This is a genomic window from Microbacterium sp. NPDC007973, assembly GCF_042958465.1.
Lineage (GTDB): Bacteria > Actinomycetota > Actinomycetes > Actinomycetales > Microbacteriaceae > Microbacterium > Microbacterium galbum.
In genome coordinates, this window is the sequence record NZ_JBIBJJ010000001.1 from 177,382 (window position 1) to 291,424 (window position 114,043).

Here is a 114,043-nt window from a genome sequence, read left to right on the forward strand (position 1 = left end):
CGACTCCAAGGACTCCACCGAAGCCAAGGACTCCAAGGACTCCACCGAAGCCAAGGACTCCAAGGACTCCACCGAAGCCAAGGACTCCAAGGACTCCACCGAAGCCAAGGACTCCAAGGACTCCAAGGACTCCACCGAGGCAAAGGACTCCACCGACTCCACCGATTCGCATGACGCCACCGACTCGACGGACTCCTCGAACCGTTCCGGAACCCCGGCCGGGCACGCCGCACCCCCGACGAGCGCCCAGCTCGCCGTGACGGGTTCCGACACGGCATCCAGCACCGCGTCGTTCTCGCTCCTCGCAGGTGGTCTGCTCCTGGCCGGCCTGGTGCTGATGGCGGCCCGCCGCCGTGGTCAGCTGCCGCGCACCTCGACGGCCGTTTCGCAGGGAACGCTCTTCACCGCTCCGCCGGCAGCGTCGGCGATGCGATCGACCGCGACGGTCTCGTCCGCAGCGGCCCCGGCCCGTCACGACGCCACCGCCACGACCCCCGCATCGCGCACCGCGCCGCGATCGACCCCAACGGAGGTGCCGCCCGATTCCCGGGGCGGCAGGACGACACGCTCGTCGTCGCATCCGGGCCAGCAGCGCGGACGTACCGCCGATCCGGCCGACGGATCCGATTCGGGATCGTTGAGCGGCTGACATGACCGCCACCAAGAAGGGGGCCGGCCGCACCACGCGGCCGGCCCCCGCCCCCCGGCCCGCTCCAGCGGCCCGGGGTCGTCTCGCGCCCACCCTCGCGACGGTCGCCGCCGTGGCGTTGATCGGGGGGTACGTCTTCGTCAGCGCGACGTTCACGGCACCCCCGTCCCCCGCGCGCGCCGCTGTCAGCGACGGCTTCGCTCCGTACTTCTCCCAGCGGTGGGACGTCTTCGCCCCGAACATCCTGCGCGTCAACAGCGCGCTGCAGGTGCAGGCTCAGTGGCGGGATGACAACGGCGACCTGCAGACCAGCGAGTGGGTGGACGTCACCCACATGGAGTTGGCGTCGACACGCGGCATCCCGGCCCCCTCACGCATCTCGAAGAACAGCGGCAACGCGCTCGGGACATACCTCGAGCGTTACAACGAGCTCTCCGAGGCGCAGCAGGAACGCGTGCAGGACACGTTCATCGAGCGCGCCGGGGATGGATTCGCCGCGATCCCGGATGCCGACCTGCTCGCCGAGCTCGACGGCCTCGGCGACGACGACGGCGCCGCCGTCCCGTTCATCCGATACGACTACATGCTGAACCGCTTCACGACGGTGTTCACCGAGGCGTACCTCGGCCACGAGGTCGAACGCGTGCGCTGGCAGGCGCAGTTCGACCGTCCGAACGACTTCCTGCACCGCTTCGACGACGAACGCCAGTTCGACCTGTCGCGGCTCACCTTCGGCTGGCGACAAGCCGAGCAGCCCGACGACGCATCGGTCCGCGACATCTTCGCCGACGTGCAGACCCGTTACACCGGTGAGGAGCGACCATGACCCTTCCCTTCGCGCGGCGGGGCGGATGGCGCGAACGCCTCCGCCCGGACCGTCTCTGGAACGGCTTCCAGGGGTGGCTCACCTCGAAGCCCCACGCGACCATCGGGTTCTCGTTGCTGCGGATCATTTTCGCCGTCGCGATGCTGCTGGTCCTGCTGCCCAGCTTCGCCGACCGGCACTACCTCTGGGGAGCGGGATCCTGGTGGGTGGAACCCGAAGCGCGGCGCCGTGGGTGGTGGGAGCCGTTCCGGTTGATCTTCTCCAAGAGCGATCCGGTGCTGTTCGACGTCGCGTACGTCACGCTCATCGTCCTCGTGCTGCTGTTCCTCGTCGGGGTGAAGACCCGGTGGGTCACGCCGGTACTCCTGTTGTTCTGGGTCGGCCTGTCGACAAACACGATGCTGCTCACCAATGGCGGCGACACGCTCATGCGCATCGTGCTGGTCTTCGCGCTCTTCGCCGACCTGAGCCGGCACTTCTCGGTGGACGCCTGGCTCCGCCGACGGCGAGGAGACCGCGTCGGCCGGTTCGCCGGCATCCATCGGCGGATGCCGGAGTGGCTGTCGCCTCTGCTGCACAACACGGCGCTCATCCTGTGCTGCTACCAGATCCTGCTGGTCTACCTGGTGTCGTCGATCCTCAAGCTGCAGGGCGAGGAATGGCTCTCCGGGACCGCGTTGTACTACGCCCTGTCGCTGACCGAGTTCCAGGTCCTCCCCGCTCTGAGCGAGGCGGCGTGGCAGGTGACCCCCTTCATCATGCTGGGAACGTGGTTCGCGCTCGCCGTGCAGCTGACCTTCCCCGTCGCGCTGTTGTGGAAGCCGTCTCGCTACGTCGCCGTCACCGGCCTCGCCCTGACGCACGTCGGAATCGGACTGCTCCTCGGACTCTGGCCGTTCTCATTGGCGATGATCGCCCTCGACCTCCTGCTCATCCGCGACGCCTCGTGGCTTCGAATCGCCGCCGTGGCGCGTGCGCTGCGGCGCCGTACCCGGGCCGCGATCCACGCGGCCCGCGCCAGCGTCACCGAGGAGCAGCCGAACGCACCGGAGCGCCGCGCGGCGTGAGCCGGGCGGCGCTCCAGGAGCGGCGTCGTCAGTCGCGGATCGCCGCGCCGAATCGTTCGGCGGCCACCGCGACGCCCGCGAGCTTGGCATCGGTCGCCTCCGCCGCCGTCAGCGTGCGGTCGGCGGCGCGGAAGCGCAGCGCGAACGTGAGGCTCTTCGTGCCCTGGGCGAGCCCCGGGCCGCGGTAGTCGTCGACGAGGCGGGCGCCCTCGAGGAGCGGGGCTCCTCCCTCGAGGAGCGCGGCGCGCACCTCCCCCGCGGCGACGTCCAACGGCACGGTCAGCGACACGTCCTGGGTCGCGGCCGGGAATCCCGACAGGGATGCCGCGACCACGCGCGACTGCGCGAGCTCCAGCATCGCGTCGAGGTCGAGCTCGGCCACCAGCACGCGTCCGGGCAGATCGGCCTCGGCCGACACGGTCGGCAGCAGCTCGCCGACGTAGCCGATGTCCTGGCCCGCGGCGAGCACGCGGGCGGTGCGTCCGGGGTGCAGAGCCGCGCGCTGGGCCTGCACGAGCTCGATGTCGAGCCCCGCGGCCGCGGCGAGCACGCGCACCGCGTCGACGGCGTCCGCGAGATCGGCGGCCAGAGCGGGCTGCCCGGGCTGCTTCGCGACGGAGTGCCCGGCCAGCAGGATCGCGACGTGTCGGCGCTGCGGCGGGATCGACGCGTCGAGCGCGGCGAGGGTGGCGGCGTCGGGCCGCACGGCCAGCGGCGGAACCGAGGGCGTGCCGTACTGCACCCCGGGCTTCGGAAGGAACACCGTCCCCGTCTCGAAGAGCGCGAGGTCGACGATGCCGCGCGAGACGTTGCGGTGCGCCACCTGCAACAGCGCCGGGATCAGCGAGCGGCGCAGGAACGGCGCGAGACCGTCGAGCGGGTTCGCGAGCTTGACGCTGGGCAGCGGGTCGCCGGAGGGCGAGCCGTGAAGGGCGTTCTGCTCCTCGGTGGTGAAGGGGAACGACGGCGTCTCGACGAAACCGGCCGCGGCCAGGGCGTTCGCCACGCGACGACGCCCCTGCTGGGCGGAGGTCAGACCCCGGCCCGACGGCGGCGTGGGGAGCACCGAGGGGATGCGGTCGTAGCCCTCGATGCGGGCGACCTCCTCGGCGAGCGTCCACTTGTCGGTCAGATCGGGGCGCCACGACGGAGGCGTCACCGCCCATCCGCCGTCGCGCTCGTCGACGCTGCATCCGATCAGTCGCAGAGCCGAGACGGTCTCGTCGTCGGTGTAGTCCACGCCGATCAGACCCGAGACGAAGCCGGCGGGCAGCGTGAGGGGCTCGCGGCGGTGCGACGACGACAGCGAGCCACCGAGGTCGGCGTCGAGCGTGCCGCCGGCGAGCTCCACCATCAGCGAGGCCACGCGCTCGGCCGCCACGTACGGCACCAGCGGGTCGACGCCGCGCTCGAAGCGGCGCGAGGCCTCCGACGGAAGCTTGTGGCGCCGCGCGGTCCGCGCGATCGTGACCTGGTCGAAGGTCGCGGCCTCGATGAGGACGTTGCGCGTCGCATCGCTCATCTCGGTCGGCCCGCCGCCCATGACGCCCGCGAGACCGATCGGCCCCGACTCGTCGGTGATGAGCAGGTCTTCCGCGCTGAGGGTGCGCACCTGCCCGTCGAGGGTCTCGAGCTTCTCGCCCTCCTCGGCGCGGCGGACCGTGATTCCGCCCTGCAGGCGGTCGAGGTCGTAGCCGTGGATCGGCTGTCCGAGCTCGAGCATGACGTAGTTGGTGATGTCGATCAGCACACCGAGCGAGCGGATGCCGGCCAGAGACAGCCTCGTGATCATCCACGGCGGCGTCGGGCGTGAGGGGTCGACGTCGCGCACGATGCGCGCGACGAATTCGCTCGCCCCGGCGCGTCCGCGGATGGGCGCGCGGTCGTCGACGGCGATCGGGAAACCCGACGGCGTGCGCGAGACGGCCTCGTCGTGGCCCGTCCCGGGGTCGCGGAACGCCGCGCCCGTCGCGTGCGAGTACTCGCGCGCCACGCCGCGCAGCGACAGGGCGTAGCCGCGGTCGGGGGTGACGTTGATCTCGACGGCGACGTCGTCGAGACCCAGCAGTGCGATGGCATCCGTCCCCACCGGCGCATCGATCCCGAGGTCGACCAGACGCAGGATGCCGCTGTGCTCGCTGCCGAGCCCGAGCTCCTTGGCCGAGGCGATCATGCCGTCGGACACGTGCCCGTACGTCTTCCGCGCCGCGATCGGGAACGGCCCCGGCAGCACGGAGCCGGGAAGGGTCACCACGACCTTGTCACCGGGGAAGAAGTTGCCCGCCCCGCACACGATGCCGCGGACTCCCCCGTGGGCCTCGCCCACGTCGACCTGGCACCAGCGGATGGTCTTGCCGTTGGACTGCGGCTCGGGGGTGAACTCCTGCACCTGTCCGACGACGATGGGACCGCTGAGCTCGAAGCGGTGCACGTCTTCTTCTTCGAAGCCGACCGATACGAGCGCCGCCAGGACGTCGTCGGGCGTGGCCTCGGCGGGCACGTCGACGTACTCGCGCAACCAGGATAGAGGGACGCGCATCAGACCACCATTCCGAACTGCTCACTGAAGCGCACATCGCCCTCGGCCATGTCGCGCATGTCCTGCACATCGCTGCGGAACATGAGCGTGCGCTCGATGCCCATGCCGAAGGCGAAGCCCGAGTACTCCTCGGGGTCGATGCCGGCCGCCCGCAGGACGTTGGGGTTCACCATTCCGCAACCGCCCCACTCGATCCATCGCGCCCCGCCCTTGAAGGTGGGATGCCACAGATCGAGCTCTGCGCTCGGCTCGGTGAACGGGAAGAAGTTGGCGCGGAAGCGCGTCTTCGCCTCGGGCCCGAACAGCACGCGCGCCGCGTGGTCGAGGGTGCCCTTGAGGTGGGCCATGGTGATGCCCTTGTCGACGACGAGCCCCTCGAACTGCGTGAACACCGGCAGGTGCGTCGCGTCGAACTCGTCGGTGCGGTACACCCGGCCCGGGCACAGCACGTAGATGGGCAGGTCGCGCTCCAGCATCGAACGCACCTGGACGGGGCTGGTGTGCGTGCGCAGCACCAGGTGACGGGCGACCGGATCCACGAAGAACGTGTCCTGCATCTGGCGCGCGGGGTGGTCGACGTCGAAGTTCAACGCATCGAAGTTGAACCACTCGTGCTCGAGCTCCGGCCCCTCTGCGATCTCCCAGCCCATGCCGACGAAGATGTCGGACACCTGCTCCTGCAGGAGGGAGATGGGATGCCGCGCACCGACACGGGCGCGCTGCGGCAGCGCCGTGACGTCGATGCGCTCGGCCTCGAGCTGCGCAGCCGTCTCGGCGGCGGCCAGTTCCGCCTCGCGAGCGGCGAGCGCCTGATTGACCTGGCCGCGCGCCTGGCCGACGAGCTTGCCGACCGCGGCCTTCTGCTCGGGGGCCACGTGGCGCATCTGGGCGTTCAGGCGCGCGAGGGAGGACTGCTCCCCGGTGTGCGCGGAGCGGGCGGCTTTCAACTCGGCCGTGGTCGCGGCCGCGGCGATGGCCGCGAGAGCGGCTTCGACGGCGGAGGCGACGGCCTCGGGGGTGATCTCGGGTGCGTCGGACACGAGATGAGAGTCTACCGACGGGCGGGGACACTCCCCCGCCCGTCGGTGCGATGACTCAGATCGTTGACCCGCCGCGCTGGGCGACGATCAGCGAGGTGTCGGTCGCTCCCTGCTGCAGGGGCTGCACGGGCGCGGCGACGTCGCCGCGCGACGAGCGACGGAGCCGCTTCTCGACGAGGGTCGCCACGAACGACAGCAGAAGGCACAGCGCGATGTAGATCGCGCCGACCACGATCGTCGCCGGGACGATCGGCGAACCGACGACGGGCTGCGCACCGATGTACTTCGCGTAGAACAGCAGCTCGGGGTAGGTGATGACGAAACCGAGGGCGGTGTCCTTCAGGGTCACCACGAGCTGCGCGATGATGACGGGCATCATGGCGCGGATCGCCTGGGGCAGCAGCACGAGGCGCATCACGCCGGCCTTGCGCAGACCGATCGCGTATCCCGCCTCCGACTGCCCCTTCGGCAGCGACTCGACGCCGGCGCGGATGACCTCGGCAAGGACCGATCCGTTGTAGCAGACGAGGGCGATGACCACCGCCCAGTACGGCTCCATGCGGATCCCGATGACCGGGAACCCGTAGTAGAGGAGGAACATGAAGACGAGCACCGGGATCGCGCGGAAGACCTCGATCACGGCGGTGAAGGGCCAGCGCACCCACGCGTGATCGGAGAGACGCCCGATCGCGAGGACGAAACCGAGCACGAGAGCACCGACGGCGGCGGCGGCGAAGGCGGCGAGCGTGGCCAGCGTGGCATCCAAGATGCTCGCCCACACGTTCGTGTAGGTGAACGCCGACCATTTCTTGGCCGTGAATTGGCCGGTGTCGGCGAGTCGCCACACGAAGAAGCCCACGATGGCGAGCACGACCAGGATCGTGAGCACGCCCAGGATGCGATTGCGCAGGACGGCCTTGGGGCCGGGGACGTCGTACAGGACGCTGCTCATCGGGCGACCCTCCATCGGTTCTCGAGCGTTCGCTGCACCCATGACAGCAGGAGCACGAGCGCGACGAACACGACCATGATCCACAGGATCACGATGAACGCGTTCTCTCCCCGCTCACTGAGGTAGTTGCGGACCGATCCGAGGTTCACGATGGAGAAGCCCGCGGCGACGGTGGTGTTCTTCAGCAGGGCGATGAAGACGCTCACCATCGGGGGGATGACCGAGCGGAACGCCTGGGGCAGCACGACCAGCGACATGACCTGCCCGAAGGTCAGGCCCAGGGCGCGCGCGGCCTCTGCTTGACCGACCGGGACCGTGTTCACCCCCGATCGGATCGCTTCGGCGACGTAGGTGGCGGTGTAGATGCCCAGGGCGCAGATGCCCAGCACCAGCGACACCTCACCGGTCAGGCGGAGTCCGAGAAGAGGGGGCAGAGCGAACACGAAGGCGAAGAACACCAACGTGAGGGGGGTGTTGCGGATGGCGCTGACGTAGAACGTCCCGACCCCGCGCGCGATCGGCACGGGCGAGACGCGCATCGCGCCGACGATGATGCCGAGGACGAGCGCGAGCGCGCCGCCGGCGAAGAACAGCACGAGCGTGCCGACGAGCGCTTGGCTCCAGATGTCGAGGTTGTCGGTGATGACACCCATGCATGGTCCTTATCTCGAAGGAGGGAATCGGGGGCGGGCGCGGACAGCCGCACCGCCCCCGATCGGATCACTCGTCGGCGGTGGGCTGCTCGCCCTTGATGCCGGCCGGCGCGAGGTTCTTCTCGAACAGCGCGGTCCAGACGTCGCCGCCGTCGTTGAACAGGGTGTTGATGTGGTCCTTCAGCACCGTGTCGCCCTTGGGGAGGCCGACGCCGTAGCGCTCCTCGCTGAAGGTGTCGCCGGCGATCTTGAAGGTCTCGGGCTCCTGGGCCACGTAGCCGGCGAGGATCGCCTGGTCGGTGGTGACCGCGTCGACCGAGCCCGCGCGCAGCTGCTCGAGGCACTGCGTGTAGGTGTCGTACTCGACCGTGTCGCCCGGGTTGTACTCGTCGCGGATGCGCTGCAGCGGCGTCGAACCGGTCACCGAGCAGACGATCTTGCCGGCCAGGTCGTCCGGTCCGGTGATGTCCTCGTTGTCGGCGGCGACGAGCAGGCCCTGACCCGTGATGAGGTAGGGACCCGCGAAGTCGATCTGCGCCTTGCGCTTGTCGGTGATCGAGTAGGTGCCGACGTAGTAGTCGATGTTGCCATTGACCAGCTCCTGCTCGCGGTTCGCGGAGGGGATGGTCTTGTACTCGATCTTGTCGGCGTCGAAGCCGAGCGAAGCCGCGATCCACTGGGCGATCTCGACGTCGAAACCGCCCCGGTCGCCGCTGATCGGGTCCTTGAACCCGAGACCGGGCTGGTCCTCCTTGACGCCGACGACGACCTTGTCGGCCGAGACCATGCGGTCGTAGGTGGGGCTGCCGTCGAGCGAGACGTCGGACGCGACCTCCCACAGCTGGGTCGTGTCGGCGCCGTCGCCCTCGGCGGGGGCGGCGCCCGGGGTGCCGCTGTTGCAGGCGGTCAGTGCCAGCAGGCCGGCGGCGACGATGCTCGCGCCGGCCAGAAAACGTGTCTTACGCATGTGATGTCTCCTTGGTAACGAATGTGTGCTGTGCGAATAAGGGTCAACGGGGACGGCGCGCGTCATCGGAACGAGGTGGAGCGACGCTCGAATCTCGGCCAGAACCTCCTCGTCCTCTGCCGTCCGGGGTCATGCGTCAGTGCGTGATGAGCTTCGAGAGGAAGTCCTTCGCCCGGTCGGACTCCGGCTGCGTGAAGAACTGCTCGGGGGCCGCCTGCTCGACGATCTGCCCGTCGGCCATGAAGACCACGCGGTTCGCGGCCTTGCGGGCGAAGCCCATCTCGTGGGTGACGACGATCATCGTCATCCCGTCCTTGGCGAGGCCGACCATGACGTCGAGCACCTCGTTGATCATCTCGGGGTCGAGCGCCGAGGTGGGCTCGTCGAACAGCATGACCTTGGGCTTCATCGCCAGGGCACGGGCGATCGCGACGCGCTGCTGCTGACCTCCCGAAAGCTGGGCGGGGAGCTTGTCGGCCTGGTGGCCGACGCCCACGCGCTCCAGGAGCGCCCGCGCCTCCTTCTCGGCATCCGCCTTCTTCATCTTGCGGACCTTGAGGGGACCGAGCATGACGTTCTCGAGGATCGTCAGGTGGGCGAACAGGTTGAACGACTGGAAGACCATGCCGACATCGGCACGCAGCTCGGCCAGGCCCTTCCCCTCTTTGGGAAGTTCCTTGCCGTCGATGGTGATCGAACCGCTCGTGATGGTCTCGAGACGGTTGATGGTGCGGCACAGCGTCGACTTGCCCGACCCGGACGGGCCGATCACGACGACCACCTCGCCGCGGTCGACGGTGAGGTCGATGTCCTTCAGCGCCTGGAACTGGCCGTAGTGCTTCTGCACATCGGAGACGACGACGAGGGGCGCAGAGCCCGCCGGGGGAACGGATGCCATGCCTTCACCCTATGAGGATGTTGTGCGTCCGACCACATTCCGGCGCGCGCCTTAACCGTTCTGTAACAGCCGGGAACGGCGCGAGCTCTGCCGCCCTCAGACGGCCCGCTGGGCGAAAGCGGTCTCGTAGAGGCAGACGCTCGCGGCGGTCGCGAGGTTCAGCGACTCCGCACGACCGTAGATGGGCAGGCGGAGGGCGAGGTCGGCGTGCGCCAGGGCATCGTCGTCGAGTCCGCGTGCCTCGTTGCCGAACAACCAGGCCGTGGGCTCGGCCAGGCGATCGCGGGATGCCAGGAAGTCGTCGCCGTCGACGTCGGCCGCGACGACGCGCAGCCCCGCCTCGTGCATCCGGGCGACGACGTCGGGGAGCTCGAGGTCGACGGCCACGGCGACGTGGAACAAGGATCCGGTGGTCGAGCGGACGACCTTCGGGTTGTACGGATCGACGGTGCGACCGGTCAGGATCACGGCGTCGGCCCCGGCGGCATCCGCGGCGCGGATGATCGTGCCGAGGTTGCCGGGATCGCGCACCTCTTCGCAGATCGCGACGAGACGGGGGCCGGCTGCGAGCACGTCCTTCAACGCCGTCGGTGACTGCCGGGCGACCGCGATGATCCCCTGCGGCGTCACGGTGTCGGCCATGGCGTCCAGCACCGCTTCGGTCGTGTACTGCACCTCGACATCGGCGCGCTCCGCGGCCTCGCGCACGTCGGTGTGCTTCTCCATCGCCGTCGGCGTCGCGTAGAGCTCCAGAACGGTCTCGGCCGCGTAGGCGAGCGCCTCTCTGGCGGCCTGCGGACCCTCGAGAAGGAAGAGGCCGGTCTCCTGGCGGGCAGCGCGTTTGCTGAGCTTGGCCACGGCGCGCACCCGCGGCGAACGGGGGTTCTCCAGCACGTGACCAGTGTATGGCGCTGATGGCATGGGGCCCGGGATGCCGCGCGCGGACGACGAAACGGGCGCCCTCCGAGGAGGACGCCCGTTTCGGGAGAAGATGCGACTTACGCGGTCTTCGGAGCGTTGACGTCGCTGGGCAGCGCAGCCTTGGCGGTCTGCACGAGCGAGGCGAACACGGCGGGCTCGTTCACCGCGAGCTCGGCGAGCATGCGGCGGTCGACCTGCACACCCGCGAGGCCGAGGCCCTGGATGAAGCGGTTGTAGGTGAGGCCGTTCTGACGGGATGCGGCGTTGATGCGCTGGATCCACAGACGGCGGAAGTCGCCCTTGCGCTTGCGGCGGTCGCGGTACGCGTAGACCAGGGAGTGGGTGACCTGCTCCTTGGCCTTGCGGTACAGGCGCGAACGCTGTCCGCGGTAACCGGAGGCGCGCTCGAGGATGACGCGACGCTTCTTGTGGGCGTTTACTGCCCGCTTGACTCTAGCCATTTCTGTTTCTTCCTAACGTGCGTCGGCGCTCAGAGACCGAGGAGCTTCTTGGCGACCTTCGAGTCACCCTTGGCCAGGACCTGCTCCTGGTTGAGGCGGCGGGTGCGCTTCGAGGCCTTGCCTTCGAGGTTGTGGCGCATACCGGCCTGCTGCTTCATGAGCTTGCCGCTACCGGTGAGCTTGAAGCGCTTCTTGGCACCCGAGTGGGTCTTCTGCTTCGGCATCTGTCTTCCTTCGTTGGTGATCCCGGCGGAGCGGGAGTCTGGGGAGCTTTACTCGGCGGGGGCCGAGGTCGGCGTTTCTTCCGGGGCCGAATCGCCGCGGGCCGCGCTGCGCGCTGCCTCGCGGTTCGCCGCGCGCTGCGCGTTCTGCTCGGTCTTGACCTCGGACTTGTTCTTGTGAGGAGCGACCACCATCACCATGTTGCGGCCGTCGATCGTGGGGTTCGACTCGACCGTGCCGAACTCGGCGACGTCTTCGGCGAACTTGCGGAGCAGGCGCACACCCTGCTCGGGACGCGACTGCTCACGACCACGGAACAGGATCATCGCCTTCACCTTGTCGCCCGCCTGCAGGAACCCCTCGGCGCGCTTGAGCTTGGTGATGTAGTCGTGGGCTTCGATCTTCAGACGGAAACGAACCTCTTTGAGGACCGTGTTCGCCTGGTTACGACGCGTCTCCTTGGCCTTCTGAGCGGCCTCGTACTTGAACTTGCCGTAATCCATGATCTTGACCACGGGCGGCTTCGAGCTCGGCGCAACCTCGACCAGGTCGAGGTCCGCTTCCTGGGCCAGGCGCAGCGCAGCTTCGATTCGGACGATGCCGACCTGCTCGCCGTTGGGTCCGACGAGACGGACCTCCGGGACTCGGATGCGCTCGTTGGTGCGGGGATCGCTGATGCGGAACTCCTCTTGTGTGCGGGTGGTGGCCGCCGCGATCCGATGGAATCGCGGGCGAAGAGGAGTACACACGCCACCCGGCACGGTGCTGTCAGCACCGGCTTCTGCACCCTGGCGACCCCGTGCGAAACGGAGCGGAGTGCGGGAACCCGGTAGCCTGGAGCGGCAAGCGCGGGTGGGATGTGATCCTCTTTCGTACGGAGTGAGACACTCCGAAGCCCGCCATAGTCTAGCAGAGAGATTCACGTGGACACGATCCCCTCCGACCACCCCTCCGACGACCACGCCGCGCACCGCCACGGCGGAGAAGACGAGCGGCTCGCGCGCTGGGAGGAGCAGGAGCGCGCCTCGGCCTCCGCCACGCGCGACATCGCCGACGTGCCCGCGGTCGAGGTCATCACCACCGCGGCGGTCCATCTCATGAGCGCCGCCGCCGTCAAGACCGGCCTGGCCGACAACCCCGCCGAGCAGCTCGACCTCGACGAGGCCCGCAAGCTCATCAACTCCCTCGCCGGTCTCATCACCGCGGGCGCGCCCGAGATCAGCGACATGCACGCGCGCTCACTGCGCGACGGGCTGCGTTCGCTGCAGCTGGCGTTCCGCGAGGCCTCCGTCATCCCCGACCCGATCGGCAAGGGGCCGGGCGAGAAGTGGACGGGTCCCGTCACGTAAGTCGTTCGTTCTGGGGTACCGGGCTCCGTGATGCCCCCTCCCCCAGGCAAGAGCAGGGCCCCTACCCCGATTGCCTGGGGAAGGGGGCATCACTGCGCCCTGTGCCGCAGGCCGGCTCCGCCGTGACACCCGCGGGCGTAGGGGACCCCTGCCCCGATTGCCCAGCGAAGCGGCATCCCTCCGCCCTCTCCCGCCGCAGGCCGGCTCCGCCGTGACACCCGCGGGGGCCACGGCCTGTCGTGAGAACAGGGGATGCCACGAGAACAGGTCGACCGCGTCGAAAACGGCCTGGTGCCGTGGCATCCCCTGTTCTGGTGACGTCCGGCGGGAACGTGTTCCTCAGACGTCCTTGCTGCGGTGCAGCTTCACCGTCAGAGAATCCACCAGCACCGCGATGCGGTCGTCGGCCGACCATCGGCGTGCGATGCGGGCGAGCACGGCATCCAGTTCCTCCTGCTCGAGGCCCGACATGAGCTGGAGGTGCACCACCAGCTCGGGACCACGCAGGCGGCCGGTGGGGTCGCCCGACTCGACGGCGAGGTCGAGCACCGCGAGTTCTCCCGAGATGCTTTCCTGCAGGCCGGTGAAGATCGCGGGAGACGTGTGGGCCGGTTCCCACGACTCCCCCTGCGCGATCGCCCAGACGGCGGGGCGCCGGATGACGAACTCCGTCTCCGACGCCGGGTCGATGACGATGAGCTCGGTGTCCTCGGACGCTGCAGCCAGGGCCGTGCGACGCCCGTCGGCCGGCACGGGGCGGGCCGCGGCATCCCAGGTCTGCAGGGCGGTCACCGAGGTGAACACGGGGAGCACCTTGCGACCGTCGGGGGCGGCAACCGTCACGATCGACAACTCCTGCGTCTTGTCGACCTCGAGGCCGTGAGCACCGATACCGTGGTCGCCCTTCTCGGCGACCAGCGGGATCAGCAGTCGCGCGTCGCGATAAGCGTCGACGACGGCGCGCGCGTCGCCGTCGCCCGCGCGGAACGCGACGAGAGCAGCGAGCAGCGTCGGGTCGGCCGAGCCGTCGTCACCGGAGTGCGGGTTCGACTCGAAACGGCGCCCCTCCCAGGGAACGCCCGCGGAATCGGCGCGGTGCCCGTGGTCGTGGGGACCGCCGGCGCGAGGACCGTCAGTGTCCGGCGACATCCAGCGCCTCAGCGAGGGTGAACTGTCCCGCGTAGAGCGCCTTGCCCACGATGGCGCCCTCGACGCCCAGCGGCACGAGCTCGCGGAGCGCCGCGATGTCGTCGAGGCTCGACACGCCGCCGGAGGCGACGATGGGCTTCGGGGTGCGCTGGGTCATCTCGCGCAGAAGCTCGATGTTGGGACCGCGCAGCGTGCCGTCCTTCGTCACGTCGGTCACGACGTAGCGGCTGCAGCCCGCGTCTTCCAGGCGCTGCAGGACGGTCCACAGGTCACCGCCGTCGCGGGTCCAACCGCGCGCCGCGAGGGTCGTGCCGCGCACGTCGAGCCCGACGGCGATCGCCTCGCCGTAGCGGTTGATGACGTCGGCGGCCCACTCGGGGTTCTCGAGCGCGGCCGTGCCGAGGTTGATGCGGCTCGCACCGCTTTCGAGGGCGGCTTCGAGGGAGCGGTCGTCGCGGATGCCGCCCGACAGCTCGACCTGCACGCCCTTGACCTGCTTGATGACCTTGCGCATGACATTCGCGTTGCTGCCGCGCCCGAAGGCGGCATCGAGGTCCACGAGGTGGATCCACTGCGCGCCCTGACGCGCGAAGTCGGCCGCGGCGTCGACGGGGTCGCCGTAGCTGGTCTCGGTGCCCGCCTCCCCCTGGGTCAGACGGACGGCCTTCCCATCGGCCACGTCGACCGCGGGAAGAAGGACAAGCTCGGGCGTGGACGCGAAATCGTTCATGGCTCCTCGTGCCGGTAGGCGCCTCTCGCCAGCCCCGGGCACGAGGTCACACAGTAGTCGTGCGCAGCCCGTCGATCCAATTGGCGAGAAGACGGATGCCGGCATCTCCGGACTTCTCGGGGTGGAACTGCGTCGCGGCCAGTGGACCGTTCTCGACCGCGGCGATGAAGGGGGCACCGTACGTGCACCACGTCACCGCGGGCTGCGGGAACGGCGGCGTGACCTCGAGCGACCACTCCTGCGCCGCGTACGAGTGGACGAAGTAGAAGCGCTCTCGTTCGATGCCCTCGAAAAGACGCGATCCCTCCCCCGCGGCGACCGTGTTCCACCCCATGTGCGGCAGCACGGGGGCGGCGAGTTCGTCGACGGTGCCCGGCCACTCACCGAGTCCGGGCGTGTCGGTGCCGCGCTCGATGCCGCGCTCGAACATCACCTGCATGCCGACGCAGATGCCGAGCACCGGACGACCGCCCGCGAGCCGGCGATCGATGATCTCGCCCCCACGACTGGCGTTCAGGGCGCCCATGACGGCGCTGAACGCGCCGACGCCGGGGACGAGGAGGCCGTCGGCGTCCATCAGCAACGAGCGGTCGGATGTCAGCCGCGCGTCGGCTCCGGCTTCGACGAGCGCCTTGACCGCGGAGTGGACGTTGCCCGAGCCGTAGTCGAGGACGGCGACGACCGGCTTGGCCGTCACAGCGCGCCCTTCGTGCTCGGGATGCCGTCGACGAACGGGTCGAGGGCCTTGGCCTGTCGGAAGGCACGCGCGAACGCCTTGTACTCCGCCTCGGCGATGTGGTGCGGATCGCGTCCCCCGACGACGCGCACGTGCACGGTGAGGCCGCCGTGGATCGAGATGGCCTCGAACGAGTGGCGCACGAGCGAGCCGGTGAAGTGCCCGCCGATCAGGTGGTGCTCGAAGCCCGCGGGCTCCCCCGTGTGCACGAGGTAGGGGCGTCCGCTGATGTCGACGACCGCCTGCGCCAGAGCTTCGTCGAGCGGAACGAGCGCGTCGCCGTACCGCGCGATGCCGGACTTGTCTCCGAGCGCCTGGCGAATGGCCTGACCCAGGACGATGGAGGTGTCTTCGACGGTGTGGTGCGCGTCGATGTGGGTGTCGCCCGTCGCGCGCACGCGCAGGTCGGTCAGGGAGTGCTTCGCGAACGCCGTCAGCATGTGATCGAAGAACGGGACGCTCGTGGAGATGTCGCTGACGCCGCGACCGTCGAGGTCGAGCTCGAGCTCGACGCGGGACTCGCTCGTCTCGCGAGTGATCGAGGCGGTGCGGGGGGTGGCGGGGGCGGTCATGCTCGGGATCCTATCGAGGCGAGGGCGTCCAGGAACGCGGTGGTCTCGTCGGCCGTTCCGGCCGAGACCCGGAGGTGGTGGGGGATGCCGACGTCGCGGATCAGCACGCCCCGGTCGTAGAGCGCCTTCCACGTCGCGGCGGGATCGTCGACGCCCCCGAAAAGGACGAAGTTCGTCCAGGACTCGTGCGCGGTGTATCCCAGCGCCGACACGGTCGCCGAGATGCGGTCGCGCTGCGCGACGATCTCGTCGACCATCGAGAGCATGGTGTCGGCGTGCCCGAGAGCGGCCGTCGCGGCGGCCTGCGTCAGCGCGCTGAGGTGGTACGGCAGCCGCACCAAGCGGAGCGCGTCGACGAACGCGGGGTCGGCGGCGAGGTAGCCGACGCGGGCTCCCGCGAAGGCGAACGCCTTGCTCATCGTGCGCGAGACGACCAGCCGCGGGCGCCCGGGCAGCAGCGAGATGGCCGACGGCTCATCGCGTGGGGCGAACTCCTCGTAGGCCTCGTCGACGATGACGACCCCCTCGAAGGCGTCGTACACCGCCTCGATGACGTCGAGGCGCAGCGGGGTGCCCGTGGGGTTGTTGGGGGCGCAGAGGAAGACGATGTCGGGACGCTGCTCGCGCACCTGCGTCGCCGCGAACTCAGCGGAGAGGGTGAAGTCGTGCGCGCGCTCCCCGGCGATCCACCGGGCGCCGGTGGCGCGGGTGAGGATCGGGTACATCGAGTAGGTGGGGGCGAATCCCATGGCCGAGCGGCCAGGACCGCCGAACGCCTGCAGGATGTGCTGGAGGACCTCGTTCGAGCCGTTGGCCGCCCAGATCTGATCGGGGTTCAGTCCGTGCCCGAGGTACTGCGCGAAGGCCTCACGGAGAGTGGTGAATTCGCGGTCGGGATACCGGTTGACATCGCGGAGGGCACGAGCCACGGCATCCAAGATGTCGTCGGCGACTTCGGACGGAACGGGGTGCGTGTTCTCGTTCACGTTCAGCGCCACGGGCAGCGCGGCCTGCGGTGCCCCATAGGGCGTCATGCCCCGGAGATCGTCGCGAAGCGGGAGGTCGTCGAGGCGTACGTTCACCTCACCCATCGTAGGCGGCGGTGACACCGACGGATCACGCTCGCGGGTTGGGCGGATCGCCCCTGCCGTCGGCGTCGATCCCGTGCGGACGGTCAGTTCGCGGGAGCGTATTCGGCGGGGATGGCGATGCGCTGACCCGCCGTGACGGAACCGCCGGACAGGGCGTTGAGACGCGTGATCTCGGCGACCACGTCGCGCGGGTCGGCCGCGGGCGCGAGCTCTTCGGCGATCGACCACAGCGTCTCGCCGCTCATGACGGTGATCTCGGTGAACGACCCGGCGGGCGCCCCGGCCTCGTTCGAAGCGAGCGCGGCTCCCCCGCCGACGACGGCGAAACCCAGGGCGATGGCGAGGGGAAGGGCGACCAGGAACGCGACGACACGGCGGCCGCGCGCGGTGATACGCAGGCGGGTGGTCGGGGCGGTGATGGCGATGCTGCTCATGATGTGCTCCTCGGTGGGGAGAGATTCGCACCCCGCCCTCGGCCGGGAGGGCGGGAGTGCGAATCTGTATTCCGAATCTATCTTCGATACTTTCGATGTGTCAAGACCGCGGATATCGGAGACGGATCGAACGCGACACGCGCGCCGTTCCCTGCCTTCCGGCTCATTCACCGGATACGGTTTCGACACGGAGACCTCATCACCAACCTCCGACATTCGAATTTCCGCCGCATCGACAGCGGCGCGAGGGGAGCACAGATGACCGACGCGACGACCGCCGCCGGCCGCGAACGTCCGCAGACTCGGCGACGCAAGAACCTGAGCGACAAGCAGCTCGCCATCCTCGAGGTCATCCAGCGATCGATCGCCCGGCACGGCTATCCGCCGAGCATGCGCGAGATCGGCGACGCGGTCGGCCTGAAGTCGCTGTCGAGCGTGACCCACCAGCTCAACCAGCTGGAACTGAGCGGCTACCTGCGGCGCGACCCGGGCAAGACGCGCGCCATGGAAGTCCTCATCGACCTCCCCGGTGCCGCCGCCGAGAACCCGGCCGACACGGTTCCCGCGCTGGGCGACGCCGCCCTCGTGCCCCTCGTCGGCCGCATCGCCGCCGGCGTGCCCATCACCGCCGACCAGCAGGTGGAGGAGATCTTCCCCCTCCCCCGCCAACTCGTGGGCAAGGGCGAGCTCTTCATGCTCAAGGTGTCGGGCGACTCGATGATCGACGCCGCCATCTGCGACGGCGACTGGGTCGTCGTACGATCGCAGGCGACGGCCGAGAACGGCGAGATCGTCGCCGCGATGCTCGACGGCGAGGCGACCGTGAAGACGTTCCGCCGCCGCGACGGCCACACCTGGCTGCTCCCCCGCAACAGCGCATTCGAGCCGATCCTGGGCGACGAGGCCGTCGTGCTCGGCCGCCTCGTCGCCGTCCTGCGCGCCGTCTGACCTTCCCCGCCCCGGGGCCGGATGCGCGCTCGGGCATGGCATCCGCCCCTCTCGGCTCGCTCGTCGCGAGGACCGCGGGTCTCCGTCGATGTCGGACGCCCTGCCTAGGCTGGAGTCATGGCTGACACCCTCCCCTACGGTTCCTGGCCCTCCCCGATCACGCCCGCGTCCGTCGCCCAGGCCTCGCCGCGCGTCGACGGCGCACGACTGGTGGGAGACGAGGTGTGGTGGGGCGAGTCCGTCCCCCACGAGGCCGGTCGCGTCGCCGTGAAGCGTCGCCGCGGCGACGGCTCCGTCGAGACGGTGCTTCCCGCACCCGCCGACGCGCGCTCCGCGGTGCACGAGTACGGGGGCGGCGCCTGGACGGCGTCCGACGACGGGGAGCTGTACTACGTCGAGAAGACCGACCAGCGCGTCTATGCCCTCCGCCCGGGCGAGACCTCGCGCCCGCTGACCCCCGCCGACGACGCCGTGCGACACGGCGGACTGCGCTGGGAGCACGGGGTGCTCCTCGCCGTGCGCGAGACCCACGAGTCGTCGCGGGTCCCGGCCCGGGCCATCGTCCGCATCCCCCTCGACGGGCCGGCGGAGATCCTCGCCGAGGGCAGTGACTTCCTGGCCCAGCCGGCCCTCTCGCCCGACGGTCGCCGCCTGGCCTGGGTGGCCTGGGACCACCCCGACATGCCGTGGGATGCCACCGTCCTCCGCGTCGCCGACCTCGAGACGGGCGAGGTCCACGACGTCGCGGGCGGTGCGCGCCGCGCGCCCGTGCAACCCGTGTGGATCGCGGATGACGAGCTGCTGTACGCGGACGACCCCGCAGGCCGCTGGAACCTCTTCCGCCGCCCCCTCGACGGCGATGCGCAGCCGCTCGCCCCGGCGGACGCCGACACCGGCGGCGGCCTGTGGGTACTCGGAACCCGGTGGTTCGGAGCGGCCGACGACGGGCGCGTCGTCGCCGTCCGGACGAACGGGGCCGATGAGGTCGTCGAGATCGCACCGAGCGGCGTCCGTCCCCTCGACGTCCCCGTCGTCGCCGGCGCCGCGATCGACGACGCCCGCGGTTCGCAGGTGCTCGTCTCGGGTTCGGACGCCGGCGGCCGATCGGGCCTCTGGCTCGTCGACCTCGATTCCGGCGTTGTCGACCTCGTGACGGGAGGCGCCGGCCCGTGGGGAGACGAATGGATGCCGACGGCCCGCGCGCTGTCGACGGACGGACCGCACGGTCCGGTGCACGCTTTCGCCTACGCCCCCACCAACCCCGACGTCGCCCCCGTGGCGGGTGAGCGCCCGCCGTACGTCGTGCTCGTCCACGGCGGACCCACCTCGCACGTCGGCCCCGCTCCGTCGGCGAAGACGGCGTTCTTCACGAGCCGGGGTATCGGTGTCCTCGACGTCAACTACGGCGGTTCCACGGGCTACGGGCGCGCCTATCGGGACCGCCTGAAGGGACGGTGGGGCGTGGTCGACGTCGACGATGTCGCCGCCGCGGCATCCGCCCTCGCGGAAGCGGGACTCGCCGACCCCGAGCGCCTCGCCATCGCGGGCGGCTCGGCCGGGGGCTGGACGGTGCTCGCCGCCGTCACGCGCACCGACGTGTTCGCAGCCGGCATCTCCCGCTACGGGGTGGGCGACGCCCGCGCCCTCGCGGAAGACACCCACGACTTCGAGGCGCGCTACCTCGACGGGCTCATCGGGCCTCTGCCCGATGCCGAGGCCGTGTACGTCGAGCGCTCACCCCTGAGCCGCCCGGAGCTCTTCCGTGTGCCGCTGCTGATCCTGCAGGGATCGGAAGACCGAGTGGTCCCCCCATCGCAGGCGGAGGCCATCCGCGACGCCCTGACGGCGCACGGCGTCCCGCACGCGTACGTCCTGTACGAGGGTGAGGGGCACGGGTTCCGCCGGTCGGAGACGGTGATCGACTCCCTCGAGCGCGAACTCGGCTTCCTCGGCGCGGTATTCGGCTTCGAGACCCCGGGTATCCCCGCGCTCGAGCTCGACTGAGCCGCCGCGGTCCGGGCGACTCACCCGCGGCGCCGAGGCGCCGAAGAGCGCCCTTACGGCGATGGGCCCCCGCGCGCACGCGCAGGGGGCCATCGTGCCGCGCGGGCCTCAGCCCTCGAACGCCGCCAGCTCGGCGGCGAGCCGGGCGCCGACGTGAGCGTGCAGGTAGGTGCCGTTCTCGCGGTGCTCCTGCGCCACGATGAGGCCGCTCTCGTGCACCGCCGACACGAGGTCGCCGCGGTCGTACGGAACGACCGCCTGCACCTCGACCGCCGGCAGGGGCAGCGCCTCCTCGATCGCGGCACGCAGTTCGGCGATGCCCTCACCGGTGCGCGACGACACGAATTTCGCGTTCGGAGCGAGACCCCGCAGCACGAGCCGGTCGTCTTCGCTCACGAGATCGGCCTTGTTGAAGACGACGATCTCCTGCCCGAAGTTCGCGTCGACATCGCCCATCACGTCGCGCACCGTCATGAGCTGGGCGGCCGGGTCGGGGTGCGAGGCATCGACGACGTGCAGGATGACGTCGGCGTCGCCGACCTCCTCGAGCGTCGAGCGGAAAGCTTCGACCAGCTGATGCGGGAGGTTGCGCACGAAGCCCACGGTGTCGGTCAACGTGTACACGCGCCCGTCGGTGGTCTCGGAGCGGCGGACCGTGGCATCCAGGGTCGCGAAGAGGGCGTTCTCCACGAGCACTCCGGCGCTCGTGAGGCGGTTGAGCAGGCTCGACTTACCGGCGTTGGTGTACCCGGCGATCGCCACCGACGGGATCGTGTGGCGCTTGCGCTCGGCGCGCTTGGCCTCGCGGGCGGGGGCGAAGTCGCGCAGCTGCTTGCGCAGCTGGGCCATACGCGTACGGATGCGGCGACGGTCGAGCTCGATCTTCGTCTCACCGGGTCCGCGGGAACCCATGCCCGCTCCGCCCGCACCGACCTGTCCGCCGGCCTGACGCGACATCGAGTCGCCCCATCCGCGCAGTCGCGGGAGGAGGTATTCGAGCTGCGCGAGTTCGACCTGGGCCTTGCCCTCACGGCTCTTCGCGTGCTGGCTGAAGATGTCGAGGATGACCGTCGTGCGGTCGATCACCTTCACCTTCACGACGTCTTCGAGCGCACGCCGCTGGCTGGGCGCGAGCTCCGTGTCGGCGATGACGGTGTCGGCGCCGACGGCGGCGACGATGTCGCGAAGCTCCGCGGCCTTGCCCCGGCCGACGTAGGTCGCCGGATCGGGGTGAGGCCGACGCTGCAGGACGCCGTCGAGCACGACCGCTCCGGCCGTTTCGGCGAGCGCCGACAACTCGCGCAGCGAGTTCTCCGCATCCGTCTGCTCCCCCTGGGGGTGCACGCCGACGAGCACGACGTTCTCGAGGCGCAACTGGCGGTACTCGACCTCGGTGACGTCTTCGAGCTCGGTCGACAGGCCGACGACACGGCGCAGCGCCGCGCGTTCCTCGCGGTCCCACTGGTCGCCGTCGCTATCGCCGCCGTATGCGGTGGTGCTGTCTTGAAGGGCCTGAGCGGCACCGAAGACCCGGACCCCGCGGTGCGCTTCGGCGCGCGCGAGCACACGGTCGACCGGATCCACGGCTGACGCGTCGATGCTCGGGGGTGTGGTCTGTTCGGTCATGTGTTCCTTTCGTCGCGGGCGGGGCCCGCGGTGGTACTGATGTTCTGGCACTTTATCCGCCCCGGCACCCGAGGCTCCGGTCGGATATCCTGTGCGGATGGGGAGCGAGCACTACTTCAGCGCGTCGCCGTCGAGTCCCGAGCAGCTCCGCCGCATCCGCGTGACGCTGGCCGGTCGCGAACTCGAGGTGGTCACGGCGGGCGGCGTCTTCAGCCCCGAGCACGTGGATGCCGGCACCTCGGTGCTGCTGGCCAACACGCCTCCCCCGCCCGCCGGTGGGAACTTCCTCGACCTGGGGTGCGGGTGGGGTCCGATCTCGTTGTCGCTGGCGCTCGCGTCACCGCACGCGACCGTGTGGGCGGTCGACGTCAACGAACGTGCTCTCGATCTCGTGAGGCGCAATGCCGAGTCGCTCGGCCTCACCAACATCAACGCCGTGCGCCCGGAAGATGTTCCCGACGACGTGACGTTCCGCACCATCCGCTCGAACCCGCCGATCCGGGTCGGCAAGAACGAGCTGCACGGCATGCTCCAACACTGGATTCCGCGCCTGCAGGAGCGCAGCGACGGCTGGTTCGTCGTCCAGCGCAACCTCGGCTCCGATTCCCTGCAGCGCTGGCTCGCGGCGACCTTCCCCGAGGGCTACGGCGTCCAGCGCGCCGCCACGGGCCGCGGGTACCGCGTCCTGCGGGTGCGCCGCCACGGCTCGCCCCCGAGCGAACTCATCGATGTCGTCCGCTGAGCCGACGGCGTCCGCCGCGCCGTCGTCAGAGGGGGCGCGCACGGGAGCGGAGCCCCGTCGGTGGAATCATCCGCTCGCGCCCGCGAGCCGGCATCCGGCTGCCACGGCTCGAGCGCGCACGCGCCGTCTCCCCGCGACGTTTGACGTCGCGCGATTCCGCTCCGACGCCCCGTTCCGGTATCAGGCGAGAGCGACCTCGCCCGTGAACACCAGCGATGCGGGACCCGACAGGAAGACCCGCCCCTCGGCGACGCGCACGCCGAGCGTGCCGCCCGGGGTGTCGACGACCCAGTGATCGGGAGCGGCGGCGCCCGCCCAGTGCCGCACGGCGAGCGCGGCGGCGGCGACGCCCGTTCCGCAGCTGAGGGTCTCGCCGACCCCGCGCTCGAACACGCGCAAGCGGATCGCCCCGACGCCGTCGCGCACGAGCGGGTCGGCCGGGACGACGAATTCGACGTTGGCGCCGTGTCGCGGCGCGGGGTCGAGTACGGGTTGGAAGGTCAGATCGAGCCCCTCGAGCTCGGCATCCGACGACAGGGCGACGACCACGTGCGGGTTGCCGACGTCGATGCCCACCCCCGGGCGCGCGACGCTCAGGCCCCTCGCGCGCACGAGCGTCTCGTCGGCCTCGACCGCGTACGCGCCCAGGTCGACCTCGAACCCGCGGTCGCTGCGCGTGAGTGTCTTCACCCCCGCTCGCGTGCCGATCCGCAGTCCCTCGTCGATGGAGGCGAGACCCGTGTCGGTGAGGTACCGGGCGAAGACGCGCGTGCCGTTGCCGCACATCTCGGCCGCGGATCCGTCGGCGTTGCGGTAATCCATGAACCACTCGGCCCCGGATGCCGCCGCCTCGGCGCCGTCGCGGATCGCGGCGGAGCGCACGACCCGCAGCAACCCGTCGGCGCCGATGCCGAAGTGACGGTCGCACAGCGCGGCGACCTGCGCGTCGGAGAGGTCGAGCTCGCCGTCGGGGTCGGCGACCACCACGAAATCGTTGCCGGTGCCGTGGCCCTTGGTGAACGCGAGAGAGGACATGCGTCCAGTCTACGGACGACCCGCAGCCGGCCATCCGCCGTGCCAGGGCCGGGCGGCCTCAGTCGGGTCGTCCGGGACCGTCGACGATCAGTCGCCGGCCGGTGGCCCAGGTCTCGAACGGCTCGTAGCCGAGCGCGTCGTAGAAGCCCCGCGCTCCGGTGTTGTCGGGGCGCACCATGAGCTGCACCTTGGGGCAGCCCATCGCCTCCAGCAGCCGCTCCGCCTCGGCCACGAGCGCCCGCCCCACTCCCCGCCCGCGGTGCGAGGCCGCGGCGGCCAGGTAGTAGAGCCACCCGCGGTGCCCGTCGTAGCCCGCCATCACGCTGCCGACGAGCGCGTCCCCGTCGACGGCGACGAGGAAGAGCTCGGGCTGCACGGTCAGCTTCCGGCGGATGTCGGCGCGCGGGTCGTTCCAGGGCCTGGTCAGCCCCGCCTCCTCCCACAGGGCGACGACGGCGTCCTCGTCGGACGGCACAAATGCGCGGATCGCGATGGTCATCGATCGTCTCCCTCTGTCGCGCGCACGAGGTGCGCGGCATCCGTCGTCCGGGCGTCGATGACGCGGGCGTCGGCGTAACGGCGGAACCACGACACCTGTCGGCGCGCGTAGCGCCGGGTGAGGGCCTGCGTCTGCGCGATGGCGTCCGCGCGCGTCAGGTCGCCGCGCAGCTGGGCGAGCGCCTGCGCGTACCCGATCGCGCGTGACGCCGTGACGCCTCGCTCGAGTCCCTCGCCGCGCAACTTCTCGACTTCGTCGACGAGGCCCGCGGCCCACATTCCCTCGACGCGCGCGTCCAGCATCGACACGAGCTGCGCGCGTTCCACGTGCGTCGTGACGATGCGCGTCGACGGATGCCATGTTTCCGGCGCATCCGGAAGGGCACCGCCGTGCGTCTCGCCGCCCTGGGCCAGCACCTCGAGCGCGCGCACCACGCGTCGCCCGTTGCGCGGGTCGATGTTCGCCGCCGCACGGGGATCGGCCTCGCGGAGCCGCGCGAAGAGCGCACCCGGGCCCTCGCCCTCGAGCTCCGCCTCGAGGCGGGCGCGCAATGCCTCATCCCGCGGGGGAAAGCGGAAATCCCACAGCACGCTCGAGACGTAGAGCCCCGAGCCGCCGACGAGGATCGCCTCGGCACCCCGGGAGTGGATCTCGGAGATCGCCGCGCGGGCGGCATCCTGATACCAGGCCACCGCGGCCTCGTCGGTCACCGCGAGATCGTCGAAGAGGTGATGCGGGATGCCGCGCCGCTCCGCGACCGGGATCTTCGCTGTGCCGATGTCCATGCCGCGGTACAGCTGCATCGCGTCGGCGTTCACGATCTCGGCCGACCGCCCCTCGGCCGCGAGAGCCTCGGCGAGGGAGAGGGAGAGACCGGTCTTGCCGGTACCGGTGGCTCCGACGACGGCCCAGAGGGACGGGCTCGTCACACGCCGACGCGCAGCGTGGGGAGTCCGAGCGACACCGCGCGCGGCGCGCCGGCCTCGCCGGCGGGCGCCGGCACTGCGCACGACTCGGCCTGCGACCGGTCCCACGCGTCGCCGGCGCGGGTGCGACGGATGCGCAGCGGCGCGCCGTCGACGGCGTCGGCGAGCAGGTGGAAGGGCGCCGCGTGGGTCACCGTGACCGACACGACGTCGCCCGGACGCGGCACGGCCGATCCGGCCGGCAGCTCGAAGTGCACGAGGCGGTTGTCTTCGGCGCGGCCGGTCAGGCGGTGGGTCTCGGCATCCTTCTTGCCCTCTCCCGCCGAGACGAGGACCTCGAGGGTGCGGCCGAGCTGCTTCTGGTTCTCCTCCGCCGAGATCCGGTCCTGCAGGGCGATCAGCCGCTCGAAGCGCTCCTGCACGACGGCCTTCGGCACCTGATCGGCCATGGTCGCGGCCGGTGTGCCCTCGCGGATCGAGTACTGGAACGTGAAGGCGCTCGAGAACCGCGAGGCCTCGACCACGCGCATGGTCTCTTCGAAGTCGTCGTCGGTCTCGCCGGGGAAGCCCACGATGATGTCGGTCGTGATCGCGGCGTGCGGGATGCGCTCGCGCACGCGGTCCAGGATGCCGAGGAACTTCTCGCTGCGGTACGACCGACGCATCGCCTTGAGGATGCGGTCGGAACCGGACTGCAGGGGCATGTGCAGCTGCGGCATGACCGCCGGGGTCTCGGCCATCGCCGCGATGACGTCATCGGTGAAGGCCGCCGGATGGGGGCTGGTGAACCGGATGCGCTCGAGGCCCTCGATCTCGCCCGCCGCGCGCAGCAGCTTGCCGAACGCGAGACGGTCGCCGAACTCGACGCCGTACGAGTTGACGTTCTGGCCGAGCAGGGTGACCTCGATCGCGCCGTCGTCGACGAGCAGGCGGATCTCGTTCAGGATGTCGCCCGGGCGGCGGTCCTTCTCCTTGCCGCGCAGGCTCGGCACGATGCAGAACGTGCAGGTGTTGTTGCAACCGACCGAGATCGACACCCAGCCGCTGTGCACCGAGTCGCGCTTGGTGGGCAGCGTCGACGGGAAGATCTCGAGCGACTCGAGGATCTCCAGCTCCGCTTCACCGTTGTGCCGGGCACGCTCGAGCATGCCCGGGAGCGAGCCCATATTGTGCGTGCCGAAGACGACGTCGACCCACGGCGCTTTCTGCTGGACGGCTTCCTTGTCCATCTGCGCGAGGCAGCCGCCGACGGCGATCTGCATGCCCGCGCGCGCGTCCTTGCGCGACTTCAGGTGACCCAGCGTGCCGTAGAGCTTCCCCGCGGCGTTGTCACGCACAGCGCACGTGTTGATGACCACGACGTCGGCCTCGGTGCCCGCCTCGGCGCGCACGTAGCCGGCGCTCTCGAGCGACCCGCTGAGACGCTCGGAGTCGTGCACGTTCATCTGGCATCCGAACGTGCGGACTTCGTAGGTGCGCGCACCGGCATCGCCCTGGGCGGCGGCGGAGGGCGCGATGAGCGTCGGGGTCGAGACGGGGGTGGTCATGATGCGAGCAATTCTAAAGCCCGTCCCCCCTCCCCTCGATGCGCGCCGCCGATCGACGCTCATCGCGAAACGCGCACATCCCTTCGCTCATCGACCTAGCGGCGCGCATAGCTGATCGATAGTGTGTGCCCACGCTGACCCGTCCGCCTGCGGGTATCCGGGGGGAGAAGTATGCGGACAGAACAGGCGACCTCGTGGTCGCGCGGAGTGATCGGTTCCGACCGGGACGTGATCGACCTGACATCCCGTGTGCAGGCCGGCGTCTCCATCGTGGTGGCGGGGCCGCGCGGAAGCGGGCGCAGCTATGTCATCCGGGCCGTCACGGCGGAGGTCGAGAAGCGCGGACGCGAGGTCATCATCGTCCGGCCGGCCTCAGCGCTGAGGGCCGTCCCGTTCGGCGCCCTGGCCGCTACCGGCCACCCCGCTCTGCGCAGTCTGAGCGAAGGGTCGCCGACGCGGATCGACGGGGTGATCGTCATCGACGACGTCGACGCCCTCGATCCCGCCTCAGCCCGTGTGCTGGCCCAGGCGGTGGCCACGCGCAGAGCGACCGCCGTCGTCGGGCTGCGCACCGCTCGCGCTCGGTCGCGGTACCGCCCCGATGACGCCGACGAGGTACGGCGCACGTTCCTCGACCTCTGGATGGACGGCTTCGCTCGACGCATCGATCTGTCGGAGCTCACCGACGACGACGCGCGGCGCATGATCGCGCTCTTCCCTGATGCGGATCTGCTCGACGTGCCGACGCGCGAAGGTCTCATCTGGCGCGCGGACGGCTCGCGGACACTGCTGCGTCAACTCGTGCTGGAGGCGCTCCGGGCCGCCCGCGACGGCCGCGATCCGCTCCGGGCGGTCCGCTCCGTCGCCCCCGACAGCCGACTCGCCGTCGCGGTGGAACGCCACGTCGCCGGCTTTCTGCGGCAGGACCTCGAGTGCCTCGCCGGTGTGCGCCGCCTGGCCCACCTCGAGTTCGCGGTCGCCACACGCCTGTTCGACCCCGAGGCCGTCGACGCGCTTCTCGGTAGCGGTCTCCTCCACGCCGATTCCTCGGCGGAACAGCGCCTCACGGCCAACGACCTGTTCGCGCTCGAGGCGCACCGGCAGCTCGGCGATGATGTCGTCGATGCGATGATCGACGGCGCCGGCAGACGCATGCTCGGCGAGGCCGACCACTGGTGGAGCTCCACCGTCGCGGTCACCGTCTCCGAACGATGGCACCGTCTCGGTGCTGACGCCTCGGGGGAAGCGACCTATGACCCGGCGCTCCGCGCGCGGGTGGCACTCGACGCGGCGCGAGAGGCGAATGACCGGGGTGACACGGCGCACGCGGCCGCTCACGCCGCTCGAGGTCTCGCCGCCGTCGACGACCCGGCGCTGCACATCGAAGCTGCTCTCGCGCGGCACGGTGCGGTCGACTCGGACGGCGTCGCCACCGACGGTTCTGCTCGCCGTCGGATCGCTCGCCTGCAGGCACACCGGGCGGCGGCGGGGATGCCGCTCTCCGCCGATGCGGCACGGATCTCGCCCGAGCAGGCCGAGGCGGACGCGCAGGTGGAGCGCCTGCTCGAAGAGGCGACGCGGGCGGGTGACCGGCTCGACTCCGCGAAGGCGAGCGAACTCGCCGGATTGGCGGTCTCGATCCCCGGCGCCTCGCCCCTCGGACGACTGCGGGCTCTTGTGACGGCGGGCACCATGGAGACTCTTCGGGGCCGCTGGGCCGTCGCTCGGGCCCACTACCGCGACGCACAGCGTCTGCTCGACACGGACCCGCGCCCGCCAGGGATCACCACCCGAGATCGCCTGTCTACGTTGCTCGCGCTCCTCGTCGGCCACCAGATCGCCGGGGCCGATGGCACCGCGGCAGAGCACCGCCTCGCACGCGAGCTCGGTCCGGCCGCGCGTGAGGGTGGCTCGTCCGAACTCACCGTCGCGGGCATCGCCGCGGCCGTCGCCTTCGCTGCGTCCGGGCGACCCGAGCAGGCGCATCGCGAGGTGGTCTCGGCCATGCGCCGGGACCCGGCCGCGGTGGGCGACTCCACGGCCGCGATGCTCAGACTGGATGTCGCGGAGGAATTGGCTCTCGCGCAGCGGCTGGAGGACGCGCGCGCCATCCTCGCGCATGTCGATGAGGACGGGCCGCTCATCGTGCGACGCAGCCGCCTCTACGTCGAGACGACCGTCCTGGTCGCGGAGGCACGGGTCGTCGAGGCGCGCGCCGCCGCGCGCGCCGCCGCCGATCTCAGCCGCGGTTGCTCGGCAGCGGCCCTCCGCATCCGCGACCTGTATCGGCTCGTGAGTCTCGACATCGCCGCGGAGGCAGAGATCGACGAGCTCGTGCAGCTGGCCGCCACGACGGACCTCCCCCTCGCGACGAACGCGGTGCGCCGGGCGTCGGCCCGGTCAGTCGGAGCCGATGACGCGCGGCCCGTCGATGACCTTCGTCTTCACGCTCTGTGGTCGGCGCCCGCCGCCGAAGCGGTGATCCCCGCTCCCGCACCCGCTCCTCCCCCCATTGCCTCCCCGCCGCCCGAGGAGCTCACGGCCCGAGAACGCGAGATCGCCCTCCTCGCGAACGAAGGACTCACCAACCGGGCGATCGCCGCTCGCCTGTTCCTCTCGGTCCGGACCGTGGAGTCCCACGTGTACCAGGCGCGCGTGAAAGTCGGAGCGCCGTCGCGGCGAGAGCTCGCGCGCATGGTGGCGCAGGGTGTCGTCGCGCGTCTTCCTGACCCGCAGGATGCCGACGGCAACAGTCGTCAGGGCTGAACGCTCGACTCACGCCTGTCAGGGACGAACACCGGTCAGGGGTGAACGCACGCCGGTCAGCGGCGAACCCACACCCCATACGGGTCGAGGGCGAACGCACGCCTCACGCCGGTCAGTCGTCAGGAGTGAACCGCACGCCCGACGCCGGCCGTCCGAAGGACCGCGACCGTCCGATCCCCGCCTCGCTCAGCGCCGTCTTCGCGGCCGACAGAGCCACCGACGACGGATATCCCCGCCGCGCCAACTGACCCGCCAGCCGCCGGAGCGACGCATCGAAGTCTTTGCCGTCTACGCCGCGGACTTTGGTGCGGGCGAATTCCAGCGCGCGTTCCGCATCGTCGTCGGGAAGCTCTGCAAGTGCGGCTTCCGCGACGTCTCGAGGGATGCCGCGCTTGCGCAGCGTCTCGGCCACAGCCCGACGCCCTTCGCCGCGCTTCTCGATCGCCGACATCGCGAGTTGTTCCGCGAACGCCGCGTCGTCGAGATAGCCGAGATCCACGAACTTGGCGATCAGCTCTTCGATGACGGCCTCGTCCGCGCCGTCGACGCCGCGGAGGGCCGTTCGCGCTTCCGCCAGTGACAACGAGCGCGAACGGAGTTTGCGAAGCAGAAGCGCTTCGGCACGTTCGAACGCGTCGTCGGCGTCGGCGTCTGCTCCGGCTCCGGCTCCGGCTCCGGCTCCGGCTCCGGCTCCGGCTCCGGCTCCGGCTCCGGCTCCGGCTCCGGCTCCGCGAGAGTCTGTCGCACGGAGCGAACGCGGGTCACCGCCGGGGAGGTTCCACGCCGCGGCGGGGGAATCGTGAGCGGACTCGCCGGACGATGCGTCGCTTCTCAGCGCCCTCAGTCGCGGACGGGTCGATCGAGGGACCGCGACATCACCCGCCGTCGTGGCATCCGCGGCAGCGGCACGACCGCGCGACGGGTGGGCGCCCTCGGAGGCGCGGCCGGAGCGCGTCGCCGCCGACACCCCGAACAGGGGAATGACCGGTGCGAGATCGGTGTCGACAGCACGCAGGGAAGCCGTCCGGCCCGCGCGCGCGTCGGCGCCGTGACGCGAGTCGGTCGAATCTGAGGGCGCGTCGGCGTCTTCACCCGAGGCGGTCGAGCCTGTGGGCGCGCCAGTGTCGTCGTGACGCGAAGCGGGTGGATCCGCTGGCGCGCTGCCGTCATCGCTCGCGGTTGCGACCCCTGTGTCGGCGACATGGGCCCACGGCGAGTCCGGCGAATCCGACGCCGAGGAACCCCGCCCGTCTTCGCCACCTGACGAACGCGGACGGACGGGGCCCTTGGTGTCGTCGCTCATCACGCCGGGCGGCGCTGGGCGAGCTCGTCGTCGGCGGGTGCCGCCACAGCAGGCGCTCCACCGATGCCGAGCTTGGTCTTGATCTTCGACTCGATCTCGGCCGCGACATCCGGGTTCTTGATGAGGAAGTTGCGGGCGTTCTCCTTGCCCTGCCCGAGCTGTTCTCCCTCGTACGTGTACCACGCGCCGGACTTCTTCACGATGGCGTGCTCGACGCCGAAGTCGATCAGGCTGCCCTCGCGTGAGATCCCCACGCCGTAGAGGATGTCGAACTCGGCCTGCTTGAAGGGCGGCGCCATCTTGTTCTTGACGACCTTGACGCGGGTGCGGTTTCCGACCGCTTCGGTGCCGTCTTTCAAAGTCTCGATACGACGGATGTCGAGGCGCACGGAGGCGTAGAACTTCAGCGCCTTTCCACCCGCCGTCGTCTCGGGAGAACCGAAGAAGACACCGATCTTCTCGCGCAGCTGGTTGATGAAGATCGCCGTGGTCTTGGTCGTGTTCAGACCACCCGTCAGCTTGCGGAGCGCCTGCGACATGAGGCGCGCCTGCAGACCGACGTGGGAGTCGCCCATTTCGCCCTTGATCTCGGCCTCGGGCACGAGAGCGGCGACGGAGTCGATGACGACGAGGTCGATCGCGCCGGAGCGGATCAGCATGTCGGCGATCTCGAGGGCCTGCTCACCGGTGTCGGGCTGAGACACGAGCAGAGCGTCGATGTCGACGCCGAGCTTCTTGGCGTACTCGGGGTCGAGCGCGTGCTCGGCGTCGATGAACGCGGCGATGCCGCCGGCACGCTGCGCGTTGGCGATGGCGTGGAGCGTCAGCGTCGTCTTACCCGACGACTCCGGTCCGTAGATCTCGATGATGCGACCGCGCGGCAGGCCGCCAATGCCGAGGGCCACGTCGAGGGCGACGGAGCCGGTGGGGATGGTCTCGATCGGGGCGCGGTCGTCGCTGCCCAGTCGCATGACCGAGCCCTTTCCGAACTGCCGGTCGATCTGCGCCAGGGCGGATTCGAGGGCCTTTTCGCGCTCTGCGGGTGAGGGCATGACGTCTTCTTTCTGCTCGCGTTCCGGTCGCCTATAGGCTGTCGCGTCCCCCATCGACGATGGGGGCACCCGACAAGGCGTTCAGAGTGTCGTTCGACGTTCCTCACGTTAGAGAGGGCCTCCGACATTGGTGTCGGGAGACGGCCTTCCTGTGGATGAACGGGGAACGAACCTCGTTGTGAAGGAGCCTACGCCCGAATCGAACGTAGATTCGATGACACGCCGGGATCTCGTCTGCGAGTCCCGAAAGCTCGGCGGCGCGCGGCCCTACGGGGCGCGTGCATCAGGCTGCACCCGTTCGACCCCGATCCGCGCTGCCGAAAGGAGCCGGCCTCACGGGTGGCCGACCGGGGCGATACCGAGATCGACGTCTCAGGACCGACGCGGTTCGAGCCGCCCGACGCCGTACCGACGGTTCTCCGGTACGTCGGTCTCGGCGCAGAGCGCGAGCCACACGTCGCGAGGATCGACGCCGGCCGCGAGAGCATCGGCACTCGTGCGTCCCCCCACCGCCGACAACACGAGATCGGTCAGCAGGGAGCCACCACGGGCGCCGAACTAATCGGCGACGGCGCGATCGAATTCGCTACGACGCATGCGGAGGCGACGTCAGCGCAGCGACAGCTCGGGCTCGACCGCGGCGACGAGTTCGTCGGGGACGACGTCGGGGAAGGTCTGGAGGCCCTCGAGCACGGAGAGCCGGTCGCCCACCTGGCGCATGATGGTCGAGATGGGGACGTCGAGCGCTTCGGCCACCGAAGCGAGGATCTCGCTCGAGGCTTCTTTCTGACCGCGCTCGACCTCGCTGAGATAGCCGAGGGCGACGCTCGCGCGACTGGCGACCTGGCGGAGGGTACGGCCCTTCTGCTGGCGGAGGTCACGCAGGACTTCGCCGATCTCTTGACGAACCAGGATCATTTGGGGCCCTCCTCACTGCTGATTCCGTCGCTGCCCGGATGAGCAACTGTAAAACACCATCTGTGGTCACCCTAATGCCGCGTGCTGTGCACCGGATGGGAATCGCTGGACGAAACCGGAGTGTGCGATCATTTGTTCCCGCACTCGGCGTCGATGCTCCACGGACGAGGATTCACAGGGCCGCGAGGACCCGCCGGATGGCCAGATGGGCGGTCTCCCGGCGGATACGGTCGCGGTCCCCCGCGATCACCAGCGAGTCGACGCGGGTGCCCAACGGCGTCGAGACCGCGATGTGCACCGTGCCGACGGGCTGTCCGTCCTGCTCGTCGGGACCCGCCACTCCCGTCGTCGCGACGCCGACGTCGGCGGAGACGCCGTCCGCACCGAGGACATCTCTGACCCCGCGCGCCATCTGGCGTGCCACGCGGGGATGAACGGCGCCGTGCGCGTCGAGCAGGGCCTGGTCGACGCCGAGCACGCTGTGTTTGAGGTCGGTCGCGTACGCGACCACTCCCCCGCGCACCACCCGCGAAGCGCCCGGCACATCGACGAGAGATGCGACGACGAGACCGCCGGTGAGCGATTCCGCGACGGCGATCGTCCACCCCAGCTCGGCGAGACGGTCCAGCAGCACCGCCGCGCTCTCGCGCGGATCGCGGACGAGCGTCTCGTCGAGGTCGTCGGGAACGCCGTCGATCACCGGCGCCCTCGGCTCCGCCGTGCAGCACGGACCTCGGTCACGACGTAGTCGATGCCCGAGGCGATGGTCAGGATGACGGCGATCGTCATGGTGACGACCGAGACCCACCACACGGTGCCCTGCCATGCTCCCGCGTCGGAGAGGCCGGCGAACGGGATGAGGGCGATCGAGAGCGCGACGGCCTGGAAGACGGTCTTGAGCTTGCCCGTCCACGCCGCGGCGAGCACGTGGTTGCTGACGACGATGAAGCGGTAGATCGTGATGCCGATCTCACGGACGAGCACGATGATGGTCACCCACCACGGCAGCTCCCCGAGGATGGACAGCCCGACGAAGGCCACTCCGGTGAGGGCCTTGTCGGCGATCGGGTCGAGCAGCTTACCGAGATCGCTCACGATCTCGTATCGCCGGGCGATGTACCCGTCGACCCCGTCCGTCGCGATGGCGACGATGAACAGGATGGCGGCGGCCCAGCGGAGGGCACCGCCCTCCCCCGCGTCGACCAGAAGAAGCCAGAGGAAGACCGGTGCGCACAGGATGCGCACGATCGTGATCGCGTTGGGGAGCTGCGGGTGCACGGCCATCAGTCGCGTCCCGTCAGCTGCCAGGCGTCTTCGGAGCCCTCGTCGTCTTCCACGACAGGCAGCCCTTCGTATTGCGCCTCGATCGGGTCCTCGCCGTACCGGTCGTCGTCTGCGACGGCCGCGGGGGCCTCGGGCGCCTCATCGCCGCGCAGACGCGCGAGGACGGCAGGAAGCTGCTCGTTGGTGACGAGCACGTCGCGGGCCTTCGATCCCTCGGAGGGACCGACGATCTCGCGCGACTCGAGCAGGTCCATCAGGCGCCCCGCTTTCGCAAAACCGACGCGCAGCTTGCGCTGGAGCATCGAAGTCGACCCGAACTGCGTCGAGACCACCAGCTCCGCGGCCGCGAGCAGGAGCTCGAGATCGTCACCGATGTCGGCGTCGATCTCCTTCTTCTCGGCGGCCGCCTGCACGTCGGCGCGGTACTCGGGCCGAGCCTGCTGCGTGACGTGAGCGACGACCTTCTCGATCTCCTGCTCGCTCACCCACGCTCCCTGCACGCGGACGGCCTTGGACGCCCCCATGGGCAGGAAGAGACCGTCGCCCTGACCGATCAACCGGTCGGCACCGGGCTGATCCAGGATGACGCGGGAGTCGGTGACGCTCGTCACGGCGAAGGCGAGGCGCGAGGGCACGTTCGCCTTGATCAGGCCGGTCACGACGTCGACCGACGGACGCTGCGTCGCCAGGACGAGGTGGATGCCGCTCGCACGGGCGAGCTGGGTGATGCGGACGATCGAGTCCTCGACGTCGCGGGGGGCGACCATCATGAGGTCGGCCAGCTCGTCGACGACGACCAGGAGATACGGATAGGGCTTGAGCACCCGCTCGCTCCCGGCCGGCAGCTGGATCTCCCCCGCGACGACCGCCTTGTTGAAGTCGTCGATGTGACGGAAGCCGAACGACGCGAGGTCGTCGTACCGCATGTCCATCTCCTTCACGACCCACTGCAGCGCTTCGGCGGCCTTCTTGGGGTTCGTGATGATCGGCGTGATGAGGTGGGGCACCCCCGCGTAGGACGTCAGCTCGACACGCTTGGGGTCGATGAGCACCATGCGCACGTCGGACGGCTTGGCGCGCATCAGGAGGCTGGTGATCATCGAGTTGACGAAACTCGACTTGCCCGAACCCGTAGATCCGGCGACCAGAAGGTGGGGCATCTTGGCCAGGTTGGCCACGACGAAGCCGCCGCCGACGTCCTTGCCCACGCCGATGGTCATGGGATGCGTCGACGAGGTCGCGGCATCCGATCGGAGGATGTCGCCGAGCGTCACGATCTCGCGGTCGGCGTTCGGGATCTCGACACCGATCGCGCTCTTGCCGGGGATCGGGGCGAGGATGCGGACCTCGTTGGAGGCGACGGCGTAGGCGATGTTGTTGGTCAGCGCGGTGATGCGCTCGACCTTCACCCCGGGCCCGACCTCGATCTCGTACTGCGTGACGGTCGGACCGCGCGAGAACCCGGTCACCCGCGCGTCGACCTTGAACTGCTCCATCACGCTCTCGATGGCGGCGACCACCGCGTCGTTCGCCGTGGAGCGGGCCTTGGGGGGCGTCCCCGTCGCGAGCGCCGTCACGGCGGGCAGACGGTAGTTCGCGGCGGGCGGCGCACCGGCACTGTCGCCGCCGAGCCCTGAGATGCCCGGCAGATCGTCGTCGTCGCCCAGATCGATCGACGAATCGTCGTGCAGACCGCGTCCGGATACGGCACCGGCGAGAGCGCTCGCGTCGAAGACCTCGGTGAGGGCATCGGGCGCGGGCGGGAGCGGCGGCGGGGTCGGCGCCTTCGCGCGGGGCGCGACGGGCTCCGGCTCGACCATCGCCGACTCGAAACCACCCTGCGTCGTGCCGGGCGAGAGCAGGGTCGTGAGGTCGTCGGAGCCGAGGGATCCGTCGGCGTCCTCTTCGCGGCCCGACCTGTTGCGTCGCCACCAGGGCAGCGACTTCTCGGCGGGCTCGTCGTCGGCGTCGTCGACGGCGAGGACCTTCGTGGTGGCATCGCTCTGCTCGGAGCGCTCGACCCCGAACATCCAGGCGTAGAGATCGCCGAGCCGGCGTCCGATGCGGTTGGGGGGCGTCTTGGTGAGGATCAGCACGCTGAGCACTGCCACCAGGGAGAGCGCGATGTAGGCGCCCACGTCGGTGAGCGCGAAGGCCAGGGGCTCCCCCACGATCCAGCCCGCGATGCCGCCCGCCGGACTGAGGGCGGGCAGTCCGCCCTCGCTCGGCACGGGACGACCACCGGCGACGTGACAGAAGCCGGCGAGGGTGACGATGAACAGCCCGAATCCGATGCCGACGCGGCCGTTGTCGTGGACGGATGCGGGATGCCGGAAGAGCCAGCCCGCCAGCAGCAGGAGCAGGACGGGGAGCACGAACGCGACGCGGCCGAAGAGCGCGCCGAAGCTGTAGGCGCTGATGAGGGCAGCGGCCTCTGTGCCGATGAAGAACCACTCGACGACCGCACCGAGGACGGCGAGCACGACCAGGAAGAACGGGAAGCCGTCGCGTCGCTGATCGCGCTCGAGGTTCTCGGGGCCGAACGCCCGGAACATCCCGCCGACGCCGTGGGCGACCGCCATCCAGGCGCGGGCGGCGACGGGAGGCTTCTCGGGCTCGTCGACGTAGCGCTTCGGCGCGGGCGCCGAGGCTTTCGATCGCGACGACCCCTTCGCGGGGGCGCGACCGCCGGACGGGGACGAGGTACGAGCCATGCCTCCACGGTAGGCGCGACCCCTGACATTCGCAGGTACCGACGCGGGGTTCAGCGCAGGCGCTTGACCATGACGTCGCGGCCGATCCCCCGCCGCACGACGGCGAACGCCTCCGAGCGGTACAGCGACACGGCGAAGTTGTCGCGCTCCACGCTGAGGCTGAGGCGCGCATACCCCTCGCCGCGAGCGTGGTCCACGAGGTGCTGCAGCAGGGCTCGTCCCGTTCCGTGCGACCGCCAGACGGGCCGCACGCCGATGATCAGCTCGGGCACGCCCGTTCCGATCCAGGCGAACCCGGGCTCGTCGCGCGGGAACATCCGATACCAGGCGGCGCCGATCGGCTCCCCCGTCGACGACTCGGCGACGAAGCCCGCGTCGCCCGGCCGCAGCCACCCGGCGATGTACCGGCGATGGTCCGGACTGCTCAGCACCTCGTGACGGGGGCGGGCGCCGCCGGCGCGCCAGTTGGCGGCCTCGACGGTCATGTCGGCGAGGAAGGCGCCGTCGGAACGGACAGCCGCACGGATCGGGAGACCGGGCATGCCCGCATGATAGCGAGCGTGGGCATACCCACGTGGCCACGACGACCGCCCGGGCGCCCCTACCAGGCCCGCCTCGCCTCACGGGGTGATCGCAGACGGAACCCGGGAACGACGGAGCGCCGCGGGTCGATCCCCGCGGCGCTCCGCTCTGCTCGGCTGCTCAGGCCTCGATGACCATCGGTACGATCATGGGCCGACGACGAAGCGACTGGTTGACCCAGCGTCCGATCGTGCGACGCACGACCTGGGACAACGCGTGGTTGTCGCGGACCCCCGACTTCGCGGCCTCGGCCAGTGCCGCCGCGATCTTCGGCTTCACGCTGTCGAAGACCTTGTCGTCCTCCGCGACGCCGCGGGCATGGATCTCGGGTCCCGACACGATCTTGCCGGTCGCGGAGTCGACGACGACGATGACCGAGATGAACCCCTCCTCGCCGAGGATGCGTCGGTCCTTCAAGTCGGCATCCGTGATCTCGCCCACCGATGACCCGTCGACGTATACGAAGCCGATGTCGACCTGGCCCACGACCTCGGCCACGCCGTCGCGCAGATCGACGACCGTGCCGTTCTCGCCGAGGATGGTGTTCTTCTCGGGGATGCCGGTCTCGCGGGCGAGCTTGGCGTTCGCCATCAGGTGGCGGTACTCGCCGTGCACGGGGAGGACGTTCTTGGGCTTGAGGATGTTGTAGCAGTACAGCAGCTCGCCCGCCGCGGCGTGACCCGAGACGTGCACCTTGGCATTGCCCTTGTGCACCACGGTCGCACCGAGCTTCGTCAGCCCGTCGATGACGCGGTAGATCGCGTTCTCGTTCCCGGGGATCTGGCTGGATGCCAGGATGATCGTGTCGCCCTCGCCGGGTTCGATCGCGTGATCCAGGTTGGCCATGCGGCTGAGGACGGCCATCGGCTCGCCCTGCGACCCGGTCGACATGTAGACGATCTCGTCGTCGGGCAGGTCGCGCGCCTTCTTGTAGTCGATGAGCACGCCGTCCGGCACGTTCAGGTAGCCGAGGTCGGCCGCGATCCCCATGTTGCGCACCATGCTGCGCCCGAGCAGCGCCACACGGCGACCGTTCGCGTGGGCGGCGTCGAGCACCTGCTGCACGCGGTGCACATGGCTGGAGAAGCTCGCGACAACGACACGGCGAGGCGCCTTGGCGATCACCTGGTCGAGCACGGGGCCGATGCCGCGCTCCGTGGGCGTGAACCCGGGCACGTCGGCGTTGGTGGAGTCGACGAGGAACAGGTCGACGCCCTCCTCGCCGAGACGCGCGAATGCACGGAGATCGGTGATGCGACCGTCGAGCGGCAGCTGGTCCATCTTGAAGTCGCCCGTGGCGAGAACGAGACCCGCAGGGGTGCGGATCGCGACGGCGAGGGCGTCGGGGATCGAGTGGTTGACCGCGACGAACTCGAGATCGAACGGACCGACCTGCTCGCGCTGCCCCTCCGCCACCGTGAGGGTGTAGGGGCGGATGCGGTGCTCTTTCAACTTCGCCTCGATGAGAGCGAGGGTGAGCCCCGAGCCGATGAGAGGGATGTCGCCCTTGAGCTTGAGCAGGTAAGGGACGGCGCCGATGTGGTCCTCGTGGCCGTGGGTCAGCACGACGCCGACGATGTCGTCGAGACGGTGCCGGATGGGCTCGAAATCGGGCAGGATCAGGTCGACGCCCGGCTGGTGCTCCTCGGGGAAGAGCACGCCGCAGTCGACGACGAGCAGCTTGCCGTCGTACTCGAAGACGGTCATGTTGCGACCGACTTCGCCGAGGCCGCCGAGCGGGATGACGCGGAGGGTGCCCGCGGCGAGCGCGGGCGGATCGAACGGGGTAGTGGGCATATGTGCCTCCTCGGATGCCGCCGTGCGGCATCCCTCTGTGTGGCGTCCCTGGCCGCGGTTCGGCGGACGCCGATGCTTATCTCGTGGTGCCGTGCACCTTCGGCAGCGCGCCGCCGGCGGCCGCGTTGCGGTCGGGGCGGAAGTTGGAGAAGTCGGCGCCGGCCACGTTCTTCACGAGGGCCAACTCGTCTTCGATGACGGCGGCTTCCCACTCCTCCGGCCCGACGAGGGGCAGGCGGACCCGGGGGCTGCCGATGCGGCCGAGGCCGTGCAGGATGTACTTCGCCGCGACCGTGCCCGGCACGTGCGTCATGACGGCGCGGACGAGCGGTTCGAGGCCTTTGTGCGCGGCGGTGGCGGATGCCAGATCGCCCGCGTTGACGGCATCCACGATCGTCCGGTAGGGCGCCGCGGCGATGTTCGCCGTGACGCCGATGAGGCCGGACGCGCCGATCGAGAGGTGCGGGAGGACGTTGGCGTCGTCGCCCGAGAAGTACATCAGGTCGGTCTGGTTCAGGACCCGGCTGACCTCGCTGAAGTCGCCCTTGGCATCTTTGATCGCGAGGATGTTGGGGTGCTTCGCGAGGCGCAGGATCGTCTCGTACGTGATGGGCACACCCGTGCGGCCGGGGATGTCGTAGAGGATGACCGGCAGGTCTGTCGCGTCGGCGACGAGACGGAAGTGCGTCAGGATGCCGGCCTGCGTGGGCTTGTTGTAGTACGGCGTGACGATCATGATGCCGTCGGCACCGGCCTTCTCGCTGGCCTTGTAGAGCTCGATCGCGTGCGCGGTCTCGTTCGAGCCGCCGCCCGTGATGATCTTGGCGCGACCGGCCGACACGCTCTTGCCGACCTCGACCAGACGCAGCTTCTCGGGGTCGGTGAGCGTCGAGGTCTCGCCCGTGGTGCCGGTGACGACGATGCCGTCAGCCCCGGCGGTGATGACGTCGTCGATGTGCTTCTCGGTGGCGGGCCAATCGACTTCGCCGTCGGCGGTCATCGGAGTGATGAGCGCGACGAGCACCTGACCGAAGGGATTGCCGGAGTGCGTCATGATCCCAGGTTATCGGTTCGGCGGCGTCCTCCCCCGGCCTCCCCCGCAGTCGGTGTGAACAATGCGTGACGGCGAGGGCGTCCTAGGGTGAGCGCATGGCATGGACGACCCGCGCGACGCGCACCGTGTACGAGAACCCCTGGATCAACGTCCGCGAGGATGACGTGACCGGCCCGCACGGCGACGGCATCTACGGGGTCGTGCGCATGCAGAACCCCGCGGTGTTCGTCGTAGCGCTCGATGACGACGAGCGCCTCTGCTTCGTCGAGCTCGAGAGGTACACGACGGGTCGTTCGCTCGAGATCCCCGCGGGCGGGTCCGACGGGGAGGATCCGCTCATCGCGGCGCGACGCGAGCTGCTCGAGGAGGCCGGGGTGACGGCATCCGAGTGGCACGATCTGGGAGCGATGAACGCCCTGAACGGCATCGCCGAGGCCCCCGAGCACGTCTTCCTCGCGCGCGGCCTGTCGATGACGGATGCCACGGCCTCGCAGAGCGAGGAGGGCATCGATGCCGTGCGGTGGATCCCGTTCGCCGAGGCGCTCGCGCTGATCGCGGGCGGCGGCATCACCGACGGGGAGACGATCGCCGCCCTCGCCTTCGCCGGGATCCGGTTGGGTCGGTTCCGCTGAGACGCGAAGGGGATCAGCGCCCGCGTGACGCCGCGCGCACGACCACCGCGTCGGGCAGCAGGCGCGACCCGGCGACCAGGAGCTTGTACCGCCACGACGGCACCGACACCGAACGCCCCCGTGCGGCGTCGCGCAATCCCTCGCGCACCACGGTGGCCGCGTCGAGCCACAGGCGATCGGGCACGCCCTCCTGCCCCGGAGGGAGGCCGAGGCGCTCGTGGAAGTTCGTGTGCACGAAGCCCGGACAGACCGCCGTCACTGTCACGCCCCGTGGACGGTAGACGACGTTCGCCCAGCGGCTGAACGAGATGAGCCACCCTTTCGCGGCGCCATAGGTTCCGCGCGGCACGAACCCGGCGACGGAGGCGACGTTGACGATGCGGCCGCTCCCCCGCGAGAGCATGGGAGTCAACACGGCATGCGTGAGCCGCATGGCGGCCTCCACATGCAGTCGCAGGTGGCGCACCTCGGCATCGACGTCGTTCTCTTCGAAGGCCAGGTCGAGCCCGAATCCCGCGTTGTTCACGAGCACGGCGACGTCGCCGAGCATGAGGCGCTCCTCGACGCGCGGGAGAGCGTCGGGGTCGAGGAGGTCGGCGCTGAGCACCTCGACCGCGACGCCGTGACGTTCGCGCACCTCGGCGGCGACGACCTCCAGGGAGGCTGCGTCGCGGGCGACGAGAACCAGGTCGGCGCCGCGCGCGGCGAGCTGCCGGGCGAACTCGGCGCCGAGGCCCGAACTCGCCCCCGTGATCACCGCGGTGCGCGTCATCTCAGTCTCCCCGGTGGTACGTCTCGAAGCGGTACCGGATGCCGCTGCGCGAGGTGTGCCATCCCTCGGCGGGGTCGGCGGCGACCCGCGACCAGCCCCGCGTCGACGGAGCGCGGGTGTCGCCGTGGACCGCGAGGTCGAGACGCGTCACCTCGAGGACGTCGGCGCGGTCGACGGCTTCGGCGTACAGCATGCCTCCGCCGATCACCCAGACCTCGGCTCCGCGGGCCGACGCGAGGGCCTCGTCGAGCGATCCTGCACGCTCGGCCCCCTCAGCGGTCCACGCGTCGGAGCGGGTCACCACGATGTTGCGCCGCCCGGGGAGGGGGCGGAATCGCGGCGGAAGGGACTCCCACGTGCGACGCCCCATGATCACGTCGTGCGAGCCCGTGACCTCGCGGAAGTGCGCCATGTCTTCGGGGACGTGCCACGGCATCCCGCCCTCGGCGCCGATGATGCCGTCATGGGCTTCGGCCCAGACGAGACCGACCGAGGTCATACGGCGACGGCCGCGCGGATGGCGGGGTGGTGCTGATACCCCTCGACGACGATGTCGTCGTAGGTGTAGTCGAAGATCGAGTCGGGGGTGCGCGCGAAGCGCAGCGTCGGGGCGGGGTACGCCTCGCGCGTGAGCTGCTCGGCGACCTGCTCGCGGTGGTTGTCGTAGACGTGGCAGTCACCGCCGGTCCATACGAACTCACCCGGCTCGAGGCCCGTCTGCTGCGCGATCATCAGCGTCAGCAGGGCGTAGGACGCGATGTTGAAGGGGACACCGAGGAACATGTCGGCGCTGCGCTGGTACAGCTGGCACGACAGCTTGCCGTCGGCCACGTAGAACTGGAAGAGCGCGTGGCACGGCGCGAGCGCCATGTCGGGGATGTCGGCGGGGTTCCACGCCGAGACGATCAGGCGACGCGAGTCGGGATCGCGACGGATCTGCTCGACGACCTGGGCGATCTGGTCGATGGTGCCGCCGTCGGCGGTCGGCCAGGAGCGCCACTGCACGCCGTAGACGGGCCCCAGCTCGCCGTCGGCGTCGGCCCACTCGTCCCAGATCGTGACGCCGTTCTCCCGCAGCCACGACACGTTCGACTCGCCGCGGAGGAACCACAGCAGCTCGTAGACGATCGACTTGAGATGCACGCGCTTGGTCGTCACCAGAGGGAACCCCTCGGCGAGGTCGAACCGGATCTGCCGGCCGAACACGCTCGTGGTGCCCGTACCGGTGCGATCGGACTTGTGCACGCCCTGCTCGAGGACGTCGCGGAGCAGGTCTTCGTAGGGCGTCGGGGTGTCGGCGGTCACGCGCTTCACGATACCCGCGTGCGCCCCCGTCACGCCGATCGTCCACACCCGCCCCGCGGCGGCCGTGCCCGGGGAGGAGGGGGATGCCGCAGAGGCCCGGCCGTGAGAACGCTGAGCGGGTGCGTCATGCGAGGACTCATCGGCCCGCGGTCCGTCACGGCGCACTACCGTTGTCCGTCGTGGACCTGACCATCGCGCTGATCTCGATCGCGGCTCTCGTCGTCGTGGCGACGGCCGCGGGACTCCTCTGGCGCCGCCGCGACGGCCGCGCACGCGCCATCGACTCGGCGGAGGTCGTCGACCCGCGCCGTCTCGGCGCCGACGGCCTGGGCGAGGAGGCGACCCTCCTGCAGTTCAGCACCGAGATGTGCGCGCGCTGCCCCGGGGTCCACCGGATGCTCAGCGAGGTCGCCGATGCCCGCGACGGCGTCCGTCATCTCGACGTCGACCTCACGCACCGCCCCGACATCGCGCAGCACTTCCGGGTGCTGCAGACGCCCACGACGCTCGTGCTCGATCGTCGCGGGGTCGTGCGCACGCGCTTCGGCGGAACGCCCGGCCGGTCGGTCGTCGAGCTCGAACTCGACACCCTGAAGAAGGAGGCGGCCCGTGCCTGACATCTCGCGTATCGATGCCCGCGGCCCGCGGTTCGCGGCATCCGTCACCGCCGTTCTGCTGGTGGTCGCGACGCTGCTGAGCCTCGTCGGTATCTCCACGCGCGCCGAGGTGGGGTTCTTCGCGAACCAGCCCGCGTCGGGACAGACGTTCGCTCCGACGATCTGGACGCTCACGCAGGCCTCGATCGCGCAGCGCGCCGCCGATCCCGGCTTCCTGCTCCTCCTGATCGTCGCCCTCCTGTTCGTGTGGGGCGTCGCCGCTCCGCGCACGGCGCCGTGGAGCGTGCTGTACCGCCGGGTCGTCCAGCCCCGCCTCGCTCCGCCCACCGAGTTCGAAGACCCGCGCCCGCCGCGCTTCGCGCAGGGCGTGGGACTGTTCGTGACGGCCGTGGGTCTGCTGCTGCACCTGGCCGGAGTGCCCTGGGCGCTGCCGATCGCGGCGGCGATGGCCTTCGTCGCCGCGTTCCTGAACGCCGTCTTCGGACTGTGCCTCGGCTGTCAGCTGTACCTCGTCCTGCAGCGTGCGGGACTGCTCGGCCGCCGCGGACCCACCACCGCCTGAGCGGTCCGTGAGACGGGGCTGTCAAGTCCCGCGCAGCGTCGAAACCCCTCGTTAGGCTGGCCGCGTCGCGGTCACCCCCGATCGCGCCGGATCAACGGAGGTTCCCCATGGCCGTCACGAGCGAAGCCACCACCGCCTGGAAAGGCAGCCTGTTCGAGGGATCGGGCGAGGTCACGTTCACCTCGTCGGGCATCGGCACGTTCGACGTGAACTGGAAGGCGCGCAGCGAAGGCTCGAACTCGGTCACCACGCCGGAGGAGCTGCTCGCGGGCGCCCACTCGGCGTGCTTCAGCATGGCGCTGTCCAACGCCCTCGCCGACAACGGCACCCCGCCGACGTCGGTCGACACCACGGCATCCATCACCTTCAAACCCGGCACCGGTATCACCGGCAGCCACCTCAACGTCAACGCCGTCGTGCCCGACCTCGACGACGCCACGTTCCAGAAGATCGCGGCCGACGCGAAGGCGAACTGCCCCGTGTCGCAGGCCCTCGCCGGTATCGACATCACCCTCGAGGCGACGCTTGCCTGAGACCCCGGCCCGACGCGTCGTCATCGCCGGCGCGTCGGGCCTCATCGGCTCGGCGCTTCTCGACTCCCTGCGAAGCGACGGCGTCGAGGTCACCTCGCTGGTGCGCCACGCCCCCTCGGCCCCGCACGAGCGGCAGTGGCTTCAAGACGCCACACCTCTCGACCCCGACGTCATCGCCGGGGCCGACGCCGTGGTGTGCCTGAACGGCGCCTCGATCGGGCGTTTCCCGTGGACCCCGTCGTACAAGTCGACGCTGCTGTGGTCGCGGGTGACGCCGACGCGCACGCTGGCCGCCGCCGTCCGCGCTCTCGGCGACGATGCTCCGGCGCTCGTGAACGCGAGTGCGACCGGCTTCTACGGCTCGCAGCCGCGCGTCGAGCTCACCGAGGGCTCGCCCCGCGGCACGGGCCTTCTCGCCGACATCTGCGTGGAGTGGGAGTCCGCCGCGCGCGACGCGGGTGACAAGGCGCGCGTCGCCCTGCTGCGCACGGCGCCCGTCGTGCACGAGCAGGGTGTCCTGAAGCCCCTGTTGCTCCTCACCAAGCTCGGCATCTCAGGACCCATCGGACGCGGCACCCAGGTGTGGCCGTGGATCTCGCTCGACGACGAGGTGCGCGCCATCCGTCACGTGATCGACTCCGAGATCGACGGCCCCGTCAACCTGACGGGCCCGACCCGGGCGACGGCGAACGACCTCGGCTTCGCCCTGGCGCGGCGCATGAACCGCCCGTACGTGCTGCGCGCGCCGATCTGGGGCGTCAAGCTCGCTCTCGGGACGGATGCCACCGAGGCCCTCCTCACCTCCGACGCCGACGTGAAACCGACGGTCCTGAACGACACGGGCTTCTCTTTCACGCACAGAACGGTCGAGGACGCGGTCGCCTCCGCCGTCCCCGCGGCCGGCTGACGAGCGACGGCGGAGCGGCGACCGCGCGGACTCAGCGCCCGCGTCGCTCCGCCGCCTCGAGACGGATCGCGGTGCGCACGGCCTCGCGCGCACGCCGACGGTCGCCCGCGGCGTCGTAAGCCAGAGCGAGACGGTAGCGCGCGCGCCAGTCGGCGGGATCAGCCTCGACCTCGGCGCGATAGCGCGGAAACAGGGCGTCGCCGTCGGCGCGTTCGACGCGCCCGCTCGGCCGCACGGGCAGGTCTTCGTCGGGAAGTCCGCCCTCGGCGTCGAGCCTCTCGCCGATCTGCTGCGCGCGGACGCCGAACCACAGTTCGCGCCCGATGGCCCAGAGGGCGAGCAACGGCAGGACGAGAAGGGCGATGCCCATGACCACGCCGACGGTCTCGCCGCTGGCGAGCAGGACCAGCGCCCGTTGCCCCGCCAGGACGACGTAGAGCAGGAGCAGCACCGTCATGACGGCGACGGCGATGCGGACCCTCATGCGCTCGTCGCGCTCGCGACCTGACCCGACACGTCGCCGTCCGACACCGGGGCGCCGGTCTCGACCGGCCGCGTGCGCACGCCGATGTCGATGAAGCTGTCGAGACCGATCGTGACGCCGCGCGCGTCGCGAGCCGCCGCGAGGGCGATGCGGATCCCCGGCGCGTATGCCGTGGTGGGGTCGATCGTGTCGTGCACGAGGGTCAGCGACTCGCCCGCGCCCGAGAGCACGGTCTCCTGCCGGGCGATGACGCCCGGACGACGAAGCGAGTGGATCGGAACGGATGCCACGCGCTGGCCCCGAGCACGCTGGTCGACGTGCGGTGACTCGACGGGACCGACGTCGGCGCGGGCCGCGGCGATGAGCTCGGCCGTGCGCACCGCGGTGCCGCTGGGCGAGTCGACCTTCGTGTCGCGGTGGGCCTCGACGATCTCGATCGACGGGAAGAACGGGGCCGCGGCAGCCGCCAGGGCGCTGCCGATCACCGACCCGAGCGAGAAGTTCGGGATGAAGACGACACCGGTTCCGGCCGCCTCGGCGAGCGGGCGGACGAGGGCGATGCGCTCGTTGGACCACCCCGAGGTGCCCACGAGTACGTTGAGTCCGCGGTCGATGGCGGCGCGGACGACATCGATGGACACCGCGGGCGTCGAGGCGTCGACCACGAGGTCGGCTCCGTCGAGCTCGGCAAGATCGGACTGGGAGCCGAGCACGGCGGCGACCTCGTATCCGTCCTCGGCCTCGACGACCTCGCGGATGACTCCGCCGAGCTTGCCGGTTCCGCCCACGATGGCAACGCGTGTGGTCATGCCACCAGCCTAGGCGTCGGCGCCGTCGCGGGTCGGGCAGTGTCCACAGACGCGCCGCGCGAGCGGCATCCGGAGCGGAGTGCCGTCGGCAGCGCACCGGCCGACGGGGTGGACCGGCAGCCGGATCGGACCACCAGCCGAGTCAGACCGGCCGTCTCTTCCGCGGCAGCCCGATCGGATGGGCGGCCCGGTCGGAGTGGCACCCCGGTCAGACCGGCAGCGGGTCGACCAGTCCCGTGCGCAGTTCGACCGGCAGGTGCGCCAGGTCGTTGTGCGACAGCAGCGTCCAGGGGCGGCCCTTCTTCTGCGCGATGACCGTGAGTCCGCAGTACGCCTGGTTGATCGTCATCCAACGCCAGTCGGGAGCCTGCAGCACCTCGCGGACGAACCACGAGATGACGAAGTTGTGGGTGATCACCAGCTCGTGCACCTCCCCCGCCTTGCGGGCGAGGAACTCGGCGGTCGCGTCGGCCATCTGCGCGCGTCCCGCGTCGATCTCGGCCTCGGTCACCGAGCCGAAGAACGGCTCGTACGCGGCCGGGGTCTCGGGCGTCATTCCGGTGGGGACGCAGTCGAACAGCAGCGCCGACGACTCCGGCGAGACCGACGGGAGGCGGTCGGCGACGGCGCGCGCGGTCTGCGCGGCGCGCTCGAGGGGCGAGTGCCACACCGCGTCGAGGGGAAGACCCGACAGCCGATCGGCGAGCAACGCCGCCTGACGCTGACCGCGCGGCGACAGGGGGCCGTCGGAGAGGCCGTGCTCGGCATCCTGGTGCTCGCCATGGCGCACCAGGTAGATGTAGTGCGTCACGTCAGCTCACCCCGTTGTCGATCTGCCGTCCCCCGGCCGGTCCTCCCAGCCTACGTCACGCCCCGGTGGGGGCGGCCCTCACTCGGCGGCGCGCGCGATGTCCGACAGCTGAGAGCGGCTCAGCCGCACGCCCACGGCGCGCATGCATTCCACCACGTGGCGCGGAGCGAAGGCGTTGACGATGGGCGCGGTGATGATCTTCTGCGCGAGCAGCCATGCCACCGCCACCGCCGCATCCGGGATGCCGAGTTCGTTGCCGACGGTGTCGAGCGCGCGAAGGACCCGCGAGCCGCGCCGGTTCAGGTGGGCCGCGACCTGGGAGCCGCGCACCGACTGCGTCGACTGCCCGCGCGTGCGCGTCTCGCCCGCGAGGAAACCGTGGGCGAGAGGATGCGACGGGGTCACCGCCATGTTCTGGGCGGACGCGATCAGACGCACATCGCCGTCGAATTCCGAGCGCCGCAGCACGTTGTACGGCACGTCGAGCACCGTGATGCGGGGATACCCCGCCGACGACAGGATGCGCGCCTCAACGAGCTGGGCGGCGGTGTATCCGTGGGCGCCGATCGCGCGCACTTTGCCGGAGTCGACGAGCCACTCGCTCGTGGCGAGGGTGTCCTCCAGCATCGCCGTGTCGCCGCGGGCGGCGTCGAGCGAGAGGACGTCGATGCGATCGGTGCCCAGGCGCGTGAGCGACGCCTCGACCGCCCGCACGAGGTTCACGGAGTCGAGACCGGGGTTGTCGGGATGACCGCCCACCCGCACGGTCAGGACGGTGTCATCGCGAAGGCGGCGCGACCGCATCCACGCGCCGATGATGTACTCGCTGCGGCCGGCCGCGTAGCTGTCGGCCGTGTGCACGGCGTTGCCACCGAGCTCGACGTAGGCGTCGAGGATCTCGTGGCTGGCGCCGGCGTCGACGTTCCAGCCGAACTCCCCGCCGCCGAGGAAGAGCGGGAAGACGTCGAAGCCGGTCTCGCCGAGGGGGACGCGCACGTGGGAGCCGAGGCCCGGCCCCTGCAGGGTGATGGGGGCGGACGGGTGCGGAGCGCGATCCCGACGCAGGCGCGGCGAGGCCGTCTCGTCGACGCCCGAGCCGCTCATGGTGGGATCCCCTCTCGCGCCGGGAACCGGTGCGGATATGCCGCACGCCCTCGCCCCCCGACGTTCTTCGAGCGTATGCGTTCGCCCTGACGAGGCTGCGGTTTCACCCGGCCCGGCGATAAACATTGCGTAACGCTTGCGCGCGGCGCTGTCACATGAGCCCCGCTGACCACGTGCGTCACACGACGGATGCCCGCCCCGCATCGAGCGGGACGGGCATCCGGTGATCGCGCGATCAGCCTTCGGCGGGAGCCTCGGGGCCCTCGCTCGCGGCGGCCGAGCTCTGCGTGTCGGCGGGCTCGGGCGTGGTGGCCTCCTCGTCGAGCACGGGCTCGAGCGAGAGCTTGCCACGGTCGTCGATCTTCGTGATGCGCACGAGTATCTTGCGACCGACCGAGAGCACGTCCTCGACGTTCTCGACGCGCTTGCCACCGGCGAGCTTGCGCACCTCGCTGACGTGCAGCAGGCCGTCCTTGCCGGGGAGCAGCGAGACGAACGCACCGAAGGTCGCGATCTTCACGACCGTTCCGAGGAACTGCTCGCCCACCTCGGGGTTGGTCGGGTTGGCGATCGCGTTCACCTGGGCGCGGGCGGCCTCGGCCGAGGGGCCGTCGGTCGCGCCGATGTAGACGGTGCCGTCCTCCTCGATGGAGATCTGCGCGCCGGTCTCGTCCTGGATGGCGTTGATCGTCTTGCCCTTGGGGCCGATGAGCTCACCGATCTTGTCGACCGGGATCTGCACGCTGATGACGCGGGGCGCGGTGGGCGCCATCTCGTCGGGAGCGTCGATCGCGGCGTTCAGGACGTTGAGGATCGTGAGGCGAGCCTCCTTAGCCTGGGTGAGGGCGGCGGCCAGCACCGACGACGGGATGCCGTCGAGCTTGGTGTCGAGCTGGATCGCGGTGATGAACTCGGAGGTACCGGCGACCTTGAAGTCCATGTCGCCGAGGGCGTCCTCGGCGCCGAGGATGTCGGTCAGCGCGGCGTAGCGCGTCTGCCCGTCGACCTCGTCGGTCACCAGACCCATGGCGATACCGGCGACGGGAGCGCGAAGGGGCACACCCGCGTTCAGCAGCGACAGGGTCGAGGCGCAGACAGAGCCCATCGACGTCGAACCGTTCGAGCCGAGGGCCTCGGACACCTGACGGATCGCGTAGGGGAACTCCTCGCGGCTGGGCAGCACCGGCACGAGCGCGCGCTCGGCCAGGAAGCCGTGGCCGATCTCGCGACGCTTCGGCGACCCCACGCGACCGGTCTCACCGGTCGAGTACGGCGGGAAGTTGTAGTGGTGCAGGTAGCGCTTGCTCGTGATGGGCGAGAGCGAGTCGATCTGCTGCTCCATCTTGAGCATGTTCAGCGTGGTGACGCCCAGGATCTGGGTCTCGCCGCGCTGGAAGATCGCCGAGCCGTGGACGCGCGGGATGACCTGCACCTCGGCGTCGAGCGGGCGGATGTCGGCCAGGCCACGGCCGTCCATACGGACGCCCTCGGCGAGGATGCGACCGCGGACGATCGTCTTGGTGACCGACTTGTACGCGGCGTTGAACTCCAGCGTCGCGACGGCGGGCAGCTCGCCCGACTCGACGGCGGCGAGCAGCTGCTCCTTGACCGAGGTCTTGACCTCGTCGTCGGCGTTCTGACGCTCCTGCTTGTCGGCGATCTGGTACACCGGCACCAGACGGTCGTAGGCGCGACCGGCGACGAAGTCGTAGGTCTCCTGGCTGTAGGCCGGGAAGACGGGGAACGACTGGATCTCCTTCGACGCGGTGCGAGCGACCTCGTTCTGCGCGTCGACGAGCTGGCGCAGGAACGGCTTCGCGGCCTCGAGACCCTCGGCGACGACCTGCTCGTTGGGCTTGGTCGCACCGCCCTTGATCATGTTCCAGCTGCCCTCGGTGGCCTCGGCCTCCACCATCATGATGGCGACGTCGCCGTCGTCGAGCACGCGGCCCGCGACGATGAGGTCGAACACGGCGTCCTCGAGCTGGGTGACGGTGGGGAAGGCGACCCACTGGTCGGCGTGCTCGCCCTGGCCGGGGATGAGCGCCAGGCGCACACCCGCGATGGGGCCCGAGAACGGCAGACCCGAGATCTGGGTCGACATGGATGCCGCGTTGATGGCGAGGGCGTCGTAGAACTCGCCGGGTGCGATCGACAGCACGGTGACGACGATCTGGACCTCGTTGCGCAGGCCGTCGACGAACGACGGGCGCAGCGGGCGGTCGATGAGGCGGCACACGAGGATGGCCTCGGTCGAGGGGCGACCCTCGCGACGGAAGAACGAGCCGGGGATCTTGCCCGCGGCGTACGAACGCTCTTCGACGTCGACGGTCAGCGGGAAGAAGTCGAAGCCCTCACGGGGGTGCTTGCCGGCGCTGGTGGCCGACAGGAGCATCGTCTCCTCGTCGAGGTAGGCGGCGACGGCGCCCTGGGCCTGCTGGGCGAGGCGTCCGGTCTCGAAACGGATGGTACGGGTGCCGAAGCGGCCGTTGTCGAGAACGGCCTCGGCGGCGGTGATTTCTGGACCTTCCAAGAGGTCCCTCCTTCTTTGTTTAGGCTCGCCGCCCCGTGTGGGCGACGAGCTGACATGCGAAGGAGCAGGAACAGGCAGAAAGGGCGCGCCGACGAATCGACCCGGAAGTCCCGGCGACTGGCCACCAGTAGACGACCACCCGGCGTTCCGACGGGGAGTCCACCACAGGGGACCAGCGTCTGCCGGCCTGCTCCGTGAGCTCATATGTAGTTGAGCGGATGCCAAGACGGCATTCGGGCTTCACCCTACCAGCGACGACCGCTCCGGGGTGGTCGCGCCACGCCTTCGTGCTCTAGCGTGACCTCATGGGTCTCACGCGTCTCACCAGTCACACGGTCGCCGCGTGCCTGGTCGTCGGCGCGACCTTCCTGCCGATTTCCGCCTCCGCCTCGGTCGCGTCGACCGCGACGAGCACGCGTCCCGCCGCTGTCGACGAGTCGGCCGTGGCGGCGCTGAAGGACCAGCTGGATGCCGCGGAGGCGGCGGCAGCGTCCGCCTCCCGCCGCGCGCTGGACGCGTCCGCCGCCGCCGAGCGCACGCGCCGGCTCGCGGACACGACGTCCGCGCGCGCTCAGACCCTGACCGAGCAGAGCACAGCGGCCGATGCCGCCCTGTCGCAGGCGAGCAGCCGCGCGGGGGCCAGCGCCGCCCGCCTGTATCGGACGGTCGGCGCCGGGCCCCTGGTCGCTCAGCTGCTCACCGAGGCGGATCCCGATTCGCTGCTGCAACGGCTCGGTCTCCTCGACCACGTCACCTCCGTCAGCGCGCGCACCGCGGGCGACGCCCGATCGGCCGCCGACGTCGCGACGTCACTCCGCGCGCAGGCCGAGGCGGCGCGCACCGAAGCGGCTCGGCTCGCGGCCGAAGCGGAGACCACCGCGGCCGCGGCCCGCGGGGAAGCGGATGCCGAAGCGGCCGGTGTCGCGGCGGCGCAGTCGCGACTGGACGAGCTGTACGCGCAACTCGCCGCCCTGAAGGAGACCACCGCAGCCCAGGAGCGCGCAGCCCGTGAACGCGAGAAGGCCGCACGCGACGCCGCCGAGGCCGGCGGCGCGACCGGTGGCGGCTCCGGATCGAGCGGATCCGGCGGCTCGGGAACGGGCGGCTCCGGCGGCAGCGGGTCCGGCAATCCCGGCGGTTCCGGTGGCGGGTCGGGAGGAGCCGGCGGCGGGGCCGGGAGCTCCGGCGGGGGCGGTTCCGGCGGCAGCGGCGGAGGCGGCTCGAACGGCGGAGGGTCGGGCGGCTCCGGCGGCGGCTCGACGGCACCCGCGGGCCCGATCATGAGCCCGGGCGAGGCCCGCGACCATGCGCGCGGCGCGATCCGTTCCTACGGGTGGGGCGACGATCAGTTCTCCTGCCTCGTCTCGCTGTGGAATCGCGAGTCGGGCTGGCGCGCCGACGCCCTCAATCCGTGGAGCGGCGCGTACGGCATCCCCCAGGCGCTCCCGGGCGAGAAGATGGCATCCGCCGGTCTGGACTGGCGCACGAACGCGGCGACGCAGATCTCGTGGGGACTGTCGTACATCAGCGCGCGCTACGGCTCTCCCTGCGGAGCATGGGCGCACTCGGAGCAGACCGGCTGGTACTGAGCGCCGGCTCGGCGCCGGGCGCCGATCACGGCCCCTTCGACGAGCTCAGGGTCCTCCCCGTGCGAGGTGGCTGAGCCTATCGAAGCCACCGGACCCTCGGCCGGCACCAGGGTCCTCTCCGGGCAGTCGCCCCGGGCATCGGCGTGCGTCACGACGCGGGGGTGCGCTCCCGATCGCCGCGGGTGGGGAGCTCGACGTATCCCTCGTGCTTCGCGTGGATGCCGTCACCCGCGGTGCGACCGCGGACTCGGCGCCACACCCAGGGCAGCGCGTCACGGGTCAGCCATCCGCCGCGCGGGGCATCGTCGTCGGCGTGGAGCGCCTCATCGAGGCCCAGCAGGGCTCGTGCGTCGGGAACGCCGAGCGCCTCCGCCGCGCGGTAGGCGACGAGCCGGTGCCCTGACGAGCGCAGGTGCACCAGATCGTCGGCCCACAGCGGCAACTCCCCGATCTCGGCGGCGGCCTCCAGGTCGAGCAGGATCGCCCCCTGTTCCGCGGCGATGCGGCGCAGATGCACGTTGTAGGCCGCGAAGCGGCGGGCGAAGATGCGAGCCGCCGGCCGTCGAGGGAGGAACGTCGTGACGAGCAGGACGTCGGCGCCCGTGCGACGTACCGCGCGCACCGCCGACTCGACCTCCGCCACGAGGGCGGGAATCACCGGGGCCGGCCCGACGAGGTCGTTGGCACCGATGAGGATCGACACGAGGTCGGGCTGCAGGGCCAGGGCCGCGGGGATCTGCTCGTCGATCAGGTGCCGCACGCGGCGGCTGCGCACGGCGAGGTTCGCGTAACGGAAAGGCCCCTCGTCGCTCGTGTGCGCGAGGAGCTCCGCGAGGCGGTCCGCCCACCCGCGGAACTGGCCCGAGGGCATGCGCGACGCGTCGCACAGCCCCTCGGTCAACGAGTCGCCGAGGGCGACGAAGCGGGTCCAGCGACCCCGTGTGCGCGTGGCCTCGACGGCAGCCGGGCGCGGCCCGCCGCGCAGGAGGAGGTTGTCGTCGATGCGGCGGAGGGCGATGGCATCCGCGTAGTGTCCGACGAGGTCGCCCGTCAGGGCCGCCCACGTGCGCCCCTGCACGGCGCCGCGCGCGGCGCGGGCGAAGGCGCGGCGCTTCGCCTCGTCGCCGACGAGATCGGCGACGCGCGCGCGCAGGTCGTCGAGGTCGCCGGGCTTGTAGAGCCAGCCGTCGACGCTCGAGCGCACAAGATCCAGCGGACCGCCGACTCCCGTCGCGACCACCGGGACGCCGCTGGCCAGGGCCTCCTGGATGGTCTGCCCGAAGGTCTCGCTCTCGCCCGGGTGCACGAAGACGTCGAACCCGGCCATGACCGACGACAGGGCCGTTCCGGACAGGTGGCCCGTGAAGACGGCATCCGGCAGGGCTTTCTCTAGCGCGGGGCGCGAGGGACCGTCGCCGACGATCACCACGCGGGTGTCCGGCAGGCCGGCGAGGACGCGGAGGTCGTCGACCTGCTTCTCGGGCGCGAGGCGACCGACGTACCCGATGATGCGCTCGCCGTGCGGCGCCACCTCGGCGCGCCACGCGTCGTCGCGGTGCTCGGGGGCGAAGCGCACGGCATCCACTCCCCGACTCCAGCGGCGGATGCGATCCACGCCGAGCTCCTCGAGCTGACGCGTCGACGCCGACGAGGGAGCGAGGGTGAGCGTGGCCCGACGGTGCAGGCGGGCGACGTGAGCGGCGACGAGGGCCGTGGCGTGCGGCAAGCCGTACTTCTGCGAGTAGGCGACGACGTCGGTCTGGTAGACGGCGACGGAGGGGATCTTCAGGGCGTCCGCCGCGGCGAGCCCCTGCCACCCGAGGACGAACGGGGATGCCAGGTGCACGACATCGGGGTCGAAGTCGCGCAGCAGGGCGCCCAGGCGTGCCGCTCGGGCGAACACCACCCGCACCTCGGGGTAGGACGGCAGCGGCACCGAGCGCAGAAGCTCGGTGCGGGCGCCGTGCAGGTCGGCGGTGACGTCTCCCGACCGGGGGGCGATGACCAGCGTCTCGTGCCCCGCGTCGGCCAGGTGGCGCAGGACGTGGAGGACGGAACCGGTGACCCCGTTCATGTGCGGGAGGAAGGATTCGGCCAGCAGCGCGACTCTCACGACACCAGGGTGCGACCTCGGCGGCCCTCTCGGGGCGCGTGATGGGTCGACGTTCGCGATGTTCACCGGATGCTCCGCGGGGCGTCACCGCCGCGTGGGCGGGGCGTCTCGATCGGCGGCGGAGAGTGACGGGATGGACGGGATCGACGCGTGGCTGCAGGCGATCGCGGCGAGCCCGTGGGCCCTGCCGGCGATGGCGGTGCTGGTGTTCGCGGACGCGTTCCTCGTCGTCGTTCCGGGCGAGGCGGCGGTCACCGCCTTCGGCGCTCTCGCCGTCGCGCACGGCACCCCGCCGCTGGGCGGTGTCATCCTCGTCGCGGGGGCCGCCGCGTTCGCCGGCGACCTGTGCTGCTACCTCGTGGGGCGCGCGGTGGGGGTCGAACGGTGGGCGTGGATGCGCGGGCCTCGCGTGTCGGCCGCGTTGGAGTGGGCACGCCGGCGCCTCGACCGCAACGCCGCACTCGTGCTGTTCACGGCGCGGTTCGTCCCGTTCGCGCGTCTCGCGGTGAACCTCGCCGCCGGGGCTGCGCGCGTGAATCCGGCGCGGTACCTGGGCGTCGCCGCTCTGGCGGCTCTGGCCTGGGCGGCGTATCAGGCGGTCATCGGCGCGGTGGTGGCCGCCGTCGTGCCCGGCGGTCCGGTGGTGGCGGTGGTGGTGTCGATCCTCGTCGCGGTGGGGATCGGCGTGGGCGTCGACCTCGTCCTCGCCCGCCGGGCGAAGCGGCGGACGGCCGCGCGGGGCTGACGCGGGGCCGCGACGGCGCCCTCGCGCGGACCCGCCGATGCCGCGCGCCTCGGGCTTCTCCGCCCGATCCTTCCGAGAGTCCCGAGATTCCAGATGCCGAGACCGGCGCTCAGACCAGCGCGAGCGTCGCCTCCGCCGCCTCGACCAGCGCTCGACCGTACGACGGACCGTGACCCGCGGCGTGCACCGCAAGCGGGTGCAGCTGATGGACCGGCACGCGGTCGCGCCATCCCCTGCGAAGCGGATGCGCGCGGTCGTAGGCGGCGACGATGCGGTCGAGGAACGGAGCGCCGAAGAGGGCGAGCATCGCGAGGTCGGTTTCGCGGTGGCCGCCGTGCGCCGCGGGATCGATGAGCACTACGCCACCGGCGGCCCACAGCACGTTCCCGGCCCAGAGGTCGCCGTGCAGGCGCGCGGGCGTCTCCTCGTCGTCGAAGGCCCCCTCCGCGACGAGGGCGCACGCGCGCCGGACCACCTCGGCTCCGGATGACGACAGAGACCCCGCGGCGAGCGCGACCGGCAGGAAGGGCTCGACGCGCTGCGCGGCGTAGAACGCGCCCCACGTCGCCGTCGGGCGGGCGGGTTGGAAGCGGCGTCCGATGAAGATGTCGCCCTCCCACCCGGGCGGCGGCGAGCCGAAGGCCGGGGCGCCGGCGTCGTGGGTCCCGGCGAGCGCGGCACCGAAGGCGTCCGCGGCCTCGGCCGTCGCGCCCGTCTCGGTGATGCGCTCGAGACGGATGCGATCGTCGGCGACCTCGGCGACACGCGCGATGCGCGCTCCCCGCGCCTCCGCGAGCCAGCGGAGTCCGGCCGCCTCCGCGGCGAAGAAGCCCACGGGCGCGTCGGAACGGGTCTTCACGTGCTGTTCCATCGCCTCAGTCTGTCGCGATGTCGGAAGGCCCGGGCACCATGGGCGTATGAGCGACGGCTACGACCCGGACTTCCTCGGCATCCCCCTGCCCCTCCCCTCCCCCGCGCGGGCGACCACGCGGCTCGACTACCCGCGCTTCTCCGTGCTGCTCGACGAGGGGCGACGGTTCGCGGCCGTCACCGCCGTGGTGATCGACGGCGCGACGCTGCGCGACCTCCCCCGCACTGGCGAATGGCGTCTCGACCCGCGCGTCGATGCCGATGCGCAAGCGGGGCCCGAGATCTACAGCCGCAACGACCTCGACCGCGGGCACCTCGTGCGACGCCGGGACCCGGGCTGGGGCACGACCGACCAGGCGCAGGATGCCACCGAGGCCACGTTCTTCTATACGAACGCCGCACCGCAGGCGGCCGGCTTCAATCAGTCGAAGGAGCTCTGGCTCGGCCTCGAGGACCATGTGCTCGCGTACGCGGAGACGACCGATCAGCGCATGGCGGTGTTCACCGCACCTGTGCTCGCCGACGACGATCCGCCGTACCGCGGCATCCGGGTGCCGCTTCGCTTCTGGAAGATCGCGGCGTGGCGCGAGGGCGACGCCCTGGCGGCCGCCGGTTTCGTGCTCGATCAGACCGACCTGGTCGACACGCGGCAGGGACTGGTGGTGCCCCCGCTGGGGGCGTTCCGCACGTTCCAGGTGCCGATCGCCGAGATCGCGGCCGAGACCGGGATAGACGTGGGGCCGCTCGTCGCGGCGGATACCCTCGTCCGCCGCGGACTCCGCCCGGTCGCCGCGCGCGAGCTCCGCGGCGCGGACGACATCGTGTTCTGAGGCACCCGCTTCCCGGGCGGGTCGTTCCGTGCGCCGCTGCGGTCGCGGATCGCCGTGCGCTCACCGCCGCGGGCCGCGCGCGTCAGCGCACGCGCACCGCGTGCAGGAGCGAGTCGACCGCCGCCGCGGGGTTACCCTCGCGGAGTTCCGCATCGGCGCTCGTTCGCACGATCCGTTCGCACCGCGCGATGCGGAACCGGTCGTCGAGCGCGCCGCGCAGCATCTCCGGGGTGTAGAGGATCGCGGGGTCGGAGGGCCCGTGGCCTCCCGCGGCGATGTTCTCGACGTCGTGACCGACGACGACGAGCGTGCCGCCGGGCGTCACCCATTGCGCGATTTTCGTGATCGCCGCCGCGCTGTCGGGAAGGTGGAGGTAGCACGACACGACGAGATCCACGGGGGCGTCGGGCTCCCATTCGTGCACGTCGGCCTGGACCCACTCGACGGCGTCACCACCGGGCCGAGCCGCGGCGAGCGCGAGTCCCGCGCTCGAGAAGTCGAGACCGGTGCACGCCCAGCCCCGCTCCGCGAGCCACAGCGCGGTGCGTCCGTCGCCGGTGGCCACGTCGATCGCGGTTCCCGACGGCAGCGGTGTCACGATCTCCCGCACGACCGCGGGCGGTTGGGTGGCCCACACTCCCCCGGCCGAGGCGCGGTATCGCTCGTCCCACTGCGCGGCATCCATCCCGACTCCTTCTGCTCGCCCCCACCCTAGGCGGAGCGTCGCTCCGTCGCCCGCGCACGAGCTCTCCGTGGTGCGTACACCTTCCGCTCGGAGGCCCCGGAAACGACGGAGGTCACGCGCATCACCGAGTTCGCGCCCCCGCACCCTCGAACCGGCCCGTGCACACCCTCCCCGACGCGCATACCCGCACCCCGAAACCCGCGGAGATCACGCCCATCACGCCCCACGCACGACGACGCCCCGCCACCCACGAGGCGACGGGGCATCGAGACGGGTCACTCCCCCGACAAGCCGCCGAGGAGGTGACCGAACGAGCGGCCCTCGCCGAGGTACGAGGAGGGGTCGAACGGGTCGGCGTCGCGCACGGGCTCGCGGGCTGCGATCGCGTCGGCGAACTCGCGGGCGCCGCGGTCGACGCGCGAGCCCAGCGGGGCGACCTCGTCGGCGTTCGAGCCCCAGTCACTGGATGCCGCGAACACCCCGGTCGGTACGGGATTCGCGTGCAGGTAGGTGAACAGCGGACGGATCGCGTAGTCGATGGCGAGCGAATGACGGGCGGTGCCGGCGTTGGCGCCGATCAGCACCGGAGTGCCGGAGAGGGCCTGTGGGTCGAGCACGTCGATGAACGACTTGAACAGACCCGAGTAGCTCGTCGAGAAGATCGGCGTGACCGCGATCAGGCCGTCGGCCGAGACGACCGTGTTGATCATCTGCTCAAGCGCCGGCGGGGCGAAGCCCGTCAGCAGGTTGTCGGTGAGGTCGTGCGCGTAGTCGCGCAGTTCGAAGACGTCGGCCGTGGCCTCGATCCCCCGCTCACGCAGTTCGGCGAGCGCCGCGTGGGCGAGGCGGTCACCGAGCATCCGCGTCGACGAGGGCGTCGACAGTCCCGCGGTCACGACCGCGATGCGACGGGCGGCCATCTCAGGCACCCACCTTCGTCGCCGCGGCGCCGAACGCGCTGCCCGAGCGCGGCGCGGCATCCTGGTAGGGGCTTCCCGAGACCATGTTGTCGCCGCGGTTCGCACCGGGGACGGCCTGGCGCGGGGCGGCACCGGCGTAGATCTTCTCGACGAGGTTGGCGTGCGTGGGCGCGTCGGGCACCTCTGCCGGGCGGTTCTTCTGCAGCTCCTTGCGCAGCACCGGCACGACCTCACCGCCCAGGATGTCGAGCTGCTCGAGCACCGTCTTGGTGGGCAGCCCTGCGTGGTCGATGAGGAAGAGCTGACGCTGGTAGTCGCCGAAGGTCTCGCGCATCGCGGCGTAGCGGTCGATGATCTGCTGCGGCGATCCGACGGTCAGCGGGGTCATCTCGCTGAAGTCCTCGAGGCTCGGGCCGTGGCCGTAGACGGGGGCGTTGTCGAAGTAGGGGCGGAACTCCCGCACGGCGTCCTGCGAGTTGGCGCGCATGAAGACCTGACCGCCGAGACCGACGATCGCCTGCTGGGGCGTGCCGTGGCCGTAGTGGGCGAAGCGCTCGCGGTAGAGCGTGATGAGGCGCTGGTAGTGCTCCTTGGGCCAGAAGATGTTGTTCGCGAAGAAGCCGTTGCCGTAGTACGCGGCCTGCTCGGCGATCTCGGGCGTGCGGATCGAGCCGTGCCAGACGAACGGGGGCACGCCGTCGAGGGGACGCGGGGTCGAGGTGAAGCCCTGCAGGGGCGTGCGGAACTTCCCTTCCCAATCGACGACGTCCTCGCGCCACAGCTTGTGCAGCAGGTCGTAGTTCTCGATCGTCAACGGCAGGCCCTGACGGATGTCCTTCCCGAACCAGGGGTACACCGGACCGGTGTTGCCGCGGCCGAGCATGAGGTCGGCGCGGCCGCCCGACACGTGCTGCAGCATCGCGAAGTCCTCGGCGATCTTCACCGGGTCGTTCGTGGTGATCAGCGTCGTCGACGTCGTGAGGATGAGGCGCTCGGTCTGCGCGGCGATGTACGCCAGCGTCGTCGTGGGCGACGACGACCAGAACGGCGGGTTGTGGTGCTCGCCGAGGGCGAAGACGTCGAGGCCCACCTCTTCGGTGTGCCGGGCGATCGTGAGGGTGTCCTTGATGCGCTGAGCTTCGCTCGGGGTCGTGCCCGTGGTCGGGTCCTGGGTGATGTCGCTCACCGTCATGACACCGAACTGCATGCCCGGCCAGTTGTTCGTCTCACCCATGATGCGCCTCCTGTTTTGTATGCATCTGAATATACATGGTGGAACGCACCACGCCGGGGTTTATTCCGCCGTACCCCATCGGCATCCGGGATCCACCCCCGTGGCCCCCTCTCGCCGACGCGATTATCGTCGCCGGGGATGACGGATGCCTTGACCTCGCCCCCCAAGACACGCACGGCGTTCTGGGACAACGCCCGGTTCGCCGCGATCGTCCTGGTCGTGTTCGGCCACGCGATCCAGCGCTTGACCTACGACTCGGATGCCGCGGAGGCGCTCTACCTGCTCGTGTACGCGTTCCACATGCCGCTGTTCGCGCTGATTGCGGGGTACTTCTCGTCGTCGGCCGAGCCGACGCGGCGCCGGATGGCGCGCCTGTTCACCGACCTCATCGCGCCCTACCTCATCTTCGAGACCCTGTGGACGATCACGCATTTCCTCGTCACGGGGAGGACGAACCTCGACCCCGCGCAACCGTCGTGGACGCTGTGGTTCCTGCTCGCCCTCGCACTGTTCCGGCTCGTGCTGCCGTATCTCGCCCTGCTGCGCGCGCCCGTGGTGTGGGCCCTGGCGATCTCGATCGTGGCCGGCTACCTGCCGAGCATCGACTCGACGTTCTCGCTCTCGCGCTTCCTCGGCCTGCTGCCCTTCTTCACCCTCGGATGGTGGCTGCGCGAGCACGACGTCGTCGCGCGCGCGGGGCTGCTCGCCGCGCGGCCCGTGTGGCTCCGGGCGGCCGCCGCGACCGTTCTGGTCACAGCCGCGGCGCTCGCCTTCGTCTTCGTCGACACCTGGCGCGACGTGCGGCTGGGAACCTGGTTCTTCTTCGTCGACGCCTATGCCGACCTCGACGCGCCGCAGTGGTGGGCGGGCGGTGTGCGGCTCGCGATCATCGCGCTCGCGCTCGCGCTGATGGCCGCGTTCCTGGTGCTGATCCCCCGCCGCGAAACCCGCTGGACGCACCTCGGTCGGTACACGATGTACGTCTACCTGCTGCACACGTTCGTGCTCTACCCGTTCCGCCAGTCGGGAGTGCTGCGGGGCCTCGAGCCGATGGGGCTGTGGATCCCGGTGGTGGCGCTCGCGAGCGTGGCGATCGCCGTCGCCCTGTCGAGTCGTCCGGTGCGGCGCCTCACTCGCCCGCTGGTGGAGCCCCGGATGCCGTGGCTCTTCCGCGACCGCGAGCTCGGCGCGGGTCGCGGGTCGCGGTAGAGACGTCTACGCGGCACCGGTGGCTTCGACAGGCTCAGCCGCCTCGCACCCAGGTCCCTGAGCCCGTCGACGGGACCGGGACGCCGCGACGACCCCACCCCTCAGGCGCCGAGCAGCCCCGCCCCGATCGACGCGCCCGACGCCGGAGCCGGGGGCACCGCCCACAGCCCCGAGCCGACGTGGCGGAGGTACTCGCCCATGGCATCCGTCGACAGCGCCTTCTGCAGCGTGATGAAGCGATCCGGGCTCTTCTGGAACGACAGGAAGAACAGCCCGGCATTCAGCCGACCGAGGTCGGTCGTGCCGTCGACGAAGTTGTAGCCGCGGCGCAGGATGCGGATACCGCCGTTGTTGTCGGGGTGCGCGAGGCTCACGTGGCTGCGCCGATCGATGCGGGGCTTGCCCATGGCATCCGTCGCCCCGAAGTCGGGCGCGGTGAACTCGTCGCCGCCCGACAGCGGCGCCCCCGCGCCCTTGTCGCGACCGACGACGCGGTCCTGCTCGGCGAGGCGGGTGCGATCCCACGTCTCGATGAGCATCGCGATGCGCCGCGCGACGAGGTACGACCCTCCCGCGAGCCACGCCGGACCCTCGGATGCCGAGACCCACACGTTCTCCTCGAGCGCGGCCGTGTCGTCGGCGAGGATGTTGGCCGTTCCGTCCTTGAACCCGAAGAGGTTGCGCGGCGTCGTCTGCGCGGCGGTGGTCTTGGAGGTGCGGCCGAAACCGAGCTGCGACCAGCGGATCGTCGCGCGCCCGAAGGCGATCCGGCTGAGGTTGCGGATCGCGTGGACGGCCACCTGCGGATCGTCGGCGCAGGCCTGGATGCACAGGTCGCCGTCGGAGCGCAGCGGATCGAGGTCGTCGCCCAGGAACGCCGGCAGCCGTTCGAGGCCCGGCGGGCGCTGCCCCTCGAGCCCGAAACGGGCGTCGAAGAGCGACGGCCCGAAGCCGAACGTGATCGTGAGGTTGCTCGCCGGAAGACCCACGGCCTCCCCCGTGTCGTCCGGCGGAGCCTCGGGCGAACCGCCCAGGGCACCCGTCGCGCTGACGTCGAGGCCCTGCATCATGCGGTTCGCGGCGTAGGTCCAGTCCGACAGCAGTTCCGCGAGGTCGTCGCGGGTCGTCCGCGCCATCATGTCGTACGCGGCGAAATGCAGGTGCTCCTGCACCGGGGTCGTGATGCCGGGCTGATGGATGCCGGATGCCGGGGCCACGGCATCCATCACCCGTCGCGCCTGATCCTGGCCGTAGGCCGCTCCCCCGACGAGACCCGCGCCCGCGCCGACGACGAGGCTGGTCGCACTCGCGCCGATCGCGAGGCCGATCAGGTCGCGGCGGGAGACGCCCGCCGACGCGTCGGGGCCGGACGGCGACGCGGCTGCCGCCGAACCCGAGGGTCCGGCGGCAGCAGAGGTCTGTTCGTCGTGGCTCACGCTCACTCCAGCACCGTGACCGTCAGCTGCGACAGCGGCTCGGCGAGGGCGTTGATGAGGTCGGTCAGCTGGCGCTTGTCCGCCTCGGTGAGCTGCGAGTAGGGCACGAATCCGGCGTCCGCGGAGCCGTGCGCGGCGAGGGCCGCCTCGAGGTCGGCGTAGCCCTTGTCGATGCGCGTCACCAGCTCAGCGCCCTTGTCGCCCTTCGATTCGGCGAAGTCGCGGACGAGCGAAAAGGCCATCTTGGAGCCCTCGACGTTGGCCGCGAAGTCGTACAGATCGGTCCCCGACCACCAGTCCTCTTCGCCGCTGATCTTGCCCGTGGCGACCTCGTCGAGCAGCGCGATGGCGCCGTTCGAGATGCCGGCCACGCCCTGCGCGTCGAGCGCCTGGGTGAAGGCGTCGGAGTGGACGTAGTCGTACAGCTCCTGCGTGTCGGCGATGAGCTTGTCGCCGTAGGTGGCGCGCTCGGCGGGGGTGGACGGCGCCCAGTCCTTCCACGCCGGGGTTTCGCCGTCGGCGTTCAGCGCGTCCTGCGCGGGGACCCAGAGGTCCTTCTCGATGCGGTGGAACCCGGTCCAGTCCAGGCCCTCGGCCACGGCGTCGACCTCGCGGTAGTCGATGCGGGGGTCGAGGTCGCCGAGCGCCTCGGCGATCGGCTCGATGCGCTCGTAGTACGCGCGGACGCGCGGGAACTGCTCTTTCGCCGCGGCGTCGTCGCCCGCCTCGTAGGCGGCGGTGAAGGTCTGCACGGCCGGGAGCAGCTGGCCGACCTGGTCCTTGACGAACGCGGCGTAGAGGTCGACCGCTTGCTGCTTCTGGTCGGCATCCGGGCCGTCGACGGCGACGGCGTCACCCGTGACCGAGAAGCTCGCCTTGCCCACGCCGTCGCCCACCATGCCGGGCTTGCAGAGGGTGAAGTAGTCCCCGGGCTGAGCGACCACGGTGAGGTTGCGCGAGGCGCCGGGGGCGATGTTCTCGACCTCGCCGACGATCCGCAGACCATCGGATGCCAGGAGGTAGAACTCCGTGACCTGATCGCTCTTGTTGCTCACGTCGAACGCGACGGTTCCGCTGGGCGCCGAGGCGGAGGAGACCGCGCAGCCGTCGTCGGTCGAGGTGACGGTGAGGGCTCCGGAGGCGGACGCGTCGGTCTTGGCGACGCATCCGGCGAGGACGAGAGCGGCCGCGCCGGCCACGGCCGTGGCCGCGAGGAGGCGTGTCGAGTTCATGGTGCTGTGCTCCGTTCGAGGAAGGGATGCCGCGGCGTCGGGTGCGCGCGGGAGGAGAGAGGTCTCAGGGGGTTCCAGGCGTCGCGGTGGCGACCGCGGGATGCGGCTCGCCCTGCGGCGCGGACGGGGAGACCGCCGCGGGACGCGGACGTCGGCCCGCGCGCACCCCGCGCACGAACAGAGGGACCACCACGGCGACGTAGACGACCCACGCGATGACCTGCAGCCACGTCATCTGCGGCATGAAGCCCACCGTCGCCTGCAGCAACGCGGCGAGGGCGCTGTCGGGGGCGATCGAGGTCGAGACGTCGAACGCCCAGCCGAAGGGGAATCCCGCCCAGCCGGTGGCGACCAGCCCGGTGAGGGGGTCGATCGGCGCGCCGGCGCCGAACGGACCGGGCAGAGCACCGGCTTCTTGCAGATCGTGGAACGCGTAGGCGAGGACGCCCGCGGCGACGACGACGAGGAACCCGCCCGTCCAGGTGAAGAAGCGGCCGAGGTTCAGGCGCAGCATGCCGCGGGCGATGAACCAGCCGAGGACGACGGCGGTGGCGAGGCCGAGGAGCGCGCCGAGAAGCGCCACGGGCGATTCGCCGAACGACTGCACCATCGACCACAGCAGCAGGGTGGTCTCCACGCCCTCGCGCGCCACCGACACGAACCCGATCGCGACGAGTGCCCACACGCCGCCGCGGAGCGCCTTGTCGATTCCGCCTTCGAGGCCCGCCTTGAGGGTCCGTCCGGCCTTCTGCATCCAGAAGATCATCCAGGTGACCATCGCGACCGCGAGCAGGGAGAGTCCCCCGCCGAGCAGCTCCTGCGCCTCGAACGTGAGCATGTAGGCCCCGAACGTGAAGATCGCCCCGACGCCGAGCGCGAGGGCCACCGCGAGCCCGACGCCGGTCCACAGCTTCGGCAGCGCGTCGCGGCGGTCGAGGCGCGTGAGATACGCGACGAGGATGCCGACGACGAGCGCGGCCTCGAGGCCTTCACGGAGGCCGATGAGGAAGGTGGCGAAGAAGCTGGCAAGCACGGGCGGGAGTTCCGACTTTCACGAGGAGGAAGGACCGCGACGCTGCGGATCAGGTAAGGACAGCCTCACCTGACTGTGACAGATTACGCACTTTCGCCGATTCGCGCATCCCCGATGCCGACCGGATGCGGACGCCGCGGGCATCCCCGGTAACGCTCGGCAACATTCGCCCACCAGCGCGCGCCCCGACCTAGCCTCGATCCATGTCCGAGTTGAACCTCCCGATCCTCGACCTCTCGCTCCTCGATCAGGGGCCCGAGGCCGCGTCCCGCTTCCGCGACGACCTGCGCGCCGCCACTCACGACGTCGGCTTCTTCTACCTCACCGGCACGGGCGTCACGCCCGCGCTCGAAGAGCGCCTGCTGCAGGCCGCCCACGACTTCTTCGCCCTCCCCGAGGCCGAGAAGCTCGCGATCGAGAACGTCACCAGCCCCCACTTCCGGGGCTACACCCGTGTCGGCGGCGAGCGCACGCAGGGGCGCGTGGACTGGCGCGAGCAGATCGACATCGGGCCCGAGCGCGACGCGATCCCGGATGCCGACGGCCCCGGTTACAACCGGCTCATCGGGCCGAACCTCTGGCCGGCCGCCCAGCCCGAGCTGCGCGAGGTCGTGACCGAGTGGCATGACCACCTCACCGGCGTCGCCCGGAAGCTGCTGCGCGCGTGGGCTCTCGCCCTCGGCGCCGAGGAGCAGTACTTCGACCGGCACTTCGGCGACCCGCAGACGCTCATCAAGATCGTCCGCTACCCCGGCAAAGACGACCCGACGCCTCAACAGGGGGTCGGGGCGCACAAAGACTCCGGCGTGCTCACGCTCCTGTGGGTCGAGCCCGGCAAGGGCGGCCTGCAGGTCGAGCGCGACGGCGAGTGGGTCGACGCTCCCCCGGTGCCCGGCGCGTTCGTGGTGAACATCGGCGAGCTGCTCGAGTACGCCACCCAGGGCTACCTGACCGCGACGAACCACCGCGTGATCTCGCCGAGGTACCCCGACGAGCGCATCTCGGTGCCGTTCTTCTTCAACCCGGCGCTCGACGCGCGCCTGCCGATCATCGACCTGCCCGCCGATCTCGCCGCCGAGGCACGCGGCGTCTCGCAGGACCCGACCAACCCCATCCACGCCACCTACGGCGAGAACGCGTTGAAGTCCCGCCTGCGGGCCCACCCCGACGTCGCGGAGCGGTGGCACTCCGACCTGCTGGCCGCGCGCACGGCGTCCTGACCCGCTCGACGAACGCCCGCTGTCCGGCCGACCCGGCGGCGGGCGTTCGCCATTCGCCGCTCGCCGTTCTCACGCCGGAGGTGGCCGGTTCCCGGCGCCGAGGCGGCCGGTTCTCGGCGCCGCGGTGGCTGAGCCTGTCGAAGTCACCGGGGTGGGCGTGACGACCGGTCCCTTCGACAGGCTCAGGGACCTACCCTTTCCGCATCCGGGAACGCCGAAGGCCGCCCCACACCGTGGGGCGGCCTTCCAAGAATGTTTTGCGCGATAGAACGCTGGTGCGATTAGCGACGCAGACCGAGACGCTCGATGAGCGAGCGGTAACGGTTGATGTCGACGTCCTGCAGGTAACCCAGCAGGCGGCGGCGCTGACCGACGAGCAAGAAGAGTCCACGGCGCGAGTGGTGGTCGTGCTTGTGGATCTTGAGGTGCTCGGTGAGGTCCTTGATGCGCTGCGTCATCATCGCGACCTGCACCTCGGGGGATCCGGTGTCACCGGGGTGCGTCGCGTACTCTTCGATGATCGCCTTCTTGACGTCTGCTTCGAGTGCCATAGATGGGATCCCCTTCCTTCTCATTGCGCGGCGCCCGTCACACGATGTGCGAGCTCTCTTTATCCGCGGCCGATCGAACGGCAACCGCATGAGTCTACCAGCATCCGGATGCCGCGAACGAACCGCTGCGCCCCGGCGGTCCCATGGCCCCCGCGCGCTCCGGCGAGCGGGGGCGTCGGAGGGCTGGCGTAGCCTCGATCCGTGCAGCTCACCGTCCGCGTCAAGCCCGGCAGCCGCCGCGGCCCCCTCGTCGAAGACACCGCCGACGGCCTCGTCGTGCACGTGCGCGAACGCGCCGTCGACGGCGCCGCGAACAGCGGCGTGGTCCGCGCCCTCGCCGCGCACTTCGGCGTGGCCCCGCGCAACGTCGACATCGTCCGCGGCCACACGGCCCGCGTGAAGCGCGTGGACGTCGACGCATGAGCGCACGGCAGAGCGCCTTGATCGACGTGCGCCCCCTCACCACCTCCCCCGCCTTCGCGCGCCTGTGGATCGGGTCGACCCTCGCGGGCCTCGGCGGCCAGCTCACGGTCGTGGCGGTCATGCTGCACGTCTTCGAGCTCACGCAGAGCACCTTCGCGGTGTCGATGATCGCCGTGGCGGGCCTTTTGCCGATGGTGGCTGCGGGGCTCTACGGCGGCATGCTCGCCGACGCGTTCGACCGCCGCACGGTCGCCCTCCTGGCGGCGGTGGTCACCTTCGCCTCCACCGCCCTGCTCGCGACCCTCGCGTGGACGGGCCTCGAGACGGTCGGGTGGCTCTTCGTCCTCAGCGTCGTGAACTCGGCGGCGAACTCCATCGTGATGGCCACGAAGTCCGCCATCACTCCGCGCCTGCTTCCCCGCGACCTGCTCCCCGCGGCGGCCGCCCTCCAGGGGGTCACCGTCGGCATCATGGTCATGGCCGGCCCCGCCCTCGCGGGCGTACTCGTCGCCTTCGCCGGATACGCCTGGACCTACTCGCTCGACGTGCTGCTGATGACCTCGCTGTTCCTCGGCCTGTGGTCGTTGCCGCGGCTGCGGCCCGAGGGCGAGGTCGTGCGCCCCGGCCTCGCGTCGCTGCGCGACGGCGCACGGTTCCTGCGCCGCGCCCCGAACATCCGTTTGCAGTACATCCTCGACATCGTCGCGATGACCTTCGGCCAGCCGGTCGCTCTGTTCCCCGCGATCGGTGCTGTGCTCCTCGGCGGCGGCGCGATCACGACCGGCGTTCTCACGGCGGCGGTGGCGGCCGGAGCGTTCCTGTCGAGTCTGTTCTCCGGTCCGGTCGGGCGGGTGCGCCGCCAGGGGCTGGGCATCGAGCGGTCGATCCAGGTCTACGGCCTGTCCATCGGGCTCTTCGGCCTCGTGCTGCTCGCGGCCGCGGTGGGGTGGGGTCGCCCCACCGACACGGGCGAAGACCGGGGCGCCGTGCTCCTCATCGTTCTCGCGGCCCTCGTCCTGGCCGTCTCGGGCGCCGCCGACAACGTCAGCGCCATCTACCGCTCGACCATGATGCAGGCGGCGGTCCCGGATGCCATGCGCGGGCGCCTGCAGGGGATCTTCATCGTCGTGGTGGCCGGCGGCCCCCGCGTGGGCGCGCTCTACGCCGGCACCCTCGCCACCCTCGCGGCTCTGTGGGTCCCGCCGCTGCTCGGCGGCATCGTCATCCTGGCCCTGGTCGGCACCCTCGTGCGTCTGTCCCCGCGCTTCCGCGACTACGACGCACTCGACCCGCAGCCCTGAGTCCCGCGGTACCTCGCGGGGGCGCGTCGCCCCCGTCGGGCAGCACGGCAGCCCTCCCGAGCGGAACGGGCCCAACACGACCGGACTGCCGATCGTCGGCGGATTCCGGACGTCGCATCCCGGCGACACGATCGATGTCGGAACATCGCCCTATCGTCGGGAGCGTGGCATCCGCTCCCTCCCCCTCCCCCGTCTCGATCGCCGTGCAATTCGTGCTCACCGGCATCGTGTGGGGGTCGAGCTTCCTCTTCATCGCGATCGCCCTCACCGGCATGACGCCCGCGCAGGTCGCGGGCGGCCGGTTGCTGTTCGGCGCTCTCGCCCTCGGTGCCATCGTCGCGATCCGGCGGGAGCGCCTGCCCCGCGACCGGCGCGTCTGGGCCCACCTGTGCGTGCTGGCCTTCAGCTTCTGCGTCGTGCCGTTCCTGTTGTTCGCGTGGGCCGAGCAGCACGTGTCGTCGGGACTGGCGAGCATCTTCAACGCCACCACGCCGATCATGACCGCGATCATGGCGTGGGCGGTGTTCCGCGTCGAGCGCCTCGAACTCGGTCAACTGCTCGGCGTCGCCGTGGGTATCGCCGGTGTCGTCGTGATCATCGCCCCCGGCGCCGTCTCCGAGGTCGGCGACAGCGTCGTCGCCCAGCTCGCCCTGCTCGGCGCGACGGCCTGCTACGGCTTCAGCCTCGCCTACATGCGCCGCTTCCTCGGCGACACGGGCCTGTCGGGGATCGCTTTCGCGTTCGGCTACATCGGCCCGGCTGCGGCCTTCATGGTCCTGCTCTCCCCGCTGATCCTCGCGGAGCCGATGGACCTCTCGCTCCCCGTCGTCGGCAGCATCATCGCCTTGGGCGTGCTCGGCACGGGCATCGCCTACGTCTGGAACCAGAACACCCTGCGCGCCTGGGGCCCCACCCGTGCGTCCACCGTGACGTACATCACCCCCGTCGTCGGGGTGGCCCTCGGCATCCTCGTCCTCGGCGAACGCGTCTCCTGGAACGAGCCGGTGGGGGCCGCCGTCGTCTTCCTCGGCATCCTGCTCGTGCAGCAGCGCCTGCGCCTGCCGAGCCGCACGCGGGCCTGAGCCGACGCGGCGGACCCTGCGTCGCGCCCGGACGGACGAAGACCCCGGATGCCAGGGTGTGGCATCCGGGGTCATCGCGGGGATCACGACCGCAGCGAGCGCTGCGGAGCGATCACGCCTGGTGCGCGAACTGCAGGTCGAGCTCGATGGTGACGTCCTTGCCGACGAGGACACCGCCGGTCTCGAGGGCGGCGTTCCAGGTGAGGCCGTAGTCCTCGCGGTTGATGACGGTCTTCGCGGTGGCGCCGACCTTGTAGTTGCCCCACGGGTCGGTGCCGAAGCCGCCGAAGTCGATCGAGAAGGTGGCGGGCTTGCTGACGCCGCGGATGGTCAGCTCGCCGTCGACGAGGTAGTCGCCGTCCTCGACACGGACGCCGGTCGAACGGAAGTCCATCGTGGGGTAGGTCTCGACGTCGAAGAATTCGGCCGAGCGGAGGTGCTGGTCGCGGCCCTCGTCCTTGGTGTCGACCGAGGTGACATCGACGGACGCCTCGACGGTGGCCGCGAGGGGGTTCTCGGGCGCGACGAGCGTGGCGCTCTTCATGCCGAAGGTGCCGCGCACCTTCGAGATCATCATGTGACGGACGGTGAAGGTCACCTCGCTGTGCGAGGGGTCCAGGACCCAGGTGCCCGCCTTGTAGCCGGGGATGTCGAGGGTGGTGGTGTCGGTCATGTCACTCCTAGAGGTCTGGGGAGCCGCGTCGGCGTCCTGGGGAGGTCAAACTCCCATTCACACGAATGTATTCCACGATCGTGGAAAAAAACGAACCCGAGGGTGCCGCAGCCCCCTCGGGTTCGTGAACATCGGGTGTCGTCAGCCGACCTTGAGCAGATCGATGATGAAGATGAGGGTCTTGCCGCCGAGGAAGTGACCACCGGCGGGGCCGTAGGCGAGGTGCGGCGGGATCACGAGCTCGCGGCGTCCGCCGACCTTCATGCCCGGGATGCCGTCCTGCCAGCCCTGGATGAGGCCGCGCAGGGGGAACTGGATGCTCTCGCCGCGACCCCACGACGAGTCGAACTCCTCGCCCGACTCGTACTCGACACCGGCGTAGTGCACGGTGACCGTGTCGCCGGGCTTGGCCTCGTCGCCGTCGCCGACGATGATGTCGCGGATGACGAGGTCGGAGGGGGCGGGGCCGCTGGGAGCGTCGAACTCCGGCTTGGTGCGATCAGTCATGCATCCATCCAAGCACGCCCGAGCGTGCGCGGCAGCCTCTGGACACCGCCGGAGGAAAGACTCAGCGCCCGGTGCCGCGGCGATGCCTGCGTGTCTCCCGGGCGCTGAGTTGGCCTGTGTCGATGGTGCTCCCACCCCACGGCGGTGTCAAGACCCCCGTCGACGAGGACCGGTGGCGCCCCGGCACGTGACGAAGGGACGGCGGCGGCGCGCAGGTGCTTGCGGCGATGCGCCCGCCCGGGCACACGCAGCCGCGGTCCGTCACCGCGACAGCAGGGCCGCCCGCGCCGCCGTCGTGCGCTCGAGCAGGTAGCGCTCGGTCGCCGGAGCCTGGGGATCGCGCCCTGACAGCGTGCGCTGGCGCGCGGCGGCGAGCGCCGTGGCATCCACGATGAACGTCTTCATCACCGGCGAGCGGTCGCCCGGCAGCGTGCGCGCCCAGGCGATGGCGGACCGCCGCCCCGGCCCCGTGGCGAGCATGTCGACCTCCTGCGGGGTGAACCATCCGGCGGCGGCGTATTCGCCCAGGCGGGCGCGGGTGAGGCGCGACTCCTCACGGCGCAGGGCCAGGATGCCGAGGATGAACAGCACGAACAGCGGAACCTGCAGCGCCGCGTAGACCTCGAAGAAGTTCGCGAACGTGGCCGACCCGTTCCAGAGGCCGTGCAGCACGATCGCGCCGACGAGGCCCGGGATGCCGTAGGCGAGGGCCGCGCCCGTGCGCAGGCCGCGACGCGCGGCGAGGCCGAACGCGAACCCGGTGAGACTGGTGAACATCACGTGGGCGAAGGGCGAGAGGACGGCCCTCAGGAAGAAGGTGCTCGCCACTTGAGCCGGGCCGCCCTCGAGGTAGCTGATCGCGAAGTACTGCACGTTCTCGGTGAGCGCGAAGCCCGCTCCGATGAGCGCTCCGTAGACGATGCCGTCGACGGGGCCGTCGAACGCCCGGCGGGCGAAAGCGAAGATGAGCAGGACGCCGAGACCCTTCGCGATCTCCTCGACGATGGGCGCCTGGACGACGGCGCTGAACGCCTCCGGCAGTCGGCCGACCACGAGCGTGAGCAGCAGGTCGACGCCCAGGGCGATGACGACCGCGGCGATCGCGCCCCAGGCCACCGCGAACACGAGCAGGCGGCGCGGCTCCGGCTCCCACCGGTCGATGTAGCGCACGGCGAACCACACGATCACGAAGGGGATCGCGGCGAGCACGAGCCCGAGGAACGTCGCCGCCGTGCCCAGGAACCCGGTGAAGTACCGCACGAGCAGCGCCAGGAGCGGAACGAGCAGCACGGCCACCACCCACAGCGCCACTCCCCCGCCGCGCGACCGCGGCGGGGCGGCCGATGCCGTCACCTGCGGAGCCGTCGTGATGCGAGTCGGTTCGACCGAACCGGGCCGGGACAACGGCGAGGGGGAGCTCATGGGCTCAGCCTAGAGCGGGCCGGGGACGGCGCATCCGGGGCTTGCGGCCTCCGCTGCGGGGCGCGGGCCGGTAGCGTGGAGGCATGCGTTTCGCCCACGTCCGGTCTCAGGAAGGGGCGGAAGCCCCCCGTCTCGTCAGCGTCCACGGTGAGGAGTTCTCGTTCGTCGACGAGCTCTTCGACGGCGCCCCTGCCACGCTCGAGCAGCTGATCGCCGGCGGTGACGCCCTCCTCGACCGCGTGCGCGGGGCCAGTGCGACCGCCCCGCGGCAGCCCCTCGCCGGCATCCGCTTCGCCTCGGCCGTGCTCGCTCCCCCGTCGATCCTCGCGGTGGGACTGAACTACGCCGCGCACTCGGGCGAGTTGGGACTGAAGACCGACGCGGGCCCGACGGTGTTCGTCCTGTGGCCGAACTCGCTCACCGCGCACGAGTCGACCACGTCGTGGCCCCGGGCGCTCAGCGAAGCCGTCGACTACGAGGCCGAACTCGGGGTCATCATCGGCCGGCCCGGCCGCGACATCCCCGAGTCCGACGCCCTCGACCACGTGTGGGGCTACACGGTCGTCAACGACATCACCGCGCGCAACATCCAGTTCTCCGAGGCGCAGTGGTCGCGGTGCAAGTCGTTCGACGGCTTCACCCCGACCGGTCCGTTCGTGGTCACGGCCGACGAGATTCCCGACCCGCAGGACCTGCACATCTGGACCGTGGTCGACGGACACACCGTGCAGGATGCCAGCACCGGCCAGATGGTGCGCTCGGTGAAGACGCTGATCAACAAGCTGTCGGAGTCGGTGACCCTGCTGCCGGGCACCCTCATCTCCACCGGGAGCCCGGGCGGTGCCGGCTACTCCCGCGACCCGCAGATCTTCCTGCGCGACCGCTCCACGGTGACCGTCGGCATCGACGGCATCGGCGAGCTGACCACGCACTGCCGCATCCTCGACTGACGCGGCATCCGGGAGCTCCTCCGGATGCCGCGACCCGGCGCGGGCGCCGTACCCGGCCTCAGTCCTCCACGACGCTGTCGGCGGCGCGCACGATCGGGATCGCCGCGGTCACGGCCTGCAGGCCCGACAGACGGGCCGGCGAGATCTGCTTCGTGACCTCTTCGCGGGTCATCAGGCCCGCCTCCACCACGAGGTCGGCGACATTGCGGTGCGTCAGCAGCGCGGTCTTGGCCAGAGCCGCGGCCGCCGCATACCCGATGAAGGGCGTCAGGGCGGTCACGACGCCGACCGATGAGCCGACCATCGCGCCCAGGCGTTCGCGGTTGGCCGTGATGCCGTCGACGCAGTTCACGCGCAGGGTCCACATCGCCTGGCGCATCCAGGTGATCGACTGGTAGATCGAGTGGGCGATGACCGGTTCGAAGGCGTTGAGCTGCAGCTGACCGCCCTCCACCGCCATGGTGACCGTCATGTCGGCCCCCACGACCGAGAAGGCGACCTGGTTCACGACCTCCGGGATGACCGGGTTGACCTTGCCGGGCATGATGCTCGAGCCCGCCTGGCGCGGCGGGAGGTTGATCTCCCCGAGGCCCGCCTGCGGACCCGACGAGAGCAGGCGCAGGTCGTTGCAGATCTTCGACAGCTTCACGGCGTTGCGCTTGAGCGACGACGAGAACGACATGAAGGCGCCCGTGTCGCTCGTGGACTCCACGAGGTCGGTGGCGGTCTCGAGGTCGAGGCCGGTGATCTCCCGCAGGTGCCGCAGCACCGCCCCCGCGTAGCCGGAGCGGGCGGTGATGCCCGTGCCGATCGCGGTGGCGCCCATGTTGATCTCGAAGAGCAGGTAGGCGTTTTCGGTGAGGCGGTTGTAGTCCTCGCCGAGCGTGGTGGCGAACCCGTGGAACTCCTGCCCGAGCGTCATGGGCACGGCATCCTGCAGCTGGGTGCGGCCGACCTTGAGCACGTCGTGGAACTCCTCCGACTTCGCCAGGAACGACTGGCGCAGCAGCGCGAGCTCCTCGAGCAGGCTCTGGAGCGTGAGCGACAGGCCGATCTTGATCGCGGTCGGGTAGACGTCGTTCGTCGACTGACTGCGGTTGGTGTCGTCGATGGGCGAGAGGAACGCGTAGTCGCCCTTCTCGCGACCGGCCATCTCGAGCGCGATGTTGGTGATGACCTCGTTCGCGTTCATGTTCGTCGACGTGCCCGCGCCGCCCTGGATGACGCCGACGGTGAACTCGTCGTGGAACTCGCCGTCGATGACGCGCTGCGCCGCCCGGTCGATGAGGTCGGCCTTCGCGTGATCGAGCACGCCGATCTCACGGTTGGCCCGGGCCGAGGCCTGCTTGACCATCGCGAGGGCCCTCACGAGGTCGGGGTAGACCGAGATCGGGCGCTTCGCGATGGGGAAGTTCTCGAGGGCCCGAGCCGTGTGGATCCCCCAATACGCGTCTGCGGGGATCTCCATCGATCCCAGGGAGTCGGTCTCGATACGGGTGCGCGTCATTGCGTCCAAAGCCATGTGGGGGTCCTCGTGGGTGTCACGGCGAGCAGGGATGCCACGAGCCTAACCACGGCGGGCGGAGCGGTCGCTGGACACGGCGGCCGGTCGTCGGATCGGTACCGTCCGCCGCGTCTATTGCCCGATCGCACGCTTGCGCGAGAACGCCTCGAGTCGCTCCTGCGGACTGAGCGCTGCCATCTCTGCCGTCCACTCGGGCGTGAAGTACCCCGTCGCCTCCGCGTCGACCACCGGGACGACGGCGTGGGTGATCGTGTCGTCCCACACGTGGACGAGATGGAACGACCGCCCGGCATCCATCCCGTTGACGGCGTCGGCCGGTCGGGCGAGGTCCATCGTGTAGCAGGATGCCGCGGCGACGCTCACGGGCACCCCCGCGAACGTACCCGACGTGGAGTAGTGCAGATGGCCCGCGAGGATCGCGCGCACATCGCTGCCCGAGATCGCCTCGGCCAAGCCCGCCTGATCGCGCAGCTCGAGGATGTCGAAGAAGGGGATGTGGGTGGGAAGCGGCGGATGGTGCAGCGCGAGGATCGTCCCCCGCGGGGCGGGCGTCGCCAGTTCGGCCCGCAGCCATGCGAGCTGCGCCGGGTCGAGGTCGCCGTGGTGCCAGCCGGGCACGGTGGAATCCAGCGCGATCAGCCGCAAGCCGTCGAGGTCGTGCACGCTCGTGATCGGATCCTCGGTGGCCTCGGCGTCGAGGAGCTCGGAGCGCATCGCGGGCCGCTCGTCGTGATTGCCCGCCACCCACACCACCGGCGCCCCCAGGCGCTCCGCCCAGGGCTCCACCGCCTCCCGCAGGGCACGGTACGCCTCGGGCTCGCCGAGGTCGGTCAGGTCGCCGGTGAAGACCACGGCATCCGGTCGGACCCCTGTCTCCTCGGCCGCGGCGAGCGTGCGACGGAGGTGCGCGGCCGTGTCGTAACGGCCGCCGAGGAGGCGCTCCCCACCGAGCAGGTGCGTATCGCTGAGGTGGAGGATGACGCGCGCGGCGGGCGCATGCTGACCGAACTGCACGGATGCCATGCCCACAGCCTAGGAGGGGGTTCCGGCATCGGCAGGCCGGGCGGGGTGCCCCGTCCGTCACCGCGCGGGACGACCGGCGACCCCGGCGTACGGGATCGCGTCCGGCCGCGCCGAGGGTCCGGCATCCGGAACCGACCCCCCGCGGAGTCGGACCGGGTTGCGGGCGTCAGTGGTTGAAGAGGATCAGCAGCAGCGCACCCAGCACGGCCGCCGCGCACACGGCGAAGCACACGTAGGCGCCCACGAGCGACAGGCGCTTCTGCCCGTCGCTGAGCGGGTTCTTCTTCGCGGCCTTGGCGACGGCCTTCTCGGCGCGGCGGCGCTGCTTGTCGGTGAGCACCGTGATGGCGTCGGTGAACTCCGCGGGCGCGACCAGCGGCGGTCGACCGCCGCGCACGAGCAGGCGCAGCCCGAGGGCGTAGAAGGTGACGACCACCGACGCCCCGATGAGGGCGGCGGCGAAGACCTGCAGGAAGGCTCCCCAGTTGATGAGCATCAGGCGTCCTTCCCGGCCTTCTCGCGCTCGAGGCGGCGCTGGCGGCGCGTGGGTCCGGGCTTGCGCGGCACCTTCACGGCGGCGCCGGAATCGGCGACCTCGCTCATCGCGTTCGCGGAGGTGACGGAGTCACGGCGCGAGCGCAGGAACAGGCCCAGCACGATCACGACGGCGATGACGGCGTCGACGGCGACGCCCCACCCACCGAGCCACACGACGATGAGGGCGGCGGCGGCGCCCACCGCGCCGGCCGCGGGCAGCGTCAGCACCCAGCCGATCATGATGCGGCCGACGGTGTTCCAGCGCACGGTCGAGCCGCGGCGTCCCAGGCCCGACCCGATGACCGACCCGGATGCCACCTGCGTCGTCGACAGGGCGAAACCGAGGGCGCTCGAGGCGAGGATCGTCGCCGCCGTCGAGGTCTCGGCCGAGAAGCCCTGGGCGGGCTTGACGTCGGTGAGGCCCTTGCCGAGCGTGCGGATGATGCGCCACCCGCCCATGTAGGTGCCCAGGGCGATCGTGATCGCGCAGGCGAAGACGACCCACAGCTGCGGGTCGGGGTCGGCGGTGGACTGCCACCCGACGGTGATGAGGGCGAGGGTGATGACGCCCATCGTCTTCTGCGCGTCGTTCGTGCCGTGGGCGAGGGCCACGAGAGACGACGTGAAGATCTGGCCCCAGCGGAAGCCGTCGCGGCCGTCGGCCTTCGCGTCGTAGCGACGCGTGACGCCGTAGGCGATCTTCGTCACGACGAAGGCGATCAGGCCGGCCGTGAGCGGGGCGATGAGGGCCGGGAGGATCACCTTGCTCAGCACGACCCCGGTGTCGATGGCCGAGGCGCCGACGCCGACGAGCGTCGCGCCGATCAGGCCGCCGAAGAGCGCGTGCGAGGAGCTGGAGGGGAGGCCCAGCAGCCACGTGAGCATGTTCCACGTGATCGCGCCGATGAGACCCGCGAAGATGATGGGCGGGAAGATGTCGGGACTCAGCTGATCCTCGCGGATCATGCCGCCCGAGATCGTCTTGGCGACCTCGGTCGACAGGAACGCGCCCACCAGATTGAGGCTGGCGGCGAGAAGGACGGCCACCTTCGGCTTCAGCGCACCGGTGGCGATGGGCGTGGCCATCGCGTTCGCGGTGTCGTGGAACCCGTTGGTGAAATCGAAGAACAGTGCCAGCGCGATGACCAGCACGATGATGAGGGCTGCGCTCTCCACCGTTCGCTTTCCGTGAGAAGGAGGAAGGGATGCCGACGGGATCGGCGTGACGAACGAAGAGTTCACCTGGCGTTGATCTCTCGTTCACCGAAAGACGCGACGACATCCTTTCATTCGGACCTGTGAGGGTCAAACGCGCGGCGGCGCGGGCGGGTGGCATCCGTCGGCGTCTTCGGCCGGATGCCGCGGCGGCGCACTAGCGTGGAACGGTGACCGACCTCGACCCGCAGCCCACCCCTCCCGTCGCCGACCGCCGTCCGATCGCCCGCACCCACCACGGCGACACCTTCGACGATCCCTACGAATGGCTGCGCGCGAAGGACGACGCCGAGGTCGTCGCCCACCTCGAGGCCGAGAACGCGTATACCTCCGCGCGCACCGCTCACCTCTCGCGTCTGCGCGACACGATCTTCGGCGAGATCAAGGGCCGCACGCTCGAGACCGACCTCTCGGTCCCCGCCCGCCGCGGTGACTGGTGGTACTACGGACGCACCGTCGCGGGCGCGCAGTACGGCATCCAGTGCCGCGCCCCGCTGGACTCCCCCGATGACTGGACGCCGCCCACCCTCTCCCCCGACCGCCCTGTCCCGGGCGAGCAGGTGCTGTTCGACGGCAACGTCGAGGCCGAGGGCACCGACTTCTTCTCGCTCGGGAGCTTCGAGATCTCGAACGACGGCACGCGCATGCTGTACGGCATCGACGTCGCCGGAGACGAGCGCTACACGGTCCGCGTGCGCGACCTGGCGACCGGCGAGACGCTCGCCGACGAGATCCCCGGCACCTTCTCGGGCGCGACGTTCTCGCCCGACGGCCGTTTCATCGTCTACACCACCGTCGACGACGCGTGGCGCCCCGACACCGTGTGGCTGCACGAGATCGGGACGGGCGTGGATGCCGATGTGAAGCTGTTCCACGAGCCGGACGACCGCTACTGGGTCGGCGCCGACTTCACCCGCAGCGACAAATACCTCGTCATCGAGATGGGCTCCTCCATCACGAGCGAGGAGTGGCTGGTGGACGCCGACGACCTCCGTGGCGAGCCGCGCGTGGTGTGGCCGCGCACGGAAGGCGTGGAGTACTCCAGCTCGCACGCCGTGGTCGACGGCGAGGACGTGCTCTACATCCTCCACAACGACGGCGCCCTCGACTTCGAACTGGTGCGGGTGCCGGCATCCGCCCCTCAGGGGCCGCGCGAGACGGTCATCGCGCACCGCACGGGGCAGCGTCTGCTCGGCGTCGACACGTTCCGCGACTGGGGTGTCGTGGCGTACCGCCGCGACGGGCTCGCGCGCCTGGGCATGCTGTCGTACACCGACGGGGCCGTCACCGAGATCGCGTTCGACGAGCCGCTCTACAGCGTCGGCACGGGCGGCAACCCGGAGTGGGCGCCGCCGATGCTGCGCCTCGGGTACGGCTCGTTCGTGACGCCCGGCACCGTCTTCGACTACGTGATCGACACCGGCGAACTGCTCCTGCGCAAGCGCCAGCCCGTGCTCGGCGGCTTCGACCCCTCCGACTACGGACAGGCGCGCGTCTGGGCGCCCGCCGAGGACGGGACGCAGGTGCCCGTGTCGCTCGTCTGGAAACGCTCGTTCGGCGAGCCCGGCACGGAAGCGCGCCCCGTGCACCTGTACGGGTACGGCTCGTACGAGCACTCGATCGAACCCGGCTTCTCGGTTCCGCGACTGTCGCTGCTCGACCGTGGAGTCGTCTTCGCCGTGGCGCACGTGCGCGGCGGTGGCGAGATGGGTCGCCAGTGGTACGAGGACGGCAAGCTGCAGGCCAAGCGCAACACGTTCACCGACTTCGTCGCCGCCGCCCGCCACCTCGTGGCGGAGGGCTACACGACACCCGACCGCATCGTCGCCGAGGGCGGGAGCGCCGGCGGCCTGCTCATGGGCGCGGTGGCCAATCTCGCACCCGAGATGTTCGCCGGCATCCTGGCCGACGTGCCCTTCGTCGATGCGCTGACCACGATCCTCGACCCGTCGCTGCCGCTCACGGTGATCGAGTGGGACGAGTGGGGCGACCCGCTGCACGACGCCGACGTCTACGCCTACATGAAGTCGTACTCGCCGTACGAGAACGTGCGCGACGGCGTCGCCTACCCCCGCATCCTCGCGGTCACGTCCCTGAACGACACGCGCGTGCTCTACGTCGAGCCGGCCAAGTGGGTGCAGCGCCTGCGCGAGGTCGGAGCCGACGCGATGCTGAAGTGCGAGATGGTCGCCGGCCACGGCGGCGTCAGCGGCCGCTACAACGCCTGGCGCGAGCGCGCGTTCGAGCTCGCGTGGCTGCTGGACGTGCTGGGGCTGGCGGAGTAGGAGCGGCGGCGCGGCCACGGTAGGTGAACGGTCGTGGCGGCTGCGCGGCCGCGGCGGCTGCGCGGTCGCGGCGGCTGCGCGGTCGCGGCGGCTGCGGCATGTCCCACTCATGACGGTGCTCGTCCCACTTGTGGCCGGTTGCGAGCCCCTCAACCAGCGATAAGTGGGACAAGGGGTCACTGACCGGGCCGCCAGCCCGCTCTGAGCAACGCGGCGCGCACGAGGGACGCCGCGGCTGCGCCGTCTCCGCGGAGGTGGTGGCTCAGGATGCGGACGTGATCCCACCCCGCGTCGCGAATTGCGGCCCAGCGATCTGCGTCGTGAGCGAACTGCCGCGGATCCTCCGCGTGCACGCGGCCGTCGTACTCGACGGCGACACGCCACGCCTCGAAGGTGAGGTCGATCTCCGCGACGAATTCTCCCCGAGCCGAGAAGATGTCCTCGTTGACGCCGGGCTCCGGAAGTCCGTGGCGCGCGAGGAGGAGCCGCAGGTGGGTCTCGCGTGGTGACCTCACGCCCGGGCGGGCGAGAGCGAGCGCCCTTCGGAGGATGCCGCCCCGGACATCCCCCATGAGGGTGATCTCGGCATCCAGGTCGGCGGCGGTGGCGAGCGGTCTTCGCCCGGCGAGGAGCGCGTCGGCGCCCGCGACCAGGTCGTCGAGACGCCACAGCCGGCCGCACTGCCGCCATGCGCGAACGGCGTTCTCGATCGGCATCTCCTCGGGTCCGGTTTCGATGGCCGGCTCCCGGGTCTGCAGGCGATGACCGACGACACCACGGGTGCGGGGCTCACGCGCGGGGCGGTGCGCCGACACGTGCAGGCGCGGCGTGTACGGCCACTCCGGTGTGCTGAGACCGCGCAGGGCGAACACCGTCTCGTGACTGAAGAACTGCCCGTCGGCGAGGCGGGGCGCATAGGCCCGGCACCTCTCGAGGATGCTCTGGTCGCCGGTCGGGCGAGACCGCACGCCATGAAAGGGCGTGACGAGGTCGGATGCGCGGAGCCGGGTCCTGCTCGCACCCCGTTCCAGGGCCTGCGCTACGTGGAATCGGTCGGGCAGGTCGTCCGGCAGGGGCTGGCGGCGGGTCATGCTCCAGGATCCCGACCGCTGACCCGTGCGTCAGCCTTCTCCACAGCCCTTCCGCCTGCTCTGCACCTGTGGAGGACGCCTCTCAGCCGCCGCCGCCCCGACCATGTCCCACTTATGGCCGGTTCAGAGCACCTGAACCGGCCATAAGTGGGACACGCACCGCCATATGTGGGACGAGGCCGCGGGGACACGGCGCACGCTTGCCACGCCTGCCCGCGCATCCCACGCCTGCCCGCTCATCCCACGCTGCCCGCGCATCCCACGCTGCGCGTGCGTCCCACGCTGCGCGTGCATCCCTCACACTGCCCGCCTCATACGCCGCACACGCTCACCGCGCTCACTCGCCGCGCACAGCGACGCCCCGCCCCGCGCGAGGCGGGACGGGGCGTCGAAGCGGCTGGCTCAGCCGAACAGCGCCGCGGCCTCTTCATAGCGGTACAGCGGGACGCTGTTCAACTCGCCGAGGGCGTCGGCGAAGGGCACGCGCACGATGTCGGTTCCGCGCATGGCGACCATCTGACCCCAGGCGCCCTCGTTCAGGGCGTCGGCGGCGTGCAGACCGAGGCGCGTCGCGAGCACGCGGTCGAACGCCGACGGTGAACCACCGCGCTGGATGTGACCGAGCACGGTGGCGCGGGTCTCGATGCCGGTAAGGCGCTCGATCTCGGGGGCGAGCAGCTCGCCGATGCCGCCGAGGCGGGGACGGTTGAAGGCGTCGAGACCCTTGTCGCTGAACGCTTCGTCCATGCCCTTGAGCTTGAAGCCCTCGGAAACGACGACGAGCGGGGCACGACCGCGGTCGTGGGCGCGAGTGACCTGCTCGACGATCTCGTCGATCGACATCGGCACCTCGGGGATGCAGATGACGTGAGCGCCCGCCGCGATACCCGCGTGCAGCGCGATCCAGCCCACGTGGCGGCCCATGACCTCGGCCACCATGCAGCGCTGGTGCGAGTCGCCGGTGGTGCGGAGGCGGTCCATGGCATCCGTCGCGATGTTGACGGCGGTGTCGAAGCCGAACGAGTAATCGGTCGCGCGCAGGTCGTTGTCGATCGTCTTCGGCACGCCGAGGACGTTGATGCCGTCCTTCGACAGGCGGTCGGCCGCGGCCAGGGTACCTTCGCCGCCGATGGCCAGGATGCCGTCGAGCCGGTGCCCGTACATCGTCTTGGAGATGTTCTCGGCGCCGCCGCGCACGCCCTCGTACGGGTTGGTGCGGCTCGTGCCGAGGATGGTGCCGCCGACCTTGGACAGGCCCTTCACCTCGTGACGCGTCAGGGGGAAGAAGTCGCCGTCGACGACTCCGCGCCAGCCGTCGCGGATGCCCACGAACTCGATGTCGTAGTTGGTCGTGCCCTTCAGCACGACGCCACGGATGACCGCGTTGAGACCGGGGCAGTCGCCGCCGCTGGTCAGGATGCCGATCTTCATGGGCAGAGTCCTCTGGTGCTGTGATTCGGGTGGAGGGTCGGCGCCGTTGCCGTCTTCGACCCTATCGCCGCGGGCGGGAACGCTGCCACACGGTGACGGAGGGGCGAAGGATGCCGGAACCCCGACGCCGTGGTGCGCCTGACTCTGCGCCATGCCCGGCGAGACGAGCACACCGGATGCCGCGGCGGCACCCGTTCCGCGGAGCCGGCGTCACGGAAGCAGGGCGTGCGACGGGAACAGGCAGCTTCAGCCGGTGACGGCCTGTTCTCGTCGAACGGCCTGTTCTCACGACGACACGCGAACGCCCCGGCACAGGGCCGGGGCGTTCGAGGGCGACGGATCAGACCTTGCCGAGCGCCTGACGCAGCAGGTGCATGAGCGCCGAGAGCTGCACGGAGTCGCTCGAACCCGGCTCGACCGACTGTCCGTCGAGGGCGCGCTGGGCGAGGCCCTCCTTGGAGTCGATGAGCTCGGCGATCTTCGTGTCGATCGTGTGCGCGGCGATGATGCGCCACGCGGTCACGGGCTCCTCCTGGCCGATGCGGTGCACGCGGTCGATCGCCTGCGTCTGCTCGGCCGCGGTCCACGACAGCTCGGCGAGCACGACGTTGGAGGCGGCCTGCATGTTGAGGCCGACACCGGCGGCGGTGAGCGAACACACCGCGATGCCGACGTCGGGGTCGCTGTTGAAGGCGTCGATGGCCGCCTGACGGGCGGTCGAGGTCTGCTCGCCGCGCACCGAGACGGCCTTGAGACCGGAGGCCTTGAAGTGCGCCTCCGCGGCATCCATCACGTCGATGTGCTTGGCGAAGAACACGACCTTGCCCACCGAGCGCTGCAGCTGAACGGCGTAGTCGGCGGCGAGGTGGGCCTTGGCCTGACCGATGCGGCGCACCATCGTGAAGACGTTCTCGCTGCCCGATCCCGCGGCCTTCGACTCCTCGAGCTCGCCGTGCGCGACCAGACGCACGATGTCGTCGTCGATCTCGCCGGCGGCGAGGCCGCGGTCGCCGCGCGCCTCGATGATGCGGCGGTACTTCGCGGCCAGCCGGGCGCCGAGCTCGCGCTCGGCCTGACGGATCGACCGCCCGTACTCGTCGTCCAGCTCGACGGGCAGGTCGGCGACCAGCTTGTCGGGCAGATCGGCGGCGACGTCCTTCTTCTTGCGTCGCACGATGCCCATCGAGATCACGGCCTCGCGCGCCTCGGGGTAGAACGCCTTGTCGGCGGGCGTCAGGCCGGTGGCATCCAGCTTCTCCATCAGTTCGGGGCCGGGCTTCTCGCCGTTGGTCCAGCCGAGGAAGCGCCAGATCGCGTCGAAGTCCTCGACGTCGTTGATCAGCGGGGTTCCGGTCAGGGCGAGCATGAGCGGGTCGCGCGTCTGCTCGCGCACCCGGGATGCCAGAGCCAGCACGTTCTGCGAACGCTGCGACGTGAGGTTCTTGATGAAGTGCGCTTCGTCGACGACGACGCCCTTGAGACCGATCGACGAAAGCCACGAGAGGTGGCGGTCGAGGATCTCGTAGTTGACGATGAACACGTCGGCGAAGGCGTCGATGTCGGCGCCGCCGCCGGAGATGACGGTCGCGCGGCGCTGCGGCGTCCACCGCTGGACCTCGCGCGCCCAGTTCATCTTCACGACGTTGGGAACGACGACCAGCAGCGGGTAGGCGTCGGCGACGGATGCCGCCAGCACCGACTCGGCGGTCTTGCCGAGGCCCGGCTCGTCGGCGAGGAGGAACTCTCGGTGGCCGAGGCGCACGGCCTCGAGGAAGCGCGACTGATGCGGCATGACCTCGAGCCCGCGCGGCGAGAGCCGGTCGAACTCGGGCACGGGCGGCAACTCCATGCTCGCGGCCGACCCACCGGCGCCGGTCTCGAACGCCTTGTAGAGCGGGCCCATGAGCTCCCAGCCGTCGAGGCGGCGGCGCGGGGCGTCTCCGCTGGGGCGCGGCGTGAGATCGGGGGCGCGGAACGGGTTCGCCATCTGGCGCGCCTCGATGGATGCCGGCACGACCTGCTTGTCGGCGAGAGCCGCGGAGACGACCGGGGTGATCTTCGGAGTGTTGTCGGTGATGATCAGCTCGTCGGGCGGCAGCTCGGCGCCGGACTCGAGAAGCCAGTCGCGACGCATGCGGCGGGCGACCGGCGAGGTGGCCGCGTCGACCTCGAGCAGCTGGATCAGCGAGGTGTCGCGCGCGGCGGTCTTCGCGAGGATCGTCGCCACGCCGTCGAGGCGCTTGAGCAGCTCGGCGCGGGCGGCGTCGGTGATCTCGGTGTCGGCCTTCACCCGCGCACGCTCCTCGCGCACGAGGAACGCGATCACCTGGAACTTGACGCGGTTGGTTGGCCCGAGCTTGCCGCGCTGCGCCTTCGCCTCGACCTCGCGCACCTTGCGGGCGAGGATCGGGATGACGGGTGCTTCGTCGTCGCGTCGGGATGACGTGGTCTTCCTGCGCCGCTGGCTCGAGCTACGGGCGGCGGTTGCCGTGGTCGGCATGCTCCTCCTGAGCGTGTCGTCCGGAAGTAGTCCGGAACGTTCCGGCGCGAGGCCGGTGGATCAGTGACCCCGGGGAACATCACCCGGCACGCCGCCGAAGCGGCGGTGCCTGTGGCCCGAGAGCGCGTCGACCGGAACGGTTCACGACTGGGGCGGATGGCGGGATCGAGATCATTCTAGCGGCTTTCGCCCCCGGACCGACGGCGAAGACGCGCGGTCGTGGACGATCCGCGCACTTCGCCGGTCGGCGCCGCTCAGGCCGCGTGCCGCAACCGCAGACTGTTGAGCACGACGAAGACGCTCGAGAACGCCATCGCGGCTCCGGCGAGCATCGGGTTCAGCAGCCCCAGGGCCGCCAGCGGCAGAGCCGCCACGTTGTACGCGAAGGCCCAGAAGAGGTTGCCGCGGATCACGCGCATCGTGCGCCTGCTCAGGGCCACCGCGATGACGATGCCGCGCGGGTCGTCGCGCATGAGGGCGACGTCGCTCGCGTGGAGCGCGGCATCCGTCCCCCCTCCCATGGCGATGCCCAGGTCGGCGGATGCCAGGGCGGCGGCGTCGTTGACCCCGTCGCCGACCATTGCGACGGTGCGCCCCGCGGCCCGGAGCGCGGCGATCTCGTCGACTTTGCCCTCGGGCAGGACGCCCGCGCGCACCGTCTCGATGCCGAGCTCGTCGGCGACGGCGCGCGCGATGTGCGGATTGTCGCCGGTGAGCAGGACCGGCTCGAGACCCATCTCGCGCAGGCGGGCGACGGTGGAGGCGCTCTCGGGGCGCACCGTGTCGGCCACCTCGACCACGACGCGTGCACGCATCGCGCCGTCGGCGTCGGCGTCGGCCCATCCCGCCACCACGACGGTTCCGCGCTGCTCCCCCTCCTCGACGGCCGCGGCGAGCGCCACCGGCAGCGGCGCCCCCAGGTCGGCGGCGAGGGCGGGACGCCCCGCGAACACGCGGATGCCGTCGACGAGACCGACGATCCCGCGGCCGGGCAGCGCCTCCACGTCACGGGCCACCGGTCCATCGGCCGCCGCCGCCACGATCGCGTGCGCCACGGGGTGCTCCGACGCGCGCTCGAGCGCGGCGAGCCGACGCAGGGCCTCCTCGGCGTCCTGATCGTCGGCGGCGGTGATGTTCGCGACGCTCATGCGTCCGGCGGTCAGAGTGCCGGTCTTGTCGAGGACGATCGTGTCGATGCGCTCCGCGGATTCCAGGGCCGAGGGTCCCGTCACCAGGATGCCGAGCTGGGCCGCGCGGCCGGTACCGACGAGGATCGCGATCGGGGTGGCCAGGCCCAGCGCGCACGGGCAGGCGATGATGAGCACCGCGACAGCGGCGGTGAAGCCGGCCGACAGCGGCTGCCCGGCGAGGAGCCAGCCGAGGAGGGTCAGCACGGCCAGCACGATCACGACCGGGACGAAGACGCCCGAGATGCGGTCGGCGAGGCGCTGCACGCGGCTCTTGCCGAGCTGCGCGTCCTCGACGAGACGGGCGATGCGCGCAAGACGCGTCTGCTCGCCCACCCCCGTCGCACGCACGACGAGCCGTCCGCCCGAGGCGATGGTGCCGCCGGTGACGGTCGATCCGGGACCCACGTCGACCGGGACCGACTCCCCGGTCAGCATGCTCTCGTCCACCGAGGCGCTCCCCTCGAGCACCTCTCCGTCCGTGGCGACGGTGGACCCGGGGCGCACGACGAACTCGTCACCGACGGTGAGCTGCGCGATGTCGATGCGACGCCCGTCGACGAGTTCGGCCTCCCGCGCGCCGAGGTCGAGCAGTGACCGCAGCGCCGCCCCGGCTCGGCGGGTGGAGCGCTGCTCGATGACGCGCCCGAGCAGCAGGAAGACGGTGACCGCGGCGGCGACCTCGAAGTAGACTACGGAGGTCGCGTCGTGCACCGGCCCGAAGAGCATCACCTCGTGACGGATGCCGATCCGCCCGGCCGATCCGAAGACGAGCGCCCAGACGCTCCAGAGGTAGGCGGCGAAGGTGCCCAGGGTGATGAGGGTGTCCATCGTGGCGGCGCCGTGCCGCGCGTTGCGCAACGTGGCGCGGTGGAAGGGCCACCCGCCCCACAGGACGATCGGAGTCGCGAGCACCAGCGACACCCACTGCCACGCGGGGAACTGCCAGGCCGGGACCATGCCGAGCGCCACCACGGGAACCGCCAGGCCGAGCGACACCCAGAGGCGCACGCGCAGGGGGGTCGAGCCGGGCGCATCGGTCGTGTCGTGCACGTGCCCGGAGGGCGCGTTCGCGGAGTCGGCGTGCGCGTCGGGGGCTGGCGCGTCGGGGGCGTGCGCATCGGCAGCCTGCGCGGCGGAGGCGTGCGCGGGAGTACCCGCCGGCGCGGGCGCGGAGGCGCCCGGCGCGTTCGGGGCGGCACCGTCGGGCTGCGCGGCGGTCGCGGCGAGATCGCGCCCGGTCACGGCATCCACCGCTCCCCCGGGGGCGGGCACGGGCACCGGGGGCGGCGGGGTGGAGGTGCGGGTGCGGACGCGGGCGTCGTAGCCGGCGGCGCGCACGGCATCCACCAGGGCCGTCGTGTCGAGGTCGGCGGGGTAGCGCACCCGCGCGGTCTCCGTCGCGAGGTTGACCGCCGCTTCCACGCCCTCGACCCGCCCCAGGCGCTTCTCGACGCGCGCGACGCAGCTCGCGCACGTCATCCCGTCGATGTCGAGCACCGCCTCGGCGGTCGGTGCGGCATCCGTCTGGTCGCTCATGGCTCCTCCTCCGGTCACCCCGTCCTCAACAGGATACCCCCAGGGGGTATTCCTGCACCACGTCCGAGCCGTGATCGCGTCCCCGGGTCGATGCCCCGCGGACGCGCCCGTAGGGTCGCGGCGCAAGCGGCTCCTCGCACGCCGCCCCGCCCCCGACCGACCGACCCTACGCTGGGGGAATGGCCGAGACGATGACACGCGAGCAGCGCACCGTGCTCGCGGTCGCGGTCCTCGCCTCGTTCGTGTCGTTCCTCGACGGCACGGTGGTGAACGTCGCCCTCCCGGCCATCGCCGCCGACCTGGGCGGCGGGCTGAGCACGCAGCAGTGGGTCGTCGACGCCTACCTCGTCACGCTGGGGGCGTTCATCCTGGTCGCCGGTTCGCTCAGCGACGTCCTGGGGCGGGTCGTCGTCCTGCGCATCGGCCTCATCGGCTTCGGCGTCACCTCCCTCGCGATCGCCGCCGCCCCCACCGCGGAGTTCCTCATCGTGGCCCGGGCTCTTCAGGGCGTGGCCGGCGCCCTCCTCGTGCCCAGCTCGCTCGCCCTCATCACCTCGACCTTCCGCGGTGCCGCGCAGGCGCGCGCGATCGGCATCTGGACCGGCGCGACCACCGTCGCCATGCTCGCGGGCCCCCTCATCGGCGGGGTCTTCGTCGACACCCTGTCGTGGCGGCTGGTCTTCCTCGTCAACGTCCTCCCCATCGGGGTCACGATGTGGCTGCTGACCCGGCTCGGCCATCGCGACCACCGCCGCCCCGGCGCGCGCGTCGACATCCTCGGCGCCGTCCTGTGCGCCGCCGGCCTCGGCGGCATCGTGTTCGCCCTCATCGAGCAGCCCAACCTCGGGTGGGCCTCCCCCGTCATCTGGCTCCCGGGGATCATCGGCATCCTGGCCTTCTCGGGTTTCCTCGTGCGTCAGAAGACGGCGCGCGAACCGATGATGCCTCTGGACCTCTTCCGGGCGCGCAACTTCTGGGCGGGCAATCTCGCCACCGTGTTCGTCTACGCGGCGCTGTCGCTCAACGGCTTCGTGCTCAGCGTGTACCTGCAGCAGGGGGCCGGGCTGCCGGCGACCCTCGCGGGGCTCGCATCGCTTCCGAGCACCGTCCTCATGATCGTCCTGAGCTCTCGCATGGGCGCGTTGTCGGGGCGTCTCGGGCCACGACTCTTCATGACGATCGGCCCCCTCGTGATGGCCGCCGGCGCGCTGCTCCTGTTGCTCGTCGGCGACGACTTCGACTACTGGACGCAGGTGCTGCCCGGCGTCATCGTGTTCGGCCTGGGCCTGACCGCCACGGTCTCCCCTCTGACCGCCGCGGTGCTCGGCGCGATCGACTCCGAGCGCTCCGGCATCGCCTCCGCGGTCAACAACGCCGTCTCGCGCGTCGCCGGTCTTCTCGCGATCGCCGCCGTCTCCGCCGTGGTCGGCGGATCGCTGGATCTCGACGGATTCCACCGGGCCGCGATCTTCACCGCCGCGTTGATGGCGCTCGGGGCCGCGGCGTCGTTCCTCGGCATCCGCAATCGCCTGTCGCGGCAGGACTGACCTCCGCGGCGGTCGGGGCGGCGCGGACGCGGGTCGCCTCGGGGCCGCGATCACCGCCCCGCGACGGCCCGCGACGCGTGGCGACGTCCGTGCCGCGTGGCGACGCCTGCCCCACGTGGCGACGCGTGTGCCCTGCGCCCCTGCTGCTCAGCGCAGGATCGCGCGCGAGCGCTCGACGTCGTCGGCCATCTGGGTGATGAGCGCGTCGATGCCGTCGAACGCCGTCATCCCGCGCACGCGTTCGACGAAGCGCACCTCGACGTGATGGCCGTAGAGGTCGAGCCCGGTCTCGTCGATGACGTACGCCTCGACCTGCCGCGCGTTCACGTCGTCGAAGGTCGGATTGGTGCCGACGCTGATCGCGGCGGGATAGCTCGTGCGCCGCGCCCCGTCGACGTCGACCAGCCACCCGGCGTAGACGCCGTCGGCGGGCACGAAGCCCTCGAGGTCGGGCGACAGGTTCGCGGTGGGATACCCCAGCTCGCGCCCGCGCTTGAGTCCGTGCACGACCTCGCCCCACACCGAGGGAGCACGACCCAGCAGGCGCGCGGCCGTCGAGATGTCGCCCGCCGACAGCGCCTCGCGGATCCACGTGGACGACACGCGCCGGTCGGCGTGCACGGCGCGGACGTCGTCGACGACGTCGACGCGGAAACCGTGCTCCGCTCCCATGCGCTCGAGAAGCGCGGGATCGCCCGCTCCCCCGGCGCCGAACCGGAAGTCGCGCCCGACCAGCACGGTGCGGGCGTCGAGGGCGTCGACGAGGATGCCGCGCACGAACTCCTCCGCCGGGATCGCCGCCAGGGCGTCGTCGAAGGTCAGCAGCAGCGTGGCATCCACCCCGGCCCGCTCGAGCAGGTCGAGCTTCTGGTGCGGTCCGATGACGTCGGCGGGGCACTTCTCCGGACGCAGCACGCGCAGGGGATTGCGGTCGAAGGTCACGGCGACCACGCGCGCACCGTCGGACGCGTCGACCCGCGCGCGGTCGATCACCGCGCGGTGGCCGGTGTGCACGCCGTCGAACTTGCCGATCGCCACCACGGTCGGACCGAAGCCGGCGGGAACCTCAGCGGGGTCGCGGAAGACGATCACGACGTGGTCCGGCGGTGCCGCACGAGCCACCACAGTCCGAGGAAGGGCAGCACGAGCGGGATGAAGAGGTAGCCGTATCCGTACACCGACCACACGGTCGGGTGCTGGAACAGCGCCGGCAGCACCAGGCTCAGCGTGCCGACCGCCAGCACGCCGACCAGCTCGAAGCCGATCGCGACCCAGGCGACGCGGTACCAGGCGGGGCGCGCGGAGAAGACCAACGCGAGGGTCGCGAGGATGTAGACGACCGCGGCCAGGGCGGACAGCGAGTACGCCAGCGGGGCGTCGTCGAACTCGCGCACGATCTGCACGAAGGAGCGACCCGTGGCGGCGAGCGCCATGATGCCGTAGACGACGACGAGGACACGGCCGATGCCGGTCATCCCCCGGGAACGGGTAGGAGTGGTGGATGCCATGACCCCTCGATTCTAGTTCGCCGCGGCCGCGACCGAGCGGCGCGGCAGCGACCGTGGGCGCCGGATCCGGCCCGGGTGGCTTCGACAGGCTCAGCCCCCTCCCGCCCAGGTCCGTGAGTCCCTCCCGCACAGGTCCCTGAGCCTGTCGAAGGGACCGGGACCACCGCGCCGCCCTCGGTGGCTTCGACGAGCTCAGCCACCTCCCGCACAGGTCCCCGAGCCTGTCGAAGGGACCGGGACCACCGCGCCGCCTCGAGCCGCGGCATCCCCCGCACCCCTCAGGCGAGCTGCACCGTCCAGATGACGTGCATGCGCCACACCATCACGGCGACCGCGAGGGCGGCAACACCCATGACCACGGTGCTCCACCGGCTGCGTTCGAGCAGCGCCCACGCGACGCCCGCGATCGGCACGAGCGCCGCCGACACGAGGTAGGTCCAGAACTCCAGCAGGCTCCCCGAGGGCAGGTTGCCCGCGAACGGCGCGATGATCGCCACGACGATCTGCACGATCAGCAGCAGCTCGATGAGGGCGAGTGATCCGACCGTGACGTCTCCCGGCCGCCGGCCGATCAGACCGGCACCGACGGCGACGACGCCCGCGAGCACCGCGATCCCCACCTGCACGAGCGTGAACCACAGGATCATCGGACACTCTCCTCGGGCATGTTCATGACGCTCTTCAGCTGCGTACCGCGCTTCTCGACCACGCCGACGAGGCGCCCGTCGGGATCGATCGCGGCGGCGACGGCGCCGGTCAGCCGCCCCCCGCCGTCGATGCGCTTGCCGTGACGCAGGTCGCGCGCCTCGTCGGGGCCCACCGCGATCGCTCCCATGACGACCGCGGCGGCGGTGGCGGGCTCGATCAGGGCGTCTTCGGCGAGGTCGTCGACCGACGCCGCGCCGGCGACGTCGAACGCCCCGATGCGCGTGCGACGCAGGGCGGTCAGGTGGCCGCCCACGCCGAGGGCCCGGCCGAGGTCGCGCGCCAGGGCGCGGATGTACGTGCCGCTCGTGCAGTCCACGACCACGTCGAGCTCGATGGACCCCTGCCCGCGGCGCGTGGCGTGGACGTCGAAGCGCGAGACGGTGACCCGGCGCGACTTCAGCTCCACCTGCTCCCCCGCGCGCGCGAGGTCGTACGCGCGGCGTCCGTCGACCTTGATCGCCGACACGGTGCTCGGCACCTGGTCGATCTCGCCGGTGAGAGCGGCGATGCCCTTGTGGATCGCGGAATCCGTCACGGCCGCGACCGCGTCGGCATCCGCGCGTTCGGTCTCGACCCCGTCGGCGTCGTCGCTGTCGGTCGACACCCCGAGGAGGATCGTCGCCTCGTAGGTCTTGTCGGCGCCCACGATGTAGGTGAGCAGACGGGTCGCGCCCTCGACGCCGAGCACGAGCAGCCCCGTCGCCATCGGATCGAGAGTGCCGGCGTGACCGATCTTGCGCGTGCCCAACGCGCGTCGCGCGCGCGACACGACGTCATGACTGGTGATGCCTCCCGGCTTGTCGACCAGGAGGATGCCGGGGCGCACCATCAGCAGAAGTCTCCGAAGACCTGGACGGGGTGGGCGGGGTCGGAGTTCTCGACGATGACCGAGGCCGCCGCCTTCGGCCGGACCGTGCGCAGGTAACGCTTCTCGGCATCGGGCAGCTCGGGTCGCGGGGCGCCGATCGGCGGGTTGCTCTCGAGCCAGATCGAGAAGTTCCACAGCCCGCGCACCTCGGGAGCGTGCAGGAAGCGCCCGGAGACGACGAGCACCGCGTCGGCCGGTGCCCCCGCGGAGTCGCCGACCGGCTCACCGGCGCGGAAGGGCGCGACGACACTCTCGCGGACGTCGTCGGCGTGGTCGGCGAGCGACGCGCGGACCACCGCGGTGCCTTCCTCACCGACCGCCGCGGCGAAGGCGTCGGCGAACGATCCAGCCGAGTCGGCGTCGAGTGCGTCGACCGCCACCACCACTCGACCCGCGCGGCTGTTCTGCCGCATCAGGTCGCGGAGGCTCCGCTGCAGTTCGGGGACGGTGTTCTCGGTCGAGGCCATGCCTCCAGCCTACTTTCGCCCACCGACACCAGCCCTCCTCGCCGCGGCCCGCCCCGCGAGATCGCCGTCCGCAGACCCCGGTCCCTGTCCCGCCCGCGACCGAGGTCTGCGTCGGGGCACCCCGGCGTTCCCGCGACAGTAGGCTGGAGGGATGCCAGGACTCGCCGCGCCTCTCATCGACTGGTACCGCGGCGCGGCGCGCGACCTGCCGTGGAGACGCGCGGGCTTCGGCGCCTGGGGAACCCTCGTGAGCGAGTTCATGCTCCAGCAGACCCCCGTCGCGCGCGTCATCCCGCACCTCGAGGCCTGGCTGACCCGCTGGCCCACCCCGGCCGATCTCGCCGCCTCTCCCCCGGGCGACGCGGTGACCCAGTGGGCGAACCTCGGCTACCCGCGCCGCGCGCTGTGGCTGCACCGCGCCGCGGTGGAGATCCGCGACCGTCACGACGGGGTCGTCCCCCGCGACGTCGAGGCTCTGCTCGCCCTCACCGGCATCGGCGACTACACCGCGCGCGCGGTGGCGGTCTTCGCGTACGGGGACCGGCATCCGGTCGTCGACACGAACACGCGTCGCGTGCTCGCCCGCGCGGTCGAGGGACGCGCGCAACCCGGCCCGCCGCACCGTCGCGACCTGGAGCGGATGGATGCCGAACTCCCCGACGACATCGCGGAGGCCGCGATCGTGAACGCCGCCGCCATGGAGCTCGGTGCGATCGTGTGCACGGCGCGATCACCGCGGTGCGACGCGTGCCCCCTGGCCGCGCGGTGCGCGTGGCGGGCGGCGGGATACCCCGAGTCCGAGGACCGCCGCCGCAAACAGGCGACCTACGAGGGCAGCGACCGACAGGCGCGCGGTGCCGTGCTCAAGACCCTTCGCGAGGCCGCGCCGGCGTCGGTGCCGCTGTTCGCCGTGCTTCCGACGTGGCCGGACGCCGTACAGCGCGACCGCGCGATCGATTCGCTCCTCGCCGACGGCCTGGCCGAAGCGATCGACGAGCACCTGCGCCTGCCGGGGCACCCGACGTCCTGATCGGGGGCTCGCGGCCCACCCGGAATGACGAAGAGGCCGGATGCGACCCGCTCGGGGTGGCATCCGGCCTCTTCACACGCGGCATCAGATCCGCGCGGCTTCTCCGTCCTCGTCGAGATCGCCCTCGTCGAGGTCGTCGTCCTCGTCGAGATCGTCGTCGTCGAGGTCGCGCGGCTTGACGTACGGGTCGGCCTCGCCGGCGTAGGCGGCCGACGCGGCGAGACCCGCCACCGACTCGTCGCGCTCGCGCGCCTCGCGCAGCAGCGCCGAGATGTGGTCGGCGTTCTCGGGGATGCCGTCGAGGATGAACTCCAACGACGGGGTGAGCCGCGTGTTGAGGTGCTTGCCGACCTCGCTGCGCAGCATGCCGGTCGCGGACTTGAGCGCCGCGGCGGTGTCGGCGCGGTGCGCCTCGTCGCCCATGACGGTGTAGAACACCGAGGCGCGCTGGAGGTCACCCGTGACCCGCACGTCGGTGATGGTGACGAATCCGAGCCGCGGGTCGCGCAGCCCCTTCTCGAGGCGTTCGGCGAGCACCACGCGGATGCGGTCCGCCACTCGAGCCTGTCGTTCCCCTGCCACTGCCTTCTCCTTCTTTCACATACCGCCGCGAGTACGAGTGCCCCCGTGGCTCATCGCCGGGCGGGAGTCCCGTCACGGGCAGCCGCACCAGCGTAGGCCGGAGGGGGTGTGCATCTCCACGAGCATCGGGGTAGGGGCCCCGCTCTGCTCGGGGAGATGCACACCCCCGCAGGCCGAAGCGGGAGCCGCACCCAAAGGCGCGACCCCCGCACGACAATCAGCCTCGCGGCTTCTCGACCATCTCGGTGGTTTCGATCTCGTCACCGATCTGGATGTCGTTGAACTTGCCCAGGCCGATACCGCACTCGAAGTCCGTGCGGACCTCGGTGACGTCGTCCTTGAAGCGGCGCAGCGACTCGATGGCCAGGCCGTCGGCCAGCACGACACCGTCGCGGATGACGCGGGCCTTGGCGTTGCGCGTGATCGTTCCCGACCGCACGATGACACCGGCGATGTTGCCGAACTTCGAGGAGCGGAACACCTCGCGGATCTCGGCGACACCCGACTGCACCTCTTCGAACTCCGGCTTGAGCAGGCCCTTGAGCGACTGCTCGACGTCGTCGATCGCGTTGTAGATGACCGAGTAGAACCGCACGTCGACACCCTCGCGGGCGGCACGCTCGCGGGCCTTCGTGTCGGGACGCACGTTGAAGCCGATCACGATCGCGTTGTCGATCGTGGCCAGGTTGATGTCCGACTCGGTGATCGCACCCACACCGCGGTGGATGATGCGCAGCTGGACGCTGTCGTCGACCTCGATCTTGAGCAGCGATTCCTCGAGCGCCTCGACGGCACCCGACACGTCGCCCTTGATGATGAGGTTGAGCGACTCGACCTTGCCCTCTTCGAGAGCGCGGGTGAAGTCCTCGAGCGAGATGCGCTTGCGGGCCTTGGCCAGCTGGGCATTGCGCTCGGCGGCCTCGCGCTTCTCGGCGATCTGACGCGCGGTGCGGTCTTCCTCGGTGACGATGAAGACGTCGCCGGCGCGGGGAACCGAGTTGAGACCCTGCACCTGCACGGGACGCGACGGGTAGGCCTCTTCGACCGCTTCGCCGTTCTCGTCCATCATCGCGCGGACGCGGCCGTAGGCCGTGCCGGCGACGATCGCGTCACCGACGCGCAGCGTTCCGGACTGGATGAGCACCGTGGCGACCGAACCGCGACCCTTGTCGAGCTTCGCTTCGATCGCGACACCGCGGGCCGCCTTGTTCGGGTTGGCCGTGAGGTCCAGACCGGCGTCGGCGGTGAGCAGCACCGCATCCAGGAGGGCCTGGATGTTGAGGTTCTGTCGGGCCGAGACGTCGACGAACATGACGTCTCCGCCGTACTCCTCGGCGACCAGACCGTACTCGGTGAGCTGCTGGCGCACCTTGGCCGGGTTGGCGTCGGGCTTGTCGACCTTGTTGACCGCGACCACGATCGGCACGTTCGCCGCCTGGGCGTGGTTCAGCGCCTCGACCGTCTGGGGCATGATGCCGTCGTCGGCCGCGACCACGAGGATCGCGATGTCGGTCACCTGCGCACCACGGGCACGCATGGCGGTGAACGCCTCGTGACCCGGGGTGTCGATGAAGGTGATCGCGCGCTCGATGCCCTCGTGCTCGGTCCAGATCTGGTACGCACCGATGTGCTGCGTGATACCGCCGGCCTCGCCCGCGACGACGTTCGTCTGGCGGATGGCGTCGAGCAGTCGCGTCTTACCGTGGTCGACGTGGCCCATGACGGTGACCACGGGAGGACGGATCTCGAGATCGTCCTCGCTCTCGGCCTCGAGCTCGGCGTCGAGGTCGAGACCGAAGCCCTCGAGGAGCTCCTTGTCCTCGTCCTCGGGCGAGACCATCTGGATCTTGTAGCCGAGCTCGGCGCCGAGGACCTCGAAGGTCGCCTCGTCGAGCGACTCGGTCGCGGTGGCCATCTCACCCAGGTTGAACAGGATGGTCACGAGGGTGCCGGGCTGCACGGTGTAGCCGCGCAGGGCCTCGAGCTTGTCCGCGAAGTCCGCGATGGAGGCACCGCGGCGCAGGCGGATGATCTCGCCGTTGCCCTTCGAGACGTTGACGCCGCCGACGACCGGCGCCGACCGCATCTCGAATTCCTGCCGCTTCGCCCGACGCGACTTACGCTGCTTGGACTTGCCGCCGCCCTTGCCGAAGGCACCCGCGGTACCACCGCCGGGACCACGACCACGGCCACCGCCGCCACCGGGACGACCGGCGAAACCGCCACCGGGAGCACCGCCAACGGGGCGCTGGAAGCCGCCACCGGCGCCGCCGGGACGACCGGGACCGCCGGGACGCTGCTGGAACGGAGCGCCGGGACGACCGGCACCACCGGGACGACCGGCACCGCCGGGGCGCGGGGCACCGGGACGCGGGGCGCCGGGGCGCGGAGCCTGCGGGCGCGGGATGTTACCCGGGGTCGGGCGCTGGCCCATGCCCTGCGCCGACGCGAACGGGTTGTTGCCCGGGCGGGGACCGGCGGGACGCTGGCCCATGCCCTGCGAGGAGGCGAACGGGTTGTTGCCCGGACGCGCACCACCGGGACGCGGGGGCGAGCTGGGACCGGGCTTGGGCGCACCGGCACCGGGGGTGGGGGCCGACGACGGAGCCGCGGGCTTCGCACCGGGCTTGGCCGGGGCGGAGGGGGCGGGCGTCGACGCTGCGGGAGCCGGAGCGGCCGGGGCGGATGGCGCGGGAGCCGGGGCGGCAGCGGGAGCCGCCGGGGCGGCGGGCTTGGCCGGTCCGGGGGTGGGGCCCGAGGGACGGGCACCGGGGGTGGCCGCCGGACGGGCGGGGCCGGGGCGGGCGCCGGCGCCGGGGCGCGCCGCGGGGGCGGCCGACGTGGCGCTCGACGAACCGGACGAGCCCTCGGCCGCGAGGGCGGCGCGGAGCTTACGAGCCACGGGGGGCTCGATGGTGGATGAGGGGCTCTTGACGAACTCGCCGAGCTCCTTCAGCTTCGCAAGCGCGACCTTGCTGTCGACGCCGAGCTCGGAAGCGATCTCGTGCACGCGTGGTTTTGCCACAATTCTCCTGTCTGAGGGCCTACCCCGGACAGGGCAGACCGCTAGTTGCGGACGGGTCTCATTTCGAGCCGTTCACTTCGTGTCCATAGCCGTTCAGCCTTTTCGCTGGAGGGTTGATTCGAAGGTCTGCGTGTCAAGCGGGCCTGACACACGCAATGCTCGTACGAAGGCGCGACGCGTGAGGGCTTTGCTCACGCACGCGTCCGTCTCGTGCACCCACGCTCCCCGGCCCGGCAGCACCGCTCGCTCGTCTGCGACGAGGACCGATCCGTCGGCGACCACACGCAGAAGCGATGATCGGGGGGCGCGTGCGCGGCATCCGACGCACGTTCGTACGGGTTCCATCTTACACCTCACGGTCGCCCGGACGATCTGACCCTCAGTTGTCTTCGAGGATGCTGTCCGGCTGGATGTCGATCTTGGCGCCGGTGAGCTTCGCGGCGAGGCGGGCGTTCTGGCCCTCCTTGCCGATCGCGAGCGAGAGCTGGTAGTCGGGGACGAGGGCGCGGACGGCCTTGGTCGAGGCGTCGAGCACGAACGACGAGGTGACCTTCGCCGGCGACAGCGCGTTCGCGACGAAGCGCGGCAGCTCGGCGTCGTAGTCGATGATGTCGATCTTCTCGCCGGCGAGCTCCTCGGTCACCGCGCGCACGCGGCGTCCGAGCTCGCCGATGCAGGCGCCCTTGGCGTTCACCGTCGGATCGTTCGCCTTGACGGCGATCTTGGACCGGTGCCCGGCTTCGCGAGCGAGCGAGACGATCTCGACCAGGCCCGCGGCGATCTCGGGCACCTCGAGGGCGAAGAGCTTGCGCACCAGACCCGGGTGCGTGCGCGAGACGGTGATCTGCGGGCCCTTGTTGCCCTTGGCGACACTGGTCACGTACACGCGCAGACGCGAGCCGTGCGGGTAGGTCTCGCCCGGGACCTGCTCCTCGGGCGGGAGGATCGCCTCCACCGTGCCGAGATCGACGTGCACCATGCGGGGGTTCGGGCCCTGCTGCACGACGCCGGCGACGATGTCGCCCTCCTTGCCGCGGAACTCCCCCAGCACGGCGTCGTCGGCGATGTCGCGCAGACGCTGGCTGATGACCTGCTTCGCGGCGAAGGCGGCGATGCGGCCGAAGTCATCGGGCGCCTGCTCCTCTTCGCCGATGACGGCGCCCTCGTCGTCGGTGACCGGGGTGAAGATGCCCACGTGACCGGTCTTGCGGTCGAGCGAGGCCCGCGCACCGGCCGGGATCTCGCCGGAGGGCGAGATGTGCTTGGCGTAGGCGGTGAGGATCGCCTGCTCGATGATGCGCGCGAGTTCGTCGAAGGGGATCTCCTTCTCGCGTTCGATCGTCTTCAGAAGTGCGAGATCGATGTCCACAAGGCCCTCCGTTATTCAGCTCTCGTCGACGCGACCGGCGCCGACAACCCTCCTACGATACCCGGGATGCCATCCGCCTCGCGACTCGGGACCGATGACGGAGGCCGATGCACAGTCGTTTCAGAGACGCTCGAGCGGGTTGGCCGCGAGCTTCGCGACCACTCCCCCATCGACGAGCCGCCGAGCGGCGGTGTCGGGCTTGCGCGCGGCCTGGTCGCGGACGCAGGCGCCGAACTCGGCGGCCAGGTCGCCGCGGGGATGCGCCGCCAGGACCTCGCGGAGGAACCCCTCCGGCAGCACGTCGGCGCGCGCGCCCGAGATGTCGAGGCCCGTGGCGATCTCGAGCAGATGGCCCTCGGCATCCATCGTCGGGTCGACGCTCGTCCAGTTGTGCCGCACGATGACCTCGAGCGCGCGCCGACGACGCTCCCGCGCCCAGCCCGCTCCCGCGGTGACGGCGATGGCGACGTGTCCCCCGGCGTCCTCGTACGACAGCGTGTGGTTGTCGAACTCGGCCACCGTGCCGATGTCGTGCAGCACAGCCGACACGTACAGCAGCTCGTGGTCGATGCCGTCGAATCCGCCGGCGCGCGCGAAGCCCTCCGCCCACAGCCACGACCTCAGGCCGTGAGCGGTGATCGCCGCCGACTGGTACTCCCGCGCGAGCGTCAGGGCCGCGCGCGCGGCGGCGGTGTCGGGCACGGGGAAATCGGCGGGTCGCACGGAGCCTCCAGGATCGGGTCCCCCCAGCATCGCGCGCGACGCCCCGCTCCGCCGTGTCGCGACGGCCAGGCGCCGTCGTCTTCCTGCCAGAGCGTGACGGATGCCGCGACCGTGACGCCGCGGCATCCGCCGTCGCTCAGCTCACCGGGGTGGCGTGCCAGATGCGGTCGAGGTAGTCGCGCATCGCCCGGTCGGAGGAGAAGTACCCGCTGCGCGCGACGTTGAGGATCGCCGAGCGCACCCATCCGTCCTGGTCGGCGTACGCGGCGTCGACGCGCTCCTGCGCGTCGAGGTACGACGAGAAGTCGGCGAGCGCCATGAAGCGGTCCTCGTAGAGGAGGTTCGACACGAGGGGCTCGAAGACCGTGCGGTCGCCGTCGGAGAACGCACCCGAGGCGATCAGGTCGATGGCGCTGCGCAGCCGCTCGTCGCGCTGGTAGAAGTCGGCGGGACGATAGCCGTCGGCCCAGAGCGCCTCGACCTCGGGCTCGCTCATGCCGAAGAGGAAGAAGTTGTCGTCGCCGACCAGCTGCCGGATCTCGACGTTCGCGCCGTCGTCGGTGCCGATGGTCAGCGCACCGTTCAGGGCCAGCTTCATGTTGCCCGTGCCCGAGGCCTCCTTGCCGGCGAGCGAGATCTGCTCCGACAGGTCGGCGGCGGGGATGATGCTCTCCGCCAGCGTCACGTTGTAGTTCGCCGGGTACAGCACCTTGAGCTTGCCCCGGATGCGCTCGTCGGCGCTGACGACGTCGCCGACGGCGTTGATCAGGTGGATGATGCGCTTGGCCATGCCGTAGCCGGGGGCGGCCTTCGCGCCGAAGAGGAACGTGCGCGGCTGCACGGCATCCACATCGAGGCGCCCGGAGACGATGCCCTCGTACGTGCTGACGATGTGCAGGACCTTGAGCGTCTGCCGCTTGTACTCGTGCAGGCGCTTGATCATGACGTCGATGAGGTGGTCGTCCGACAGCGCCGGCTCCCCGCGGGCGTCGAGCACGCGGCTGAGCCGGCGCTTGTTCGACGCCTTCACCGCGGCGAACCGCTCGCGGAAGTCGGCGTCGTCGGCGAGCGCCTCGAGTCCGCGGAGGCGTTCGAGATCGACGGTCCATCCCGCGCCGAGCGCCTCGGTGATCAGCGCCGACAGCTCGGGGTTGGCCAGGCGCAGGAAGCGGCGGGGCGTGACGCCGTTGGTGACGTTGGTGAACTTGTCGGGCCACATCGTGGCGAAGTCCTTCAGCACGTTGTCGCGCAGCAGCTGCGAGTGCAGCTCGGCGACGCCGTTGACCTTGGATCCCGCGACCGTGGCGAGATAGGCCATGCGCACCGAACGGAACGGGTGCTCGCCGATGATCGACATGTTGCGGATGAGCAGTTCGTCGTCGCCGAAGCGCTCGCGAACCTCGAGCAGGAAGGCGTCGTTGATCTTGTAGATGATCTCGAGGTGGCGGGGCAGCAGACGACCGAGCAGATCGACCGACCACACCTCGAGCGCCTCGGGCAGCAGCGTGTGGCACGTGTACGCGAAGCACTTCTGCGTGATCGCCCACGCGGCATCCCACTCGAGCTTCTTCTCGTCGACGAGCACGCGCATGAGCTCGGGGACGCCGATCACGGGGTGCGTGTCGTTGAGCTGGAAGATCACACGCTCGGGGAGCTTCTCGAGGTCGAAGTCGTCGGGGAGGACGTTCTCGATGAAGTCCGCGATGGATGCCGCGACGAAGAAGTACTGCTGCTGCAGGCGCAGCTCCTTGCCCTGGGGCGTGGAGTCCTCGGGGTAGAGCACCTTGGAGATGTTCTCGGCGAAGGTCTGCGCGCGCACCGACTGCACGTAATCGCCGGAGTTGAAGGTGTGCAGGTCGAAGGCGTTCGTCGCGACCGCGCGCCACAGGCGTAGGGTGTTGACCCGGCCGTTGTGGTAGCCGGGGACCATCATGTTGTACGGCACCGCGAGCACGTTCCACTCGGGAACCCAGCGCGAGCGTTCGACGCCCTCGTCGTCGTAGGTCTCGGTGGTGCCGGCGAACGAGATCGTCTGGGCGGCCTCGGGGTGGGCGAAGTCCCACGGCGAACCCATGCGCAGCCAGGCGTCGGGCTGCTCCACCTGCTGGCCGTCGGCGAAGGCCTGGCGGAAGATGCCGTACTCGTAGCGGATGCCGTAGCCGATGGCCGGGACGCTCATGGTCGCCAGCGAGTCGACGAAGCACGCGGCCAGGCGGCCGAGGCCGCCGTTGCCGAGCCCCGGCTCGATCTCGACCGCGCGGAGATCGTCGATGTCGATGCCGCACTGCGCGAGCGCCTCGGTGGCGATGTCGGTCAGGCGCGCGGCGAGCAGGTTGTTGTCGAGCTGGCGACCGAGCAGGTACTCGGCCGAGAGGTAGCAGACGGTCTTGTTCTGCTGCGCCTTCTGCTGCGCGCGGTCGTCGAACCACCGTGCCATGAGGTAGTCGCGCACCGTGTACGCGAGCGCCAGGTACTGGTCGTTGACGTCGGAGTTCGACAGCGTCACGCCCTGGTCGAAGTTCAGGTTCTGCAGGAACTGTTTCGCGAAGCCGTCGACGGATGCCGCCGGGGCGACGACGGGCGCGAGGGCCAGGGGGTGGGTCGGGCGCAGCTCAGGAGTGTTCTCGGGCACCCTCCGACCGTAATCAGAAGCGTCATCACTGCCAAGACGGCATCCGCCACGACACACGATCTTCACCCGTTCGCCGCACGGGCGGAACCGCCCGGGTGCACCGGAGCGGATCAGCGCAGGCCGCACCCGTCGACGACCTGGTCGCGGCCCTCGATGAGGTTCTTCGTCCAGCTGTAGAGCACGGGGAGGAAACGCGACTTCGGCAGGATCGGTCGCAGATGGTCGTAGCCGGCGTAGGTCGCCCACCGTACCGGCTGGCCCTCGGCGCACAGCTCCTGCACGTAGTCGCGCTGCAGCTGCGGCGGGATGACCTCGTCGTCGGCGCCCCACGCGACGAGCATCGGTGTGCCCAGCGGCGCGGTCATCGCGTTCTCGGCGAGGCGGCGTCCGAGTGCGCCGTCGGTCAGGTCGGCGTTGTAGAGCGGGCGGTCCTCGCTCACCCCGAGGGCCGTGAGCACCGAGACGACCACACCCGGCTCACTGGGGCACCGCTGGGTCATCTCGAGCACGATCGACCGGGAGCCCTCGGCGATGTAGTCGTCGAGGTGCACGTCGGCGTAGGTCTCGGAGTACGGCACGAGCACCCACGACGTGATCACCGACAGCATGGCGTTCGGAGGGCCCGACAGCAGCTCGCGCGCCAGCGCGGGCGGATCGGCGACGGGGGCCACCACGGCGGTGCCCAGCACGTCGATGCCCGGGGCGTAGTCCTTCGCGATCGCAGTGGTCCACAGCGCCGCATGGCCGCCCTGCGAGTGCCCCCACACCACCGTGTCGGGCGAGAGCGTGAGGTCGGTGCGCAGCTCGCTCGCGGCCAGCACGGCATCGAGGGACGACCGGGCCTCCCCCGCGCCGATCAGGTAGGGATAGGCGCCGGGAGCGCCCTGGCCCGAGAAGTCGGAGGCGACGACGACCCACCCGGCCTTGAGCGCCTGTTCGAGAGCGGGGATCGACCACTTCGTCGCCGACGCGTCGCGCAGGCTCGGTGCGCACCCCTGGGCCACGCCCGTCGTTCCGTGATTCCAGACGATGACGGGACGCGGGCCCGGCGGCAGGTCCGTGGGCACGATGACCAGGGCGCTGGCCACGGCGGGCCGGTTCGCGGCATCCCGGGTCGTGTAGAGCATCCGCGTGACCGCGCCGTTCTCGGGGAGGCGGCCGAGGTAGGCGTCGGAGCGGATGAGCCGGCCGTGGCCGCTCGGCACCTGCGCGGGCGGGTCGTAGAACGCATCCACCACCGGGGCCCCGGCGTCGAGCCAGTCGTTCAGCCACCACCCGCCCGCGGCCGTTGCGACGAGCACGAGCGACAGAGCGTACCGACCCGCGGCGGCCCATCCGGCGCGGATGCGCCGGCGTCGCAGCGCACGCTGCGCGTCGAACGGCGTCTTCCGCACGTGGGGACGACGGATGCCGGCCACCCCGCGCGCGAGGACTCCCAGGCCGAACACGATCGTGCGCACACCGAAGACGACGGCGAGCACGAGCACCGTCACGTCGGGCCAGGTGAAAGACAGCACACCGAAGGCGATCTGCGCGACGCCCCACGACAGCGAGAGGATGCGCGCGCTCGCGCCGCCACGGCTCACGGCCCGGCCGATCGAGGCCAATCCACCGATCACCAACAGCACGGCGAGCACCGGCGGCAGCAGTTCGAGGCTGCGGCCGAGCCAGATGAGAACGGCGAGGCCCGCGACGATCCAGGCGGCCGACACCGATCGCGCCCACCAGCTCGCCGGGCGTCCGACGAGCTCGACGATCCCCATGACCACCGCGCTCGCACCGATGTAGATGCCCAGCAGCACGAGAGAGGTCAGCGGGCGCGAGACGATCAGCACGCCGAGCGCCACCACCACCGCACCGATCACGAGCAGCACCCGCGGCGGGGCGTTGCGCACGAGTGCGGGAAGGGCGTTCCACCGGCTCGGGCGCGATCGGCGGGTGGCGGGCATCAGGCCATGATAGGCACCGTCACCCGGCGCGACGGTCCGCTCGACGCCCCCGCGCAACCGAGTGGCGGCGACGGCCCGAACGGCATACGGTGCCGGAATGCCCTCGACCGCTCGCACCGCAGCCCGGGAGGCCGAGGCGAACCCCGCCTTCCGGCTCGCCGCCCGCGCGGGCTACGCCGCCAACGGCGCCCTGCACCTGCTGATCGGCGCGCTCGTCATCGCCGTGGGGCTGGGAGCGACGGAGGACAGCGACCAGACGGGCGCCTTCCGCGCCCTCGCGGCCGCGCCGCTCGGCGCCGTCGCCCTGTGGGCGCTGGCCGTGGGGCTCGTCACCCTGGGCGCCTGGCACCTGCTGCAGGCGTTCGCTCCGCGGCACCTCACCGTGTGGCGCCGTCTCGCGCGCATCGCGGCGGAAGCACCGCAGGGCCTGGTCTTCGTCTTCATCGGTCTCGTCGCGGCATCCGTCGCCCTCGGCGCCCGTCCCCGAGCCGAACAGACCACCGAGGACCTCAGCCGCGGCGTCCTGATGTGGCCGATCGGCGGCTTCCTGCTGGGCGTCGTCGGTCTCGCCGTGGCGGGCGTGGGCATCGGCTTCGTGTGGATGGGGATCCGACGCTCGTTCCACTCCAAGGTCCGCGTGCCCCGGGGTCGACGCGGCCTCGCCCTCACGGCACTCGGGGTGATCGGATTCCTCGCCAAGGGCGTCGCCCTGGTGATCGTCGGAGTCCTTCTGACGGTCGCCGCCATCACGGTCGAACCCGACACCGCGGGCGGACTCGATGGCGCGGTCGCGGCCGTCATCGCCCTGCCCGCGGGGCCGTTCCTCGCGTGCCTCGTCGGCCTCGGATTCCTCTCCTACGGGGTGTTCACGGTCTTCCGCGCGCGCTACGCCCGTCTCGACGCGTGAGAGGTTCCGCCCGAGCGGCGCTCAGTCCAGGCTGGGGTCCCGACCGGTGCGCTCCCCCGTCTCCAACGTCGTGATCCGCGCGTGGTCGTCGGCGTCGAGGGTGAAGTCGAACACGTCGCCGTTCTCGCGGATGCGATCCAGGGAGACCGACTTGGGGAACACCACGAGGGTGCGATCGAGGTGCCAGCGGATGACGACCTGAGCGAGGGTCTTGCCGTACTTCTCGGCGATCTGCGCCAACACGGGTTCGTCGAGCAGACCACCGCGGGCGAGCGGCGCCCACGACTCGGTGACGATGCCGTTCGCGGCATCCCAGTCGACCAGCTCGTTCTGCGGGAACCGGGGGTGCAGCTCGACCTGGTTGATCGACGGCAGCACGCCGGTCTCGTCGCGCAGGCGCTCGAGGTGCGCGATCGCGAAGTTGCTCACGCCGATCGAGGTCGCGCGTCCCTCCTGCTGCAGGCGCACCAGCGCCCTCCACGTGTCGACGTACCGGTCGGCGCTGGGAATGGGCCAGTGGATGAGGTACAGGTCGACCCGATCGAGACCGAGCTTCGCGGCGCTCGCGTCGAACGCGCGCAGCGTCTGGTCGAACCCCTGGTCGTCGTTCCACACCTTGGTGGTGACGAAGACCTCGTCGCGGTCGAGCCCCGAGGCGCGCAGTCCCTCGCCGACCTCGGTCTCGTTGCCGTACAGGGCGGCCGTATCGACGTGGCGATAGCCCGCCGCGAGCGCCCCCGCCACGAGACCGGCGGTGACGTCGGCGGGCACCTTGTACGTGCCGATGCCGAGCTGCGGGATCGTGGAGCCGTCGGACAGAGACAGGCGAGGGGCCGAGATCATGGCATCCACGCTACCGAGGCTCGCGGCCGACCCGCACCAACCGGCCTGCCGCCCGATGACCGCGAGACGGCATCTCGCTGACAAGTCGGTTGCACGCTGCAACCGTTTCGTCAGCGAGATGCGGTCTCGCGGTGAAAGAGGCGGGGGCTCAGCGCGTGAGCGCCGTCACGGCGTCGGCCACCGGCACCGTCTCGCGCTCGCCCGTGCGGCGGTCCCACAGCTCGACCTGCCCCTCGGCGGCACCGCGGCCCACGATGAGGATGCGCGGGATGCCGACGAGCTCGGCGTCGCCGAACTTCACGCCGGGCGAGACCTTGGGGCGGTCGTCGTAGAGGACGTCGAGGCCGGCCGCCTCGAGCTGGTCGGAGACGGATGCCGCGAGCTCGAACGCCGCGGCGTCGCGGCCGGTGGCCACCACGTGCACGTCGAACGGGGCGACCGACTCCGGCCAGATCAGGCCCTTGTCGTCGTTGTTCAGCTCGGCGATGATCGCGAGGATGCGGGTCACGCCGATGCCGTACGAGCCCATCGTGACGGTCGCGAGCTTGCCGTTCTCGTCGAGCACCTTCAGTCCGAGCGCCTCGGCGTACTTGCGGCCGAGCTGGAAGACGTGGCCGATCTCCATGCCGCGCGCGAGCTCCACCGGGCCCGAGCCGTCGGGGGCCGGGTCGCCGGCGCGCACGGTCGAAACTTCGACGAAGCCGTCGCCGACGAAGTCGCGGCCGGCGACGAGCGAGTGCACGTGCTTCTGGTCGATGTTCGCGCCCGTGATCCACGCGGTGCCGTCGACCACGCGGGGGTCGAGTACGTAGCGGATGTTCGTCGCCGACTCCTCGCCGAGCACGGGACCGGTGGGCGACCAGGGGCCGATGTAGCCCTTGACCAGCAGCGGGTTCTCGGCGAAGTCCTTCTCGGTCGCGGCCTCCACCTCGGCGGGGGCGAAGGCGACCTCGACGCGCTTGTCGTCGACGTCGCGGTCACCGGGCAGGCCCACGACGACGAGCTCGCGCGTGCCGTCGAGGTGGGTCAGCGCGAGAACGACGTTCTTCAGCGTGTGCGCCGCGGTCCAGGCGGCGGCGTCGACGGTGGCCGGCCCGGCGATGCCGGGCGCGGGGGCGTCGAGGTGCGCGTTCGTGTGGTCGACGAGGGTCGCGATCGTGGGGGTGTTCGGGGAGTCGAAGATCACCGGCGCGGGCTGACCCTCGATCGGCAGGGGCTCGGGGACGACAGTGGTGAATGCCTCGACGTTGGCCGCGTAGCCGCCGGCCGAGCGTACGAAGGTGTCCTCGCCGATCGGGGTCGGGTGCAGGAACTCCTCGGACTTCGACCCGCCCATCGCCCCCGCGTCGGCGGCGACGATGACGTACTCGAGCCCGAGGCGGGTGAAGATGCGCTCGTAGGCGTCGCGCTGGGCCTGGTACGACGCGTCGAGCCCGGCATCCGTCGCGTCGAACGAGTACGCGTCCTTCATCGTGAACTCGCGGCCGCGCAGGAGACCGGCGCGGGGACGCGCCTCATCGCGGTACTTGTCCTGGATCTGGTAGATCGTCAGCGGCAGGTCCTTGTACGACGAGTAGAGGTCCTTCACCAGGAGCGTGAACATCTCCTCGTGCGTGGGCGCCAGGAGGTAGTCGGCGCCCTTGCGGTCCTGCAGGCGGAACAGCGCGTCGCCGTACTCCTCCCAGCGGCCGGTGACCTCGTACGGCTCGCGCGGCAGCAGTGCCGGGAAGTGCACCTCGAAGGCTCCGGCGATCGCCATCTCTTCGCGCACGACCGTCTCGATCTTGGCCTTGACCTTCAGACCGAGAGGGAGCCAGGCGAAGATGCCCGGGGCGTTGCGACGGATGTATCCGGCGCGCACGAGCAGGCGGTGGCTCGTGACCTCGGCATCCGAGGGGTCTTCGCGAAGCGTGCGGAGGAAGTAGTTCGACAGACGGGTGACCACGAGAGTCGAGTCTAGAGCGGTGGATGCCGCACCCCGACCGGAAGCCGGTTCAGCCGGCCCGCCGCCCGAGATGCAGCGCCGTGCGCACCACGAGCCCGGCCAGCAGCGCCCAGAACGCCGCACTCACCCCGAACACGGCGATCCCGGATGCCGCGACGAGGAACGTCACGACCGCCGGCAACCGCTCGCCCGGGTCGTCGATGGCCTGCTGCACCGCGGATCCGAACGCGCCGAAGAGAGCGACGCCCGCGACGGCGGGGATGACGCCCGCCGGGGCCAGGAGGACGATCGCCGCGAAGGCCGCCGACAGGGCTCCCAGCACGAGGTAGGTGCCGCCCGCCGACACGCCCGCCACCCACCGGCGCCGCGGGTCGGGGTGCGCGTCCGGTCCCGCGGCGATGGCCGCGCTGATCGCCCCGAGGTTCATCGCGTGTCCGCCGAAGCCGGCCGCGGCCGCCGACCCCAGGCCGGTGACGAGCATCGCCGGACGCCACGGGATCGTGTACCCGAGGCTCTTCATGACCGCGACACCGGGCACGTTCTGCGACGCCATCGTCACCACGAAGAGCGGCAGGGCGATGCCCACCACCGCGCCGACCGTGAGTGTCGGGGCGGTGACCTCCAGGCGGGGCAGCAGGGATGCGGCATCCGTGTCGACCCCGGTGCGCGCGAGCTCGACCGCGACCACGACGATCGCCGCCACGAACGCGAGCGGCACCGCCCAGCGGGGCAGCAGGCGGGATGCCACGAGCCAGACGATCAGCACCGGGGCGACGCCCCACGGGTCGTCGACGAGGCCGACGAACGGCGCCACGCACAGCGGCAGCAGGACGCCGGCGAGCATGGCCTGCGCGATGGAGGGAGGGATGCGGGCGATCAGGGCGCCCAGGGGCGGGAAGAGCGCGGTGCAGAGGATCAGCGCGGCGCACACCAGGAACCCGCCGACGACCGCGGGCCACCCGCCGTCGACGGCGCCCGTCGCCGCGAGCAGCGCGACGCCCGGTGTGGACCACGCCACGGTGATCGGGATGCGGTACCGCGCCGCGAGGACGATGCAGCCGACGCCCACGACCAGCGTGATGGCGAGCAGCCCGCTCGCCGCCTGCGCGGGAGACGCGCCCACGGCGCCGAGACCCGTCAGCACGACGGCGAAGGTGCTGGTGAAGCCGACGAGAGCGGTCACGACCCCCGCGACGAGCGGACGGGCGAGCGAGGGCGCGGGAGTCTCGGTCATGGGACTCCCGACGCTATCGGACGTCGGCCCGCGGGTCGGTGCGGCGCGGGTGAGCCGTGCCGGATCGAGCGGCGTGCGGTCCTCCGCGGCAGCTCCTGCATCGCCGGTCACGCCCGCCGGTCGGGGCGCACCGCGCGTGGGAGGGCGGTCGGCTCAGGCCGTGATGACCTGCGCCGTTCCGGTCGCGGCATCCGGACCCATCTCGTCGGCGAGGCGGTTGGCCTCTTCGATGAGGGTCTGCACGATCTCGGCCTCGGGCACCGTCTTGATGACCTGGCCCTTGACGAAGATCTGGCCCTTGCCGTTGCCCGACGCCACGCCGAGGTCGGCGTCGCGCGCCTCACCGGGTCCGTTCACGACACAGCCCATGACGGCCACGCGCAGCGGAACGGTCATGTCCTTCAGACCCTCGGTCACGTCGTCGGCGAGCGTGTACACGTCGACCTGCGCGCGACCGCACGAGGGGCACGAAACGATCTCGAGCTTGCGCTCGCGCAGATTCAGCGACTGCAGGATCTGGTGCCCGACCTTGACCTCTTCGGCCGGAGGCGCCGACAGCGAGACGCGGATCGTGTCGCCGATCCCCTCCGAGAGCAGGATGCCGAACGCCGTGGCGCTCTTGATCGTGCCCTGGAACGCGGGGCCGGCCTCGGTCACCCCGAGGTGCAGCGGCCAGTCGCCCCGCTCGGCGAGCAGGCGGTAGGCCTTGACCATGACGATCGGGTCGTTGTGCTTGACCGAGATCTTGAAGTCGTGGAAGTCGTGCTCCTCGAACAGCGAGGCCTCCCACACGGCGCTCTCGACGAGCGCCTCGGGCGTGGCCTTGCCGTACTTCTCGAGCAGGCGACGGTCGAGCGACCCGGCGTTGACGCCGATGCGCAGCGAGACGCCGGCATCCTTGGCGGCCTTGGCGATGGCGCCGACCTGGTCGTCGAACTTGCGGATGTTGCCGGGATTCACGCGCACGGCGCCGCACCCGGCGTCGATCGCCTGGAAGACGTACTTCGGCTGGAAGTGGATGTCGGCGATGACGGGGATCTGGCTCTTCTTCGCGATGATGTGCAGCACATCGGCGTCGTCCTGCGACGGCACGGCGACGCGCACGATCTCGCAACCGGATGCCGTGAGCTCGGCGATCTGCTGGAGGGTGGCGTTGATGTTGGTCGTCGGCGTCGTGGTCATCGACTGGACGCTCACGGGGGCGTCGCCGCCGACGAGCACCTTCCCGACCCGGATCTGACGGGTCTTGCGACGGGGAGCGAGGGTCTCCGGCACGCGGGGCATTCCGAGATTCACAGCAGGCACGCGCTCAGCCTACGCCGCCGTCGCTGGACGGAGCCGGAACAGGCTGCGAATGCTCCCTGTGGTAGGTTCGGCGCCATGCGCGCGCAATTCAGCTGGTGGCCCACCGTCTAGGCGGTGAGCACGCGTGCGACAGACCGCCCTCCCTCGGGATCCGGGCGGTCTTCGTGTTTTCGGCGGCCGCGTAGGACCCTCGCTCACAGACGGAAGTACTTCGATGACCGGGCCCGACCCCTCCTCTCTGATCCACGATCTCCTCGCCGGTTCCGCGCCGTTCGCGCTCATCGCGCGCGGCCCCGCCGCGGGTGACGACGCCACCGTCGAGGTGCTCACCGGCGACGTCGTCGACGTGGACCTCCTCGCCGACATCCCGCTGACCGACGTCGACGGCGTCGCCCGCGAGGTCCTGGCGCTCGTGCCGTTCCGTCAGGTGCGCGAGCGCGGGTTCGTCTGTCACGACGACGGCGCTCCGCTGCGCTGCCTCGTCATCGGCGAGCGCGTCGTCCTCCCCCGCGCCGGGGTCATGGCATCCCTGCCCTCCGCTCCCGTGGACCTCGCGGATGCCGGGTTCGACATCGGCGACGAGGAGTACGCCGACATCGTGCGGCGCGTGATCGCCGAGGAGATCGGTCGCGGCGAGGGGGCGAACTTCGTCATCCGGCGCGACTTCGTCGCGGGCGTCGACGCCGATCCCCGCGCCGCGGCGCTGACCTGGTTCCGCGCGCTGCTCGAGCACGAGAAGGGCGCGTACTGGACCTTCGCGATCGTCACCGAGGGGCACGTCGCCGTCGGGGCGAGCCCGGAGGCGCACGTGAGCGCCCAGGACGGCATCGTCACGATGAACCCCATCTCGGGCACGTTCCGCCACCCCGCGGGCGGCGCCACCGCGGACACGCTCGCGGAGTTCCTGCGCTCGACGAAGGAGACCGAGGAGCTCTTCATGGTCGTCGACGAAGAGCTCAAGATGATGAGCGCCGTGTGCAGCGACGGGGGGCGCATCACGGGCCCGCACCTGAAGGAGATGTCGCGCCTCACCCACACCGAGTACATGCTGCGCGGGCGCAGCGACCTCGACCCCCGCGACATCCTGCGCGAGACGATGTTCGCCCCCACCGTCACCGGCTCCCCCATGCAGAACGCCTGCACCGTGATCGCCCGCCACGAAACGACCCCGCGCGGGTACTACTCGGGCGTCGCGGCGCTGTTCACCCCCAGCGGCAACGCCGAGGGACCCACGCACGACCTCGACGCGCCCATCCTGATCCGCACGGCGTACCTCGTCGACGGGCAACTGCGCGTACCCGTGGGTGCGACGCTCGTGCGCCACTCCGACCCCTACGGCGAGGTCGGCGAGACGCACGGCAAGGCCGCGGGCGTCCTCGGGGCGATCGGCGCGATCCCCCGCGACGTCCCCGTCGTCCCCGCCGACGCGGATCCCGACGCCCCGGTGGCCGAGCGCCGACCGCTCGCGGAGGATCCCGCGATCGCCGAGCTCCTGGCATCCCGCAACGACCGTCTCGCACCGTTCTGGATGAACCCGCAGGACCCCGACGGATCGGGCCCGTTCGCGGGCCGCACGGCCCTGGTCGTGGATGCCGAGGACCGCTTCACCACGATGCTCGCCCACCAGCTGCGCCACCTCGGGCTCGACACCCGCATCGTGCACTGGGCGGACGTCTCGGACACCGAGGTGGATGCCGCGGACCTCGTGGTGTCGGGACCCGGACCCGGCGACCCGCGCGACGACACCCCGCGCATGGAGGCCATGCGCGGCGTCGTCGGACGCCGGACCGCTCGGCGCGACCCCCTTCTCGCCGTGTGCCTGAGCCACCAGATCCTGGCCGACTCCCTCGGTATCGAGCTCACGCCGCTCGATCGCCCGCATCAGGGACTGCAGAAGAGCGTCGACGTGTTCGGCGAGGACGCCTCGATCGGCTTCTACAACACCTTCACCGCGCGCGTGCACCCCGACGACAGTCGAAGCATCACGTACGACCGGGGCGAGGTCGTGGCCCCCCTCGACGTCGACGTCGCCGCCGACCCCCTGACCGGAGACGTCTACGCCCTGCAGGGTCCCGGTTTCGCGAGCGTGCAGGGACACCTGGAGTCGATCCTGTCGCGCGACGGCATGCGGACGCTCGAGCGGCTCATCGCGCATGCGCTGACCGACGCGTCCTGACGCCGGGGCGCCGCGCTCAGGAGGCGCAGGCCTCGAAGACGTGGCCGGATGCCGGCGGCGCGACCAGCTGCAGGTCGCGCCGGATCATCGACACGCGCGGATCGGCGTCGCCGCAGGCCGCGAGGAAGTCGTCTTGCGACGTCTCGTCGACGTACTCGACGTCGAGCACCGCCGGATAGACGGCGGTGTAGTCGTCGCACTCCGCGAAAGCCGCGCACGACTCCGCGACGGCGAAATCGAACCCTGCGGCCGCCAGCTCGTCGGCGTGCTCCGCGGTGTTCTTCTGCGCGATGGCGAGCCCTGCGTCGTGGGCGATGCGCACGTACGCCTCGGCGAGGGACCGGTTGTCGCCCCAGGTGAGTGCGCCATCGCTGCGCGTGTACGAGTCGAGGTTGTCGATCTCGACGGCCGCGTAGCCGTCGGCGGCGCAGCCGCGGATCTGCTCCCCCACGAGGTCGACCAGCTGTGATCGGCTCGCCTCGCTCGACGTGTCGAAGAGGTACTCGTCGGGCCATCCGGCATCCACGAGGGGGCCGTCGACTCCGGCGACGAGCAGCTCGGGCCGATCCCGGGCGACGGCCGCCGAATCCTCGGGCTGCGTCTGGAACCCGTTGACGTAGCAGACGTCGTATCCGGCGCCCGCGGGTGGGGCCGTGCGATCGCGGACGACGATGTCGACCCCGTCCGGCGGCGGGTAGGGACCGCCGAGCTGGTAGTCGAAGCCCGCCCCCTGCGGGGGGAGGCGCAGCGCGCCCCCGGTCGACGGCGAGCCGGATGCCGGGGCGCAGCCGGTCGACACGGCGAGGGCCGCCACGACGACGACGACGAGAGCCCCCGCCCGTGCGAACCGGCCCCGCGTCACAGCAGCTGTATCGGATTGAACACGTCGGCGAGGAACAGCACGCCGCCCATGCCCACCAGCAGCACGACGACGACGAAGGTCACGGGCACGAGCTTCGTGGCATCCACCGGGCGTGCGACCGTGCCGCGCAGGCGCGCGATCCGGCGCTTGAGGCCGTCCCATAGGGCGACGACGACGTGCCCGCCGTCCAGGGGCAGCAGCGGGATGAGGTTGAAGACGAACAGGGCGATGTTCAGGGCGGCGAGCAGGCCGATGATCGATTGCACGCGCGCGGCGATCGGCGCGTCCACGGCGGCGTACTCGCCCGCGAGGCGTCCGGCGCCGACGACGCTCAGGGGGCCGTTCGGGTCGCGGGGCTGACCGGTGACGAGGTCGACCGCGGTGTCGTAGACGCGGACCGGCAGCTGCGTCATGATCTGCGCGACCGCGCCGACCTGCTGGATGGTCGCCTCGGGCCCCGCCCAGAGGGGCTGCGGCACGAGCGCGGACTGTGGGCTGAGCCCCGCGAAACCGACGCTCTGATACTCGGGCTGTCCGGCCGCATCGAGCACGGGTCGCCCATCGGCACCGGTGACCGCCCGGTCGGTCTGCACGGGCGTGATCGTGAGCGTCTGCTCGGAGCCGTCGCGCTGGATCACGACGGGCAGGGCCCGACCCGGCGAGCGCTGGATGACGGCGGCGGCCTCGTCGAAGGTGGACACCGCGGTGCCGTCGATCGAGACGATGGTGTCCCCCGGCAGCAGTCCGGCGGCGGCCGCGGGGGCGACGGGGTCGCTAGCCTCGCAGGCCGAGCGGTCGGCGCCGGCCGGGATGACGCACTGCGACACCGAGGCGACCGTCGTCGTCCCCTGCGCGATGCCGATGCCGCTCACGGCGACGGCCG

Annotated in this window: 102 protein-coding genes and 2 pseudogenes (1 of these 104 cut by a window edge); 27 read left to right on the forward strand and 77 right to left on the reverse strand. The window is 71.0% G+C overall.

Annotated features, from left to right (window positions below):
* From ACFZA2_RS00910 to ACFZA2_RS00920, 3 genes and pseudogenes are all read left to right on the forward strand, one after another.
* Positions 1-649 (forward strand): annotated as a pseudogene (locus tag ACFZA2_RS00910) (hypothetical protein); the annotation flags it as partial.
* Position 650: 1 nt separating this feature from the next.
* Positions 651-1,475: a DUF5819 family protein gene (locus tag ACFZA2_RS00915; protein ID WP_391399414.1), complete on the forward strand. Its 825-nt coding sequence runs from the start codon at positions 651-653 to the stop codon at positions 1,473-1,475.
* Entirely contained in the window at positions 1,472-2,542 is a 1,071-nt protein-coding gene (locus ACFZA2_RS00920; RefSeq protein ID WP_391399416.1) for an HTTM domain-containing protein, read from the forward strand. The genes ACFZA2_RS00915 and ACFZA2_RS00920 overlap by 4 nt, the downstream gene beginning before the upstream one ends.
* A gap of 28 nt (positions 2,543-2,570) precedes the next feature.
* On the opposite strand, the gene pheT is transcribed toward ACFZA2_RS00920, so the two are convergent.
* From pheT to infC, 10 genes are all read right to left on the reverse strand, one after another.
* Complete coding sequence (gene pheT, locus ACFZA2_RS00925) at positions 2,571-5,081, reverse strand: phenylalanine--tRNA ligase subunit beta (RefSeq protein WP_391399419.1); 2,511 nt, start codon at positions 5,079-5,081, stop codon at positions 2,571-2,573.
* On the reverse strand, positions 5,081-6,121 hold the full coding sequence (gene pheS, locus ACFZA2_RS00930) for a phenylalanine--tRNA ligase subunit alpha (protein WP_315993065.1): 1,041 nt from the start codon (positions 6,119-6,121) through the stop codon (positions 5,081-5,083). The genes pheT and pheS overlap by 1 nt, the downstream gene beginning before the upstream one ends.
* A 55-nt stretch (positions 6,122-6,176) precedes the next feature.
* Entirely contained in the window at positions 6,177-7,073 is an 897-nt protein-coding gene (locus ACFZA2_RS00935) for an amino acid ABC transporter permease (protein ID WP_315993066.1), read from the reverse strand.
* A complete protein-coding gene (locus ACFZA2_RS00940; RefSeq protein ID WP_391399423.1) occupies positions 7,070-7,726 on the reverse strand; it encodes an amino acid ABC transporter permease in 657 nt (218 codons plus the stop codon). The genes ACFZA2_RS00935 and ACFZA2_RS00940 overlap by 4 nt, the downstream gene beginning before the upstream one ends.
* Positions 7,727-7,793: 67 nt before the next feature.
* On the reverse strand, positions 7,794-8,693 hold the full coding sequence (locus ACFZA2_RS00945; protein ID WP_391399426.1) for a glutamate ABC transporter substrate-binding protein: 900 nt from the start codon (positions 8,691-8,693) through the stop codon (positions 7,794-7,796).
* Between the two features lie 136 nt (positions 8,694-8,829).
* The gene (locus ACFZA2_RS00950) at positions 8,830-9,591 is read right to left on the reverse strand and encodes an amino acid ABC transporter ATP-binding protein (RefSeq protein ID WP_315993069.1); all 762 of its coding nucleotides are present in this window, start codon (positions 9,589-9,591) and stop codon (positions 8,830-8,832) included.
* 96 nt (positions 9,592-9,687) lie between these two features.
* Complete coding sequence (locus ACFZA2_RS00955) at positions 9,688-10,485, reverse strand: TrmH family RNA methyltransferase (RefSeq protein WP_391399428.1); 798 nt, start codon at positions 10,483-10,485, stop codon at positions 9,688-9,690.
* Positions 10,486-10,589: 104 nt separating this feature from the next.
* On the reverse strand, positions 10,590-10,973 hold the full coding sequence (gene rplT, locus ACFZA2_RS00960; RefSeq protein WP_013583374.1) for a 50S ribosomal protein L20: 384 nt from the start codon (positions 10,971-10,973) through the stop codon (positions 10,590-10,592).
* Positions 10,974-11,002: 29 nt separating this feature from the next.
* A complete protein-coding gene (gene rpmI / locus ACFZA2_RS00965; RefSeq protein ID WP_013583375.1) occupies positions 11,003-11,197 on the reverse strand; it encodes a 50S ribosomal protein L35 in 195 nt (64 codons plus the stop codon).
* 48 nt (positions 11,198-11,245) lie between these two features.
* The gene (infC, locus tag ACFZA2_RS00970; RefSeq protein ID WP_108317775.1) at positions 11,246-11,911 is read right to left on the reverse strand and encodes a translation initiation factor IF-3; all 666 of its coding nucleotides are present in this window, start codon (positions 11,909-11,911) and stop codon (positions 11,246-11,248) included.
* A gap of 207 nt (positions 11,912-12,118) precedes the next feature.
* Here infC and ACFZA2_RS00975 point away from each other — a divergent pair, with 207 nt between their 5' ends.
* On the forward strand, positions 12,119-12,544 hold the full coding sequence (locus ACFZA2_RS00975; RefSeq protein WP_076674769.1) for a DUF1844 domain-containing protein: 426 nt from the start codon (positions 12,119-12,121) through the stop codon (positions 12,542-12,544).
* A 339-nt stretch (positions 12,545-12,883) separates the two neighbouring features.
* Here the strand turns inward: ACFZA2_RS00975 and ACFZA2_RS00980 are convergent, their stop codons facing one another.
* From ACFZA2_RS00980 to ACFZA2_RS01005, 6 genes are all read right to left on the reverse strand, one after another.
* Positions 12,884-13,693 carry an SseB family protein gene (locus ACFZA2_RS00980; RefSeq protein ID WP_391399433.1) on the reverse strand — a complete coding sequence of 270 codons (810 nt, stop codon included), beginning with the start codon at positions 13,691-13,693 and terminating at the stop codon, positions 12,884-12,886.
* Entirely contained in the window at positions 13,677-14,423 is a 747-nt protein-coding gene (gene priA, locus ACFZA2_RS00985; protein WP_298875230.1) for a bifunctional 1-(5-phosphoribosyl)-5-((5-phosphoribosylamino)methylideneamino)imidazole-4-carboxamide isomerase/phosphoribosylanthranilate isomerase PriA, read from the reverse strand. The genes ACFZA2_RS00980 and priA overlap by 17 nt, the downstream gene beginning before the upstream one ends.
* A gap of 46 nt (positions 14,424-14,469) precedes the next feature.
* Positions 14,470-15,120 (reverse strand): imidazole glycerol phosphate synthase subunit HisH, encoded by a 651-nt coding sequence (gene hisH, locus ACFZA2_RS00990; protein WP_315993073.1) that lies wholly within the window; start codon positions 15,118-15,120, stop codon positions 14,470-14,472.
* Positions 15,117-15,731, reverse strand: a complete 615-nt coding sequence (gene hisB / locus ACFZA2_RS00995; protein WP_315993074.1) for an imidazoleglycerol-phosphate dehydratase HisB — start codon at positions 15,729-15,731, stop codon at positions 15,117-15,119. Before hisB ends, hisH begins: the two co-directional genes overlap by 4 nt.
* Positions 15,728-16,822 (reverse strand): histidinol-phosphate transaminase, encoded by a 1,095-nt coding sequence (locus ACFZA2_RS01000; protein ID WP_391401470.1) that lies wholly within the window; start codon positions 16,820-16,822, stop codon positions 15,728-15,730. Before ACFZA2_RS01000 ends, hisB begins: the two co-directional genes overlap by 4 nt.
* A gap of 83 nt (positions 16,823-16,905) precedes the next feature.
* Positions 16,906-17,256, reverse strand: a complete 351-nt coding sequence (locus ACFZA2_RS01005; protein WP_391399439.1) for a LysM peptidoglycan-binding domain-containing protein — start codon at positions 17,254-17,256, stop codon at positions 16,906-16,908.
* Between the two features lie 258 nt (positions 17,257-17,514).
* On the opposite strand from ACFZA2_RS01005, the gene lexA reads away from it, so the two are divergent.
* Together lexA and ACFZA2_RS01015 are read left to right on the forward strand one after the other, a co-directional pair.
* Positions 17,515-18,204, forward strand: a complete 690-nt coding sequence (lexA, locus tag ACFZA2_RS01010) for a transcriptional repressor LexA (protein ID WP_391399442.1) — start codon at positions 17,515-17,517, stop codon at positions 18,202-18,204.
* Between the two features lie 117 nt (positions 18,205-18,321).
* On the forward strand, positions 18,322-20,208 hold the full coding sequence (locus ACFZA2_RS01015) for a prolyl oligopeptidase family serine peptidase (RefSeq protein ID WP_391399445.1): 1,887 nt from the start codon (positions 18,322-18,324) through the stop codon (positions 20,206-20,208).
* Between the two features lie 108 nt (positions 20,209-20,316).
* Here ACFZA2_RS01015 and hflX read toward each other — a convergent pair whose 3' ends face one another.
* Positions 20,317-21,834, reverse strand: a complete 1,518-nt coding sequence (gene hflX / locus ACFZA2_RS01020) for a GTPase HflX (protein ID WP_391399448.1) — start codon at positions 21,832-21,834, stop codon at positions 20,317-20,319.
* A gap of 97 nt (positions 21,835-21,931) precedes the next feature.
* Here hflX and ACFZA2_RS01025 point away from each other — a divergent pair, with 97 nt between their 5' ends.
* Positions 21,932-22,576, forward strand: a complete 645-nt coding sequence (locus ACFZA2_RS01025; RefSeq protein WP_315993079.1) for a methyltransferase — start codon at positions 21,932-21,934, stop codon at positions 22,574-22,576.
* A gap of 180 nt (positions 22,577-22,756) precedes the next feature.
* On the opposite strand, the gene dapF is transcribed toward ACFZA2_RS01025, so the two are convergent.
* Genes dapF through miaB form a run of 4 tightly spaced genes read right to left on the reverse strand, consistent with a single transcriptional unit; the run spans position 22,757 to position 26,583 of the window.
* Entirely contained in the window at positions 22,757-23,611 is an 855-nt protein-coding gene (gene dapF / locus ACFZA2_RS01030) for a diaminopimelate epimerase (RefSeq protein ID WP_391399452.1), read from the reverse strand.
* Between the two features lie 58 nt (positions 23,612-23,669).
* A complete protein-coding gene (locus tag ACFZA2_RS01035; RefSeq protein ID WP_391399455.1) occupies positions 23,670-24,110 on the reverse strand; it encodes a GNAT family acetyltransferase in 441 nt (146 codons plus the stop codon).
* Positions 24,107-25,039, reverse strand: coding sequence for a tRNA (adenosine(37)-N6)-dimethylallyltransferase MiaA (gene miaA / locus ACFZA2_RS01040; protein WP_391399458.1), 933 nt, complete (start codon positions 25,037-25,039; stop codon positions 24,107-24,109). The genes ACFZA2_RS01035 and miaA overlap by 4 nt, the downstream gene beginning before the upstream one ends.
* Positions 25,036-26,583 carry a tRNA (N6-isopentenyl adenosine(37)-C2)-methylthiotransferase MiaB gene (gene miaB / locus ACFZA2_RS01045; RefSeq protein ID WP_391399461.1) on the reverse strand — a complete coding sequence of 516 codons (1,548 nt, stop codon included), beginning with the start codon at positions 26,581-26,583 and terminating at the stop codon, positions 25,036-25,038. Before miaB ends, miaA begins: the two co-directional genes overlap by 4 nt.
* 171 nt (positions 26,584-26,754) lie before the next feature.
* On the opposite strand from miaB, the gene ACFZA2_RS01050 reads away from it, so the two are divergent.
* On the forward strand, positions 26,755-29,349 hold the full coding sequence (locus ACFZA2_RS01050) for a LuxR C-terminal-related transcriptional regulator (protein WP_391399464.1): 2,595 nt from the start codon (positions 26,755-26,757) through the stop codon (positions 29,347-29,349).
* Positions 29,350-29,461: 112 nt separating this feature from the next.
* On the opposite strand, the gene ACFZA2_RS01055 is transcribed toward ACFZA2_RS01050, so the two are convergent.
* From ACFZA2_RS01055 to dapA, 10 genes and pseudogenes are all read right to left on the reverse strand, one after another.
* Positions 29,462-29,848, reverse strand: coding sequence for a regulatory protein RecX (locus ACFZA2_RS01055; protein WP_391399467.1), 387 nt, complete (start codon positions 29,846-29,848; stop codon positions 29,462-29,464).
* Positions 29,849-30,651: 803 nt separating this feature from the next.
* A complete protein-coding gene (gene recA, locus ACFZA2_RS01060; protein ID WP_315993086.1) occupies positions 30,652-31,704 on the reverse strand; it encodes a recombinase RecA in 1,053 nt (350 codons plus the stop codon).
* Between the two features lie 372 nt (positions 31,705-32,076).
* A pseudogene (locus tag ACFZA2_RS01065) lies at positions 32,077-32,244 on the reverse strand (DUF3046 domain-containing protein); the annotation flags it as partial.
* Between the two features lie 69 nt (positions 32,245-32,313).
* Positions 32,314-32,622, reverse strand: coding sequence for a helix-turn-helix domain-containing protein (locus ACFZA2_RS01070; protein ID WP_108319449.1), 309 nt, complete (start codon positions 32,620-32,622; stop codon positions 32,314-32,316).
* Between the two features lie 172 nt (positions 32,623-32,794).
* Positions 32,795-33,322 carry a CinA family protein gene (locus ACFZA2_RS01075; RefSeq protein ID WP_391399471.1) on the reverse strand — a complete coding sequence of 176 codons (528 nt, stop codon included), beginning with the start codon at positions 33,320-33,322 and terminating at the stop codon, positions 32,795-32,797.
* A complete protein-coding gene (pgsA, locus tag ACFZA2_RS01080) occupies positions 33,319-33,906 on the reverse strand; it encodes a CDP-diacylglycerol--glycerol-3-phosphate 3-phosphatidyltransferase (RefSeq protein ID WP_391399474.1) in 588 nt (195 codons plus the stop codon). The genes ACFZA2_RS01075 and pgsA overlap by 4 nt, the downstream gene beginning before the upstream one ends.
* On the reverse strand, positions 33,906-36,620 hold the full coding sequence (locus tag ACFZA2_RS01085; RefSeq protein ID WP_391399477.1) for a DNA translocase FtsK 4TM domain-containing protein: 2,715 nt from the start codon (positions 36,618-36,620) through the stop codon (positions 33,906-33,908). The genes pgsA and ACFZA2_RS01085 overlap by 1 nt, the downstream gene beginning before the upstream one ends.
* A gap of 50 nt (positions 36,621-36,670) precedes the next feature.
* Entirely contained in the window at positions 36,671-37,162 is a 492-nt protein-coding gene (locus tag ACFZA2_RS01090; protein WP_391399481.1) for a GNAT family N-acetyltransferase, read from the reverse strand.
* A gap of 160 nt (positions 37,163-37,322) precedes the next feature.
* On the reverse strand, positions 37,323-38,999 hold the full coding sequence (locus ACFZA2_RS01095) for a ribonuclease J (RefSeq protein WP_391399484.1): 1,677 nt from the start codon (positions 38,997-38,999) through the stop codon (positions 37,323-37,325).
* 76 nt (positions 39,000-39,075) lie between these two features.
* Positions 39,076-40,053: a 4-hydroxy-tetrahydrodipicolinate synthase gene (dapA, locus tag ACFZA2_RS01100; RefSeq protein ID WP_315993092.1), complete on the reverse strand. Its 978-nt coding sequence runs from the start codon at positions 40,051-40,053 to the stop codon at positions 39,076-39,078.
* Positions 40,054-40,148: 95 nt separating this feature from the next.
* On the opposite strand from dapA, the gene ACFZA2_RS01105 reads away from it, so the two are divergent.
* Positions 40,149-40,685: an NUDIX domain-containing protein gene (locus tag ACFZA2_RS01105; protein ID WP_391399488.1), complete on the forward strand. Its 537-nt coding sequence runs from the start codon at positions 40,149-40,151 to the stop codon at positions 40,683-40,685.
* A gap of 13 nt (positions 40,686-40,698) precedes the next feature.
* On the opposite strand, the gene ACFZA2_RS01110 is transcribed toward ACFZA2_RS01105, so the two are convergent.
* The 3 genes from ACFZA2_RS01110 to ACFZA2_RS01120 are packed head-to-tail and all read right to left on the reverse strand — an operon-like array spanning position 40,699 to position 42,762.
* Positions 40,699-41,457 (reverse strand): SDR family NAD(P)-dependent oxidoreductase, encoded by a 759-nt coding sequence (locus ACFZA2_RS01110; RefSeq protein WP_391399491.1) that lies wholly within the window; start codon positions 41,455-41,457, stop codon positions 40,699-40,701.
* Position 41,458: 1 nt separating this feature from the next.
* Positions 41,459-41,956 carry a dihydrofolate reductase gene (locus ACFZA2_RS01115; RefSeq protein WP_391399494.1) on the reverse strand — a complete coding sequence of 166 codons (498 nt, stop codon included), beginning with the start codon at positions 41,954-41,956 and terminating at the stop codon, positions 41,459-41,461.
* On the reverse strand, positions 41,953-42,762 hold the full coding sequence (locus ACFZA2_RS01120; protein ID WP_391399497.1) for a thymidylate synthase: 810 nt from the start codon (positions 42,760-42,762) through the stop codon (positions 41,953-41,955). The genes ACFZA2_RS01115 and ACFZA2_RS01120 overlap by 4 nt, the downstream gene beginning before the upstream one ends.
* Before the next feature lie 179 nt (positions 42,763-42,941).
* Here ACFZA2_RS01120 and ACFZA2_RS01125 point away from each other — a divergent pair, with 179 nt between their 5' ends.
* From ACFZA2_RS01125 to ACFZA2_RS01140, 4 genes are all read left to right on the forward strand, one after another.
* Positions 42,942-43,379 (forward strand): TlpA family protein disulfide reductase, encoded by a 438-nt coding sequence (locus ACFZA2_RS01125; RefSeq protein ID WP_391399500.1) that lies wholly within the window; start codon positions 42,942-42,944, stop codon positions 43,377-43,379.
* Positions 43,372-43,941 (forward strand): DUF4395 domain-containing protein, encoded by a 570-nt coding sequence (locus ACFZA2_RS01130; protein WP_391399503.1) that lies wholly within the window; start codon positions 43,372-43,374, stop codon positions 43,939-43,941. Before ACFZA2_RS01125 ends, ACFZA2_RS01130 begins: the two co-directional genes overlap by 8 nt.
* A gap of 107 nt (positions 43,942-44,048) precedes the next feature.
* The gene (locus tag ACFZA2_RS01135) at positions 44,049-44,474 is read left to right on the forward strand and encodes an OsmC family peroxiredoxin (protein ID WP_391399506.1); all 426 of its coding nucleotides are present in this window, start codon (positions 44,049-44,051) and stop codon (positions 44,472-44,474) included.
* A complete protein-coding gene (locus tag ACFZA2_RS01140; protein ID WP_391399509.1) occupies positions 44,467-45,381 on the forward strand; it encodes a TIGR01777 family oxidoreductase in 915 nt (304 codons plus the stop codon). Before ACFZA2_RS01135 ends, ACFZA2_RS01140 begins: the two co-directional genes overlap by 8 nt.
* A 31-nt stretch (positions 45,382-45,412) precedes the next feature.
* On the opposite strand, the gene ACFZA2_RS01145 is transcribed toward ACFZA2_RS01140, so the two are convergent.
* The 5 genes from ACFZA2_RS01145 to ACFZA2_RS01165 all read right to left on the reverse strand — a co-directional run bounded on the left by ACFZA2_RS01145 (position 45,413) and on the right by ACFZA2_RS01165 (position 51,122).
* Entirely contained in the window at positions 45,413-45,865 is a 453-nt protein-coding gene (locus tag ACFZA2_RS01145; protein WP_315993101.1) for a hypothetical protein, read from the reverse strand.
* Complete coding sequence (gene dapB / locus ACFZA2_RS01150; RefSeq protein WP_391399512.1) at positions 45,862-46,674, reverse strand: 4-hydroxy-tetrahydrodipicolinate reductase; 813 nt, start codon at positions 46,672-46,674, stop codon at positions 45,862-45,864. Before dapB ends, ACFZA2_RS01145 begins: the two co-directional genes overlap by 4 nt.
* A gap of 208 nt (positions 46,675-46,882) precedes the next feature.
* On the reverse strand, positions 46,883-47,485 hold the full coding sequence (locus ACFZA2_RS01155; protein ID WP_315993103.1) for a histidine phosphatase family protein: 603 nt from the start codon (positions 47,483-47,485) through the stop codon (positions 46,883-46,885).
* Positions 47,486-47,563: 78 nt separating this feature from the next.
* Positions 47,564-48,589 (reverse strand): aldo/keto reductase, encoded by a 1,026-nt coding sequence (locus ACFZA2_RS01160; RefSeq protein WP_315993104.1) that lies wholly within the window; start codon positions 48,587-48,589, stop codon positions 47,564-47,566.
* Between the two features lie 235 nt (positions 48,590-48,824).
* A complete protein-coding gene (locus tag ACFZA2_RS01165) occupies positions 48,825-51,122 on the reverse strand; it encodes a polyribonucleotide nucleotidyltransferase (RefSeq protein WP_315993105.1) in 2,298 nt (765 codons plus the stop codon).
* Positions 51,123-51,427: 305 nt separating this feature from the next.
* Between ACFZA2_RS01165 and ACFZA2_RS01170 the strand changes: the two genes are divergently transcribed.
* Complete coding sequence (locus ACFZA2_RS01170; protein ID WP_391399517.1) at positions 51,428-52,711, forward strand: hypothetical protein; 1,284 nt, start codon at positions 51,428-51,430, stop codon at positions 52,709-52,711.
* Between the two features lie 148 nt (positions 52,712-52,859).
* Here ACFZA2_RS01170 and ACFZA2_RS01175 read toward each other — a convergent pair whose 3' ends face one another.
* The gene (locus ACFZA2_RS01175) at positions 52,860-54,824 is read right to left on the reverse strand and encodes a glycosyltransferase (protein WP_391399520.1); all 1,965 of its coding nucleotides are present in this window, start codon (positions 54,822-54,824) and stop codon (positions 52,860-52,862) included.
* 133 nt (positions 54,825-54,957) lie between these two features.
* Between ACFZA2_RS01175 and ACFZA2_RS01180 the strand changes: the two genes are divergently transcribed.
* Complete coding sequence (locus ACFZA2_RS01180; protein ID WP_391399522.1) at positions 54,958-55,569, forward strand: DedA family protein; 612 nt, start codon at positions 54,958-54,960, stop codon at positions 55,567-55,569.
* Between the two features lie 109 nt (positions 55,570-55,678).
* Here the strand turns inward: ACFZA2_RS01180 and ACFZA2_RS01185 are convergent, their stop codons facing one another.
* Positions 55,679-56,440, reverse strand: coding sequence for a fructosamine kinase family protein (locus ACFZA2_RS01185; RefSeq protein ID WP_391399524.1), 762 nt, complete (start codon positions 56,438-56,440; stop codon positions 55,679-55,681).
* A gap of 46 nt (positions 56,441-56,486) precedes the next feature.
* Here ACFZA2_RS01185 and ACFZA2_RS01190 point away from each other — a divergent pair, with 46 nt between their 5' ends.
* Entirely contained in the window at positions 56,487-57,269 is a 783-nt protein-coding gene (locus tag ACFZA2_RS01190) for a DNA/RNA non-specific endonuclease (RefSeq protein ID WP_391399527.1), read from the forward strand.
* Positions 57,270-57,351: 82 nt separating this feature from the next.
* Here the strand turns inward: ACFZA2_RS01190 and ACFZA2_RS01195 are convergent, their stop codons facing one another.
* The 3 genes from ACFZA2_RS01195 to ACFZA2_RS01205 form a co-directional block, all read right to left on the reverse strand.
* Positions 57,352-57,954 (reverse strand): class I SAM-dependent methyltransferase, encoded by a 603-nt coding sequence (locus ACFZA2_RS01195; protein WP_391399530.1) that lies wholly within the window; start codon positions 57,952-57,954, stop codon positions 57,352-57,354.
* Between the two features lie 275 nt (positions 57,955-58,229).
* Complete coding sequence (locus ACFZA2_RS01200; protein WP_363578943.1) at positions 58,230-58,874, reverse strand: FMN reductase; 645 nt, start codon at positions 58,872-58,874, stop codon at positions 58,230-58,232.
* 1 nt (position 58,875) lies between these two features.
* A complete protein-coding gene (locus tag ACFZA2_RS01205) occupies positions 58,876-60,081 on the reverse strand; it encodes an LLM class flavin-dependent oxidoreductase (protein ID WP_391401475.1) in 1,206 nt (401 codons plus the stop codon).
* 165 nt (positions 60,082-60,246) lie between these two features.
* On the opposite strand from ACFZA2_RS01205, the gene ACFZA2_RS01210 reads away from it, so the two are divergent.
* Positions 60,247-61,317 (forward strand): acyltransferase family protein, encoded by a 1,071-nt coding sequence (locus ACFZA2_RS01210; RefSeq protein ID WP_391399533.1) that lies wholly within the window; start codon positions 60,247-60,249, stop codon positions 61,315-61,317.
* A gap of 101 nt (positions 61,318-61,418) precedes the next feature.
* Here the strand turns inward: ACFZA2_RS01210 and efeB are convergent, their stop codons facing one another.
* The 3 genes from efeB to efeU form a co-directional block, all read right to left on the reverse strand.
* The gene (gene efeB, locus ACFZA2_RS01215) at positions 61,419-62,753 is read right to left on the reverse strand and encodes an iron uptake transporter deferrochelatase/peroxidase subunit (protein WP_391401478.1); all 1,335 of its coding nucleotides are present in this window, start codon (positions 62,751-62,753) and stop codon (positions 61,419-61,421) included.
* Between the two features lie 2 nt (positions 62,754-62,755).
* Positions 62,756-63,985 carry an iron uptake system protein EfeO gene (gene efeO, locus ACFZA2_RS01220; protein WP_391399535.1) on the reverse strand — a complete coding sequence of 410 codons (1,230 nt, stop codon included), beginning with the start codon at positions 63,983-63,985 and terminating at the stop codon, positions 62,756-62,758.
* Between the two features lie 64 nt (positions 63,986-64,049).
* Positions 64,050-65,018 carry an iron uptake transporter permease EfeU gene (gene efeU, locus ACFZA2_RS01225; protein ID WP_391399538.1) on the reverse strand — a complete coding sequence of 323 codons (969 nt, stop codon included), beginning with the start codon at positions 65,016-65,018 and terminating at the stop codon, positions 64,050-64,052.
* A 203-nt stretch (positions 65,019-65,221) separates the two neighbouring features.
* On the opposite strand from efeU, the gene ACFZA2_RS01230 reads away from it, so the two are divergent.
* Positions 65,222-66,238, forward strand: a complete 1,017-nt coding sequence (locus ACFZA2_RS01230) for an isopenicillin N synthase family dioxygenase (RefSeq protein ID WP_391399541.1) — start codon at positions 65,222-65,224, stop codon at positions 66,236-66,238.
* A gap of 281 nt (positions 66,239-66,519) precedes the next feature.
* On the opposite strand, the gene rpsO is transcribed toward ACFZA2_RS01230, so the two are convergent.
* Positions 66,520-66,789: a 30S ribosomal protein S15 gene (gene rpsO / locus ACFZA2_RS01235; protein ID WP_013583433.1), complete on the reverse strand. Its 270-nt coding sequence runs from the start codon at positions 66,787-66,789 to the stop codon at positions 66,520-66,522.
* A gap of 201 nt (positions 66,790-66,990) precedes the next feature.
* Here rpsO and ACFZA2_RS01240 point away from each other — a divergent pair, with 201 nt between their 5' ends.
* The 3 genes from ACFZA2_RS01240 to ACFZA2_RS01250 all read left to right on the forward strand — a co-directional run bounded on the left by ACFZA2_RS01240 (position 66,991) and on the right by ACFZA2_RS01250 (position 69,595).
* A complete protein-coding gene (locus ACFZA2_RS01240; protein ID WP_391399545.1) occupies positions 66,991-67,212 on the forward strand; it encodes a DUF167 domain-containing protein in 222 nt (73 codons plus the stop codon).
* A complete protein-coding gene (locus ACFZA2_RS01245; RefSeq protein WP_391399548.1) occupies positions 67,209-68,513 on the forward strand; it encodes an MFS transporter in 1,305 nt (434 codons plus the stop codon). The genes ACFZA2_RS01240 and ACFZA2_RS01245 overlap by 4 nt, the downstream gene beginning before the upstream one ends.
* 164 nt (positions 68,514-68,677) lie before the next feature.
* On the forward strand, positions 68,678-69,595 hold the full coding sequence (locus tag ACFZA2_RS01250; RefSeq protein WP_391399551.1) for a DMT family transporter: 918 nt from the start codon (positions 68,678-68,680) through the stop codon (positions 69,593-69,595).
* Between the two features lie 112 nt (positions 69,596-69,707).
* Here ACFZA2_RS01250 and ACFZA2_RS01255 read toward each other — a convergent pair whose 3' ends face one another.
* The 3 genes from ACFZA2_RS01255 to ACFZA2_RS01265 all read right to left on the reverse strand — a co-directional run bounded on the left by ACFZA2_RS01255 (position 69,708) and on the right by ACFZA2_RS01265 (position 72,197).
* Entirely contained in the window at positions 69,708-70,268 is a 561-nt protein-coding gene (locus tag ACFZA2_RS01255; RefSeq protein WP_315993121.1) for a YceI family protein, read from the reverse strand.
* A gap of 141 nt (positions 70,269-70,409) precedes the next feature.
* Positions 70,410-70,775 carry an FKBP-type peptidyl-prolyl cis-trans isomerase gene (locus ACFZA2_RS01260; protein ID WP_013583439.1) on the reverse strand — a complete coding sequence of 122 codons (366 nt, stop codon included), beginning with the start codon at positions 70,773-70,775 and terminating at the stop codon, positions 70,410-70,412.
* Between the two features lie 261 nt (positions 70,776-71,036).
* Entirely contained in the window at positions 71,037-72,197 is a 1,161-nt protein-coding gene (locus ACFZA2_RS01265) for a PrsW family intramembrane metalloprotease (protein WP_363578798.1), read from the reverse strand.
* Positions 72,198-72,280: 83 nt separating this feature from the next.
* Here ACFZA2_RS01265 and ACFZA2_RS01270 point away from each other — a divergent pair, with 83 nt between their 5' ends.
* Entirely contained in the window at positions 72,281-73,147 is an 867-nt protein-coding gene (locus ACFZA2_RS01270) for a fumarylacetoacetate hydrolase family protein (protein WP_391399556.1), read from the forward strand.
* A gap of 58 nt (positions 73,148-73,205) precedes the next feature.
* On the opposite strand, the gene ACFZA2_RS01275 is transcribed toward ACFZA2_RS01270, so the two are convergent.
* From ACFZA2_RS01275 to ACFZA2_RS01290, 4 genes are all read right to left on the reverse strand, one after another.
* The gene (locus ACFZA2_RS01275) at positions 73,206-74,669 is read right to left on the reverse strand and encodes an aspartate ammonia-lyase (protein WP_391399559.1); all 1,464 of its coding nucleotides are present in this window, start codon (positions 74,667-74,669) and stop codon (positions 73,206-73,208) included.
* Between the two features lie 114 nt (positions 74,670-74,783).
* A complete protein-coding gene (locus tag ACFZA2_RS01280) occupies positions 74,784-75,695 on the reverse strand; it encodes a phosphodiesterase (protein WP_391399562.1) in 912 nt (303 codons plus the stop codon).
* Between the two features lie 166 nt (positions 75,696-75,861).
* Entirely contained in the window at positions 75,862-76,191 is a 330-nt protein-coding gene (locus ACFZA2_RS01285; protein WP_315993126.1) for a peptidase, read from the reverse strand.
* Complete coding sequence (locus ACFZA2_RS01290) at positions 76,191-77,408, reverse strand: anion permease (protein WP_391399565.1); 1,218 nt, start codon at positions 77,406-77,408, stop codon at positions 76,191-76,193. The genes ACFZA2_RS01285 and ACFZA2_RS01290 overlap by 1 nt, the downstream gene beginning before the upstream one ends.
* Before the next feature lie 209 nt (positions 77,409-77,617).
* Between ACFZA2_RS01290 and ACFZA2_RS01295 the strand changes: the two genes are divergently transcribed.
* Positions 77,618-79,732, forward strand: a complete 2,115-nt coding sequence (locus tag ACFZA2_RS01295) for a S9 family peptidase (protein ID WP_391399568.1) — start codon at positions 77,618-77,620, stop codon at positions 79,730-79,732.
* Positions 79,733-79,908: 176 nt separating this feature from the next.
* Here ACFZA2_RS01295 and ACFZA2_RS01300 read toward each other — a convergent pair whose 3' ends face one another.
* From ACFZA2_RS01300 to ACFZA2_RS01315, 4 genes are all read right to left on the reverse strand, one after another.
* The gene (locus tag ACFZA2_RS01300; RefSeq protein WP_391399571.1) at positions 79,909-80,823 is read right to left on the reverse strand and encodes a hypothetical protein; all 915 of its coding nucleotides are present in this window, start codon (positions 80,821-80,823) and stop codon (positions 79,909-79,911) included.
* 402 nt (positions 80,824-81,225) lie between these two features.
* Entirely contained in the window at positions 81,226-82,254 is a 1,029-nt protein-coding gene (locus ACFZA2_RS01305; RefSeq protein WP_298875050.1) for a 6-phosphofructokinase, read from the reverse strand.
* A 340-nt stretch (positions 82,255-82,594) separates the two neighbouring features.
* Positions 82,595-84,754: a DEAD/DEAH box helicase gene (locus ACFZA2_RS01310; protein ID WP_391399575.1), complete on the reverse strand. Its 2,160-nt coding sequence runs from the start codon at positions 84,752-84,754 to the stop codon at positions 82,595-82,597.
* Positions 84,755-85,008: 254 nt separating this feature from the next.
* Positions 85,009-87,480, reverse strand: coding sequence for a heavy metal translocating P-type ATPase (locus ACFZA2_RS01315; RefSeq protein WP_391399578.1), 2,472 nt, complete (start codon positions 87,478-87,480; stop codon positions 85,009-85,011).
* A gap of 179 nt (positions 87,481-87,659) precedes the next feature.
* Here ACFZA2_RS01315 and ACFZA2_RS01320 point away from each other — a divergent pair, with 179 nt between their 5' ends.
* Positions 87,660-89,027, forward strand: coding sequence for an MFS transporter (locus ACFZA2_RS01320; protein ID WP_391399581.1), 1,368 nt, complete (start codon positions 87,660-87,662; stop codon positions 89,025-89,027).
* Between the two features lie 147 nt (positions 89,028-89,174).
* Here ACFZA2_RS01320 and ACFZA2_RS01325 read toward each other — a convergent pair whose 3' ends face one another.
* The 5 genes from ACFZA2_RS01325 to ACFZA2_RS01345 all read right to left on the reverse strand — a co-directional run bounded on the left by ACFZA2_RS01325 (position 89,175) and on the right by ACFZA2_RS01345 (position 92,578).
* A complete protein-coding gene (locus tag ACFZA2_RS01325) occupies positions 89,175-90,119 on the reverse strand; it encodes a bifunctional riboflavin kinase/FAD synthetase (RefSeq protein ID WP_391399584.1) in 945 nt (314 codons plus the stop codon).
* On the reverse strand, positions 90,116-90,535 hold the full coding sequence (locus tag ACFZA2_RS01330) for a hypothetical protein (protein WP_391399587.1): 420 nt from the start codon (positions 90,533-90,535) through the stop codon (positions 90,116-90,118). The genes ACFZA2_RS01325 and ACFZA2_RS01330 overlap by 4 nt, the downstream gene beginning before the upstream one ends.
* A 278-nt stretch (positions 90,536-90,813) precedes the next feature.
* Positions 90,814-91,182 (reverse strand): hypothetical protein, encoded by a 369-nt coding sequence (locus ACFZA2_RS01335; protein ID WP_391399589.1) that lies wholly within the window; start codon positions 91,180-91,182, stop codon positions 90,814-90,816.
* On the reverse strand, positions 91,179-92,072 hold the full coding sequence (gene truB, locus ACFZA2_RS01340) for a tRNA pseudouridine(55) synthase TruB (RefSeq protein ID WP_391399592.1): 894 nt from the start codon (positions 92,070-92,072) through the stop codon (positions 91,179-91,181). The genes ACFZA2_RS01335 and truB overlap by 4 nt, the downstream gene beginning before the upstream one ends.
* On the reverse strand, positions 92,072-92,578 hold the full coding sequence (locus tag ACFZA2_RS01345) for a hypothetical protein (RefSeq protein ID WP_391399595.1): 507 nt from the start codon (positions 92,576-92,578) through the stop codon (positions 92,072-92,074). The genes truB and ACFZA2_RS01345 overlap by 1 nt, the downstream gene beginning before the upstream one ends.
* Positions 92,579-92,729: 151 nt before the next feature.
* Here ACFZA2_RS01345 and ACFZA2_RS01350 point away from each other — a divergent pair, with 151 nt between their 5' ends.
* Positions 92,730-93,608, forward strand: coding sequence for an A/G-specific adenine glycosylase (locus ACFZA2_RS01350; protein WP_391399598.1), 879 nt, complete (start codon positions 92,730-92,732; stop codon positions 93,606-93,608).
* Positions 93,609-93,692: 84 nt separating this feature from the next.
* On the opposite strand, the gene rbfA is transcribed toward ACFZA2_RS01350, so the two are convergent.
* The 7 genes from rbfA to ACFZA2_RS01385 all read right to left on the reverse strand — a co-directional run bounded on the left by rbfA (position 93,693) and on the right by ACFZA2_RS01385 (position 103,888).
* Positions 93,693-94,190: a 30S ribosome-binding factor RbfA gene (gene rbfA / locus ACFZA2_RS01355; protein WP_391399601.1), complete on the reverse strand. Its 498-nt coding sequence runs from the start codon at positions 94,188-94,190 to the stop codon at positions 93,693-93,695.
* 217 nt (positions 94,191-94,407) lie between these two features.
* On the reverse strand, positions 94,408-97,215 hold the full coding sequence (gene infB, locus ACFZA2_RS01360; protein WP_391399604.1) for a translation initiation factor IF-2: 2,808 nt from the start codon (positions 97,213-97,215) through the stop codon (positions 94,408-94,410).
* A gap of 93 nt (positions 97,216-97,308) precedes the next feature.
* Positions 97,309-97,560: a YlxR family protein gene (locus tag ACFZA2_RS01365; RefSeq protein WP_363392689.1), complete on the reverse strand. Its 252-nt coding sequence runs from the start codon at positions 97,558-97,560 to the stop codon at positions 97,309-97,311.
* A 34-nt stretch (positions 97,561-97,594) separates the two neighbouring features.
* Complete coding sequence (gene nusA / locus ACFZA2_RS01370) at positions 97,595-98,584, reverse strand: transcription termination factor NusA (RefSeq protein WP_363392692.1); 990 nt, start codon at positions 98,582-98,584, stop codon at positions 97,595-97,597.
* 120 nt (positions 98,585-98,704) lie between these two features.
* Positions 98,705-99,337, reverse strand: coding sequence for a cyanamide hydratase (locus ACFZA2_RS01375; RefSeq protein ID WP_363544027.1), 633 nt, complete (start codon positions 99,335-99,337; stop codon positions 98,705-98,707).
* A gap of 106 nt (positions 99,338-99,443) precedes the next feature.
* Positions 99,444-101,939 (reverse strand): glycogen/starch/alpha-glucan phosphorylase, encoded by a 2,496-nt coding sequence (locus ACFZA2_RS01380; RefSeq protein WP_391399610.1) that lies wholly within the window; start codon positions 101,937-101,939, stop codon positions 99,444-99,446.
* Positions 101,940-102,049: 110 nt separating this feature from the next.
* Entirely contained in the window at positions 102,050-103,888 is a 1,839-nt protein-coding gene (locus ACFZA2_RS01385) for an alpha/beta fold hydrolase (protein ID WP_391399613.1), read from the reverse strand.
* Positions 103,889-103,985: 97 nt separating this feature from the next.
* On the opposite strand from ACFZA2_RS01385, the gene ACFZA2_RS01390 reads away from it, so the two are divergent.
* Positions 103,986-104,795, forward strand: coding sequence for a DUF1206 domain-containing protein (locus tag ACFZA2_RS01390; RefSeq protein ID WP_391399615.1), 810 nt, complete (start codon positions 103,986-103,988; stop codon positions 104,793-104,795).
* A gap of 21 nt (positions 104,796-104,816) precedes the next feature.
* On the opposite strand, the gene ACFZA2_RS01395 is transcribed toward ACFZA2_RS01390, so the two are convergent.
* The 4 genes from ACFZA2_RS01395 to ispG form a co-directional block, all read right to left on the reverse strand.
* The gene (locus ACFZA2_RS01395; RefSeq protein WP_391399618.1) at positions 104,817-105,638 is read right to left on the reverse strand and encodes an aldo/keto reductase; all 822 of its coding nucleotides are present in this window, start codon (positions 105,636-105,638) and stop codon (positions 104,817-104,819) included.
* Between the two features lie 148 nt (positions 105,639-105,786).
* Positions 105,787-107,583, reverse strand: a complete 1,797-nt coding sequence (locus tag ACFZA2_RS01400; protein ID WP_391399621.1) for a proline--tRNA ligase — start codon at positions 107,581-107,583, stop codon at positions 105,787-105,789.
* 49 nt (positions 107,584-107,632) lie between these two features.
* On the reverse strand, positions 107,633-108,817 hold the full coding sequence (locus ACFZA2_RS01405) for a benzoate/H(+) symporter BenE family transporter (RefSeq protein WP_363392713.1): 1,185 nt from the start codon (positions 108,815-108,817) through the stop codon (positions 107,633-107,635).
* 153 nt (positions 108,818-108,970) lie between these two features.
* The gene (ispG, locus tag ACFZA2_RS01410) at positions 108,971-110,122 is read right to left on the reverse strand and encodes a flavodoxin-dependent (E)-4-hydroxy-3-methylbut-2-enyl-diphosphate synthase (RefSeq protein WP_176776587.1); all 1,152 of its coding nucleotides are present in this window, start codon (positions 110,120-110,122) and stop codon (positions 108,971-108,973) included.
* A gap of 214 nt (positions 110,123-110,336) precedes the next feature.
* On the opposite strand from ispG, the gene ACFZA2_RS01415 reads away from it, so the two are divergent.
* Positions 110,337-112,298 carry a chorismate-binding protein gene (locus ACFZA2_RS01415; protein WP_391399625.1) on the forward strand — a complete coding sequence of 654 codons (1,962 nt, stop codon included), beginning with the start codon at positions 110,337-110,339 and terminating at the stop codon, positions 112,296-112,298.
* 16 nt (positions 112,299-112,314) lie between these two features.
* Here the strand turns inward: ACFZA2_RS01415 and ACFZA2_RS01420 are convergent, their stop codons facing one another.
* Positions 112,315-113,160 (reverse strand): endo alpha-1,4 polygalactosaminidase, encoded by an 846-nt coding sequence (locus ACFZA2_RS01420; protein WP_391399628.1) that lies wholly within the window; start codon positions 113,158-113,160, stop codon positions 112,315-112,317.
* Positions 113,157-114,043: the 3' portion of a M50 family metallopeptidase gene (locus ACFZA2_RS01425; protein WP_391399631.1), read on the reverse strand. 430 nt of this gene lie beyond the right edge of the window; the window shows 887 of its 1,317 coding nt (coding positions 431-1,317); the start codon falls outside the window, past its right edge — the gene reads right to left on this strand; its stop codon occupies positions 113,157-113,159. The genes ACFZA2_RS01420 and ACFZA2_RS01425 overlap by 4 nt, the downstream gene beginning before the upstream one ends.

Coding starts and splice junctions, on each gene's coding strand:
- ACFZA2_RS00915 (WP_391399414.1), top strand. CDS start 651: ATGACCGCCACCAAGAAGGGGGCCGGCCGCACCACGCGGCCGGCCCCC.
- ACFZA2_RS00920 (WP_391399416.1), top strand. CDS start 1,472: ATGACCCTTCCCTTCGCGCGGCGGGGCGGATGGCGCGAACGCCTCCGC.
- pheT (WP_391399419.1), bottom strand. CDS start 5,081: ATGCGCGTCCCTCTATCCTGGTTGCGCGAGTACGTCGACGTGCCCGCC.
- ACFZA2_RS00935 (WP_315993066.1), bottom strand. CDS start 7,073: ATGAGCAGCGTCCTGTACGACGTCCCCGGCCCCAAGGCCGTCCTGCGC.
- ACFZA2_RS00940 (WP_391399423.1), bottom strand. CDS start 7,726: ATGGGTGTCATCACCGACAACCTCGACATCTGGAGCCAAGCGCTCGTC.
- ACFZA2_RS00945 (WP_391399426.1), bottom strand. CDS start 8,693: ATGCGTAAGACACGTTTTCTGGCCGGCGCGAGCATCGTCGCCGCCGGC.
- ACFZA2_RS00950 (WP_315993069.1), bottom strand. CDS start 9,591: ATGGCATCCGTTCCCCCGGCGGGCTCTGCGCCCCTCGTCGTCGTCTCC.
- rplT (WP_013583374.1), bottom strand. CDS start 10,973: ATGGCTAGAGTCAAGCGGGCAGTAAACGCCCACAAGAAGCGTCGCGTC.
- rpmI (WP_013583375.1), bottom strand. CDS start 11,197: ATGCCGAAGCAGAAGACCCACTCGGGTGCCAAGAAGCGCTTCAAGCTC.
- ACFZA2_RS00980 (WP_391399433.1), bottom strand. CDS start 13,693: ATGTCGCCGGACACTGACGGTCCTCGCGCCGGCGGTCCCCACGACCAC.
- priA (WP_298875230.1), bottom strand. CDS start 14,423: ATGAACGATTTCGCGTCCACGCCCGAGCTTGTCCTTCTTCCCGCGGTC.
- hisB (WP_315993074.1), bottom strand. CDS start 15,731: ATGACCGCCCCCGCCACCCCCCGCACCGCCTCGATCACTCGCGAGACG.
- ACFZA2_RS01000 (WP_391401470.1), bottom strand. CDS start 16,822: ATGGGTGAGGTGAACGTACGCCTCGACGACCTCCCGCTTCGCGACGAT.
- ACFZA2_RS01005 (WP_391399439.1), bottom strand. CDS start 17,256: ATGAGCAGCATCGCCATCACCGCCCCGACCACCCGCCTGCGTATCACC.
- lexA (WP_391399442.1), top strand. CDS start 17,515: ATGACCGACGCGACGACCGCCGCCGGCCGCGAACGTCCGCAGACTCGG.
- ACFZA2_RS01015 (WP_391399445.1), top strand. CDS start 18,322: ATGGCTGACACCCTCCCCTACGGTTCCTGGCCCTCCCCGATCACGCCC.
- hflX (WP_391399448.1), bottom strand. CDS start 21,834: ATGACCGAACAGACCACACCCCCGAGCATCGACGCGTCAGCCGTGGAT.
- ACFZA2_RS01025 (WP_315993079.1), top strand. CDS start 21,932: ATGGGGAGCGAGCACTACTTCAGCGCGTCGCCGTCGAGTCCCGAGCAG.
- dapF (WP_391399452.1), bottom strand. CDS start 23,611: ATGTCCTCTCTCGCGTTCACCAAGGGCCACGGCACCGGCAACGATTTC.
- ACFZA2_RS01035 (WP_391399455.1), bottom strand. CDS start 24,110: ATGACCATCGCGATCCGCGCATTTGTGCCGTCCGACGAGGACGCCGTC.
- miaB (WP_391399461.1), bottom strand. CDS start 26,583: ATGACCACCCCCGTCTCGACCCCGACGCTCATCGCGCCCTCCGCCGCC.
- ACFZA2_RS01050 (WP_391399464.1), top strand. CDS start 26,755: ATGCGGACAGAACAGGCGACCTCGTGGTCGCGCGGAGTGATCGGTTCC.
- recA (WP_315993086.1), bottom strand. CDS start 31,704: ATGCCCTCACCCGCAGAGCGCGAAAAGGCCCTCGAATCCGCCCTGGCG.
- ACFZA2_RS01070 (WP_108319449.1), bottom strand. CDS start 32,622: ATGATCCTGGTTCGTCAAGAGATCGGCGAAGTCCTGCGTGACCTCCGC.
- pgsA (WP_391399474.1), bottom strand. CDS start 33,906: ATGGCCGTGCACCCGCAGCTCCCCAACGCGATCACGATCGTGCGCATC.
- ACFZA2_RS01085 (WP_391399477.1), bottom strand. CDS start 36,620: ATGGCTCGTACCTCGTCCCCGTCCGGCGGTCGCGCCCCCGCGAAGGGG.
- ACFZA2_RS01090 (WP_391399481.1), bottom strand. CDS start 37,162: ATGCCCGGTCTCCCGATCCGTGCGGCTGTCCGTTCCGACGGCGCCTTC.
- ACFZA2_RS01095 (WP_391399484.1), bottom strand. CDS start 38,999: ATGCCCACTACCCCGTTCGATCCGCCCGCGCTCGCCGCGGGCACCCTC.
- dapA (WP_315993092.1), bottom strand. CDS start 40,053: ATGACGCACTCCGGCAATCCCTTCGGTCAGGTGCTCGTCGCGCTCATC.
- ACFZA2_RS01105 (WP_391399488.1), top strand. CDS start 40,149: ATGGCATGGACGACCCGCGCGACGCGCACCGTGTACGAGAACCCCTGG.
- ACFZA2_RS01110 (WP_391399491.1), bottom strand. CDS start 41,457: ATGACGCGCACCGCGGTGATCACGGGGGCGAGTTCGGGCCTCGGCGCC.
- ACFZA2_RS01115 (WP_391399494.1), bottom strand. CDS start 41,956: ATGACCTCGGTCGGTCTCGTCTGGGCCGAAGCCCATGACGGCATCATC.
- ACFZA2_RS01135 (WP_391399506.1), top strand. CDS start 44,049: ATGGCCGTCACGAGCGAAGCCACCACCGCCTGGAAAGGCAGCCTGTTC.
- ACFZA2_RS01145 (WP_315993101.1), bottom strand. CDS start 45,865: ATGAGGGTCCGCATCGCCGTCGCCGTCATGACGGTGCTGCTCCTGCTC.
- dapB (WP_391399512.1), bottom strand. CDS start 46,674: ATGACCACACGCGTTGCCATCGTGGGCGGAACCGGCAAGCTCGGCGGA.
- ACFZA2_RS01160 (WP_315993104.1), bottom strand. CDS start 48,589: ATGAGCGGCTCGGGCGTCGACGAGACGGCCTCGCCGCGCCTGCGTCGG.
- ACFZA2_RS01170 (WP_391399517.1), top strand. CDS start 51,428: ATGGGTCTCACGCGTCTCACCAGTCACACGGTCGCCGCGTGCCTGGTC.
- ACFZA2_RS01180 (WP_391399522.1), top strand. CDS start 54,958: ATGGACGGGATCGACGCGTGGCTGCAGGCGATCGCGGCGAGCCCGTGG.
- ACFZA2_RS01185 (WP_391399524.1), bottom strand. CDS start 56,440: ATGGAACAGCACGTGAAGACCCGTTCCGACGCGCCCGTGGGCTTCTTC.
- ACFZA2_RS01190 (WP_391399527.1), top strand. CDS start 56,487: ATGAGCGACGGCTACGACCCGGACTTCCTCGGCATCCCCCTGCCCCTC.
- ACFZA2_RS01195 (WP_391399530.1), bottom strand. CDS start 57,954: ATGGATGCCGCGCAGTGGGACGAGCGATACCGCGCCTCGGCCGGGGGA.
- ACFZA2_RS01200 (WP_363578943.1), bottom strand. CDS start 58,874: ATGGCCGCCCGTCGCATCGCGGTCGTGACCGCGGGACTGTCGACGCCC.
- ACFZA2_RS01205 (WP_391401475.1), bottom strand. CDS start 60,081: ATGCAGTTCGGTGTCATGACGGTGAGCGACATCACCCAGGACCCGACC.
- ACFZA2_RS01210 (WP_391399533.1), top strand. CDS start 60,247: ATGACGGATGCCTTGACCTCGCCCCCCAAGACACGCACGGCGTTCTGG.
- efeO (WP_391399535.1), bottom strand. CDS start 63,985: ATGAACTCGACACGCCTCCTCGCGGCCACGGCCGTGGCCGGCGCGGCC.
- ACFZA2_RS01230 (WP_391399541.1), top strand. CDS start 65,222: ATGTCCGAGTTGAACCTCCCGATCCTCGACCTCTCGCTCCTCGATCAG.
- rpsO (WP_013583433.1), bottom strand. CDS start 66,789: ATGGCACTCGAAGCAGACGTCAAGAAGGCGATCATCGAAGAGTACGCG.
- ACFZA2_RS01245 (WP_391399548.1), top strand. CDS start 67,209: ATGAGCGCACGGCAGAGCGCCTTGATCGACGTGCGCCCCCTCACCACC.
- ACFZA2_RS01255 (WP_315993121.1), bottom strand. CDS start 70,268: ATGACCGACACCACCACCCTCGACATCCCCGGCTACAAGGCGGGCACC.
- ACFZA2_RS01260 (WP_013583439.1), bottom strand. CDS start 70,775: ATGACTGATCGCACCAAGCCGGAGTTCGACGCTCCCAGCGGCCCCGCC.
- ACFZA2_RS01265 (WP_363578798.1), bottom strand. CDS start 72,197: ATGAGCTCCCCCTCGCCGTTGTCCCGGCCCGGTTCGGTCGAACCGACT.
- ACFZA2_RS01270 (WP_391399556.1), top strand. CDS start 72,281: ATGCGTTTCGCCCACGTCCGGTCTCAGGAAGGGGCGGAAGCCCCCCGT.
- ACFZA2_RS01275 (WP_391399559.1), bottom strand. CDS start 74,669: ATGGCTTTGGACGCAATGACGCGCACCCGTATCGAGACCGACTCCCTG.
- ACFZA2_RS01280 (WP_391399562.1), bottom strand. CDS start 75,695: ATGGCATCCGTGCAGTTCGGTCAGCATGCGCCCGCCGCGCGCGTCATC.
- ACFZA2_RS01285 (WP_315993126.1), bottom strand. CDS start 76,191: ATGCTCATCAACTGGGGAGCCTTCCTGCAGGTCTTCGCCGCCGCCCTC.
- ACFZA2_RS01300 (WP_391399571.1), bottom strand. CDS start 80,823: ATGACCCGCCGCCAGCCCCTGCCGGACGACCTGCCCGACCGATTCCAC.
- ACFZA2_RS01305 (WP_298875050.1), bottom strand. CDS start 82,254: ATGAAGATCGGCATCCTGACCAGCGGCGGCGACTGCCCCGGTCTCAAC.
- ACFZA2_RS01310 (WP_391399575.1), bottom strand. CDS start 84,754: ATGCCGACCACGGCAACCGCCGCCCGTAGCTCGAGCCAGCGGCGCAGG.
- ACFZA2_RS01315 (WP_391399578.1), bottom strand. CDS start 87,480: ATGAGCGACCAGACGGATGCCGCACCGACCGCCGAGGCGGTGCTCGAC.
- ACFZA2_RS01320 (WP_391399581.1), top strand. CDS start 87,660: ATGGCCGAGACGATGACACGCGAGCAGCGCACCGTGCTCGCGGTCGCG.
- ACFZA2_RS01330 (WP_391399587.1), bottom strand. CDS start 90,535: ATGGCATCCACCACTCCTACCCGTTCCCGGGGGATGACCGGCATCGGC.
- ACFZA2_RS01335 (WP_391399589.1), bottom strand. CDS start 91,182: ATGATCCTGTGGTTCACGCTCGTGCAGGTGGGGATCGCGGTGCTCGCG.
- truB (WP_391399592.1), bottom strand. CDS start 92,072: ATGGTGCGCCCCGGCATCCTCCTGGTCGACAAGCCGGGAGGCATCACC.
- ACFZA2_RS01345 (WP_391399595.1), bottom strand. CDS start 92,578: ATGGCCTCGACCGAGAACACCGTCCCCGAACTGCAGCGGAGCCTCCGC.
- ACFZA2_RS01350 (WP_391399598.1), top strand. CDS start 92,730: ATGCCAGGACTCGCCGCGCCTCTCATCGACTGGTACCGCGGCGCGGCG.
- ACFZA2_RS01365 (WP_363392689.1), bottom strand. CDS start 97,560: ATGGAACCCGTACGAACGTGCGTCGGATGCCGCGCACGCGCCCCCCGA.
- ACFZA2_RS01375 (WP_363544027.1), bottom strand. CDS start 99,337: ATGCTGGGGGGACCCGATCCTGGAGGCTCCGTGCGACCCGCCGATTTC.
- ACFZA2_RS01385 (WP_391399613.1), bottom strand. CDS start 103,888: ATGCCCGCCACCCGCCGATCGCGCCCGAGCCGGTGGAACGCCCTTCCC.
- ACFZA2_RS01390 (WP_391399615.1), top strand. CDS start 103,986: ATGCCCTCGACCGCTCGCACCGCAGCCCGGGAGGCCGAGGCGAACCCC.
- ACFZA2_RS01395 (WP_391399618.1), bottom strand. CDS start 105,638: ATGATCTCGGCCCCTCGCCTGTCTCTGTCCGACGGCTCCACGATCCCG.
- ACFZA2_RS01405 (WP_363392713.1), bottom strand. CDS start 108,817: ATGACCGAGACTCCCGCGCCCTCGCTCGCCCGTCCGCTCGTCGCGGGG.
- ACFZA2_RS01415 (WP_391399625.1), top strand. CDS start 110,337: ATGACCGGGCCCGACCCCTCCTCTCTGATCCACGATCTCCTCGCCGGT.